The organism is Bacillus sp. FSL K6-0993 (genome assembly GCF_037977205.1).
Classification (GTDB): Bacteria; Bacillota; Bacilli; order Bacillales; family Bacillaceae; genus Bacillus; species Bacillus subtilis.
On the sequence record NZ_CP150275.1, the window covers coordinates 408,185 to 523,527 of the forward strand.

The 115,343-nt window shown below is 44.8% G+C and carries 122 protein-coding genes, 7 tRNA genes and 1 riboswitch (2 of these 130 running past the window's edge); of the genes, 97 read left to right on the forward strand and 32 right to left on the reverse strand.

Going from position 1 to position 115,343, the window contains the following annotated elements:
* Nucleotides 1-278, reverse strand: partial view of a peptide MFS transporter gene (locus tag MHH79_RS02090; RefSeq protein ID WP_015482789.1) — the start only. The gene continues 1,201 nt to the left of window position 1, outside the view; only the first 278 of its 1,479 coding nucleotides appear in the window; the start codon lies at nt 276-278; the stop codon falls past the left edge of the window.
* Between the two features lie 279 nt (nt 279-557).
* On the opposite strand from MHH79_RS02090, the gene MHH79_RS02095 reads away from it, so the two are divergent.
* The gene (locus tag MHH79_RS02095) at nt 558-2,291 is read left to right on the forward strand and encodes a right-handed parallel beta-helix repeat-containing protein (RefSeq protein ID WP_340034963.1); all 1,734 of its coding nucleotides are present in this window, start codon (nt 558-560) and stop codon (nt 2,289-2,291) included.
* 14 nt (nt 2,292-2,305) lie between these two features.
* On the opposite strand, the gene MHH79_RS02100 is transcribed toward MHH79_RS02095, so the two are convergent.
* Nucleotides 2,306-2,527: a hypothetical protein gene (locus MHH79_RS02100; protein WP_100506689.1), complete on the reverse strand. Its 222-nt coding sequence runs from the start codon at nt 2,525-2,527 to the stop codon at nt 2,306-2,308.
* A 125-nt stretch (nt 2,528-2,652) separates the two neighbouring features.
* Here MHH79_RS02100 and gerKA point away from each other — a divergent pair, with 125 nt between their 5' ends.
* Genes gerKA through gerKB form a run of 3 tightly spaced genes read left to right on the forward strand, consistent with a single transcriptional unit; the run spans nt 2,653 to nt 6,646 of the window.
* Nucleotides 2,653-4,287, forward strand: a complete 1,635-nt coding sequence (gene gerKA, locus MHH79_RS02105; protein WP_015482790.1) for a spore germination protein GerKA — start codon at nt 2,653-2,655, stop codon at nt 4,285-4,287.
* Complete coding sequence (gerKC, locus tag MHH79_RS02110) at nt 4,277-5,500, forward strand: spore germination protein GerKC (protein WP_100506690.1); 1,224 nt, start codon at nt 4,277-4,279, stop codon at nt 5,498-5,500. Before gerKA ends, gerKC begins: the two co-directional genes overlap by 11 nt.
* A 24-nt stretch (nt 5,501-5,524) precedes the next feature.
* Nucleotides 5,525-6,646 (forward strand): spore germination protein GerKB, encoded by a 1,122-nt coding sequence (gene gerKB / locus MHH79_RS02115; protein ID WP_174616555.1) that lies wholly within the window; start codon nt 5,525-5,527, stop codon nt 6,644-6,646.
* 103 nt (nt 6,647-6,749) lie between these two features.
* Here the strand turns inward: gerKB and MHH79_RS02120 are convergent, their stop codons facing one another.
* Nucleotides 6,750-7,430, reverse strand: coding sequence for an ABC transporter ATP-binding protein (locus tag MHH79_RS02120; RefSeq protein WP_041850693.1), 681 nt, complete (start codon nt 7,428-7,430; stop codon nt 6,750-6,752).
* 15 nt (nt 7,431-7,445) lie between these two features.
* Nucleotides 7,446-8,909 (reverse strand): ABC transporter permease, encoded by a 1,464-nt coding sequence (locus MHH79_RS02125; RefSeq protein ID WP_340034964.1) that lies wholly within the window; start codon nt 8,907-8,909, stop codon nt 7,446-7,448.
* Between the two features lie 212 nt (nt 8,910-9,121).
* Between MHH79_RS02125 and yclJ the strand changes: the two genes are divergently transcribed.
* From yclJ to phrC, 4 genes are all read left to right on the forward strand, one after another.
* On the forward strand, nt 9,122-9,805 hold the full coding sequence (yclJ, locus tag MHH79_RS02130) for a two-component system response regulator YclJ (RefSeq protein WP_003246532.1): 684 nt from the start codon (nt 9,122-9,124) through the stop codon (nt 9,803-9,805).
* Nucleotides 9,792-11,213: a two-component system sensor histidine kinase YclK gene (gene yclK / locus MHH79_RS02135; RefSeq protein WP_340034965.1), complete on the forward strand. Its 1,422-nt coding sequence runs from the start codon at nt 9,792-9,794 to the stop codon at nt 11,211-11,213. Before yclJ ends, yclK begins: the two co-directional genes overlap by 14 nt.
* A 162-nt stretch (nt 11,214-11,375) precedes the next feature.
* On the forward strand, nt 11,376-12,524 hold the full coding sequence (gene rapC, locus MHH79_RS02140; protein ID WP_015252823.1) for a response regulator aspartate phosphatase RapC: 1,149 nt from the start codon (nt 11,376-11,378) through the stop codon (nt 12,522-12,524).
* Nucleotides 12,508-12,630, forward strand: coding sequence for a phosphatase RapC inhibitor PhrC (gene phrC, locus MHH79_RS02145; protein ID WP_003224994.1), 123 nt, complete (start codon nt 12,508-12,510; stop codon nt 12,628-12,630). Before rapC ends, phrC begins: the two co-directional genes overlap by 17 nt.
* A gap of 99 nt (nt 12,631-12,729) precedes the next feature.
* Here the strand turns inward: phrC and MHH79_RS02150 are convergent, their stop codons facing one another.
* The 3 genes from MHH79_RS02150 to MHH79_RS02160 form a co-directional block, all read right to left on the reverse strand.
* Nucleotides 12,730-12,819: a YjcZ family sporulation protein gene (locus tag MHH79_RS02150; protein ID WP_015482794.1), complete on the reverse strand. Its 90-nt coding sequence runs from the start codon at nt 12,817-12,819 to the stop codon at nt 12,730-12,732.
* Nucleotides 12,820-12,902: 83 nt separating this feature from the next.
* Nucleotides 12,903-13,016, reverse strand: coding sequence for a YjcZ family sporulation protein (locus MHH79_RS02155; RefSeq protein ID WP_003234495.1), 114 nt, complete (start codon nt 13,014-13,016; stop codon nt 12,903-12,905).
* Nucleotides 13,017-13,168: 152 nt separating this feature from the next.
* Nucleotides 13,169-14,533 (reverse strand): aspartate kinase, encoded by a 1,365-nt coding sequence (locus tag MHH79_RS02160; protein WP_340034966.1) that lies wholly within the window; start codon nt 14,531-14,533, stop codon nt 13,169-13,171.
* A gap of 384 nt (nt 14,534-14,917) precedes the next feature.
* Between MHH79_RS02160 and yclN the strand changes: the two genes are divergently transcribed.
* From yclN to yclQ, 4 genes are read left to right on the forward strand one after another with little or no spacing between them, the layout of a single operon-like run.
* Nucleotides 14,918-15,868 carry a petrobactin ABC transporter permease YclN gene (gene yclN, locus MHH79_RS02165; protein WP_015382768.1) on the forward strand — a complete coding sequence of 317 codons (951 nt, stop codon included), beginning with the start codon at nt 14,918-14,920 and terminating at the stop codon, nt 15,866-15,868.
* Complete coding sequence (gene yclO / locus MHH79_RS02170; RefSeq protein ID WP_123372797.1) at nt 15,861-16,808, forward strand: petrobactin ABC transporter permease YclO; 948 nt, start codon at nt 15,861-15,863, stop codon at nt 16,806-16,808. The genes yclN and yclO overlap by 8 nt, the downstream gene beginning before the upstream one ends.
* Complete coding sequence (yclP, locus tag MHH79_RS02175; RefSeq protein WP_003234487.1) at nt 16,802-17,560, forward strand: petrobactin ABC transporter ATP-binding protein YclP; 759 nt, start codon at nt 16,802-16,804, stop codon at nt 17,558-17,560. Before yclO ends, yclP begins: the two co-directional genes overlap by 7 nt.
* Nucleotides 17,561-17,581: 21 nt before the next feature.
* Entirely contained in the window at nt 17,582-18,535 is a 954-nt protein-coding gene (gene yclQ / locus MHH79_RS02180; RefSeq protein WP_123372798.1) for a petrobactin ABC transporter substrate-binding protein YclQ, read from the forward strand.
* A 46-nt stretch (nt 18,536-18,581) separates the two neighbouring features.
* On the opposite strand, the gene MHH79_RS02185 is transcribed toward yclQ, so the two are convergent.
* The 4 genes from MHH79_RS02185 to MHH79_RS02200 all read right to left on the reverse strand — a co-directional run bounded on the left by MHH79_RS02185 (nt 18,582) and on the right by MHH79_RS02200 (nt 22,115).
* A complete protein-coding gene (locus MHH79_RS02185) occupies nt 18,582-20,000 on the reverse strand; it encodes an MDR family MFS transporter (RefSeq protein WP_123372799.1) in 1,419 nt (472 codons plus the stop codon).
* A 19-nt stretch (nt 20,001-20,019) separates the two neighbouring features.
* Nucleotides 20,020-20,898 (reverse strand): TetR/AcrR family transcriptional regulator, encoded by an 879-nt coding sequence (locus MHH79_RS02190; RefSeq protein WP_003246592.1) that lies wholly within the window; start codon nt 20,896-20,898, stop codon nt 20,020-20,022.
* Between the two features lie 163 nt (nt 20,899-21,061).
* On the reverse strand, nt 21,062-21,811 hold the full coding sequence (gene nfsA / locus MHH79_RS02195) for an oxygen-insensitive NADPH nitroreductase (RefSeq protein ID WP_003234479.1): 750 nt from the start codon (nt 21,809-21,811) through the stop codon (nt 21,062-21,064).
* A 16-nt stretch (nt 21,812-21,827) separates the two neighbouring features.
* Nucleotides 21,828-22,115 carry a putative quinol monooxygenase gene (locus tag MHH79_RS02200; protein ID WP_003234477.1) on the reverse strand — a complete coding sequence of 96 codons (288 nt, stop codon included), beginning with the start codon at nt 22,113-22,115 and terminating at the stop codon, nt 21,828-21,830.
* A gap of 139 nt (nt 22,116-22,254) precedes the next feature.
* Here MHH79_RS02200 and MHH79_RS02205 point away from each other — a divergent pair, with 139 nt between their 5' ends.
* A complete protein-coding gene (locus tag MHH79_RS02205) occupies nt 22,255-22,569 on the forward strand; it encodes a metalloregulator ArsR/SmtB family transcription factor (RefSeq protein ID WP_003234476.1) in 315 nt (104 codons plus the stop codon).
* Between the two features lies 1 nt (nt 22,570).
* Here MHH79_RS02205 and gabR read toward each other — a convergent pair whose 3' ends face one another.
* Complete coding sequence (gene gabR, locus MHH79_RS02210) at nt 22,571-24,010, reverse strand: transcriptional regulator GabR (RefSeq protein ID WP_340034967.1); 1,440 nt, start codon at nt 24,008-24,010, stop codon at nt 22,571-22,573.
* A gap of 106 nt (nt 24,011-24,116) precedes the next feature.
* Between gabR and gabT the strand changes: the two genes are divergently transcribed.
* The 4 genes from gabT (at nt 24,117) to gdh (ending at nt 28,676) form a co-directional block, all read left to right on the forward strand.
* The gene (gabT, locus tag MHH79_RS02215; protein WP_340034968.1) at nt 24,117-25,427 is read left to right on the forward strand and encodes a 4-aminobutyrate--2-oxoglutarate transaminase; all 1,311 of its coding nucleotides are present in this window, start codon (nt 24,117-24,119) and stop codon (nt 25,425-25,427) included.
* A 68-nt stretch (nt 25,428-25,495) separates the two neighbouring features.
* Nucleotides 25,496-26,884, forward strand: a complete 1,389-nt coding sequence (gene gabD / locus MHH79_RS02220) for a succinate-semialdehyde dehydrogenase (RefSeq protein ID WP_015382777.1) — start codon at nt 25,496-25,498, stop codon at nt 26,882-26,884.
* A gap of 123 nt (nt 26,885-27,007) precedes the next feature.
* A complete protein-coding gene (gene glcU / locus MHH79_RS02225; RefSeq protein ID WP_003234455.1) occupies nt 27,008-27,871 on the forward strand; it encodes a glucose uptake protein GlcU in 864 nt (287 codons plus the stop codon).
* Nucleotides 27,872-27,890: 19 nt separating this feature from the next.
* The gene (gdh, locus tag MHH79_RS02230; RefSeq protein WP_187957226.1) at nt 27,891-28,676 is read left to right on the forward strand and encodes a glucose 1-dehydrogenase; all 786 of its coding nucleotides are present in this window, start codon (nt 27,891-27,893) and stop codon (nt 28,674-28,676) included.
* Between the two features lie 44 nt (nt 28,677-28,720).
* Here gdh and MHH79_RS02235 read toward each other — a convergent pair whose 3' ends face one another.
* From MHH79_RS02235 to ycnK, 3 genes are read right to left on the reverse strand one after another with little or no spacing between them, the layout of a single operon-like run.
* Nucleotides 28,721-29,335: a DUF1775 domain-containing protein gene (locus tag MHH79_RS02235; protein ID WP_014475816.1), complete on the reverse strand. Its 615-nt coding sequence runs from the start codon at nt 29,333-29,335 to the stop codon at nt 28,721-28,723.
* A 12-nt stretch (nt 29,336-29,347) separates the two neighbouring features.
* Nucleotides 29,348-30,973 (reverse strand): copper transporter YcnJ, encoded by a 1,626-nt coding sequence (ycnJ, locus tag MHH79_RS02240; RefSeq protein ID WP_340035146.1) that lies wholly within the window; start codon nt 30,971-30,973, stop codon nt 29,348-29,350.
* Between the two features lie 34 nt (nt 30,974-31,007).
* Entirely contained in the window at nt 31,008-31,580 is a 573-nt protein-coding gene (gene ycnK / locus MHH79_RS02245) for a copper uptake transcriptional regulator YcnK (RefSeq protein ID WP_015382781.1), read from the reverse strand.
* Between the two features lie 164 nt (nt 31,581-31,744).
* On the opposite strand from ycnK, the gene MHH79_RS02250 reads away from it, so the two are divergent.
* The 6 genes from MHH79_RS02250 to lepB all read left to right on the forward strand — a co-directional run bounded on the left by MHH79_RS02250 (nt 31,745) and on the right by lepB (nt 37,138).
* Nucleotides 31,745-32,098 (forward strand): hypothetical protein, encoded by a 354-nt coding sequence (locus MHH79_RS02250; RefSeq protein ID WP_003234445.1) that lies wholly within the window; start codon nt 31,745-31,747, stop codon nt 32,096-32,098.
* A 172-nt stretch (nt 32,099-32,270) separates the two neighbouring features.
* A complete protein-coding gene (locus MHH79_RS02255; protein WP_046340204.1) occupies nt 32,271-33,707 on the forward strand; it encodes a PTS mannitol transporter subunit IICB in 1,437 nt (478 codons plus the stop codon).
* 24 nt (nt 33,708-33,731) lie between these two features.
* Nucleotides 33,732-34,163 carry a PTS sugar transporter subunit IIA gene (locus tag MHH79_RS02260; RefSeq protein WP_003246714.1) on the forward strand — a complete coding sequence of 144 codons (432 nt, stop codon included), beginning with the start codon at nt 33,732-33,734 and terminating at the stop codon, nt 34,161-34,163.
* A 1-nt stretch (nt 34,164) separates the two neighbouring features.
* Nucleotides 34,165-35,286: a mannitol-1-phosphate 5-dehydrogenase gene (locus tag MHH79_RS02265; protein WP_047182101.1), complete on the forward strand. Its 1,122-nt coding sequence runs from the start codon at nt 34,165-34,167 to the stop codon at nt 35,284-35,286.
* 90 nt (nt 35,287-35,376) lie between these two features.
* Nucleotides 35,377-36,441: a tartrate dehydrogenase gene (locus MHH79_RS02270; RefSeq protein WP_003234436.1), complete on the forward strand. Its 1,065-nt coding sequence runs from the start codon at nt 35,377-35,379 to the stop codon at nt 36,439-36,441.
* Nucleotides 36,442-36,574: 133 nt separating this feature from the next.
* The gene (gene lepB / locus MHH79_RS02275; RefSeq protein WP_015382785.1) at nt 36,575-37,138 is read left to right on the forward strand and encodes a signal peptidase I; all 564 of its coding nucleotides are present in this window, start codon (nt 36,575-36,577) and stop codon (nt 37,136-37,138) included.
* A 68-nt stretch (nt 37,139-37,206) separates the two neighbouring features.
* On the opposite strand, the gene MHH79_RS02280 is transcribed toward lepB, so the two are convergent.
* A complete protein-coding gene (locus MHH79_RS02280) occupies nt 37,207-37,815 on the reverse strand; it encodes a dienelactone hydrolase family protein (RefSeq protein WP_063336068.1) in 609 nt (202 codons plus the stop codon).
* Between the two features lie 85 nt (nt 37,816-37,900).
* On the opposite strand from MHH79_RS02280, the gene MHH79_RS02285 reads away from it, so the two are divergent.
* Nucleotides 37,901-38,293: a 3-hydroxyacyl-ACP dehydratase FabZ family protein gene (locus tag MHH79_RS02285; RefSeq protein ID WP_063336069.1), complete on the forward strand. Its 393-nt coding sequence runs from the start codon at nt 37,901-37,903 to the stop codon at nt 38,291-38,293.
* Between the two features lie 32 nt (nt 38,294-38,325).
* Here MHH79_RS02285 and MHH79_RS02290 read toward each other — a convergent pair whose 3' ends face one another.
* Nucleotides 38,326-38,490: a hypothetical protein gene (locus MHH79_RS02290; protein WP_003234425.1), complete on the reverse strand. Its 165-nt coding sequence runs from the start codon at nt 38,488-38,490 to the stop codon at nt 38,326-38,328.
* 132 nt (nt 38,491-38,622) lie between these two features.
* On the opposite strand from MHH79_RS02290, the gene MHH79_RS02295 reads away from it, so the two are divergent.
* From MHH79_RS02295 to MHH79_RS02335, 9 genes are all read left to right on the forward strand, one after another.
* Nucleotides 38,623-39,372, forward strand: coding sequence for a phosphoglycolate phosphatase (locus MHH79_RS02295; RefSeq protein ID WP_309529865.1), 750 nt, complete (start codon nt 38,623-38,625; stop codon nt 39,370-39,372).
* A 206-nt stretch (nt 39,373-39,578) separates the two neighbouring features.
* Nucleotides 39,579-40,352 (forward strand): 5-oxoprolinase subunit PpxA, encoded by a 774-nt coding sequence (pxpA, locus tag MHH79_RS02300; RefSeq protein WP_015382789.1) that lies wholly within the window; start codon nt 39,579-39,581, stop codon nt 40,350-40,352.
* A gap of 14 nt (nt 40,353-40,366) precedes the next feature.
* A complete protein-coding gene (locus tag MHH79_RS02305; RefSeq protein ID WP_003234422.1) occupies nt 40,367-41,581 on the forward strand; it encodes an NRAMP family divalent metal transporter in 1,215 nt (404 codons plus the stop codon).
* 23 nt (nt 41,582-41,604) lie between these two features.
* Complete coding sequence (locus tag MHH79_RS02310) at nt 41,605-42,378, forward strand: putative hydro-lyase (RefSeq protein ID WP_309530324.1); 774 nt, start codon at nt 41,605-41,607, stop codon at nt 42,376-42,378.
* A 44-nt stretch (nt 42,379-42,422) separates the two neighbouring features.
* Entirely contained in the window at nt 42,423-43,145 is a 723-nt protein-coding gene (pxpB, locus tag MHH79_RS02315; RefSeq protein ID WP_029317303.1) for a 5-oxoprolinase subunit B, read from the forward strand.
* 2 nt (nt 43,146-43,147) lie between these two features.
* Complete coding sequence (pxpC, locus tag MHH79_RS02320; protein ID WP_340035147.1) at nt 43,148-44,155, forward strand: 5-oxoprolinase subunit PxpC; 1,008 nt, start codon at nt 43,148-43,150, stop codon at nt 44,153-44,155.
* Between the two features lie 15 nt (nt 44,156-44,170).
* Nucleotides 44,171-44,923 (forward strand): IclR family transcriptional regulator, encoded by a 753-nt coding sequence (locus MHH79_RS02325; RefSeq protein ID WP_015482811.1) that lies wholly within the window; start codon nt 44,171-44,173, stop codon nt 44,921-44,923.
* A gap of 63 nt (nt 44,924-44,986) precedes the next feature.
* Complete coding sequence (lipC, locus tag MHH79_RS02330; RefSeq protein WP_063336071.1) at nt 44,987-45,616, forward strand: spore germination lipase LipC; 630 nt, start codon at nt 44,987-44,989, stop codon at nt 45,614-45,616.
* A 184-nt stretch (nt 45,617-45,800) separates the two neighbouring features.
* Nucleotides 45,801-46,046: a YczI family protein gene (locus MHH79_RS02335; RefSeq protein ID WP_003240256.1), complete on the forward strand. Its 246-nt coding sequence runs from the start codon at nt 45,801-45,803 to the stop codon at nt 46,044-46,046.
* Nucleotides 46,047-46,051: 5 nt separating this feature from the next.
* On the opposite strand, the gene MHH79_RS02340 is transcribed toward MHH79_RS02335, so the two are convergent.
* Nucleotides 46,052-46,339, reverse strand: a complete 288-nt coding sequence (locus tag MHH79_RS02340) for an antibiotic biosynthesis monooxygenase (protein ID WP_063336072.1) — start codon at nt 46,337-46,339, stop codon at nt 46,052-46,054.
* Between the two features lie 150 nt (nt 46,340-46,489).
* On the opposite strand from MHH79_RS02340, the gene pbpC reads away from it, so the two are divergent.
* The 4 genes from pbpC to MHH79_RS02360 all read left to right on the forward strand — a co-directional run bounded on the left by pbpC (nt 46,490) and on the right by MHH79_RS02360 (nt 53,492).
* The gene (gene pbpC / locus MHH79_RS02345; RefSeq protein ID WP_251218005.1) at nt 46,490-48,496 is read left to right on the forward strand and encodes a penicillin-binding protein 3; all 2,007 of its coding nucleotides are present in this window, start codon (nt 46,490-46,492) and stop codon (nt 48,494-48,496) included.
* Between the two features lie 100 nt (nt 48,497-48,596).
* The gene (locus tag MHH79_RS02350; RefSeq protein WP_063336074.1) at nt 48,597-49,499 is read left to right on the forward strand and encodes an aldo/keto reductase family oxidoreductase; all 903 of its coding nucleotides are present in this window, start codon (nt 48,597-48,599) and stop codon (nt 49,497-49,499) included.
* A gap of 185 nt (nt 49,500-49,684) precedes the next feature.
* Nucleotides 49,685-51,769: a mannitol operon transcriptional activator MtlR gene (gene mtlR, locus MHH79_RS02355; RefSeq protein WP_063336075.1), complete on the forward strand. Its 2,085-nt coding sequence runs from the start codon at nt 49,685-49,687 to the stop codon at nt 51,767-51,769.
* 211 nt (nt 51,770-51,980) lie between these two features.
* Nucleotides 51,981-53,492: a class I adenylate-forming enzyme family protein gene (locus MHH79_RS02360; protein WP_340034969.1), complete on the forward strand. Its 1,512-nt coding sequence runs from the start codon at nt 51,981-51,983 to the stop codon at nt 53,490-53,492.
* Nucleotides 53,493-53,511: 19 nt separating this feature from the next.
* Here the strand turns inward: MHH79_RS02360 and MHH79_RS02365 are convergent, their stop codons facing one another.
* Nucleotides 53,512-54,108, reverse strand: coding sequence for a class I SAM-dependent methyltransferase (locus MHH79_RS02365; RefSeq protein WP_340034970.1), 597 nt, complete (start codon nt 54,106-54,108; stop codon nt 53,512-53,514).
* Nucleotides 54,109-54,263: 155 nt separating this feature from the next.
* Here MHH79_RS02365 and MHH79_RS02370 point away from each other — a divergent pair, with 155 nt between their 5' ends.
* From MHH79_RS02370 to amj, 5 genes are all read left to right on the forward strand, one after another.
* Nucleotides 54,264-55,124, forward strand: coding sequence for an SDR family oxidoreductase (locus MHH79_RS02370; RefSeq protein ID WP_042977133.1), 861 nt, complete (start codon nt 54,264-54,266; stop codon nt 55,122-55,124).
* A 14-nt stretch (nt 55,125-55,138) separates the two neighbouring features.
* Nucleotides 55,139-55,642: a D-lyxose ketol-isomerase gene (lyxE, locus tag MHH79_RS02375; protein WP_003234400.1), complete on the forward strand. Its 504-nt coding sequence runs from the start codon at nt 55,139-55,141 to the stop codon at nt 55,640-55,642.
* Between the two features lie 88 nt (nt 55,643-55,730).
* A complete protein-coding gene (locus tag MHH79_RS02380; RefSeq protein WP_047182111.1) occupies nt 55,731-56,282 on the forward strand; it encodes a GNAT family protein in 552 nt (183 codons plus the stop codon).
* A 77-nt stretch (nt 56,283-56,359) separates the two neighbouring features.
* Entirely contained in the window at nt 56,360-56,782 is a 423-nt protein-coding gene (locus tag MHH79_RS02385) for a pyridoxamine 5'-phosphate oxidase family protein (protein WP_003234396.1), read from the forward strand.
* Between the two features lie 505 nt (nt 56,783-57,287).
* Nucleotides 57,288-58,097: a lipid II flippase Amj gene (amj, locus tag MHH79_RS02390; RefSeq protein WP_003234394.1), complete on the forward strand. Its 810-nt coding sequence runs from the start codon at nt 57,288-57,290 to the stop codon at nt 58,095-58,097.
* 44 nt (nt 58,098-58,141) lie between these two features.
* Here the strand turns inward: amj and MHH79_RS02395 are convergent, their stop codons facing one another.
* Nucleotides 58,142-58,432: a DUF3817 domain-containing protein gene (locus MHH79_RS02395; protein WP_015252794.1), complete on the reverse strand. Its 291-nt coding sequence runs from the start codon at nt 58,430-58,432 to the stop codon at nt 58,142-58,144.
* 184 nt (nt 58,433-58,616) lie between these two features.
* On the opposite strand from MHH79_RS02395, the gene lrpC reads away from it, so the two are divergent.
* The 13 genes from lrpC (at nt 58,617) to MHH79_RS02460 (ending at nt 75,316) form a co-directional block, all read left to right on the forward strand.
* Nucleotides 58,617-59,051: a transcriptional regulator LrpC gene (gene lrpC / locus MHH79_RS02400; RefSeq protein ID WP_003246585.1), complete on the forward strand. Its 435-nt coding sequence runs from the start codon at nt 58,617-58,619 to the stop codon at nt 59,049-59,051.
* Nucleotides 59,052-59,115: 64 nt separating this feature from the next.
* Nucleotides 59,116-61,299 carry a DNA topoisomerase III gene (locus tag MHH79_RS02405; protein ID WP_047182112.1) on the forward strand — a complete coding sequence of 728 codons (2,184 nt, stop codon included), beginning with the start codon at nt 59,116-59,118 and terminating at the stop codon, nt 61,297-61,299.
* Nucleotides 61,300-61,500: 201 nt separating this feature from the next.
* Nucleotides 61,501-62,589, forward strand: a complete 1,089-nt coding sequence (locus tag MHH79_RS02410; protein ID WP_340034971.1) for a lipoprotein YdaJ — start codon at nt 61,501-61,503, stop codon at nt 62,587-62,589.
* Nucleotides 62,570-63,421, forward strand: coding sequence for a cyclic-di-GMP receptor EpsK (gene epsK, locus MHH79_RS02415; RefSeq protein ID WP_340034972.1), 852 nt, complete (start codon nt 62,570-62,572; stop codon nt 63,419-63,421). The genes MHH79_RS02410 and epsK overlap by 20 nt, the downstream gene beginning before the upstream one ends.
* Nucleotides 63,422-63,431: 10 nt before the next feature.
* The gene (locus MHH79_RS02420; RefSeq protein ID WP_340035148.1) at nt 63,432-65,141 is read left to right on the forward strand and encodes a DUF2334 domain-containing protein; all 1,710 of its coding nucleotides are present in this window, start codon (nt 63,432-63,434) and stop codon (nt 65,139-65,141) included.
* Entirely contained in the window at nt 65,134-66,396 is a 1,263-nt protein-coding gene (locus tag MHH79_RS02425) for a glycosyltransferase family 2 protein (RefSeq protein WP_014475851.1), read from the forward strand. The genes MHH79_RS02420 and MHH79_RS02425 overlap by 8 nt, the downstream gene beginning before the upstream one ends.
* Before the next feature lie 5 nt (nt 66,397-66,401).
* Nucleotides 66,402-68,513, forward strand: a complete 2,112-nt coding sequence (locus tag MHH79_RS02430; RefSeq protein ID WP_174616548.1) for a cellulose biosynthesis cyclic di-GMP-binding regulatory protein BcsB — start codon at nt 66,402-66,404, stop codon at nt 68,511-68,513.
* A 135-nt stretch (nt 68,514-68,648) separates the two neighbouring features.
* Nucleotides 68,649-68,792: riboswitch (cyclic di-AMP (ydaO/yuaA leader) on the forward strand.
* A 192-nt stretch (nt 68,793-68,984) separates the two neighbouring features.
* Nucleotides 68,985-70,808, forward strand: coding sequence for a potassium transporter KimA (gene kimA / locus MHH79_RS02435; RefSeq protein WP_003234374.1), 1,824 nt, complete (start codon nt 68,985-68,987; stop codon nt 70,806-70,808).
* Nucleotides 70,809-70,866: 58 nt separating this feature from the next.
* Complete coding sequence (gene mutT, locus MHH79_RS02440) at nt 70,867-71,319, forward strand: 8-oxo-dGTP diphosphatase MutT (protein ID WP_063336084.1); 453 nt, start codon at nt 70,867-70,869, stop codon at nt 71,317-71,319.
* A 63-nt stretch (nt 71,320-71,382) separates the two neighbouring features.
* Complete coding sequence (locus MHH79_RS02445; protein ID WP_063336085.1) at nt 71,383-73,107, forward strand: pyruvate oxidase; 1,725 nt, start codon at nt 71,383-71,385, stop codon at nt 73,105-73,107.
* Nucleotides 73,108-73,341: 234 nt separating this feature from the next.
* Entirely contained in the window at nt 73,342-73,707 is a 366-nt protein-coding gene (locus MHH79_RS02450; RefSeq protein WP_014478873.1) for a hypothetical protein, read from the forward strand.
* Between the two features lie 44 nt (nt 73,708-73,751).
* Nucleotides 73,752-74,345 carry a DUF5819 family protein gene (locus tag MHH79_RS02455; RefSeq protein WP_014478874.1) on the forward strand — a complete coding sequence of 198 codons (594 nt, stop codon included), beginning with the start codon at nt 73,752-73,754 and terminating at the stop codon, nt 74,343-74,345.
* An 8-nt stretch (nt 74,346-74,353) separates the two neighbouring features.
* Nucleotides 74,354-75,316: a hypothetical protein gene (locus MHH79_RS02460; RefSeq protein ID WP_063336086.1), complete on the forward strand. Its 963-nt coding sequence runs from the start codon at nt 74,354-74,356 to the stop codon at nt 75,314-75,316.
* A 415-nt stretch (nt 75,317-75,731) separates the two neighbouring features.
* Here MHH79_RS02460 and MHH79_RS02465 read toward each other — a convergent pair whose 3' ends face one another.
* The 4 genes from MHH79_RS02465 to MHH79_RS02480 form a co-directional block, all read right to left on the reverse strand.
* On the reverse strand, nt 75,732-75,998 hold the full coding sequence (locus MHH79_RS02465; protein ID WP_009966591.1) for a hypothetical protein: 267 nt from the start codon (nt 75,996-75,998) through the stop codon (nt 75,732-75,734).
* Nucleotides 75,999-76,101: 103 nt separating this feature from the next.
* A complete protein-coding gene (locus MHH79_RS02470; protein ID WP_032680356.1) occupies nt 76,102-77,379 on the reverse strand; it encodes an Nramp family divalent metal transporter in 1,278 nt (425 codons plus the stop codon).
* 229 nt (nt 77,380-77,608) lie between these two features.
* Nucleotides 77,609-77,866, reverse strand: a complete 258-nt coding sequence (locus tag MHH79_RS02475; RefSeq protein ID WP_003246519.1) for a GlsB/YeaQ/YmgE family stress response membrane protein — start codon at nt 77,864-77,866, stop codon at nt 77,609-77,611.
* Between the two features lie 77 nt (nt 77,867-77,943).
* Nucleotides 77,944-78,396, reverse strand: a complete 453-nt coding sequence (locus MHH79_RS02480; RefSeq protein ID WP_015482821.1) for a DUF2188 domain-containing protein — start codon at nt 78,394-78,396, stop codon at nt 77,944-77,946.
* 117 nt (nt 78,397-78,513) lie between these two features.
* On the opposite strand from MHH79_RS02480, the gene MHH79_RS02485 reads away from it, so the two are divergent.
* From MHH79_RS02485 to MHH79_RS02500, 4 genes are all read left to right on the forward strand, one after another.
* Nucleotides 78,514-79,332, forward strand: coding sequence for an EcsC family protein (locus MHH79_RS02485; RefSeq protein ID WP_015382812.1), 819 nt, complete (start codon nt 78,514-78,516; stop codon nt 79,330-79,332).
* A 128-nt stretch (nt 79,333-79,460) separates the two neighbouring features.
* On the forward strand, nt 79,461-79,832 hold the full coding sequence (gene gsiB / locus MHH79_RS02490; RefSeq protein WP_015382813.1) for a glucose starvation-inducible protein GsiB: 372 nt from the start codon (nt 79,461-79,463) through the stop codon (nt 79,830-79,832).
* Nucleotides 79,833-79,963: 131 nt separating this feature from the next.
* Nucleotides 79,964-80,296, forward strand: coding sequence for a cupin domain-containing protein (locus tag MHH79_RS02495; protein WP_340034973.1), 333 nt, complete (start codon nt 79,964-79,966; stop codon nt 80,294-80,296).
* Between the two features lie 2 nt (nt 80,297-80,298).
* Nucleotides 80,299-80,658 carry a YdbC family protein gene (locus tag MHH79_RS02500; protein ID WP_340034974.1) on the forward strand — a complete coding sequence of 120 codons (360 nt, stop codon included), beginning with the start codon at nt 80,299-80,301 and terminating at the stop codon, nt 80,656-80,658.
* 36 nt (nt 80,659-80,694) lie between these two features.
* Here MHH79_RS02500 and MHH79_RS02505 read toward each other — a convergent pair whose 3' ends face one another.
* Together MHH79_RS02505 and dctB are read right to left on the reverse strand one after the other, a co-directional pair.
* Nucleotides 80,695-81,516: a manganese catalase family protein gene (locus MHH79_RS02505; RefSeq protein WP_015715268.1), complete on the reverse strand. Its 822-nt coding sequence runs from the start codon at nt 81,514-81,516 to the stop codon at nt 80,695-80,697.
* 84 nt (nt 81,517-81,600) lie between these two features.
* On the reverse strand, nt 81,601-82,653 hold the full coding sequence (gene dctB, locus MHH79_RS02510) for a C4-dicarboxylate TRAP transporter substrate-binding protein DctB (RefSeq protein ID WP_100506709.1): 1,053 nt from the start codon (nt 82,651-82,653) through the stop codon (nt 81,601-81,603).
* Between the two features lie 69 nt (nt 82,654-82,722).
* On the opposite strand from dctB, the gene dctS reads away from it, so the two are divergent.
* The 8 genes from dctS to MHH79_RS02550 all read left to right on the forward strand — a co-directional run bounded on the left by dctS (nt 82,723) and on the right by MHH79_RS02550 (nt 91,253).
* A complete protein-coding gene (gene dctS / locus MHH79_RS02515) occupies nt 82,723-84,330 on the forward strand; it encodes a two-component system sensor histidine kinase DctS (RefSeq protein WP_063336090.1) in 1,608 nt (535 codons plus the stop codon).
* On the forward strand, nt 84,320-85,000 hold the full coding sequence (gene dctR, locus MHH79_RS02520; protein ID WP_015382819.1) for a two-component system response regulator DctR: 681 nt from the start codon (nt 84,320-84,322) through the stop codon (nt 84,998-85,000). The genes dctS and dctR overlap by 11 nt, the downstream gene beginning before the upstream one ends.
* Nucleotides 85,001-85,120: 120 nt before the next feature.
* Entirely contained in the window at nt 85,121-86,386 is a 1,266-nt protein-coding gene (gene dctP, locus MHH79_RS02525; protein ID WP_014475862.1) for a C4-dicarboxylate transporter DctP, read from the forward strand.
* A 148-nt stretch (nt 86,387-86,534) separates the two neighbouring features.
* Complete coding sequence (locus MHH79_RS02530) at nt 86,535-87,587, forward strand: AI-2E family transporter (RefSeq protein ID WP_003246523.1); 1,053 nt, start codon at nt 86,535-86,537, stop codon at nt 87,585-87,587.
* A 275-nt stretch (nt 87,588-87,862) separates the two neighbouring features.
* Complete coding sequence (locus MHH79_RS02535) at nt 87,863-88,789, forward strand: ABC transporter ATP-binding protein (protein WP_309529855.1); 927 nt, start codon at nt 87,863-87,865, stop codon at nt 88,787-88,789.
* Nucleotides 88,782-89,549, forward strand: a complete 768-nt coding sequence (locus tag MHH79_RS02540; protein WP_015482826.1) for an ABC transporter permease — start codon at nt 88,782-88,784, stop codon at nt 89,547-89,549. Before MHH79_RS02535 ends, MHH79_RS02540 begins: the two co-directional genes overlap by 8 nt.
* Nucleotides 89,550-89,643: 94 nt before the next feature.
* A complete protein-coding gene (locus tag MHH79_RS02545) occupies nt 89,644-89,979 on the forward strand; it encodes a hypothetical protein (RefSeq protein ID WP_003225151.1) in 336 nt (111 codons plus the stop codon).
* Between the two features lie 128 nt (nt 89,980-90,107).
* The gene (locus tag MHH79_RS02550; protein WP_047182123.1) at nt 90,108-91,253 is read left to right on the forward strand and encodes an acyl-CoA dehydrogenase family protein; all 1,146 of its coding nucleotides are present in this window, start codon (nt 90,108-90,110) and stop codon (nt 91,251-91,253) included.
* 23 nt (nt 91,254-91,276) lie between these two features.
* Here the strand turns inward: MHH79_RS02550 and fbpB are convergent, their stop codons facing one another.
* Together fbpB and MHH79_RS02560 are read right to left on the reverse strand one after the other, a co-directional pair.
* Nucleotides 91,277-91,456 carry a Fur-regulated basic protein FbpB gene (gene fbpB, locus MHH79_RS02555; RefSeq protein ID WP_309529854.1) on the reverse strand — a complete coding sequence of 60 codons (180 nt, stop codon included), beginning with the start codon at nt 91,454-91,456 and terminating at the stop codon, nt 91,277-91,279.
* Nucleotides 91,410-91,574, reverse strand: a complete 165-nt coding sequence (locus MHH79_RS02560; protein WP_309529853.1) for a Fur-regulated basic protein FbpA — start codon at nt 91,572-91,574, stop codon at nt 91,410-91,412. Before MHH79_RS02560 ends, fbpB begins: the two co-directional genes overlap by 47 nt.
* A 246-nt stretch (nt 91,575-91,820) precedes the next feature.
* Between MHH79_RS02560 and MHH79_RS02565 the strand changes: the two genes are divergently transcribed.
* Nucleotides 91,821-92,693, forward strand: a complete 873-nt coding sequence (locus MHH79_RS02565) for a cation diffusion facilitator family transporter (protein WP_014475869.1) — start codon at nt 91,821-91,823, stop codon at nt 92,691-92,693.
* 14 nt (nt 92,694-92,707) lie between these two features.
* Here the strand turns inward: MHH79_RS02565 and MHH79_RS02570 are convergent, their stop codons facing one another.
* Nucleotides 92,708-93,028: a thioredoxin family protein gene (locus MHH79_RS02570; protein WP_003234326.1), complete on the reverse strand. Its 321-nt coding sequence runs from the start codon at nt 93,026-93,028 to the stop codon at nt 92,708-92,710.
* Nucleotides 93,029-93,181: 153 nt separating this feature from the next.
* Here MHH79_RS02570 and MHH79_RS02575 point away from each other — a divergent pair, with 153 nt between their 5' ends.
* The 5 genes from MHH79_RS02575 (at nt 93,182) to MHH79_RS02595 (ending at nt 99,719) form a co-directional block, all read left to right on the forward strand.
* Nucleotides 93,182-94,267, forward strand: a complete 1,086-nt coding sequence (locus tag MHH79_RS02575; RefSeq protein ID WP_100506712.1) for a D-alanine--D-alanine ligase — start codon at nt 93,182-93,184, stop codon at nt 94,265-94,267.
* A 71-nt stretch (nt 94,268-94,338) separates the two neighbouring features.
* On the forward strand, nt 94,339-95,712 hold the full coding sequence (gene murF / locus MHH79_RS02580) for a UDP-N-acetylmuramoyl-tripeptide--D-alanyl-D-alanine ligase (RefSeq protein WP_340034975.1): 1,374 nt from the start codon (nt 94,339-94,341) through the stop codon (nt 95,710-95,712).
* Between the two features lie 399 nt (nt 95,713-96,111).
* Entirely contained in the window at nt 96,112-97,596 is a 1,485-nt protein-coding gene (cshA, locus tag MHH79_RS02585; protein WP_003246685.1) for an ATP-dependent RNA helicase CshA, read from the forward strand.
* A gap of 172 nt (nt 97,597-97,768) precedes the next feature.
* Nucleotides 97,769-98,248 (forward strand): PH domain-containing protein, encoded by a 480-nt coding sequence (locus MHH79_RS02590; RefSeq protein ID WP_015382829.1) that lies wholly within the window; start codon nt 97,769-97,771, stop codon nt 98,246-98,248.
* The gene (locus MHH79_RS02595; RefSeq protein WP_063336097.1) at nt 98,238-99,719 is read left to right on the forward strand and encodes a PH domain-containing protein; all 1,482 of its coding nucleotides are present in this window, start codon (nt 98,238-98,240) and stop codon (nt 99,717-99,719) included. The genes MHH79_RS02590 and MHH79_RS02595 overlap by 11 nt, the downstream gene beginning before the upstream one ends.
* Here MHH79_RS02595 and MHH79_RS02600 read toward each other — a convergent pair.
* Nucleotides 99,716-100,315, reverse strand: a complete 600-nt coding sequence (locus MHH79_RS02600; RefSeq protein ID WP_015482831.1) for a rhomboid family intramembrane serine protease — start codon at nt 100,313-100,315, stop codon at nt 99,716-99,718. The genes MHH79_RS02595 and MHH79_RS02600 overlap by 4 nt on opposite strands.
* Nucleotides 100,316-100,409: 94 nt before the next feature.
* On the opposite strand from MHH79_RS02600, the gene acpS reads away from it, so the two are divergent.
* The 14 genes from acpS (at nt 100,410) to MHH79_RS02670 (ending at nt 111,218) form a co-directional block, all read left to right on the forward strand.
* A complete protein-coding gene (gene acpS / locus MHH79_RS02605; RefSeq protein WP_015252768.1) occupies nt 100,410-100,775 on the forward strand; it encodes a holo-ACP synthase in 366 nt (121 codons plus the stop codon).
* A 165-nt stretch (nt 100,776-100,940) separates the two neighbouring features.
* On the forward strand, nt 100,941-101,957 hold the full coding sequence (locus tag MHH79_RS02610; protein WP_003234282.1) for an outer membrane lipoprotein carrier protein LolA: 1,017 nt from the start codon (nt 100,941-100,943) through the stop codon (nt 101,955-101,957).
* 114 nt (nt 101,958-102,071) lie between these two features.
* Entirely contained in the window at nt 102,072-103,241 is a 1,170-nt protein-coding gene (gene alr, locus MHH79_RS02615) for an alanine racemase (protein WP_015252766.1), read from the forward strand.
* 115 nt (nt 103,242-103,356) lie between these two features.
* The gene (gene endB, locus MHH79_RS02620) at nt 103,357-103,638 is read left to right on the forward strand and encodes a type II toxin-antitoxin system antitoxin EndoAI (protein WP_003225183.1); all 282 of its coding nucleotides are present in this window, start codon (nt 103,357-103,359) and stop codon (nt 103,636-103,638) included.
* Between the two features lie 4 nt (nt 103,639-103,642).
* Nucleotides 103,643-103,993 carry a type II toxin-antitoxin system endoribonuclease NdoA gene (gene ndoA, locus MHH79_RS02625; protein WP_003156187.1) on the forward strand — a complete coding sequence of 117 codons (351 nt, stop codon included), beginning with the start codon at nt 103,643-103,645 and terminating at the stop codon, nt 103,991-103,993.
* Nucleotides 103,994-104,108: 115 nt separating this feature from the next.
* Nucleotides 104,109-104,933: an RsbT co-antagonist protein RsbRA gene (rsbRA, locus tag MHH79_RS02630; RefSeq protein WP_009966610.1), complete on the forward strand. Its 825-nt coding sequence runs from the start codon at nt 104,109-104,111 to the stop codon at nt 104,931-104,933.
* 4 nt (nt 104,934-104,937) lie between these two features.
* A complete protein-coding gene (gene rsbS / locus MHH79_RS02635) occupies nt 104,938-105,303 on the forward strand; it encodes an RsbT antagonist protein RsbS (RefSeq protein ID WP_003225190.1) in 366 nt (121 codons plus the stop codon).
* Between the two features lie 3 nt (nt 105,304-105,306).
* Complete coding sequence (gene rsbT, locus MHH79_RS02640; RefSeq protein ID WP_003246640.1) at nt 105,307-105,708, forward strand: serine/threonine-protein kinase RsbT; 402 nt, start codon at nt 105,307-105,309, stop codon at nt 105,706-105,708.
* 11 nt (nt 105,709-105,719) lie between these two features.
* Nucleotides 105,720-106,727, forward strand: a complete 1,008-nt coding sequence (rsbU, locus tag MHH79_RS02645; RefSeq protein WP_003234295.1) for a phosphoserine phosphatase RsbU — start codon at nt 105,720-105,722, stop codon at nt 106,725-106,727.
* 61 nt (nt 106,728-106,788) lie between these two features.
* Entirely contained in the window at nt 106,789-107,118 is a 330-nt protein-coding gene (gene rsbV / locus MHH79_RS02650) for an anti-sigma factor antagonist RsbV (RefSeq protein ID WP_003234298.1), read from the forward strand.
* A complete protein-coding gene (rsbW, locus tag MHH79_RS02655; RefSeq protein ID WP_003234299.1) occupies nt 107,115-107,597 on the forward strand; it encodes an anti-sigma B factor RsbW in 483 nt (160 codons plus the stop codon). Before rsbV ends, rsbW begins: the two co-directional genes overlap by 4 nt.
* Complete coding sequence (sigB, locus tag MHH79_RS02660; RefSeq protein ID WP_003246715.1) at nt 107,563-108,351, forward strand: RNA polymerase sigma factor SigB; 789 nt, start codon at nt 107,563-107,565, stop codon at nt 108,349-108,351. Before rsbW ends, sigB begins: the two co-directional genes overlap by 35 nt.
* Nucleotides 108,351-108,950 (forward strand): phosphoserine phosphatase RsbX, encoded by a 600-nt coding sequence (rsbX, locus tag MHH79_RS02665; protein ID WP_015382836.1) that lies wholly within the window; start codon nt 108,351-108,353, stop codon nt 108,948-108,950. The genes sigB and rsbX overlap by 1 nt, the downstream gene beginning before the upstream one ends.
* A gap of 108 nt (nt 108,951-109,058) precedes the next feature.
* Entirely contained in the window at nt 109,059-111,218 is a 2,160-nt protein-coding gene (locus MHH79_RS02670) for a Tex family protein (RefSeq protein ID WP_340034976.1), read from the forward strand.
* 9 nt (nt 111,219-111,227) lie between these two features.
* Here the strand turns inward: MHH79_RS02670 and cmpA are convergent, their stop codons facing one another.
* The gene (gene cmpA / locus MHH79_RS02675; protein WP_003225207.1) at nt 111,228-111,341 is read right to left on the reverse strand and encodes a cortex morphogenetic protein CmpA; all 114 of its coding nucleotides are present in this window, start codon (nt 111,339-111,341) and stop codon (nt 111,228-111,230) included.
* 103 nt (nt 111,342-111,444) lie between these two features.
* Between cmpA and MHH79_RS02680 the strand changes: the two genes are divergently transcribed.
* The 8 genes from MHH79_RS02680 (at nt 111,445) to MHH79_RS02715 (ending at nt 112,737) form a co-directional block, all read left to right on the forward strand.
* Complete coding sequence (locus MHH79_RS02680; RefSeq protein ID WP_340034977.1) at nt 111,445-111,897, forward strand: SprT family protein; 453 nt, start codon at nt 111,445-111,447, stop codon at nt 111,895-111,897.
* A 122-nt stretch (nt 111,898-112,019) separates the two neighbouring features.
* Nucleotides 112,020-112,094: transfer RNA gene (locus tag MHH79_RS02685), tRNA-Asn, on the forward strand.
* Between the two features lie 4 nt (nt 112,095-112,098).
* Nucleotides 112,099-112,189, forward strand: a tRNA-Ser gene (locus MHH79_RS02690).
* A gap of 29 nt (nt 112,190-112,218) precedes the next feature.
* Nucleotides 112,219-112,290, forward strand: a tRNA-Glu gene (locus tag MHH79_RS02695).
* An 11-nt stretch (nt 112,291-112,301) separates the two neighbouring features.
* Nucleotides 112,302-112,376 (forward strand) — tRNA-Gln (locus MHH79_RS02700).
* A 27-nt stretch (nt 112,377-112,403) separates the two neighbouring features.
* Nucleotides 112,404-112,479, forward strand: a tRNA-Lys gene (locus MHH79_RS02705).
* An 11-nt stretch (nt 112,480-112,490) separates the two neighbouring features.
* A tRNA-Leu gene (locus MHH79_RS02710) sits at nt 112,491-112,572 on the forward strand.
* 81 nt (nt 112,573-112,653) lie between these two features.
* A tRNA-Leu gene (locus MHH79_RS02715) sits at nt 112,654-112,737 on the forward strand.
* 1,233 nt (nt 112,738-113,970) lie between these two features.
* Here MHH79_RS02715 and MHH79_RS02720 read toward each other — a convergent pair.
* A complete protein-coding gene (locus tag MHH79_RS02720; RefSeq protein ID WP_154304909.1) occupies nt 113,971-114,120 on the reverse strand; it encodes a hypothetical protein in 150 nt (49 codons plus the stop codon).
* A gap of 191 nt (nt 114,121-114,311) precedes the next feature.
* On the opposite strand from MHH79_RS02720, the gene MHH79_RS02725 reads away from it, so the two are divergent.
* A complete protein-coding gene (locus MHH79_RS02725) occupies nt 114,312-114,926 on the forward strand; it encodes a trypsin-like serine protease (protein ID WP_236822440.1) in 615 nt (204 codons plus the stop codon).
* A 14-nt stretch (nt 114,927-114,940) separates the two neighbouring features.
* Nucleotides 114,941-115,343, forward strand: partial view of a class III lanthionine synthetase LanKC gene (lanKC, locus tag MHH79_RS02730; protein WP_015482834.1) — the 5' portion only. The gene runs 2,285 nt beyond the window's last position; only the first 403 of its 2,688 coding nucleotides appear in the window; it begins with the start codon at nt 114,941-114,943; the stop codon falls past the right edge of the window.

Below are 115,343 nucleotides of genomic sequence, written 5' to 3' on the forward strand. Positions count from 1 at the left end.
CCGAATACCCGGTCAGCGAGCCATCCGCCAATAATGGTGGACATGTATACGAGTGATCCGTAAATCGACATAATGGCAACCGCAGTGCCCTTATCAAAGCCGAGCCCTCCGTTTACCGTCTCTGTATACAAATAGTAAAGTAAGATTGCTCTCATTCCATAGTAAGAGAAACGCTCCCAAAATTCGGTGAAAAATAGTGTAAATAGTCCTCGCGGGTGACCAAAGAACCCTTTTTGCGGGACGCTTTTAATGATACTTTCGTTATCAATCGAAGCCATGTCAGCCAAACCCTTTCTAAAAAAAGTGTATTATAAAAATCATATTCTTATATAATACTTGTGTCAATATAATTTATACTCATTTCAAATAGTTCCATATTGGAAAAATTATAAATACCTAAAAATAGTGATTTCCTCCTAATTTTTAAACTTTTTATCGTGAGATTTTCTTACACAACTATTCCTTTATATTTTTTTAATAAAATTTTAGAGAAATGTACAAGCAGATCGGGCCTTTGTGAGTAACATGATAGTAATCATAGAGAAGGAGGCTCGCAATTGGCTGAATTCATATTAAATGCAGCGGATTTCGGTGTTCCTGGAGATGGTAAAACGGATTCGACAGAACGGATTAATCAGTGCCTCAGTACAGCTGTATCGAAAGGCTATCATACTGTCTGGTTTCCAAAGGGAACATATTTAATAGACGGAACGCTTGGCGGAGATCTTAATCAGAAGTTTCGAAACGCGGGGATCATTGTTCCCGGCAACCTTGAGATTATGATGGACCCCGAATGTATCATGAAAGTGATACCGAATAGTTCGTGGGGTTATTCCGCATTTTATGTAGGCAAGCAAGAGAATATAACCATTTCCGGGGGACAAATTATCGGCGAACGGGATGAGCATACGTATGCTTCGGCGGGGATAAGATCAACCCATGAATGGGGCTTTGGCATATGTATTGAAGGATGCTCGAATGTTGTCATTGATGATGTGAAAATTTCTGATTTTACCGGCGATGGGATCATAGTCAGCCCAAGGGGATTAAAGACCAATCAAGATTATCGAACGTCAGAGCAAATTATCATCCGCCGCTGTGAGGTTCGGCGGTCGAGGAGAAATAACATTTCCATTACCGGATGTGACATGGTCACGGTGGAGGAATGCTTGATTGAAGATGCCGGAACGGGGAATGGAACAGCGCCGAAATTCGGAATTGACATTGAAGGATATGGCGAAGGTGACGTTGATTATGAGGAACCGATTAATGTATCAATTCGCAATAACCACTTTGTTGGAAACGTTTCAAGTTCTGTGACCAATTTTAACGGGTATGGCATTTTAATAGAAGGAAATCACTCAGACAATACAATCAGCTACGGATATGGGACGCAAACAGTGATCAAAGAAGACGCGGCGGCTGCGCCAAGAGTCGGGATAACCGGACTCGGTGTATCACAAGGAAAAGAGTCCAGTGATGCAGTGATCGCTGGCAACCTCATTACCGGATTTTCAACAGGAATTGATGTCAGGGGAAAGAGCGTTCTTGTGACGAACAACAAAATCAGCAACTTTGAAAACACAGGGATATTGGTTTATCAGTCCTCCGACGTAAAGGTAGACGGAAACCAAATTCAAAACGGACTGTCTGAAACAAGGCGCAGCATCGGTCTTCGCGCAGTGCTGTCAGATGACATCGCTTTTCTGAATAACTGTCTCATTCAAGTCGTTGACGGTGTGAACGTTTCCGGCGGAAATATGATCATTAAAGATAATCTCCTGAGAAAATTCAGCCGGGGCATTTGGATTGCTCAAGGGAACGCGGTGATTGAAGGGAATACACTGAATCCTGATGCGTTTGAAGCAGTGCCGGAATCATATTCTGTTTCCGTCACAAACAATGCCGGCGCTATCATCAAAAACAATACATTTAAAGAGTTCAAAAATTACCCCATTTATTGCTCCACAAGTGCAAAAACCTCAATTATCGGCAACCACTTAGAGAGATCTCCGCTTTTGGTCACCATCTATATCAGCGCCGGTGTGCATGAGATTTTTGATAATACCATTTCAGTCAACAGAACAGCCGGGAATCCGATTGTGATTTATATCAATGGCTCGGCAGGCTCTATCATCTCAGGAAACACCATCAATAACCTCTCCGCGGGCACTGCGATAGCTATTCAAACAAACACGGCAACCAATTCTAAAATCATCGGCAACCGCATTTTTAAAGGGACCATCAACAAACACAGCAGTGACACAATAGACGGCAATATTATTGTCTGAAAAAAGCGCCCCCTCTAGGGGTTCTTTTTTTTCGATTTATAGATCACGTACATTTCTCTCACAAGTACTAAAACAAAAAATAAAAGCACGACCCATTCCGCAAATGTTGTCATCTTAAAGCTGGACATATTGTTATAAATGGCTTTTGTTAAACTGAACCCTTGAAGCATGTCCATCAATACAGAAATAGCTAATAAACAAATTAATATAACTCCTGTCACGCTCAATATCTTCATGCTTCATCATCCTCCGTTTTTAGTGTCTATCGTTGGCGGAGAAGTTATACCGCATCTAAACCTAATGCATAATCTCAATTTTAAAAGGAAGAATATGAGAAAACGACAAGGAAAGGTATTTGTGTATGCCTTTATTTTCTAAGCAAAAGAACAATACCGATTCAAAAGACAAGCAGAATACAGACGAAAGGAATCAGGAACAGCAGCAAGAAAAAGAAAGGCCGGTTCTCATTTCTCCAAGTTTGGCAAAGAATATAGCGGAAACGAAAAAGGAAGTCGGAAGCAGCTCTGACGTCATCATTCGTGAGATTAAAATCGGGGAGCAGGATCATGTCCATTTGGCTGTTATTTATATTGCAGGCCTGGTCGATAATAACACAATCCATGAGTCGTTAATCGATCCTTTGGTACAGGATGAGTCTATCCAGAATTCCCATGCGATCCAGCAAATTCTTGAAAAAACGCTCCCCCTGGGCGGAGTGAAAGCGGAAAAGAGCTGGGGCAAGCTTTTTTCCGAGTTAATGCTCGGCAATGCGCTCGTTTTTGCAGATGGCTATGATGAAGCTTTGATTTGCAGCACTCAAGGGGGAGAGCAGCGCTCCATCCAAGAGCCGAGCACCCAGGTGTCATTCCGCGGCCCGCGCCAAGGGTTTACAGAGTCTCTGCAAACCAATATTTCCATGATCCGGCGATACATTAAAAATCCGAATTTATGGGTTGAAAAAATGAAAAAAGGTTCTGTTACGAATACGGATATCGCTCTCATGTACATTCAAGGAATATGTGATGAAAAGGTGCTGAAGGAAGTGAAACAGCGCCTGGAAAAAATAGATATTGACAGTATTTTGGAATCTGGATATATTGAGCAGCTGATTGAAGATGAAACCTTTACGACATTTCCGACCATGTATCATACAGAACGTCCTGATGTTGTAGCGGGAAATCTGTTAGAAGGAAGATTCGCGATAATTGTGGACGGAACACCGTTTGTGCTTATTGCTCCGGCCTTATTTGTTCAATTTTTTCAGTCTGTTGAGGATTATTATTCGCGTTTTGACATTGCGACAAGCATACGGATTCTTCGTGTTTTAGTCTTTTTCATTTCGCTTGTGGCTCCGGCTGTATACGTGGCAGCTACGACGTTTCATCAAGAAATGATACCGACTCAGCTGTTAGTGGTCATTGCGGCCCAGCGGGAAATTGTCCCGTTTCCGGCTGTTGTGGAGGCGCTGACGATGGAGGTTGCTTTTGAGATTCTGAGGGAAGCGGGAGTTAGGCTGCCCCGGGTTGTCGGCTCGGCAGTATCAATCGTAGGCGCGCTCGTAATCGGCCAGGCTGCCGTACAGGCTGGTATCGTCTCTCCGGCAATGGTTATTGTCGTTGCACTCACCGCGATTGCGAGCTTCGCAACACCTGCGTTCGCGATGGCCATTTCAGCCCGGCTTATTCGGTTTATTTTTATTATTGCCTCAGCTGTTTTGGGTTTTTACGGGCTGATTTTAGGGATCATTATGATGTTTGTCCACTTATGCAGTCTTCGTTCATTCGGCGTTCCATATATGTCGCCGCTTGCACCCTTTTCTTCACAAGGCGTAAAGGACGCGCTTTTCCGTGTTCCGTGGTGGGCCGATGAAAAAAGGCCGGAATCGGTCAGTAAGGAAGATAAGGTGCGGCAGGGGCAAGATCAACGCCCAGAGCCGGCCGCTTCACGAGGAATGGTGAACAAAGATTTGGAAGAAGGGGATCAGAATGGTACGTAAATGTCTATTAGCCGTTCTCATGATTTTGAGCGTCATTGTGCTGCCCGGCTGCTGGGATAAGCGGGAACTGACAGATCTTGCGATTATCTCGGCAATTGGCATCGATCGGACAAACGAAGGCAACTACGTGCTGCATCTTCAAATTATCAATCCCGGAAATGTCGCCGGCGGGCTTCAGGGAGGCGGTGCTGGAGACAGGCCGCCTGTATCTGTCTATTCGATTGAAGGCGACAATTTGACGGAAGCACTCAGAAAAGCCTCCATGAAGGTATCGCGGCGGCTTTATTTTGCCCATACCAACCTGGTCGTAATCAGCGAAAAGCTGGCGAAAGAGGAAGGGCTGGATTTTGTATTAGACAATCTTGACCGGGACACGGAATTCAGGACAACGGCGACCTTCGTCGTTGCCCATAAAACAAAAGCAGAAAATATCGTGAAAATCCTGACTCCGATTGATAAAATTCCGTCAAACAAAGTCAATAAAACACTCGATTTCACGGAGGCGCAATACGGACGGGTGGTCAAAACCAATATTCAGGACGTTTTGAAAACACTTGCCAGCGACACAAGGGCACCGATTATTCCGGGTTATTTGATGATTGGCGATGATAAAAAAGGAGTCAGCATGGAAAACACGCAGGCGACTGACCCGAAAGCCATTCTTCAGGCAGACGGTTTGGCGATTTTTGATAAGGCTGGGTATTTAAAGTATTGGATTGAAGATGATGAAAGCGTGGGGGCAGTCTGGCTTATGAATAAGGTCCAGCATACGTTTATTAATGCTGATTGGGGCAAGACGAAGGATGCGGTCAGCTTGCAGGTTACCCATCAAGATACAAAGCTGGTACCCGATATGCGGAACGGACGTCCGCACATCCATGTGAAAGTGACGGTTGAAGGAATTATAGATGCTGTCAAATACCCTTTCCAATTGTCTAATCCGAAGGTGTTGGCCGCTATTGAAAAAGCGCTCAACAAAGAGCTTGAAAAGGAAATCAGCCATACTGTGAAAATGATCAAGAAGAATAAGATAGATTTTGTCGGTTTTGGTGACACGATATATAGAAAGTATCCGGAGCAGTGGGAGAAAATGAAGGACACATGGGACAAAGAATATTTGCCCGAACTGCCTATCGATGTGAAGGCCGAGACGTATATCAGAAGAACGGGATTGCGAAACAATCCGATCAAACACCAGTTTAAAGATGATTAGGTCTGGAGAAAGGGGAAGTGACAGATGGAAAAAGCCAGAATAAGCATCAGGCAGCTGTTTGTCATGATTATCATTTTTGAGCTGGGCAGCTCCTTATTGATTACACCGGGATCAATGGCGGGCAGGGATGCTTGGATTGCAGTTCTGTTGGGGTGTGCAGCCGGTTTGTTTCTTTTCTATTTGTATCAAGGCATTTATCAATGTTACCCGAATTCTTCTCCGAAAGAATATATGGATGATATGCTGGGAACCAAGCTGAGCTGGCTGTTTTCATTTCTCTATATCTTGTACTTTGCCTATATTGCCGCAAGGGTCCTGCGTGACTTTGGAGAAATGCTGCTGACATTTGCTTATCATGATACACCTATCATTATTGTAAATGGTTTGTTAGTGGTAGTTAGCATATACGCCGTAAGAAAAGGAATCGAAGTGCTCGCCCGCGCGGCTGAGCTGCTTTTCGGAGCCATGTATTTACTGGGCGCAATCGGCCTCTTGCTGATTGTTGTCTCAGGTTCTATAGACCCGCATAACTTAAAACCGGTTTTGGCAGACGGCATTTCTCCTGTCCTTTACTCTGTTTTCACTCAGACCATGTACGTTCCGTTTGGCGAAGTCGTTTTATTTGTGATGATTTTCCCTAACCTGAATGACAGAAAAGATGTGAAAAAAGTGGGGATGATCGCCATGGCTATTAGCGGATTGGTTGTGGCGCTCACCGTGGCGATTAATATCAGCGTGCTTGATGTTGATCTTACACTTAGATCCCAGTTCCCGCTTTTAAGTACGATTCAGACAATCAAGGTCGAAGAATTTTTAGACCGGCTCGATGTCTTTTTTATGCTGGCGCTGATCATCGGTGGCTTCTTTAAGGTTAGCCTCTACTTATATGCCACTGTGGTTGGGACATCTACGCTCTTTAAGGAAAAGAACCCCTCTCAATTGGCTTATCCGATGGGATTGGGCATCTTAATCCTTTCTATAACGATCGCGACTAACTTTTCAGAGCACTTGAACGAAGGCTTGAAAGTGGTGCCGCTGTATATTCATTTGCCTTTTCAATTATTGTTTCCGCTCTTTCTGTTTATTGTGGCTGTTTGGAAAAAGAAACGAAGAGAGAAGTCAAAAGGGGCGGAAGCAAAAAAATGATAAAAAGAGCGGGGGATGCAGCCGCCGCTCTTTTTATGTTCACTTCTATATAAAAGGGGGATATAGGGTGCGCCCCTGTCTGCACTGGCAGAGGCGCGTTTTGTTATACGACTGCGATGTTTTCCTTCACAGTAAAGCTTCCTCTTGAAAGTCTGATATTGATGTCTGACACTTTTGCAATTTGTTCATCGTGCGTCACCATGATGACACATTTATTTTCCTTGTGTGCCAGATCTTGAAAGAGCCGTACGATCTCTTTTGATGTGTCCTCATCAAGGTTTCCGGTCGGTTCATCGGCTACGATAAGATTCGTGTCACAGCAGAAAGCCCTTGTAATTGATACCCGCTGCTGCTGTCCGCCGCTCAGTGTGAGCACTTTTTGCCGGGCTTGTTTTTCGTTGATGCCAACCTTCTGCAGCATGTCAAGCGCATATGATTCTTTGTTCTTTTCTTTAGAACCTGTGATTTCCATAGCGGTTGTGACGTTCTGCAAAGCCGTCATATACGGGAGCAGGTTGTACGCCTGAAAGACGATTGATACATATTGATTTCTGAAATTGGTTAAGCCGATTTTGGAAACAGCTTTTCCGTCGTAAAGGATGTTTCCTTCTTTTGGTGCGTCAAGTCCGCCTGCCAGAGACAGGAAAGTGGTTTTCCCCGTCCCTGATGTGCCGACGATTGTGTAGAATTTGCCTTTTTGAAAGCTGATGTTAATATCCTGAAACAATGGCTGGCTTTTGTCTTTATACCAGTAGCCGACTTGTTGAAATTGTAATAAGCTCATAGGTTCCGCCTCTTTCTATTCCTGTTTTGTCAATATCGTTTTCGGATGAAGCCGCAGTACTGAAATTGACGGCAGCAATGTTGCAATGATTGCGATAAGGATGCCGATCCCGCCAAGTATAAGCATGTCGTTCATAGAAACCGCGACGTTCAGTGAATCGATAACGTCCACGTTTGATGAACTGTGGCCGAACATTTTGCCGCCCATGCCGCCGCCGCCGGGCATTTGTCCGCTTGCGGTTTGCGTTGAATCGGTTGATGAACTGATTTGCTGGGATAAAAGCTGATTTCCAAGCTGATTCGCGACGAGATTTCCTGTCACAGATGCAAGGCCGATAGCGATAACGGCCACGATCAGAATCTCAGTCAAGAACTGTCCAATCAATTTCCATCGTTTTTCACCGATGGCCATTAACACGCCCATTTCGTATTTGCGCTCCCTGATTGACATCATGACAATCAGGCCAAGAATGACGGCGCCTGCCACTGATACAAGATACACCACGTTTTTAGAGAAAGAAGCCACATTTTCAATCGGCCCGACCATTTGCTGGTAAAGCTGATCGTTTGTATTCAGTGTGTACGTATCGAAGTCAATTGATGTTTTCTTCGCAGCTTTTACGAAAGCATCCATATTTTTCGCGTCGTCCATATAGTAAACGGCTGAGTCAACCGTATTTTTATAGTCGTCGCCTTTCAGCGCCGCTGCCGCTGTGTAAGGCGTATAAAGCTTGTTATAAGGATTTAAGAAAGAGAAATTTTGGGCTTGGTCATCGCCTGAAGATGTTGTTTTATAAATACCGACGATCTTCAGCTTTACCGTCGTATCTTCATCTGTTGCTGATTCAATTGTGATCGAATCGCCAACGCTTAAATCATTTTCTTCCGCTAATGTTTCATTGATCACTGTTACTTTTTTGCCGACATCTGATTTTGTAATCGCGCGTCCGTCAGTGATTTTTGAATCTCCGTCAGAGAAATCATCGACTAACGCTGTGCTGATGACACCTTCAATAGAAAGATCGGCTTGAACCATTTGCGGTCCGCCTTGTCCTCCGCCTTGACTGTTTTTAGCGGTTGAGCTTGAACTGCTTGAGCTGGAATCACTTGAACTAGAGCTTGAGCTTTCAATCGCATCAAAGTTTCCCGCGTTGGCTGAAGCTGATGTGGTGTAATTGTAGCTCTTCACATGATCAAGCGCTGCAAGCTTATTCGCATCAGACACTTTGATCGGTGTTGATTCGAAGCTGCGTTTTTCACCGCTGTCCTGCTGTTTTTCCATTTGCTTTTGGCGGTCAACCTGAAGTGTCACGCTTCCGCCGAGTTCCTGTCTGGCCAGTTCGCTTGACTTTTGTGCTGCCGACTGGATGGTGAGGCCTGATAGAACAAAGACACATATGACTGTAAACACAAATAATTGCAATAACGTTTTTCCCTTTTTAGCCTTCATATTCCAAAAGGCCCGTTTGATAAAGTTCATTTATGTTCCTCCGTATTGGTATTTTTATTGATAAGACCGCCTCTTGGACGCGCCCGCTTGCTGATAAATTAATAGTAGTCCAAAGGTATGAAAAAAATATGAACAATCTATTTCTAGTTGATGAAATAAAAACTAACAATTGTGAAACGCAAAACCTTCTGTTTAAAATGGTGCTATTATATAAAAAAGCATCAAAACAACCGGAGGATATAATGAAAATATTAATGATAGAAGATAATGTTAGTGTATGTACGATGACCGAGATGTTCTTTTTTAAGGAAGGTTTTGAAGCGGAATTCGTTCATGACGGGTTAGAAGGGTACCAGCGTTTTACGGAAGAAAATTGGGATCTGATCATTTTGGATATCATGCTTCCATCTATGGACGGCGTGACCATCTGCAGAAAAATAAGAGAGACAAGCACGGTGCCGATTATCATGCTGACTGCCAAAGACACTGAATCAGATCAGGTCATCGGATTTGAGATGGGGGCGGACGATTATGTCACAAAGCCGTTCAGCCCGCTGACATTGGTTGCCCGCATCAAAGCCGTCATCAGAAGATACAAGGCGACAGGCAAAGCGGTTATTGATGAAGATATGATTGAAACGGAATGCTTTACCATTAATAAGAAGACGAGAGAAGTATTATTAAACGGAGAGCCTGTAGAAAATCTCACGCCGAAGGAATTCGATCTGCTTTATTACCTTGTCCAAAATCCGCGGCAGGTGTTCTCCAGAGAACAGCTTCTTGAGCAGGTATGGGGCTATCAATTTTATGGAGATGAGCGAACGGTTGACGTTCATATCAAACGGCTGCGGAAAAAGCTTGCCAGCGAAGACAAGCCTTTCCTGTATACTGTGTGGGGAGTAGGGTATAAATTTGATGAAGATTAAATATTTATATCAGCTGCTGCTAAGCCATATCAGCATTTTGATTTTAGCGTTTGTCATTATCATTTCTCTGTTTTCCCACTTTGTGAAAGAATTTGCCTATCAAAACAAAGTAGAGGAATTGACGTCATATGCGGTGCAGATCGCAAATGAATTCCAAGCCGGCCAGGTGGACATGCGCAGGCTCTATCCTTATCAGGACATGTTAAGCACAAGGAAGACGCAATTTATCATCTTTAATGAAGAGCAACAGCCTTATTTTCTTCCTGAAGGCTTTCATCACCCACCAAGGGAACAGCTGAAGAAATCAGAATGGAATAAGCTAAAAAAAGGGCAGACTGTCATGATCAGGGCAGATGGCCGTTTTGATGATGAAGTGTCACTTGTGGCGCAGCCTATATTTGTTCAGAACGAATTTAAAGGCGCCGTTCTGCTGATTTCTCCGATCAGCGGTGTTGAACAGATGGTCAATCAGGTCAACCTCTATATGTTTTACGCTGTGATCAGCACGCTTGTGATTACGATTCTCGTGAGCTGGCTTCTGTCCAAATTCCATGTCAAGCGGATTCAAAAGCTGAGAGAAGCGACAGATAAAGTGGCTTCCGGCGATTATGACATCCATTTGGAAAACAGCTATGGGGACGAAATCGGCGTTCTGGCGTCTGACTTTAATATCATGGCGAAAAAACTAAAGCAGTCAAGGGATGAAATTGATCGCCTTGAGAAGCGGAGAAGGCAGTTTATCGCTGACGTGTCACATGAATTAAAAACACCGCTGACGACGATCAACGGTTTGGTTGAAGGGTTGAATAGCCATACGATTCCAGAGGATAAGAAGGATAAATGCTTCTCTCTGATCAGTGAGGAAACGAAGCGCATGCTGCGGCTCGTAAAAGAAAACCTGGATTATGAAAAAATCAGATCCCAGCAAATTACCTTGAACAAGCTAGACGTTCCTCTGATCGAGGTGTTTGAAATTGTGAAAGAGCACTTGCAGCAGCAGGCGGAAGAAAAACAAAACAAGCTGATGATCCAAGTAGAGGATCACGTCATCGTACATGCCGATTATGACCGGTTCATTCAAATTCTCGTCAACATTACGAAAAACAGCATCCAATTTACGCAAAACGGTGACATTTGGCTGCGCGGAATGGAAGGTTATAAAGAGACGATTATTGAAATTGAAGACACGGGAATCGGCATTTCAAAAGAGGATATTGAGCATATTTGGGAGCGATTCTATAAAGCAGATATTTCAAGAACGAACACGGCATATGGTGAATACGGACTCGGTCTCTCGATCGTCAAGCAGCTCGTTGAAATGCACCAGGGCACAGTAGAAATCCAGAGTGAAGAAGGGAAAGGCACAAAGTTCATCATCCGCCTTCCTTTAACGGCAAAACAGCAATAGCATACAGGGCGGCGCATCAACTGATGCAGCCGCCTTTTTTGCACACCGCTTCGGTTTATTGCGTGCTCCCGAAAACAAAGATTGCGTGTTTTTCGGGTTGGGACGGTCTATAAACATGATAAAATATGACATAAACAGTTTTTGATGGGAGAGGGTGAAGGAATGAAGAGCGGGGTAATTCCTTCTTCAGCGGTCGGTCAAAAAATTAACGAGTGGTACAGATATATCCGGACATTCAGCGTGCCGGATGCCGAAGTGTTAAAAGCTGAAATCCAGCAGGAACTGAAACACATGCAGCATGATTCCAACTTGCTGCTTTATTATTCACTAATGGAATTCCGGCACCAGCTTATGCTGGATTATCTTGAGCCGTTAGAGAAATTAAATATCGAAGACCAGCCAAGCCTGTCTGAATTATCGAGAAACATTGACAGCAACCAGGCAGATCTCAAAGGGCTTCTCGACTATTACGTGAATTTTTTTCGCGGGATGTATGAGTTTGATAAGCGGGAATTTATTTCTGCCATTACATACTATAAACAGGCGGAGAAAAAGCTCTCCTTTGTCGCAGACCATATTGAACGGGCTGAATTCTATTTTAAAATCGCGGAAGCTTATTATTATATGAAGCAAACGTATTTTTCATTGATTAATATAAAAAACGCTTATGAAATTTACGTGGAGCAGGAAACCTATAATGTGAGAATCATTCAATGCCATTTCGTGTTCGGGGTCAACCTGATGGATGAAAGAAATTTCGAACAAGCCGCACGCCATTTCAAATTGGCGCTCAATATGGCCCAAGCGGAACAAAAAGCCCAGCTGGTCGGAAGAGCATACTACAATCTCGGATTATGCTATTACAATCAAGACCTTCTAGACCCTGCCATTGATTACTTTGAAAAAGCGGTCTCCACATTTGAAAGCAGCAGGATCGTCAATTCACTGCCGCAAGCATACTTCTTAATTACCTTGATTTATTATAAACGGGGAAAACATGATAAAGCTTCGGAATATCACAAGCGGGGCTATGAATATGCTAAAGAAACAGACGATGCAGACTATGCCGTAAAATTCGAGTTTTTGCAATCCCTATATCAGGATCAGCCCAATGAAGAAGGAATCGAACGATGTTTCCAATACTTAAAAAATAAAAATATGTACGCTGATATAGAGGATTTAGCCCTAGAAGTAGCAAAATATTACTATGAACAGAAATGGTTTAAACTGTCTGCTTCCTACTTTCTACAAGTTGAAGAGGCAAGAAAACAAATACAAAGGAGTGAAGGTTTGTATGAAATTGAAATCTAAGTTGTTTGTTATTTGTTTGGCCGCAGCCGCGATTTTTACAGCGGCTGGCGTTTCTGCTAATGCGGAAGCACTCGACTTTCATGTGACAGAAAGAGGAATGACGTAAGAACAAGCCCCTTCTCATTAGCGAGAAGGGGTTTTTCTTTTTAAAAAAACACCGCAAGACATAGTCTTGCGGTGCCGCCTTCATGGAGATTACGTTTATTTAGTAGCCTCCTACAAATGCAGTTCCCACAATGATCAAGAGGATAAATAACACAACAATCAAAGCGAAAGAAGTTCCGTAACCTGACATTTTGTGCACCCCCTTCGAGATTGCTTTAGCAAATGCTGCTGCAAAACTGTGGCGGACAGGGTCCCGCAGAGACGGTCAGCAGCTTAGAAGCCGCCAACAAACGCAGTCCCTACGATAATTAAAAGAATAAACAATACAACGATTAAAGCGAAAGAACTGATGCCGCCGTAACCGCCGCCGTTAGAGTATCCTGACATAAGGTTTCACCTCCCTATGAAGGATACTATAAGATATGCTGAACCGATCCATTTGGCAGGGATAATAGTGGACAAGAGAAAAAATGAACAATTCGGCTATAGGAAGGTAATATAAAAAATAGCGGGCGCTGCCGCCCGCTATTTATGTACGATTAAGAGATTAATACGCCCGCGAAAAATTCCTGGTATAACGCTTGAACGGCTTTTCTTTCTTCGGCTTCTTTTACGCCAAACATCATGCTCACTTCAGAAGATCCCTGATTGATCATTTCGATATTCACCTGTGCCTCTGATAATGCTTTGGCGGCTCTTGCCGTTGTACCGACATTGTGGCGCATCGCTTCCCCTACAACCATAATCAGGGCGAGATGATGCTCGACGATGACTTCATCGGCATGCAAATCCTCTTCGATCCGCTTGATGACGCTGCGTTCAGTGGCGGCATCCATTTGCCCCTGCCGTAAAATGATCGTCATGTCATCGATTCCCGATGGAACATGCTCATACGTCAAACCATGCTCCTCCAGGATTTGAAGGGCCCTTCGGCCAAAACCGATTTCTCTGTTCATGAGATACTTGCTGATATAAATGCTGCAAAAACCGGTGTCGCTGGCAATGCCGACGACAGGCCCGTTTTTGTTATCCCGCTTGTTGACGACGCGGGTGCCTTCGGCTGAGGGGTTGTTCGTATTTTTGATCTGAACAGGAATCCCCGCTCTGAATGCCGGAATGAGCGCTTCATCATGAAACACTGAAAAACCCGCGTAGGACAGCTCCCGCATCTCTCTATATGTCAGCTCGCTGATTTCCTTTGGATTCTCAACGAAGGACGGATTGACAGAATACACAGCGTCTACGTCTGTAAAGTTTTCGTACAAATCGGCTTGTAGTCCGTTGGCAAGAATCGAACCGGTAATATCAGAACCGCTCCGTGAGAATGTGATCACATCGCCATCCTTGCTGAATCCGAAAAAACCGGGAAAAATGATGAGTCCGTCACGTTCCCGAAGACGATAGAGGTTTTGATAGGATTCAGGAAGAACTTGCGCGTTGCCGGGTTCATTTGTCACAAAGAGGCCGGCATCTTTCGGGTTTACATATTCCGCTTTGACGCCTTTATAGCGGAAATAAGCGGCAATCAGCTTGGCATTGTTATCCTCCCCGCTGGCCTTGACTGCGTCAAGGTATTGCTCGGGATTGCTTTTATCTCCTTCTAAAAGCGTAAACAGATCATCTCTGATTTTTTCGATAATGCTTTGCCCCAGCTGAAGCTCATTGGCGATGAGAGCGTACCGTTCCACAACAGCTTCCGCCAGTTCAGGTGCGCTGCCTGTTTCCAAATATTGTTTTGCACATGCGATTAAGAGATCAGTCACTTTCGTATCCTCGGCATAGCGTTTTCCCGGAGCTGAAACGACTACAGCTTTCCGTGCCGGGTCTGAGGTAACGATGTGAAACACCTTGTCAAGCTGGGCGCCTGAAGCAAGTGAGCTGCCTCCGAATTTAACGACCTTCATGTTTACATCTCCTAATGTTTAAAATTTTCACACAAATTTAGTATTTATTATCTCTCTTTCAGTACTGTAAATCAAGGGTTAATTTCTTTCTGGAGAGAACATTTGTATTTTCCACGAGGAATAATGTCAAGTTTGCTGACCGTATACCTGCGTTATAAAGATAAATATGGTAAACAGCCTAACGTTTTGGGATGGAAAATGGTTAGAATGATTAGTAAAATGGATAAATGACTAGGTTAATATTTTTAAAGAATATTGACTAACCCTAAAAAAATGGTAACATGTAAATGATAATGATAATCAATTACTATATGGCCATATTGTTTTGAGTCCTTGCGGAGTAGGAGATACGTTCTTTTTGCTGTAAGGATGTAAGGAGGCAGCATGAAGCTACGTTACTTATTTATTCTACTTATCATATTAGCAGTCACATCTGTATTTATCGGTGTAGAAGATCTGTCGCCGCTTGATCTCTTCGATTTAAGCAAACAAGAGGCGTCAACGCTGTTTGCAAGCCGTTTGCCGCGATTGATCAGCATTGTCATCGCGGGATTAAGCATGAGCATCTGCGGTTTGATTATGCAGCAGATCAGCAGAAATAAATTCGTGTCACCGACGACGGCGGGCACGATGGATTGGGCGAGGCTCGGCATTTTAATTTCCTTGCTGCTGTTTACATCCGCCAGTCCTTTAATCAAAATGCTGATTGCGTTTGTCTTTGCCCTTGCAGGAAATTTTCTGTTTATGAAAATCCTTGAAAGAATCAAGTTTAACGACACTATCTTTATTCCGCTTGTCGGTTTAATGCTCGGGAATATCGTCAGTTCAATCGCGACATTTATCGCATATAAATATGACTTGATCCAGAATGTGTCATCATGGCTGCAGGGGGACTTCTCTTTAGTCGTGAAAGGAAGATACGAGCTTCTTTATCTGAGTATTCCGCTCGTCATCATTGCCTATGTGTATGCGGATAAATTCACATTGGCCGGTATGGGTGAAAGCTTTTCTGTCAACCTCGGCCTCAAGTACAAACGGGTTGTGAACATCGGGCTCATTATCGTGTCCCTGATCACGTCCCTTGTCATTTTGACTGTCGGTATGCTGCCGTTTCTCGGTTTAATCATCCCGAATATTGTATCGATTTACAGAGGAGACAATCTGAAGAGCAGCCTGCCGCATACTGCGCTGTTGGGAGCGGTGTTTGTGCTGTTTTGCGATATACTGGGCAGAATCATTATCTTCCCTTATGAAATCTCGATTGGCCTGATGGTCGGAATCATCGGCAGCGGCATTTTCCTGTTTATGCTGTTAAGGAGAAAAGCCTATGCGTAACCAGATGAAAATAGCTTTGCTCGTTGGTTTAGCCATTGTATGTATTGGCTTGTTTTTGTTTTATGACTTAGGCAATTGGGATTACACCCTGCCGAGACGAATCAAAAAAGTCGCTGCCATTGTGCTGACTGGGGGAGCGATTGCGTTTTCGACCATGATCTTTCAAACGATTACGAACAACCGCATCCTGACGCCGAGCATTTTGGGCCTTGATTCTCTCTACATGCTGATTCAGACTGGCATTATCTTTTTGTTCGGTTCTGCGAATATGGTCATCATGAATAAAAACATCAACTTTATCATCTCTGTTCTGCTGATGATCCTGTTTTCTCTTGTTTTGTATCAGATCATGTTCAAGGGTGAGGGGAGAAATATCTTTTTCCTTCTGCTTATCGGAATCGTGTTTGGCACGCTGTTCAGCAGCCTGTCTTCCTTTATGCAGATGCTGATTGATCCGAATGAGTTCCAAGTTGTGCAGGACAAGATGTTTGCCAGCTTTAACAATATCAATACGGATTTGTTATGGCTCGCGTTCATCATCTTCCTGCTGACAGGCATTTATGTCTGGCGTTTTACAAAATTTTTCGATGTGCTGTCGCTCGGACGCGAGCACGCCGTGAATTTGGGCATTGACTACGACAAAGTGGTGAAGCAGATGCTGATCGTGGTTGCGATTTTGGTTTCTGTTTCAACAGCGCTAGTCGGGCCGATTATGTTTTTAGGCCTTCTGGTTGTCAACCTGGCGAGAGAATTCCTGAAAACATATAAGCATTCATACTTAATCGCAGGCTCCGTTTTCATCAGCATCATTGCGCTGGTCGGAGGGCAGTTTGTGGTTGAGAAAGTGTTTACCTTCTCAACGACGCTGAGTGTCATTATTAATTTTGCCGGCGGGATTTATTTTATCTACTTGCTGTTAAAGGAGAATAAATCATGGTAGAGGTCAGAAATGTAAGCAAACAATATGGCGGGAAAGTTGTTCTTGAAGAGACGTCAGTCACGATTCAAAAGGGCAAAATCACCTCGTTTATCGGTCCTAACGGCGCCGGCAAAAGTACGCTGCTGTCTATCATGAGCCGCCTGATCAAAAAGGATTCCGGCGAGATTTACATAGACGGACAAGAGATTGGAGCATGTGACAGCAAAGAGCTTGCCAAGAAAATGAGCATTTTGAAACAGGCGAACCAAATCAATATCAGGCTCACGATCAAAGACCTCGTCAGTTTTGGCAGGTTTCCGTACTCACAGGGCCGGCTGACAGAGGAAGACTGGGTTCATATCAATCAGGCCCTCAGCTATATGAAGCTGGAAGACATTCAAGACAAATACTTGGATCAGCTGAGCGGCGGACAGTGCCAAAGGGCATTTATCGCCATGGTCATTGCCCAGGACACAGATTATATCTTTCTGGATGAGCCGCTGAACAATCTGGATATGAAACACTCAGTTGAAATTATGAAACTGCTGAAACGGCTGGTAGAGGAGCTTGGAAAAACGATCGTCATCGTCATTCACGATATCAATTTTGCTTCAGTCTATTCGGACTATATCGTCGCTTTGAAAAACGGCCGAATCGTAAAAGAAGGACCGCCTGAAGAAATGATAGAAACATCGGTGCTTGAGGAAATCTACGATATGACCATCCCGATTCAGACGATTGATAATCAAAGAATAGGTGTCTATTTTTCTTAATATATAGAAGAGGTGAAGAGCATGAAAAAGTTCGCATTACTATTCATCGCTTTGGTGACGGCAGTTGTCATTTCTGCATGCGGAAACCAAAGCACAAGCAGCAAAGGTTCTGATTCAAAGAAAGAACAAATCACGGTGAAACACCAGCTGGACAAAAACGGCACAAAAGTACCGAAGAACCCTAAAAAAGTTGTCGTATTTGACTTTGGAAGCTTAGATACATTAGATAAACTAGGACTTGATGATAAAGTAGCGGGCCTGCCGAAACAAGCCCTTCCTAAATATCTGTCCAAGTTCAAAGATGACAAATATGCTGACGTCGGAAGCTTAAAAGAGCCAGACTTCGAGAAAGTGGCAGATTTAGACCCTGACTTGATCATTATCTCAGGAAGACAATCTGAGTCTTACAAAGAATTCTCTGAAATTGCGCCGACAATTTACCTTGGCGTAGACACAGCGAAGTATATGGAATCATTTAAGTCTGACGCAGAAACAATCGGTAAGATCTTCGATAAAGAAGATGAAGTGAAGGATGAACTCGCAAAAATCGATCATTCAATCGCAGATGTAAAGAAAACGGCTGAAAAGCTTAACAAAAACGGTCTCGTCATCATGGCGAACGACGGGAAGATCAGCGCATTCGGTCCTAAATCAAGATACGGCCTGATCCATGACGTGTTCGGCGTGAGACCGGCTGATAAAAACATCAAAGCGTCTACTCACGGACAAAGCGTTTCTTACGAGTACATTTCAAAAACAAACCCGGATTACCTGTTTGTCATTGACCGCGGTACAGCGATTGGTGAAACATCATCTACTAAACAAGTCGTTGAAAATGATTATGTGAAAAATGTAAACGCAGTGAAAAATGATCATGTCGTCTACCTTGATTCTGCTACTTGGTACTTATCAGGAGGCGGTCTTGAGTCTATGGCACAAATGATCAAAGAAGTGAAAGACGGTTTAGAAAAGTAAAACCAAAAAGAGCCTCCGCTAAGTAGCGGGGCTCTTTTTTTGTTAATCAGCGTGCCGGCTGCTGTTCGGCAGGGCGCTGTGGTTTCTTTAATGTGAATGAGAGAAGGAAGCCGACAAGTGCAATGACGGCAGCCACAATAAAAGCGGCGTTCATGCCGTGCAGGGCGGCGTGCTTCACATTTGTCGTGCCTGCATGTGCCGCCTGGTTGCTCATCACGGAAACCAATAGTGCGGTTCCGATCGAGCCGCCGACTTGGCGAATCGTGTTGTTCATCGCAGTTCCGTGCGGAATCAAGTGGCGCGGCAGCGCGTTGATTCCGGCTGTTGTCACCGGCATCATGATCATGGCGGTGCCTAAGAGACGAACAGTGTATAAAACGACAATCCAAGCGAGTGACGTATGGTCAGTCAGCTGCATAAACGGCAGAGATGTCAGGAAGATGATGCAGAAACCGGCAATCGCCAGCCCTCTTCCGCCGACACGGTCAAAAATTCTGCCGATAATTGGCGACATAAAGCCCATCACAACGGCTCCCGGAAGGAGCATAAGCCCTGTATCAAAAGCTGTGACGTCTCTGACATTTTGTGTATAAAGCGGCAGGATGGTTTCCGTACCGATCAATAATGCAAAGACGAGGGTTCCCAGCAGTGTTGTTAAGCTGAAAACGCCAAACGTGAAGACGCGGAATTCCAGCATCGGTTTTTCAAGCTTCATTTGTCTTGTGATAAACAAGAGCAGCGCGATGACACCCACCAGCAGTGAAATCAAGACGGTTGAACTGGACCAGCCGTAAGAGCCGACGCTTGAGAAGCCGTACAGAAGGCCGCCGAATCCAAATGTTGAAAGGATGACTGATAAAATATCAATCTGTGTTTTTCTTAAAGTCGTCACGTTTTTCATCAGGATGCTGGCAAGAATCAAATCAATCACAGCAAACGGAAGAATAATATAAAACAATGATCTCCAAGAGAAAGCTTCGACAGCCCATCCGGAAAGAGTCGGTCCGATCGCAGGCGCGAATGAGATGACCAATCCGACCATACCCATAGCCTGGCCGCGCTTTTCAATCGGAAAGATTGTCAGGAATACAGTCTGCATGAGCGGCATCATAATGCCGGCTCCGGCCGCTTGAATGATACGCGCTGTCAGCAGAACCGGGAAGTTCGGCGCGAACGCTCCGACGACTGTTCCGGCAGTGAAAATGCTCATTGCTGTGATGAGCAGCGCCCGGCTTGTGAATCTCTCAATTAAAAACGCGGTAATCGGAATTAAAATCCCGTTGGTTAACATAAATGATGTGGTCAGCCATTGTGCTTGGTTGGCATCGACATTGAAATCCCTCATGATATGGGGAAGTGCGGTAATCAACAATGTCTGGTTCAAAATCGCCACAAACGCTCCGGCTAACAAAATGCCGACAATGACAGAACGGTTAAAAGGTTTTTGTTCAATACTTGTGTTCAATACATATCCCTTCTTTTCTCTAAGTAATTAACAGTGTTTTTAACATGGAAACGGGCTGTGTTAAAACACCGGTTTGTTCCAGATAGCCAATCAGTGATTTGAGTAAAAAAGCGCGGGGTTCTTCCTTCTTCGCTTCTTCCTCCAGCATGGCGGCTGCGGATGTCAGTTCATCTACGTCATAGTCCGCGGCGGACAGGGAAGAGATGCCTTTATGTAATTCCTTCAGGCTTTCCGATAATAGGACTGATTTATCCTTTGGCTTGTAGGAGGATGCTGAATGAATATAAAGCTCGATGGCTTCGGGCGGAAGAAGAGACTGGCGGGTTTCCCTGTTTTTGATAATCTGATTGAGGGTGCTGATGATAAACTCTGCGATCGGGTCAAGCTCAAGCGGTTTTTCCTCGATTTTGATCAGCATTAAAAACTCACGCATCATGCCGTGAAGAATGATGACCAAATCCCACACAAACGGGAGAATGGTTTCTCCATACGCCTGGATCAGCGAATCGCGGTGCCAGCAGATAATCGTCGATCTGGTCTGATGGATATGCTGTTTGACCCGGTCATTATGCAGCTTGGGGTTTCCGTAGGTCAGCATATTGAAAAACTGCTGATTCCGCCTGAAGCCCTCCAGTTCCATTTTGACCTTTTGCGTCAAACGCTCCTCCGGTGTAAGTGCGGTATTTTCCTGAAGTCTTGAGGCTGCGGCCACCATTTGCTTCTGGTTAAATGACAGCAGCTCCAAAAGCAGATCTTCTTTAGATTGGAATAGCTTATATATCGAAGCTTTTGACATCTTACATTCTTCTGCGATCGCCTGCATGGAAACCGACGTAAAATCCTTTTCCGAAAAAAGCTTTCGCGCGGCTAACAAGATATCTGTTTTTTTATCAAGCATCTCATGGCTTCCTTCTTTCTTGAACATTAGAAAACCCATTGGTTCACAGAAAACCAATGAGTAACTATGAAAAAATTTTACCAAATAAACAAAATAGAAGTCAATGGATTTTAACCGGGTAAATGAAAGGCCTGCCGGAAAATCCGACAGGCCGAATAAGAGCTTATTTTTCAACTTTAAATCCTTGTTTTTCAAGCATTTCACGGATGTGCGGATAGTACAGGCGCTCATAGTAGGAAGCGATGCTCTGTGACCAATTTCTTGTTTCTTTTCCGTTTGTCCGTTTATTCATGTATTCAGACATCTGTTCGTCGTATGCCTGAATGTGAGACGTCAGCTCATCCTGATTCAAATAAGTTTCCTGATGATTGACAGCTTCCTGCGGCAAGCGCGGTTTTTTCGCTGAACGGTCGGCAGGATGCCCAATGACAAGGCCGGATAAAGGGAACACGTATTTTGGAAGCTCAAGCAGTTCGATCAGCTCTTGAGGGTTTCCGCGAACCGCACCGATCGGAACTGTGCCAAGTCCGAGTGACTCAGCCGCTGCTGTTGCTGTGCCGAGGGCAATACCAGCGTCTACTGCGCCGACAAGAACAGATTCCAATCCATTTGTGATTTCCATTTTGAAATCATGCAGATCTTCAAGCGCAATTTTGGCCCGGTTGAAATCTGCGCAGAACAGCAGGAAAACAGGAGCTTGATCGATCCATGGCTGGCCGCCTGCCAGCTCGGAGATTTTCTTTTTGCGCTCTTTATCCTGGACTGTGATCACAGTCACTTGCTGTCCGTTGATAGAAGAAGGGGCTGATTGCACCGCTTCAATGATTTGGTCCAATTGCTCCTGAGCTACAGGCTCATCTGTGTAGCTGCGAATCGAGCGGTGGTCTGTTAAAGATTTAATCACTTCATTCATATGGGACACCCTTTCTTTACTCGCTAAGCTCTGTGCGGACAACATCAAGAGGGGCGCTCAGCAGTTCTTTTCCTTTTGCGACAAACCCTTGGAAATGCGCAGTTTCGTTATGGAATTTCATTGCCGCTTCATCTTTCCATTTTTCAAGCATGACAAATGTATTTTCTTCGCCTACTTTTTCGAATAGGTCGTATTGCGCGTTGCCTTCCTCAGCTCTTGAATGCTGAACAAGTGATTGAGCCTCGCTCAAAAATTCCTCGCGTTTTTCTGGTTTTACTTTGATGTAAGCTTGTAATACGATCATGTAAATCTCCTCCGTCGTTATGCGAATTTATTGTTCGAATTTCATCGAACTAAATGTAACATGTATTCTAAATGAGGTAAAGGAAAAACCCTTATATAGTAAAATTGTCATTCTAATTGTTGTGTGATACATTTGTGTCATGAACATTCCAAACCATCCAGAAACAGAAACATTGCAGCTGACAAAGGTTCTTCATGCACTTAGTGATCCGCTTCGTTTAGAGCTCGTCAAGCAATTAGCTGAAGCAAAAGAAAAAACGTGCAGCACCTGTGCAGATGTGCAGGTTGCCAAATCGACTTTGTCGCATCATTTTAAAGTTTTGAGAGAATCAGGCATCGCTCAAGTTCGGATAGAAGGAAAGCGCCGGTATTATTCGCTTCGCGCTGAAGACCTTGAAAAGGCATTTCCGGGCCTGCTTGAAGCCGTGCTGAATGTAGACCAGGACCGCTGGTGAATCAATCCCCTGTAACGGGGATTTTTTTATGTCCGTAAACAGCTTTGAAAAGCCGCTGCACACCCTCCTGAATATCTTCTTCCTTCAGCCGTGCAAAGCCGATAATGAGAGCAGGCCTGCCCGTTTGCCGCTTGTTTTCCTTCAAGTTAAATCGGCTCATTCCGAATATTTCAAGCTGCAGCCCGGCAGCATGTGACAGGATGTCTTGTTCGGTGCGCCTGGTATCAAATTCGGTAACAAAATGCAGCCCCGCATTTGCCCCTTTTACGGTAACCTCTCCGCTGAACTTTGCTTCTAAAGCGGTGATCAGGCGTTCTCTCTTTTCTTTATAATGCTGCTTCATTTTTTTTATATGCTTCTGATATTCACCAGACTCGATAAATTCCTGCAGGGTGAGCTGTGTAAGTGATGAGCAAGTCTGCAGATCATAGCCTCGCTGTTTGTATGCCCTCAACAGCTCAGGCGGCAACACCATATAGCTGATCCGCAAGCCGGGGAGAAGGGACTTTGAAAAGGTTCCCATATAGATGACATTTTGAAAACGGTCGAGGCTTTGCAGCGCCGGAATACTGTCTACATCATATGTGAATTCACTATCATAATCGTCCTCAATGATATATCGGCGCGGCTCCTCGGCTGCCCAGTTCAGCAGCTGAATTCTTCTGGATACAGGCATAATCGTTCCGGACGGAAACTGATGCGACGGGGTGGTCACCAGCACATCTGGCTGCTGTCTGGTGATTTCAGCAATCGACATGCCCTTTTCATCCAGCATGATCGTCTTGACTTGTTTTCCGGCATTCTTCAAAAGCTGATACATGCGCCTGTAGCCAGGCTCCTCCATCGCATACACGGCTTCCTTGGGTAAAAGCTCAGTCAACAGCTGCATGAGCACCTGTGTGCCTGCCCCTATGATCATTTGTTCCGGCCTGCATTTTACACCCCTCGTCAGGGAAATGAGCCTGGTAATGGCCGCTCTCACTTCATATATCCCTTGCGGATGTGACATATTGCCGAGCGTGCGGTATGAGCGGGAGGCCGCTTTTTGCTCGCAGCGGAACCAGCTTTTGATCGGAAAATGGTCTGTATCGGAACTCATGTGTGAAAACGATATCCAATCACTCTGGTCGATGTGAATCTCTTTTAGATCATCCGGCAGTGCAAATGGAGGGTGCTCCTCGGCGGAAAACATGTCTAGTTCCTCCACGAAGAAACCCTTTCGTTCAATGGCGTACAAATACCCTTCAGCCAGCAGCTGCTGATAGGCTGAATTCACTGAATTTACGCTGACCTTGAGATTTTCAGCCAGTTCCCGCTTGGAGGGAACCTTCGAGTGAGGCAGCAGATTGCGGCTGAGGATTTCTTTTTTCAGCTTTTGATAAATTTGCTGATAGATATAATCGGCTTGCTCTGAACGATCGAGTGTAATTGTGATATCCATTTTGTAGTTTCTCCTTCTGATACCATCAAAAAGTTATAATTGGTACTTTTCATCATACCAAAGAGAAGTCAGAATGATAAGAAAATACCGACAGGGGGATATTCACATGAGTCAAACAACAGCAAGCATCACAACTGCACAATGGCAGAAAAAACGGGATCAATTTGTGTCAAAAGGTGTGAGCAACGGCAACCGCAGTCTGGCGGTCAAAGGAGAAGGGGCCGAGCTGTACGATCTGGACGGCCGGAGATTTATTGATTTTGCAGGCGCCATCGGCACGTTAAATGTCGGACACTCGCATCCGAAGGTGGTTGAGGCTGTGAAGCGGCAGACAGAGGAGCTGATTCATCCTGGCTTTAATGTCATGATGTACCCGACTTATATCGAGTTAGCCGAAAAACTGTGCGGCATTGCACCGGGCAGCCATGAGAAAAAAGCGATTTTTCTTAACTCAGGGGCGGAAGCAGTCGAAAACGCTGTGAAAATCGCCAGAAAGTATACAAAGCGCCAAGGCGTTGTCTCGTTTACACGCGGGTTTCACGGGCGCACGAATATGACGATGAGCATGACAAGCAAGGTAAAACCTTATAAATTCGGTTTCGGGCCTTTTGCGCCAGAGGTTTATCAAGCGCCGTTCCCTTATTATTATCAGAAGCCGGCCGGCATGAGTGATGAAAGCTATGACGATATGGTCATTCAAGCATTCAATGATTTCTTTATCGCTTCAGTGGCGCCTGAAACGGTGGCGTGTGTCGTGATGGAGCCGGTGCAGGGAGAAGGCGGGTTTATTATTCCTTCGAAACGGTTCGTACAGCACGTCGCTTCATTCTGCAAAGAACACGGCATTGTTTTTGTTGCTGATGAAATCCAAACCGGCTTTGCCAGAACTGGCACTTATTTCGCAATTGAGCACTTTGATGTAGTGCCCGATCTGATCACGGTTTCTAAATCGCTTGCGGCAGGCCTGCCATTAAGCGGTGTAATCGGGCGTGCGGAAATGCTTGATACGGCAGCGCCAGGGGAGCTGGGCGGCACGTATGCCGGCAGCCCGCTCGGCTGCGCTTCGGCTTTGGCAGTCTTGGATATTATCGAAGAAGAAGGACTGAATGAGCGATCTGAAGAAATTGGCAAAATCATTGAAGACAGGGCATATGAGTGGAAAAAAGAATTCCCGTTCATCGGTGACATCCGCAGACTCGGGGCGATGGCCGCAATCGAAATCGTCAAGGATCCAGACACGCGTGAGCCTGATAAAGCAAAAGCAGCAGCGATCGCGGCCTATGCGAATCAAAACGGATTACTTTTGCTGACAGCGGGAATTAACGGTAATATCATCCGCTTTTTGACACCGCTCGTCATCTCAGACAGCCTTTTAAATGAAGGGCTCAGCATCTTGGAGGCGGGCCTGCGAGCTTAATCATTGGAAAGAAAACGGCTGGGTCTGCTATCATTTTAAGTAATCATGAAAAGAAAGGAATGTTCAATATGCCAGATCAATTAACGGTCTACAACCCGGCTACGGGCGAGGAGATCAAAACGATTCCTCAGCAATCAGCCACAGAGGTAGAAGAAGCCATTGAACGTTCACATCAAGCGTTTAAAACGTGGTCTAAAACATCAGCGAACGAAAGAGCGTCTCTTTTGAAAAAATGGTATGAGCTGATTGTTGAACATAAAGAAGAGCTTGCAGATTTAATTACAAAGGAAAACGGAAAACCCTACCAGGAAGCAGTCGGCGAGGTACTTTACGGCGCAGGCTATATCGAATGGTTCGCAGAGGAAGCGAAGCGTGTGTACGGAAGAACGGTCCCGGCCCCGACAACTGGTAAACGAATTGTTGTCACACGCCAGCCGGTCGGCCCCGTTGCTGCTATCACGCCCTGGAATTTCCCGAATGCGATGATTACACGTAAAGCGGCGCCTGCTCTTGCCGCCGGCTGTACATTTATCATCAAGCCGGCGCCGGACACACCGCTGTCTGCTTATGAACTAGCGCGCCTCGCATATGAAGCGGGCATTCCGAAGGATGTTCTTCAGGTTGTGATCGGCGATGGAGAAGAAATCGGAAATGTGTTCACAAGCAGTCCGAAAATCCGCAAAATCACGTTCACAGGCTCAACACCTGTAGGGAAAATCCTTATGAAAAACAGCGCGGACACCGTAAAGCACGTCTCAATGGAGCTCGGCGGACACGCCCCGCTGATCGTAGATGAAGATGCGGACATTGACCTTGCCGTTGAACAGGCGATGGCGTCCAAATACCGAAACGCCGGCCAAACCTGCGTATGTGCCAACCGCCTGATCGTTCATGAATCCATTAAAGATGAATTTGCTGCGAAACTGAGCGAGCAAGTGTCTAAGCTGAAAGTCGGAAATGGACTTGAGGAAGGCGTCAATGTCGGCCCGATTATCAACAAACGAGGCTTCGAAAAAATCGTCAGCCAAATAGATGATGCGGTTGAAAAAGGCGCGAAAGTGATTGCTGGGGGCACATATGACCGAAACGATGACAAAGGGTGCTACTTTGTGAATCCGACAGTGCTCACCGATGTCGATACGTCCATGAACATCATGCATGAGGAAACATTCGGCCCGGTCGCCCCGATCGTCACGTTTTCTGATATTGATGAAGCGATTCAGCTTGCCAACGATACACCGTATGGCTTGGCTGCTTACTTCTTCACAGAAAACTACCGCCGCGGCATCTATATTTCCGAGAATCTAGAGTATGGCATTATCGGCTGGAATGACGGCGGACCGTCAGCGGTTCAAGCGCCATTCGGCGGAATGAAAGAAAGCGGCATCGGCCGTGAAGGCGGTTCAGAAGGTATCGAGCCGTACCTTGAAACAAAATATTTGTCCATCGGTTTATAAAAAGAATGCACGCTCCTGAGAGCTGCCGGATTTTCCGGCAGCTCTTTTTGTGTTCCGGCGAATAATCACAACAATTCCAGCCAAAATAACAGCAAATACATTTTGAAAGAAGGTTCCCCAACAATGGATTTATTATTGGCTCTTCTCCCGGCTTTGTTTTGGGGGAGCATTGTTCTCTTCAATGTGAAATTAGGCGGCGGGCCGTACAGCCAGACACTGGGAACGACGATCGGGGCACTCATTGTTTCTATCGTTATTTACTTTTTTGTTCAGCCCGTTCTGTCACTTCGCATTTTTATTGTTGGAATCGTATCCGGCTTATTTTGGTCACTTGGACAGGCCAACCAGCTGAAAAGCATTCAATTGATGGGCGTGTCGAAAACAATGCCGATTTCCACAGGAATGCAGCTCGTTTCCACCTCGCTGTTCGGTGTGATCGTGTTCCGCGAATGGTCAACACCGATTGCGATTACGCTTGGCGTTCTCGCTTTGATCTTTATCATTGTGGGAATCATTCTCACGTCCTTGGAAGATAAGAATGATAAAAAAGAGGGCGAGCCAAGCAATTTGAAAAAGGGCATTTTGATTCTCCTTGTTTCGACTCTTGGTTATTTGGTTTATGTAGTCGTGGCTAGATTATTCAATGTGTCCGGCTGGTCCGCGCTGCTGCCACAGGCAATTGGCATGGTGGTCGGGGGGTTAGTTTTAACCTATAGACACAAACCCTTTAACAAGTATGCGATCAGAAATATTCTCCCAGGGTTAATCTGGGCAGGCGGAAATATGTTTTTGTTTATTTCTCAGCCGCGAGTCGGCGTTGCAACGAGCTTTTCCCTTTCACAAATGGGAATTGTCATTTCTACGCTCGGCGGTATTTTCATCCTGCGTGAAAAGAAAACGAAACGCCAGCTTATAGCAATTGCGATCGGGATTATCCTGATTATTGCCGCCGCCGTATTCTTAGGAATCGCCAAAACAAATTCATAACAAATGGAGGAGGATGTATATGTATCCGGATTTAAAAGGAAAAGTCGTCGCTATTACAGGAGCTGCTTCAGGGCTCGGAAAGGCAATGGCCATTCGCTTCGGCAAGGAGCAGGCAAAAGTGGTCATTAACTATTATAGTAATAAACAAGATCCGAACGAGGTAAAAGAAGAAGTCATCAAGGCGGGCGGTGAGGCTGTTATCGTCCAAGGAGATGTCACGAAAGAGGAAGATGTAAAAAATATCGTGCAAACGGCAATTAAAGAGTTCGGCACACTCGATATTATGATTAATAATGCGGGTCTTGAAAATCCTGTGCCATCTCATGAAATGCCGCTTAAGGATTGGGATAAAGTCATCGGCACGAACTTAACAGGTGCCTTTTTAGGAAGCCGTGAAGCGATTAAATATTTCGTAGAAAACGATATCAAGGGAAATGTCATCAACATGTCCAGCGTGCATGAAAGGATTCCGTGGCCGTTATTTGTCCACTATGCAGCTAGTAAAGGCGGAATTAAGCTGATGTCTGAAACGTTGGCTTTGGAATACGCGCCGAAGGGCATTCGCGTCAACAATATCGGGCCAGGTGCGATCAACACGCCAATCAATGCTGAAAAATTCGCTGACCCTAAACAGAAAGCAGATGTAGAAAGCATGATCCCGATGGGCTATATCGGCGAACCGGAGGAAATTGCCGCAGTGGCAGTGTGGCTTGCTTCGAAGGAATCCAGCTATGTTACAGGCATCACGTTGTTTGCGGACGGCGGAATGACGAAATATCCTGCTTTCCAGGCAGGCCGCGGTTAAACATAAAAAGCGACCCAGACATGACATCTGGATCGCTTTCTTTATTAGGCGCGTTTTTTCTTAACAAGCGCTGCTACAGATAAAATAATGGCAGCCGCAGACAGCACAATCGCTGTAATGTCTAGAGCTGAAGAACCTGAGTTTTCGGAATCGTCTTCTGTTTTCGTGGCGCCGTGCTCATCTGTCACTTGTTTTGCAGACGTGATGTTTGTAATGGAATGAGGTGTATCGGCATCCTCGTCACCTGTCCACTCAACAATGCTTCCGTCTTTGTAATATTGGTATGCGTCCCAAGCAGCTTCCTCCGCTTTGTCAGGGTTTTTGGCAACAAAGGTAAACTGCTGGAACTGTCCTTCCTGAATGCCTCCATCAGTCGCCTCCCATGTCACGGACACTGATTTGTCATCATGTTTTTGAGTGGAAACCTTCCAGCCCGGAATTGGCTCATATTGCTGGAATTCAACATCCTTCGGCATTTTGAGGACAACCTTCGTTGTCGGCAGATTTTTCTCAGAAGGAACCTTCATTGTATATGTTTCCCAAGAGCCTGCAGCAGACTCAGCCGGTTTTACAGAAACGTGCGCGCTGGCAGGGGCCGTAAAGAATAAGAGGGAGCCGACAATAGCCGGACATAGTGTCAATGCGATTTTTTTCAACAACGTAAACACTCCTTAATTGGTCTTTGTAAACATGATATTGATTTCGTTAAAGTCGCCGGTTAGGCCGTGGACTTTGATCTTCCAGTTTCCTTTTTCATTAATCGACAGGTTTTGATCCTGGAAGACGCCTTTTGTTTTTTCTTTTAATGTAAAGGTGCTTTTGTTTTCGCTGCCTGACAGGCCTGTTTTATAAACGGTTAACGTGATTTGCTGGATGTTTTTCACGGGATCTCCGTTATGGTCGGTGACCCGCAGCTCAAAAACATTTTTTCCGGGCTGGTTTGGGCTGATGCTGAGAGAAACGCTTTGTCCGTTCTCAATCGCTTTGGTTTGGTAGAACGGTTCCGGCGCTGGCTCAGGCGGGCTTGGCAGGCTTGTAAACACGGCCGCTGTGATCAATACAGCGATGCCGATTGCCCACTCCGCTTTCAACGTTTGGCTGATTCTTGTGCGGCGCTGCTTTCTGGTAAGCAGAAAATGAAACGCACCTAAGACCAGCATGAAAACAAACAGCCCGCTTTTCACTAAAAGAGCTTGGCCGTACGCTGTATGGAACAGTGAATCCATTGAACGAATGATGAAAAATCCATTGAGCAAGCCTGAAAACAAAATGACGCCGACTGCAGTGAGCGCCCATGGGGAGAACCGTCTGACCGTCTCCCACGCGAGCGTTTTGTCAGGCTGCCTCCATTCTTTTGAGAGCAGCAAAACAAGTGCCGCTATTCCGCCGACCCAGATGGAAGCGGAAGTTAAATGAAGGAAATCCATCAAAATGCCGACCGTTTTTTCTTCAACGACAGCAGCATGCCCTGTAAACGCCTTGGCAAGCAGGAGACCGAAAAAGAAAATGAGCGGCGCTGTCCAATAGCCAAAGGATGAAAAGCGGTTTTTCCGTATCGCAGGGATTACAGACAATGCGAGCAGCACGAACAGCGCGGCCTGTATGATCCAAATGGAGCCGCCTGCTGTCTCAAACAGTGTTTCTCTGATGTAGCCCAGCTGGAATGAGCTGCCCCAGCCGCCGCCTGCGTTCGCTTTTGTCTGAATCGGAAGCTGAAGCAAAAGCGCCAGACCCAGTGCTGCGATCGAGCCGGTCAGGATACGTCTCGTCCGTTTGACGAGCTGTTCTGATTTCCCTTTATACCAGAAAAGATGGAAGAAAACCGTTCCGATAAACAGAGATAGGGCTGTATACAGAATCGCGCGATCTGCTGCTGTTCCCGGATTCAGCGCTGAATCGGCTGCTTTTTGGCTGCTGAATCCGCCATCCGCTTTCCCGATACTGAACGGAATGACGCCGGAAACAGGATGCCCGTCCGCGGATACGGCATTCCATTCCGCTCTGTACACATCTTTAGACAGATTCTTCTTCAGCTTCACTGTCATGATGTGATGATTATCTTTTCTGATTTCAGTCTTGTCCGTATCCACACGGTCGCCGTTTGAATTATAGACTTTAATGTAATGAAACCCTTCTTCAATCGGTTCATTAAATTCGATTTCCACCTGCGCAGGGGCGCTTTTTAATTCGCTGTTTTCCCCAGGTGAAGATTTGACAATATAGGCGTGAGCAAAGCTTGTTTTCGGCAGGAAAACAAGAAAAAGCAGAAGGATGATCCACCATCTGTTTCGCTTCATCACTCAGACACCACCTTCCGCTGTATGTGTTGTGTTATTTCTTGGTGCAGGTGCAGCGTTTCTTTCTGTCTTGAAGCATGTCTTCCAGCGCTTGGTCGAAAGTGCGGACGGCTCCGCCGAATCCTTTTTGAAATCGTTCGGCATGGTCAAGTGTCGCAAACGGAATGGCCTGCGGCTGGCAGCAGTGCAGGTTTAATTCAGCATTTACGACGAAATAAGCCGAACCGGCACTGACGGTTGTCTGTAACAGAAAATCTCTGCAAATCAAGTGTGAAACCTCTTCCGTTTTATCGGCATAACGCAAAAACGCACAATGTGCGCAGCATAGCTGTTCAATGTCTTGGTTTACCGTAATCAGCTGAACCGAATGAGCTTGATTGACGGGCTTCAAGCAATAGCTGCACATATGATCCGTTTGAGGTGTTCTGGCGGGGAGCGTGATGCCGCCGGCCGTTTTAATGACCTGATTTGACTGAACCAGCTGATTGACATCTCTGTATACCGTCATTTCCGAAACGCCAAACTTTGCGCTGATGTCAGAAATTCTGAGCGCGCCTTCTTCTTTCAGCCACTTCAGTATGTGTTGCTGTCTATTAATCGGAAGCATTCATACACCCTCTTCATTAAGATCTATTTAAGCGTAGAGGATTTTAGAGACAGAGACAAGTAAGCTGATGATAAAAAATGTGAAAATGTGTTGAACAGCAACAAAACGAAACAGAAGGGACTCTGGTATAATAGACATATGGAATAGAAAGTGAGGAATACCCTATGAAAGAAACACCATGCCCGAACTGCGGCAAACCTTTGACAGGCGACATGGTCAGATCATCAAATGTGCCTTGTCAATTTCGCTGCGGACACTGCCGGGAACGGCTTTATGAATATAAAGTATCAGCTCCGATTATGCTGGTATCATTAGCTGCCATTGTGCTGCTCATTTATCTTTTGCTGCTCCTCCGCAATGCGGCAGGTTCAATGCTGCCGGCCGTACAGCACGTGCCAATGGCTGTTTTTGCGCTTGTGTGCGCCTATCCCGTTTTTATTGTGAGTGAGCGAATGATCGCAAAGTACGTGATTCAAAACGGCAACATTATTTATAGAGGAAAAAGAAAAGGCTCCTGAAACCAGGAGCCTTTTTATTTTTAAAAAATTGTCACAGTCATGTGCCAAAGTCCTCTTTACTTTCAATTGTATAGGGACTGTAAGCGTTTTAACATAGAGTCAAAGGGAAGCATCATTCTCTGAGCATATTTTTGTATCTTACAGCGACAAACAAAACAGGGAGGGTTTATATATGCAGCAGCAAGAACAGCAGCAAGGCGGCATGAAAGTGAAAGTGCAGCGCTTTGGGAGTTATTTGAGCGGAATGATCATGCCGAATATCGGCGCGTTTATCGCGTGGGGTATCATTACCGCGTTGTTTATTCCGGCAGGATGGTTTCCGAATGAACAGCTGAACACGCTGGTCAGCCCGATGATTACGTATTTATTGCCGCTTTTGATAGCGTATACAGGCGGAAAAATGATCTACGACCACCGCGGCGGAGTTGTCGGAGCGACAGCGGCAATTGGGGTGATTGTCGGATCGGATATTCCAATGTTTTTAGGCGCAATGATTATGGGACCGCTTGGCGGATACCTCATTAAACAGACTGATAAATTATTCAAGGATAAAGTCAAACAAGGCTTTGAAATGCTGATCAACAACTTTACGGCAGGGATTGTCGGCGCGGCTTTAACGATTCTCGCGTTTTACGCCATCGGCCCGGTTGTCCTGACGCTAAATAAATTGCTGGCGGCTGGTGTGGAAGTCATTGTACACGCGAATTTACTGCCGATAGCCAGTGTTTTTGTAGAACCGGCGAAAGTGTTGTTCCTCAACAACGCCATTAACCATGGAATCTTAAGCCCGATCGGAATCGAGCAAGCATCCCAAACAGGAAAATCAATTCTGTTTTTAGTAGAAGCAAACCCTGGACCGGGGCTCGGCATTTTGCTGGCGTACATGTTCTTTGGCAAAGGATCTTCAAAATCAACGGCTCCTGGTGCGGCGATCATCCATTTCTTCGGCGGGATTCACGAGATTTACTTCCCGTACATTCTGATGAAACCGGCCCTGATTCTCGCAGCCATTGCCGGCGGAGCAAGCGGACTCTTAACGTTTACGATCTTTAATGCCGGACTTGTCGCGGCAGCGTCACCGGGAAGCATTATCGCATTGATGGCAATGACGCCAAGAGGAGGCTATTTCGGCGTATTAGCGGGTGTATTGGTCGCTGCAGCTGTATCGTTCATCGTTTCAGCAGTGATCCTGAAATCCTCAAAAGCTAGTGAAGAAGACCTGGCTGCCGCAACAGAAAAAATGCAGTCCATGAAGGGGAAGAAAAGCCAGGCAGCAGCTGCTTTAGATGCGGAACAAGCCAAAGCAGAGGAAGCGTCTGAGCTGTCTCCTGAAAGCGTGAACAAAATTATCTTTGCATGTGATGCGGGAATGGGATCAAGTGCGATGGGGGCATCCATCTTAAGAAACAAGGTGAAAAAAGCAGAACTTGACATTAGTGTGACCAACACGGCCATTAACACTCTGCCAAGCGATGCGGATATTGTCATCACCCACAAAGATTTAACAGATCGCGCGAAAGCAAAGCTGCCGAACGCGACACACATATCAGTGGATAACTTCTTAAACAGCCCGAAATACGACGAGCTGATTGAAAAGCTGAAAAAGTAATCTTATAGAAAGAGAGTGATACTCATGCAAGTACTCGCAAAGGAAAATATTAAACTCAATCAAACGGTATCATCAAAAGAAGAGGCCATCAAATTGGCAGGCCAGACGCTGATTGACAACGGCTACGTGACAGAGGATTACATTAGCAAAATGTTTGAACGTGAAGAAACGTCTTCTACGTTTATGGGGAATTTCATTGCCATTCCACACGGCACAGAAGAAGCGAAAAGCGAAGTGCTTCACTCTGGGATTTCAATCATACAGATTCCAGAGGGCGTTGAGTACGGAGAAGGCAACACGGCAAAAGTGGTATTCGGCATTGCGGGTAAAAATAATGAGCATTTAGACATTTTGTCTAATATCGCCATTATCTGCTCAGAAGAAGAAAATATTGAACGCCTGATCTCCGCTAAAAGCGAAGAAGATTTGATCGCCATTTTCAACGAGGTGAACTGACATGATCGCCTTACATTTCGGTGCGGGAAATATCGGGAGAGGGTTTATCGGCGCACTGCTTCACCACTCCGGCTATGATGTGGTGTTTGCGGATGTAAACGACACGATGGTCAGCCTCCTCAACGAAAAAAAAGAATACACAGTCGAACTGGCAGAAGAGGGACGTTCATCAGAGGTCATTGGCCCGGTCAGCGCGATTAACAGCGGCAGTCAGCCCGAAGAGCTGTATCGGCTGATGAATGAGGCGGCGCTCATCACAACAGCTGTCGGCCCGAACGTGCTGAAGCTGATTGCTCCGTCGATCGCAGAAGGTTTAAGACGGAGAAACGCTGCAAACACACTGAATATCATTGCCTGCGAAAATATGATTGGCGGAAGCAGCTTCTTAAAGAAAGAAATATACAGCCATTTAACGGAAGCAGAGCAGAAATCCGTCAGTGAAACGGTAGGTTTTCCGAATTCTGCCGTTGACCGGATCGTCCCGATTCAGCATCATGAAGACCCGCTGAAAGTATCGGTTGAACCATTTTTCGAATGGGTCATTGATGAATCAGGCTTTAAAGGGAAAACACCAGTCATAAACGGCGCACTGTTTGTTGATGATTTAACCCCGTACATCGAACGGAAGCTGTTTACGGTCAATACCGGACACGCGGTGACAGCATATGTCGGCTATCAGCGCGGACTCAAAACGGTCAAAGAAGCAATCGATCATCCGGAAATCCGCCGTGTTGTTCATTCGGCGCTGCTTGAAACTGGTGACTATCTCGTCAAATCGTATGGCTTTAAGCAAACTGAACACGAACAATATATCAAAAAAATCATCGGTCGCTTTGAAAATCCTTTCATTTCGGACGATGTGACCCGCGTAGCGAGGTCACCTCTCAGAAAACTGGGAGAAAATGATAGACTTGTAGGCCCGGCAAAGAAAATAAAAGAACCGAATGCACTGGCGGAAGGAATTGCCGCAGCACTGCGCTTCGATTTCACCGGTGACCCTGAAGCGGTTGAACTGCAAGCGCTGATCGAAGAAAAAGGATACAGCGGCGTACTTCAAGAGGTGTGCGGCATTCAGTCCCATGAACCGTTGCACGCCATCATTTTAAAGAAACTTAATCAATAACCGACCACCCGTGACACAATGTCACGGGCTTTTTTTACTATCTCGCAATCTAGTATAATAGAAAGCGCTTACGAAAACAGGGGAAGGAGAATGACGATGAAACAATTCGAGATTGCGGCAATACCAGGAGACGGAGTAGGAAAAGAGGTTGTAGCTGCTGCTGAGAAAGTGCTTCATACAGCGGCTGAGGTACACGGAGGTTTGTCATTCTCATTCACGGCTTTTCCATGGAGCTGTGATTATTACTTGGAGCACGGCAAAATGATGCCCGAAGATGGAATACATACGCTTACTCAATTTGAAGCGGTTTTTTTGGGAGCCGTCGGAAATCCGAAGCTGGTTCCCGATCATATATCGTTATGGGGACTGCTGCTGAAAATCCGGAGGGAGCTTGAGCTTTCCATTAATATGAGACCCGCCAAACAAATGGCGGGCATTACGTCGCCGCTTCTGCATCCAAATGATTTTGACTTCGTGGTGATTCGCGAGAACAGTGAAGGTGAATACAGTGAAGTCGGCGGGCGCATTCACAGAGGCGATGATGAAATCGCCATCCAGAATGCCGTGTTTACGAGAAAAGCGACAGAACGTGTCATGCGCTTTGCCTTCGAATTGGCGAAAAAACGGCGCAGCCATGTGACAAGCGCCACAAAGTCTAACGGCATTTATCACGCGATGCCGTTTTGGGATGAAGTCTTTCAGCAGACAGCCGCTGATTATAGCGGAATCGAAACATCATCTCAGCATATTGATGCGCTGGCCGCTTTTTTTGTGACGCGTCCGGAAACGTTTGATGTCATTGTGGCGAGCAACTTGTTCGGTGATATTTTAACCGACATCAGCTCAAGCCTGATGGGAAGCATCGGCATTGCGCCTTCTGCGAACATCAATCCATCCGGCAAATATCCGTCCATGTTTGAACCGGTTCACGGCTCTGCTCCTGACATTGCCGGACAGGGCCTTGCCAATCCGATCGGCCAGATTTGGACAGCGAAGCTGATGCTCGACCACTTCGGAGAGGAAGAATTGGGGGCGAAAATTCTGGATGTAATGGAGCAAGTGACTGCCGACGGCATCAAAACACGCGACATTGGGGGACAAAGCACAACGGCTGAGGTCACTGATGAAATCTGTTCGCGCTTAAGAAAGCTCTGATGAATCAGGCCGGGGCAGATGGCTGCCCCGGCCTGTCCATTTCCTTACGAAAATTTCCACGAAAGTCTAACCAAGCAGTTCCAAATGCTGTATAATAATTTGGAATTCTTAGGAAAGCATCGGGTGAATGAAGTTGAATGCAAAAACAATCACGTTAAAGAAAAAAAGAAAAGTCAAAACGATCGTTGTACTCAGTATCATTATGATCGCAGCTCTCATTTTTACGATCAGATTGGTGTTTTACAAGCCTTTTCTTATTGAAGGATCATCAATGGCCCCAACGCTTAAAGACTCAGAAAGAATTCTGGTTGATAAAGCAGTCAAATGGACTGGCGGGTTTCACAGAGGCGACATCATAGTCATTCATGACAAAAAGAGCGGCCGCTCATTTGTCAAACGTTTAATCGGTTTGCCTGGTGACAGCATTAAAATGAAAAATGATCAGCTGTACATAAATGATAAAAAGGTGGAAGAACCGTACTTAAAGGAACAACAACAAGAGGTCAAAGAATCGGGTGTAACCTTAACGGGTGACTTCGAGGTTGAGGTTCCTACCGGTAAATATTTTGTAATGGGAGATAACCGTCTCAATTCACTGGATAGCAGAAACGGAATGGGCATGCCTTCTGAGGACGATATCATCGGTACTGAATCTCTCGTCTTTTATCCATTCGGTGAGATGAGACAGGCAAAATAAAACTCAGTGCAACAAAGAACATGGAACGTATGGAACCAAAACACGCGATAATAAAGCACTGTAAGCGATTAATAAATTTCTGATGAAACAGGGCGGAGCCGTTTTTCCGCCCCGTTTTTTATGATAGAAAGCGTTTGGAAGAAAAGGGTCCTGTTGAAATAAACAGAATCAGGATTGGCGAAACCGTGAAGCGCATCGAATTGATAAATCTCAAGATGGGTATGCTGTTTTTCCCGCAGTTTATTGATAAGAAGCGCTACGTCAAACGACGGCTCATAATTAGGGAAAAACAATAGGACCGGGCAGGCTGGCACGTGATGAAGAGAGTCGCGTATCCGGGAACCGTAATAACAAACCGATCCGCTCACCTCAGGCATACTGCTGCATTTCCATGCGATAGTAGCCCCCACGCTGAATCCAATCACAAAGATGTGCCGTCCGGCGTTTTGCCTGATCACATTCTGGATGATGGTTTCTCCCGTTTTCAGCCGTTCGTGTTTTGTAAATTGTTCGTATGCCGTTTTTTCTTCTTGCAGTGTGTAGACTTCATCTTCGCCGAGCAGGTTGGGCGTCAACACATCATATCCAGCCATTTTGATCAGCCGGCCCATCTTTTTCATATGGCTGTTTACACCGTATATTTCGTGTACGAGAATGACAAGCGGTTTTGGGGACATAACGGCCTCCTTTTGTGTTTTTTCCATTATATCCTATCGTTTCGCTTTAGGCTGAGATATAATGGTCAAAAAAAGGAGATATAAAATGAACTCATTATCTTTGCCTCACCGCTATCCATTTTTGTTTATTGATGACGTGACGGATAGCGAGCCCGGCAAACATGCGGCAGCTTATAAGCTGATTAGTGAGAACGACTGGTTTATCACTGATACGCAAACAGAAATGCCGTTTTCACTTGTGATTGAAGCGCTTGCGCAAACCGCGGCTTTTACAGGAATTACAGATGAGAACAGCTTGGGATTATTGTCTTCGGTGAAGAAAGCGGAAAAGCTGGGAGAAGCTGTGCCCGGTGACCGGCTTGATCTTACGTTTGAAGTCACGCGCAATCGGCGCGGGTTTGTGTTCGGACATGCCAAGGCATCAGTTGGAGAGCAGCCTGTTGCTGAAGCTGAAATCGGCATCTATATTGAAAAATGAAAAAAACCCTTCACAACATTTTGTGAGGGGTTCTATTTTGTGTCGTAATCCCGTTCGCTTTGAGAGTTATCTCTTTGCTGGCGTTTGTGTTTTTCATCATTCATATTTTCCTTCAGCTCTTCATTAGGAATCGGATCGGTTAAGTCGTTGTGCTCGGGGTTTTCATTTGGTTTGTTTTGCTGTTTTTTTTCTGTCATGTTTGATCACCTCATCGTTTGTTTTCCTCTTATCCGTTCTCCTCAAACATAGGAAATCGCTTTTTTGTCCCGCTGGGTATAATGTATTAGAATAGAGAGAAGCACAACAAAAAGATAAAGAGAGGTACATATATGTCTGTTCAAAGAGAAGATGTAGATATCAAGCTGATCGCAATTGATATGGATGGTACACTGCTGAACGACGAGCAGCTGATCTCGGATGAAAACCGCAAAGCCATTCGTGAAGCGGAGGATAAAGGTGTGTATGTGGTGATCAGCACGGGCCGGACGCTGATGACGTGCCGGGAGCTGGCGGAATCGCTAAAGCTGTCATCCTTTCTAATCACGGCAAACGGAAGTGAAATTTGGGATTCGAATTTTAATTTGGTGGAACGGAAGCTGCTCCATACGGACCATATTCAAATGATGTGGGATTTGCGGAATAAGCACAACACTAATTTCTGGGCCTCTACGGTGAATAAAGTATGGAGAGGCGAGTTTCCGGAAAACATTACGGATCATGAATGGCTCAAATTCGGCTTTGACATCGAGGATGATGATATCCGAAATGAAGTGCTGGAGGAGCTGAGAAAAAACAAAGAGCTCGAAATCACAAATTCAAGTCCGACAAACATTGAAGTCAACGCGCTTGGCATCAACAAAGCTGCAGCCCTTGCCAAGGTTACGGAAAAACTCGGCTTTACAATGGAGAATGTGATGGCGATGGGTGACAGCCTTAATGACATTGCGATGATCAAAGAAGCGGGTCTTGGCGTCGCAATGGGCAATGCGCAAGACATCGTAAAAGAAACGGCTGATTATATCACGGATACAAATATTGAGGATGGTGTCGCTAAAGCGATTCGCCATCGGGTACTATAAAAAAAAGAGAGTCCTAAGATGGACTCTCTTTTTTAGTTTGGCAGGTTTTCTTCTGGGACCATGGTAGGTTTTCTGACAAAAGTATTTCACAAACTGATATGATTCACTTATAATGAAATAAAGTTCAAAAATTCGGAATAGTCGTTCCGAATTTCGGGACAATAAATGACATAAAGCATATCGTTTGCTTTGGCAGGAGGGATTCTGTGTTTCAGATTGATTTAAACTGTGATTTAGGAGAAAGCTTCGGAGCCTACAAGATAGGCCTTGACCAAGATATTTTAGAGTATGTGACATCAGCGAATATCGCATGCGGATTTCATGCAGGAGATCCTAGTGTTATGCGAAAAACCGTCGCGCTTGCAGCGGAAAAAGGCGTAAAAATCGGCGCGCACCCGGGCTTGCCGGATTTACTCGGTTTTGGGCGCCGCAATATGGCGATTTCTCCTGAGGAAGCGTATGATCTTGTCGTTTATCAAATTGGCGCGCTCTCTGGCTTTCTAAAAGCAGAGGGACTTCACATGCAGCACGTCAAGCCGCATGGCGCTTTATACAATATGGCGGCAGTCGATCAAAAACTGTCGGATGCTATCGCGAAAGCTGTCTATAAGATTGATCCAGGCCTGATTCTTTTCGGTCTTGCTGAGAGCGAGCTTGTAAAAGCGGGAGAACGGATCGGACTTCAGACCGCAAATGAAGTGTTCGCCGACAGAACATACCAATCGGACGGCACGCTGACACCGCGCTCCCAGCCGGACGCACTCATTGAAAGTGATGATGCCGCCGTCACCCAGGTCATCGAAATGGTGAAAGAAGGGGCGGTCAAATCTCAGCAAGGACATGATGTGCCATTAAAAGCAGATACAGTCTGCATTCATGGAGATGGAGCCCATGCGCTGACATTTGCGCAAAAAATCAGAAAACAGCTCAAAGCGGCTGGAATTGAAGTGACAGCTATTTCAGAACAGAAGTCAACATAAAGGAGGAACAATAGATGGAGCAGCAGAAAAAGACAGCAGGAAAAAAAGCGGGCAGCTGGTCATTGCTGATGGGCGCCGCCTTTTTAATGGCGACATCAGCAATCGGACCGGGTTTCCTCACCCAAACCGCAACATTCACAAACACACTCGCAGCAAGCTTCGGTTTTGTCATCTTAATCTCTATTATTTTAGATATTTTCGCCCAAACCAATGTGTGGCGCATCATCGCAGTTTCTGGAAAACGAGGTCAGGAAATTGCGAATATGGTGCTTCCCGGATTGGGGTATTTCATCGCCATTCTCGTCGTGCTTGGCGGACTAGCTTTTAATATTGGGAATATCGGAGGGGCCGGGCTGGGGCTTCAGGTGCTGTTCGGCATTACACCTGAAACAGGCGCTTTAATCAGTGCCGTTATCGCCATTTTGATTTTTGTCATCAAGGAAGCAGGAAAAGCGATGGACCGTTTTACGCAAATCGCGGGATTCGTGATGATTATTTTAACGGTCTACGTTGCGGCGACGACAGCTCCTCCGGTCGGACAGGCAGTCGCAAATACATTCGTCCCGGAACACATCAGCATATTTGCCATTGTCACCCTAGTGGGCGGAACCGTCGGCGGTTATATCACATTTGCCGGGGGACACCGTTTGCTTGATGCCGGAATTAAAGGGAAGGAATCCATTCCGCAGGTGACAAAAAGCTCGGTTGTCGGCATTTTAATTACATCTGTCATGCGTATCGCTCTTTTTCTTGCGGTTCTAGGCGTTGTATCGAAAGGCCTGCACATCGATGAAAGCAACCCGGCGGCTTCTGTCTTCAAGCTGGCTGCTGGAAATGTCGGTTATAAAATTTTCGGATTGATCATGTGGTCTGCGGCGATTACGTCTGTTATTGGAGCAGCCTATACATCTGTTTCATTTTTTAAAACCTTTTCTCCAAAAATTGAAAAGAATTCACGCGGTATTATTATCGGATTTATTGTGGTTTCTACGTTAGCTTTTGTCACAATCGGCCAGCCTGCGAAGATCCTCGTCCTTGTCGGTTCACTGAACGGCTTAATTCTGCCGATTGCGCTCGGAACGCTGCTTGTTGCCGCCTACAAGAAAAACATTGTCGGTGATTATAAGCATCCGCTTTGGCTGACAAGCACAGGCGCGCTTGTAGTGATTGTAATGGCAGTTATGGGAATCTACACGTTATGTACACAACTTCCTCAATTGTGGAGCTGATATAAGTGGAGCAATTAAACAAAATGGCGCCAAAGGATGTACGCGCCCTGATACGAGAGGGGAAAATAAACGGGCCGACCGCTGGCATGTCCGGCGGCTACGCCCAAGCGAATCTTGTGGTTTTGAAAAAGGACCTTGCGTTTGACTTTCTGCTGTTTTGCCAGCGAAATCAAAAGCCCTGCCCCGTGCTGGATGTGACTGAAGCAGGTTCGCCCGTGCCGTCTCTGGCTGTGCCTGATGCTGATATCAGAACGGACTTTCCGAAATACCGTATTTACAGGCACGGTATCTTAACGGAAGAAGTATCTGATATTACGCCATACTGGGAGGACGATTTTGTCGGCTTTCTGATCGGATGCAGTTTCTCCTTTGAACAGGCACTGATCAATAATGGGATAGCTGTCCGGCATATTGATGAGGGGACAAACGTCTCAATGTATAAAACGAATATCGATTGTGTTCCGGCGGGGGCGTTTCATGGACAGATGGTTGTCAGCATGAGGCCGGTTCCTGAACGGCTGGCTGTACGTGCCGCACAAGTGACCTCGCGTTTTCCGGCTGTGCACGGAGGGCCGATCCATATCGGCAATCCGGGAGCAATCGGGATTCGCGATCTCGGGAAACCGGATTTCGGAGATGCCGTTTCCATTCGTGACGGCGAGGTTCCTGTTTTTTGGGCATGCGGGGTGACCCCGCAAGCCGTGGCTATGAATGTAAAGCCTGAAATGGTCATCACACATGCGCCGGGGCATATGCTCATCACAGATATTCGAGACGAGTCGCTTGCGGTGCTGTAACCTCTCGTCATCCTGATGAACGAGAAATAAAAGAGGTGAGAAAGATGACTGTACGATATCAAATCGAACAGCTCGGTGATTCTGCAATGATGATCCGATTCGGAGAAGAAATCAATGAACAGGTCAACGGCATTGTCCATGCCGCGGCCGCTTATATAGAAGAACAGCCATTTCCGGGATTCATTGAATGTATCCCGGCTTTTACAAGTCTAACCGTATTTTATGATATGTATGAAGTGTACAAGCATTTGCCTCAAGGCATAAGCTCACCTTTTGAGAAGGTCAAGCGCGATGTCGAAGAGCGGCTGGTAGAAATAGCCGAAGACTATGAGGTCAACCGCCGCATTGTAGAAATTCCTGTCTGCTATGGCGGTGAATTCGGTCCGGATTTAGAAGAGGTGGCGAAGATCAATCAGCTGTCACCGGAGGAAGTAATCGACATTCATACAAACGGTGAATATGTGGTGTATATGCTTGGCTTCGCGCCCGGTTTTCCTTTTCTAGGCGGGATGTCAAAACGCATTGCTGCTCCGAGAAAATCATCGCCAAGACCGTCGATTCCCGCAGGTTCGGTCGGTATTGCGGGATTGCAGACAGGCGTTTATCCGATTTCAACGCCGGGCGGCTGGCAGCTGATCGGCAAAACGCCGCTGGCTCTTTTCCGGCCGCAGGAAAATCCGCCGACATTGCTGCGGGCGGGAGATACTGTGAAATTCGTTCGCATCTCAGAAAAAGACTATCACGCCTATAAGGAGGAGTCCAATTGAGCATGAAAGTATTAAAGCCCGGACTGCTCACAACGGTTCAGGATATAGGCAGAACGGGTTACCAAAAATACGGCGTTCTGGCCAGCGGCGCTATGGACACGGTTTCACTGCGCATTGCCAATCTGTTGATAGGAAACGGCGAAAATGAAGCAGGTCTCGAAATAACGATGATGGGGCCCGGTCCGTCGTTTCATTTTTCAAAACAGACACTGATTGCTGTGACAGGGGCGGACTTCACGCTGCGTATTAATGACGAGGAAGCGCCTTTATGGAAGCCTGTGCTCATCAAGGAAAACAGCACGGTCAGCTTCGGCCCCTGCAAACTCGGCAGCCGTGCTTATTTGGCGGCAGCCGGCGGCATCGAGGTGCCTGCCGTCATGGAAAGTAAAAGCACATACGTCAGAGGAAGCATCGGCGGACTTCATGGCAGAGCGCTTCAAAAAGAAGATGAACTGAACATTGGAGAGATGTCAGCTCTTTCACAAACCATCCTTTCCCGCTTAAGTTTGCAGCTTGGAAAACAGGGATTTGCAGCACCGAAGTGGTCAGTCAGCCGCGGCAGATTTCTGCCATTGAAGAAGAATCCCGTCATTCGGGTGCTGGAAGGAAAGCAATTTGCCTTTTTCACAGAAGAATCAAAAACGCGTTTTTATGAAGAAGCATTTCGTGTCACGCCGCAGTCTGACCGTATGGGCTACAGGCTCAAAGGAGAACCGCTCGAACTGAAAGCACCGCTTGAGATGGTGTCGGAAGCGGTTTCATTCGGAACAGTTCAGGTGCCGCCTGACGGCAACCCGATTATCCTGCTTGCAGACCGGCAGACGACTGGCGGCTATCCGAGGATCGCGCACATCATATCCGCTGATCTTCCGATTGTTTCCCAAATCATGCCGGGCGAGCACGTCCAGTTTGAGCCTGTGTCCCTTCAGGAGGCAGAAGCGCTTGCGGTAGAACGGGAACAGCATATAAAAGAACTGAAAACGAGAATGAAGATGGAATGGCTGACATAGCAAAGGGGATGAATGATGCAGAATAAAAATAAAACCGTAGTTAAATCTATGGCGCTGCTTAATTTGTTTTTGCATAAACCAAGCCTAACCTTAAGTGAACTGGTGTCGCTGACAGGAATGCCGAAGACCTCTGTTCACCGGATGGTCAGCTCTTTGGAGGAAATGGGGTTCCTCAGTCGGGATGTGTCCGGCGCTTATTCGCTGGGATTGGTGTTTTTGGAATTCGGACAGCTTGTCGCTGACAGGCTGGATATCAGAAAAATAGCGAAACCGGTGATGGAAGAGCTGTGCCGGGAAGTGGATGAAGCCGTGCAGTTGATCATGAGGGACGGCAATGAAGCGATATACGTTGAGAAAATAGAAGGGACACAGACTGTGCGGCTGTATACGGCGATCGGCAGGCGTTCCCCCCTATACGCGGGAGCGTGCGCCAGAAGCATTCTGTCCTTTCTTCCCCGTGAAGAAATCGAAGCATACATCAAACAAACCGAGCTCATTTCGATTGGCTCCGGAACGATTACCGATCCCGAGAAACTGCTTCAGGAGATTGATGCCTCTGTGCAAAATGGCTATACTGTCAGCTATTCAGAGCTCGAAAACTATACGGCGGCGATCGGCGCCCCGATCTTTAACCATAAGCATCAGGTGGCAGCCGGCATTAGCATTGCAGGCTTTGAAGCGAGATTTACAGAAGACAGGCTGCCCTATTTAACAGAAAAGGTGAAGGACGCCGCTTTACAGATTTCAAGAAAAATAGGATATACATAAGTAGCCAATCTTTTCTCTGCTGCGTACATTAACGTATCGACGTTCAAGAGTGGAGGAAAGAACATGGTGCTTCAATATACAGCTCTGGGCGATTCCTTAACGACAGGGAGAGGCTCCGGGCTGTTTTCACCCGGCTTCGTCCAGCGTTTTGGGGACATGATGGAAGCTGACTTGAAAACAAGAACGGCAATAAACATATTTGCCAGATCAGGCCTGAATACAGAAGAGATTTTGGGACTCCTGTCATATCCCTATGTGCAAAAATGCATTCGAGATGCTGATATGATAACGATCACAGGGTGCGGAAACGATCTCATTGATTCGGTCTTAGCCTACCAAACCTCTAAGGATGAAACGATTTTCAGCCGTGTATCCGCCCATTGCCATGAGAATTTTGAAAAGATGATTGCCAAAATCGCCGAGATTAAAGGAGAAAATCCTTCCCCGTACGCCATCCGAGTGTTCAACTTATACAATCCATTTCCCGGCATTGAAATCGCCGGCAAATGGATCACATCCTTTAATTCACATTTAGAAACACTTGCAACAGCACCCCATGTCAAAATCGCGGATGCCTATAGCATCTTCAAAGGCAAGGAGCGGGAATATCTGTCCTTTGACGGTGTCCATCCGAACTGCAAAGGCTATCAAGCGATGGCTGAAGCCGTTCACAAGTTAGGCTATAAAGAATGATCAGTTTCATAGAAAACGCGCCTCATGACAGGCGCGTTTTTTATGTGTGATCGAAATATTAAAAGAAACTTAAAATTCACTGTCTTCTGTTCTACAGACAAACAAAGTGCGCTAGAATAATGGAGGGCGTAGGCAAATATAGCCATAACGTTCAATATTTCGTATATAAGGAAGGATGGTCCTTTTGTTTCGGATTTTTAAAATGTCTTTTGCGGTTATCATTATTATACTGGCGCTTATTGCTTTTAACTATACGGAACACACCTCTGTTATCCAATCGGTCATGCTCGTCTTTCTTGGTGCGGTCATGTTTATGCAGGGGCTTGAAGAACGCAAAAAAGAAAATGACGGCTCAGGCGCTTTTAATATTTATACCGCCGTTTTTGTATGGTCTGTCTCCCTTATCGGTTTTACACTTCATATTATATAAATCTATTACACATCCTGAAAATGCTCGACCGTCGGGAACGGGGTATAGAACTGATGAAGCAAGGCTTTCCACTCTTGATACTCTGAAGAACCGCGAAAGCCTTCCGTATGGTCCTCAAGTGTTTCCCACTCCACAAGAAGCAGATATTTATGCGTTTCCTCCATGCATTTTGATAACGAGTGAGTGATATAGCCCTTCATGCCGGAAATAATCGGCGCCGCTTGCCGGAATGCATCCTCAAACTCTTGTTCAAGGCCTTCTTTAATGTGAAGCATTGCTGCCTCTCTGACCATGCTATCCCTTCTTTCTGTCTTTTCAAATAGTCTACAGCAAACGATAGGAGATTTCTGCAAAATCGGTGAACTTTTCCTTCATTTTCAAAAAAATCTTGCACGCACCAATTCAATTAAGAGAAAATAACAAGTGGAAGGCAGGGGAAAGTCATGTTAAAAAAGTGTATTCTACTAGTATTTCTATGCGTCGGATTGATTGGGTTAATCGGATGCTCCAAAACAGATTCACCAGAGGATCGCATGGAAGCATTCGTGAAACAGTGGAACGATCAGCAATTCGATGACATGTATCAAAGCCTGACTAAAGATGTCAAAAAAGAAATCTCCAAAAAAGATTTCGTCAACAGGTATAAAGCCATCTATGAGCAGGCCGGCGTAAAAGATTTGAAAGTCACTGCGGGAGAAGTAGATAAGGACGATCAAGACAACAAGACGATGAAACATATCCCGTATAAAGTCAGCATGAACACAAATGCCGGCAAAGTCAGCTTCAAGAATACTGCTGTGCTGAAATTAGAAAAAACAGATGACGAGGAGTCATGGAATATAGATTGGGACCCATCGTTTATTTTCAAGCAGCTGGCTGACGACAAAACCGTGCAAATTATGAGCATTGAACCGAAACGAGGCCAAATTTACGATAAAAATAGAAAAGGTTTAGCTGTCAATACAGATGTTCCGGAAATTGGAATTGTTCCCGGAGAGCTTGGCGATAAAAAAGAGAAAGTTATAAAAGACCTCGCCAAAAAACTTGATTTGACTGAAGACGACATCAAGAAAAAGCTGAATCAAGGCTGGGTAAAAGACGATTCGTTTGTGCCGCTCAAAAAGGTCAAGCCTGACCAGGAGAAATTAGTTTCTGAAGCGACGTCATTACAAGGCGTAACAAGAACGAATGTCAGCTCCCGCTACTATCCGTATGGCGAAAAGACAGCCCATTTGACAGGCTATGTCCGCGCCATTACAGCGGAAGAACTGAAGAAAAAGAAAGAAGGAACGTACAGCGATACGTCTAACATCGGTATCGCCGGACTTGAAAATGTGTATGAAGACAAGCTAAGAGGCACAACTGGCTGGAAAATCTACGTGCCGCAAACCGGGGAAGTCATTGCTGAAAAGAAAGCAAAGGACGGCGAGGATCTTCACCTCACAATTGATATCAAAACGCAAACGAAGCTGTATGATGAACTGAAGGATGACAGCGGGGCGGCAGTCGCGCTGCAGCCGAAGACAGGCGAAACACTAGCCCTTGTCAGTGCGCCTTCCTACGATCCAAACGGATTTATTTTCGGCTGGAGCGATAAGGAATGGAAAAAGCTAAACAAAGATAAAAACAATCCGTTTTCAGCGAAATTCAATAAGACATACGCGCCAGGTTCTACCATTAAACCGATTGCGGCTGCTATTGGAATCAAAAACGGCACCCTTAAAGCCGATGAGAAGAAAACAATTAAAGGCAAGGAGTGGCAAAAAGATTCGAGCTGGGGCGGCTATTCAGTGACACGTGTGTCTGAGAGACTTCAACAAGTCGATTTGGAAAACGCCCTTATTACGTCAGACAATATTTATTTTGCCCAGAATGCGCTTGATATGGGAGCGGACACCTTCACAAAAGGCTTAAAAACATTCGGTTTTTCAGAGGACGTTCCGTATGAATTCCCGATCCAGAAATCGTCTATTGCAAATGACAAGCTTGATTCAGACATTTTGCTTGCGGATACAGGCTATGGACAAGGGCAAATGCAAATGTCTCCGCTTCACTTGGCAGCTGCTTACACGCCATTTGTTGACAATGGAGATCTTGTCAAACCGACGCTGATCAAAAAAGATTCACAAACAGCTGATGTTTGGCACAAGCAAGTGGTCACGAAGGAAGGAGCGGCAGACATTACAAAAGGTCTGAAAGGCGTTGTGGAAGATGAGCGCGGATCAGCGTATAAGCCTGTCGTGAAAGGAATCACAGTGGCTGGGAAAACAGGAACAGCCGAGCTGAAAACATCAAAAGATGATAAAGACGGCACGGAAAATGGCTGGTTTGTCGGCTACGATTACAAAAACAAAGACCTGCTTGTCGCCATGATGATCCAAAATGTGCAGGACCGCGGCGGCAGCCACTATGTCGTTGAGAAAGCGAAAAAGCAATTTCAATCGAATTAAAATGTCTTTTTAAAAGGAGCGAAAGGAAAAAGGGGATCTGAGGCCGAATGAACTAGTAAGGGGCAAAACCCGGTTTATACAAAGAAAAGAGGGATTTTGCATGCAGCGTATTCAATTGGCGGAGGATCTTCAATTTTCAAGAGTCATACACGGGCTTTGGCGGCTGAATGAATGGAACTATTCAGATGCTGAACTGCTTAGCCTCATTGAATGGTGTATCGATCACGGCATCACGACCTTTGATCATGCGGATATTTACGGAGGCTATACGTGCGAAAAGCTGTTTGGAAACGCCCTTGCCCTTTCGCCTGGATTAAGAGAAAACATAGAGCTGGTCACAAAATGCGGTATCGTTCTTGAATCGCCTGAACGGCCCGCTCACAGATCGCATCATTATAACACAAGCAAATCGCATATTTTGGCATCCGTTGAGCAATCGCTTATGAACTTAAGGACGGATTATATTGATGTGCTGTTGATTCACAGACCGGACCCGCTCATGGATCCGGAGGGGGTAGCAGAGGCGTTTCAGGCCTTGAAATGCTCTGGCAAGGTCAGGTACTTTGGCGTTTCAAATTTTAAAGATCACCAGTATCGGATGCTGGAATCGTATTTGCCTGAGAAGCTTGTGACCAACCAGATTGAGCTTTCCGCATACGAATTAGAAAATATGCTCGACGGCACTTTGAACCTGTGCCAGGAAAAACGGATTCCGCCGATGGCTTGGTCGCCTCTGGCAGGCGGCAAAGTATTCACTGGAAACACGGATAAAGACCGGCGTGTCCGCACGGCGCTTGAATCTGTCCAAGGGGAAATCGGCGCTGCTTCATTGGGCGAGGTCATGTACGCATGGCTGTTCACGCATCCGGCCGGCATCATGCCGATTGTCGGAAGCGGAAAGCGCGAGCGGATTTCCGCCGCGATAAATGCGTTGTCAGACAAGCTTGACCAGGATCAATGGTTCCGCATTTTTACAGCCGTACAGGGTTACGATATTCCATAAAAAGCATCAGCTTACCAGCTGATGCTTTTTCAATATTGTCACACCGCTTAGTGCCAAATTACCATTTATAAGTGATTGATTCTTTCTTGAAAGCGTTTTATATTAAAAGGAAACCTCTCTATATCCTCTACTGCATCTCCTTGCGACTTCATCCGCACATCAAGATTGTCTAGGAGGTCTTTTTTATGTATATGACTGCCAGAGAACAAAAGCTGTTAAAGCACTTATTATTACAAAACAGATATATAACCGTAACTGAGCTTGCTGAGCTGATGCAAGTCAGCACGAGAACCATTCACAGGGAACTCAAATCAATTAAACCGCTGATGGAAACCGTGGGGCTTACATTAGATAAACAGCCCGGTAAAGGGTTGAAAGCAGTGGGAAGTCCCGAGGATAAACAAAAGCTGCTTACTGATTTATCATATGAACAGCATGAATACAGCGCCGACGAACGGAAACTGCTCATTCTTTGTTCGTTATTAGAGTCTCAGGAGCCCGTCAAACTGTACACGCTTGCTCATGATCTCCAGGTGACGAATGCCACGGTCAGCTATGACTTAGATGAGCTCGAGAAGTGGATTTCTCCCTTCGGACTGACACTGATCCGCAAAAGAGGTTTTGGCATCCAGCTCATAGGACCGGAGAATGCGAAACGGAAAATTGTCGGCAACTTGATTGTGAACCGTCTCGACATCCAAATGTTTTTGGAAGCGGTTGAATTAAACATCAAAGGAAAAACCGATTCTTCAGAGAAAATGTTCGGTGTTGTCAGCAAAGGTGAGCTGCTAAAAATGGAGCGCATCTTATTTCAGCTCAAAGAAAAAATCGCTTTTTCATTGTCCGACAGCTCCTATATAGCGCTTGTCGTCCATCTGACGTATGCGATCGAACGAATTAAGCTTGGGGAAACCATCACCATGGAGGAAAATGAGCTTGAGGAACTGAAGAATGCGAAAGAATACAGTTCGGCTCTTGAAATCGCGGGCGAGCTTGAACGTGCCTTCGGCGTGACGATTCCAGAGGCGGAGGTCGGCTATATTACAATCCACCTTCGAAGCGCCAATCGAAAATACAAAACAGAATATAAAGCGCAGGAAATTGAGCTGGAAACAGCCCTGCAAACAAAGCGGCTCATTGCTTTTATTTCAGACAAAATCAGAATGGATCTGACGAAAAACTACTCTTTATATGAAGGCTTGATTGCCCATTTGGAGCCGGCCGTCAGCCGCATAAAAGAAAATATTGAGATATACAATCCGATGAAGGAACAGATCAAGCGCGATTATTTTCTGCTTTATATGGCGATCGAAGAAGGCGTCGAAAAGTATTTTCCGGGCATGTCCTTTTCTGATGATGAAATCGCTTTTATCGTTCTTCACTTTGGCTCGGCTCTTGAAATCAAAAAAGAAGAAGCAAAAGTGAAAGCGCTTGTCGTCTGCTCAAGCGGGATCGGCTCCTCGAAAATGCTTGCCTCCAGACTGAAAAAAGAGCTGCCGGAAATTGAATCGTTTGATATGTCATCCCTGATCGAGCTAAAGGGGAAGGATGTTCAAGCCTATGATATGATTGTGTCCACTGTACCGATTCCTTATGAAAACATTGATTACATCATGGTCAGCCCGCTATTAAATGAGGAAGACACAAACCAGGTCAAGCAGTATATCAAGCGGAAGATTCCCCTTATTCTTAACAAAAAAAGAAGCCCGAAGGAAGAGGCGCAGCAAGCTGATGTACCTGACATGCTAGAGGCGGCGGAAAGCATAGGGCGGTATATGGAGGTTATCCAAGATGTTCTGCGCCATTTTACGCTAGCTCCACTCAAAACAAACCCGGATCATAGCATGCTTCTGTTAGAGCTTTTTCAACAGCTGAAGAAGGATGGCCTGATCCGTGATCCGGAAAAAGCCGCGGTTTGCCTGGCTGAGCGGGAGAAACAAGGGGGATTGGGAATCCCCGGAACAAACATGGCGCTTTATCATCTCAAAAATGATGAAATCGTCCTGCCTTTTTTCAAAATGTTTGATCTCAGCACCTCCTATGAAGTGGATGGCATGGACGGAAATACCCTCAGGATGACACGCATCCTCGTCATGATGGCGCCTAGCTCATTATCTGCTGAAGGCTCGGAGATTTTAAGCGCGATCAGCTCGGCAATTATCGAGAGCGGAGAAAGCATGGCGGGGTTTCAGGAAGAAGGAGAACAAGAATTGTATCAGCGGTTAAACCGCATATTTTTCACATGGATGAAAGAAAAAAACATACTGTAAACCTGCATGGCACACGTCAAAAATTTGGCGTGTGTTTTTCTGTGGATGGGGAACAAAATAAGAAAATGTGGGACTATTTTATCATTCAGTATTGGAATAATTCCAAAATGAAATAGTTTTACAAGTTATCTTTTTTGGGTTAAAATGGGTGAGGTAAGGAAGAAAATCTAACAAATTATTGAAGATTCAAGAGAATATAGGAGATGACGATATGGAAACATTACAGCATCTGATTCTGCATGACATGCCGAATAGCGAAGAAATAGAGGCTGTAAAAAGCGGAGACCATACACTGACATATAAAGGTTACCGTAAACGGATTAATCAGCTGGCGAATGCCATGCTTCAAAAAGGAATTCAAAAGGGCGACCGTGTTGCATTGCTTTGCAAAAACGGCCATCCCGCATCAACTGTTATGTTCGCCGCACTTGAAATAGGTGCTGTTGTCGTACCTGTCAGCTGGCAGTTGAAACCATATGAAATGACAGGCATTTTAAAAGCAAGTGAACCGAAAGCGATGTTTTACGGAGCGGAGTTTAAAGAGACACTGGATGAAGTTCTTCCTGAATTGTCCTCACTGTGTGTAACAATGGAAACAGGAACAGCTTACGAAACATCTGCTGAATTTGAAGCGCTGTTTGCAGGTCCTGATCATTTGCCAGAGACGGAAATGGTTTCCCCTGATGATACAGCACTTCTGATGTTTACATCTGGAACAACGGGAAACCCGAAAAGATGCATGATTACACATGGCGGTATATACAGATACGTTAAAAAATCCAACAGCTCAATAGCACGCATGAAGGGCCTTCGTTTTCTCGCGTGCCATCCGATTTATCATACGAGTGCGCTCATTTGCATCATGCTTGGAACGTTTGCAGAAACAACCTTTGTGTTTACAAAGGATCAAGATCCTGTTCACATGCTGAAGGTCATTGAAGAAGAAAAAATTCAAACGGTGATGGCTCTTCCTGTGTTTTACACGTATTTGCTTGAAGCGTGGGAAACGCATCAAACCGACTTATCTTCGCTTGTGATTTTAATGACAGGCGGAACAAAAGTGCCGAGCAGCCTGATCCGCCGCTATCTTGATATCGGCATTCCGCTCGCGCACGGCTATGGAAGCACTGAGGCTTGGGGAATCAGCACATGGCTGCCTGAGATGGGAATGGATAAAGCGGCATCTGCGGGGAAACCTGTGGAAGGCGTTAAAGTTAAAGTGGAAGATCCTGTAACTGGAGAAGAGCTTCCTCAAGGAGAAATCGGCGAAATCGTTGTTCATACGCCATTCTTATTTAAAGGCTATGAAGACAACCCTGAAGCAACAGCGAAAGTGCTGCAAAACGGATGGTTTAGAACCGGAGATTCAGGATATGTAGATGAAGATGGCTTTATTTTCATCACGGGACGCTACAAGGATGTCATTATTTACGGAGGCGATAACGTCTATCCTGATCAGGTTGAAGAAGTTATCCAGCAGATCCCGGGAATCCTTGAAACGTCTGTGGTCGGTATTCCAGACCCGCTTTACGGTGAAAAACCGAAAGCTTTTATCGTGAAAAATGGCGGCCAGCGCATCACGGAAGAGGATGTCATCGCATTTTGTAAAGAACGCCTGTCCGCTTACAAAATACCTGAAGTTGAATTTGTTAACGAACTGCCGAAAAACAACCTTGGCAAGGTGAAAAAAGACGTCCTGCGCAATCAGGCTGTACATTCATAAAAGAAGAAGCCCGTCCACTTTATGTGGCGGGCTTCTTTGCACTTGCACAGACGGAAAGCTCAGGCTTAATGTTCTTAAATTGTATATCAATGTCTTCGAAGCCGGCTGCTTTAAAGTCAGCAATCATCTGTCTTCCAAATGATTTGGTTTTTTCAGGACTGGCATCCGCTTCCCGCGGCTGCATCGTAATGGCTGCTTTGCCGCCTGGCTTTAATGCCCGATAAATCTGTTTCATGCCTTTTGTTTGGTCATTCCAAATGGTGTAGTTGTTAACGGAAATCACTTTATCATAAAACGAGGCGGGGAGAGGAAATGTCTCGATGCTTCCTTGTATCAGGCGTACGCCCTTTGGTTTCACTCTGCGGGCGGCCAGCTTCAACATGGCCTCTGACACATCAATCCCATGAAGATGAATATCCTTCTCGCGTTTCAGCATCTGCTGCATGCAGTATCCTGGGCCAAACCCGACTTCTAAAATGCTGTCCCCGCGCGTGATACCCAACTGATTGATTGTCCACTGATTCAGTGTTTGATTTTCAGCAGCCATGATGTACCCGGCAATCATGCCGATGACGCCCTTTGGCCTGCTGAATCTTCTAGAAAGCATGTTAATCATTCAGCAACCAACCCCCTTTTTGAGTTAATTTCCTCCCAGCGTTCCATGTGAAACATTTTTCTGATAAAGCAATGCGAAGGTGCCAAGCCATGTTTATCCAAAGAGTGTGTGAGGTACACAACAAATAGACATGAAAACAAAGGAGGAGAATCATCATGGCAAATTATCCAAAAGAACTGCCGGCACAAACTCAAAGTCGCCAGCCGGGAATTGAAAGCGAAATGAATCCAAGTCCGGTGTATGAGTACGAGGATTATAAAGGGGCAGACAAATTAAAAGGAAAAGTAGCTCTTATTACAGGCGGCGACAGCGGGATCGGACGCGCGGTTTCCGTCGCTTACGCAAAGGAAGGCGCAGACATCGCCATTGTGTATAAGGATGAGCATGAAGACGCTGAGGAGACGAAGAAACGTGTTGAACAAGAGGGCGTAAAATGCCTGCTGATTGCTGGTGACGTAGGTGAAGAGGAATTCTGCAATGAAGCGGTTGAAAAAACAGTCAAGGAACTAGGCGGCCTTGATATCCTTGTCAACAATGCAGGTGAACAGCATCCGAAAGAAAGCATCAAAGAGATTACGAGCGAACAGCTTCACCGCACATTCAAAACAAACTTTTATTCTCAATTTTATTTGACTAAAAAAGCAATTGATTACCTGAAACCAGGCAGCGCCATCATCAATACGACATCCATCAACCCGTACGTAGGGAACCCGACACTGATTGATTATACAGCGACAAAAGGGGCGATCAACGCCTTTACAAGAACAATGGCGCAGGCGCTTGTCAAAGACGGCATCCGTGTAAATGCAGTCGCGCCGGGTCCAATCTGGACGCCACTGATCCCAGCTACGTTCCCTGAAGAAACAGTTGCTCAATTTGGGCAAGATACGCCGATGGGCCGTCCTGGACAGCCTGTTGAGCACGTCGGCTGTTATGTGCTTCTGGCATCAGATGAGTCCTCTTACATGACAGGACAGACCCTGCATGTCAACGGCGGAAACTTTGTGACGACATAAGAGGGAGTGAACATATGGGCATCACGAAAGAAGAAGTGAACAGCTACTATCAAAAAGCAGGGATTGTATTAACGGACGAGGAAGTAGACCAAATCCAGCTGATGGATTACGGCTTAGGAAAAGAAAGAAAAGTCGGGCTCCAGCTCTTCGTCTACGTCAATACAGACCGTTATTGCTCAAAGGAATTGGTGCTGTTTCCGGGACAGACTTGCCCGGAACACCGACATCCGCCGGTCGACGGCCAGGAAGGCAAGCAGGAGACCTTCCGCTGCCGCTACGGAAAAGTGTATCTTTACGTAGAAGGAGAAAAAACGCCGCTTCCAAAAGTTCTCCCTCCTCAGGAAGACAGAGAACACTATACGGTCTGGCACGAAATTGAGCTAGAACCGGGCGGGCAATACACGATTCCACCAAACACAAAGCATTGGTTCCAGGCCGGGGAAGAAGGTGCTGTCGTGACGGAAATGTCATCGACGAGCACGGATAAACATGATATCTTTACCGATCCAAGAATATAAGGATGGGCTTAAACAGCCCATCCTTTTTTTGTATTGAAAAAAACAGAATCATCGCTATAATGGGTAAAAAAGGAAAGAGGGCGAGGCAATGTTCACTTGCAAGGTAAATGAGCACATCACCATCCGATTATTGGAGCCGAATGATGCGGAGCGGCTTGCCGAACTCATTATCCAAAATCAGCAGCGGCTCAGCCAGTGGCTGTTTTTTGCGGAAAATCCAAGCAGCGCTGAAACGTATAGAGAAACACTCATTCCAGATTGGCGGCGGCAATATGCCGACCTGAATGGCATCGAAGCGGGGCTCCTTTATGACGGCAGCCTATGCGGCATGATCGGGCTGCATAACCTTGATCAAGTGAATCAAAAGGCGGAAATCGGATATTGGATTGCCAAAGAATTTGAAGGTCAAGGCATTATTACAGCTGCCTGCCGAAAACTCGTTACGTATGCTTTTGAAGAGCTTGGGCTGAATCGTGTGGCAATCTGTGCGGCAGTCGGAAACAAAAAAAGCAGAGCGATTCCGGAGCGGCTCGGGTTTCTAGAGGAAGGAAGGGCACGGGATGGCTTATACGTAAACGGCAGGCATCACGACCTCGTCTACTACAGTCTGTTAAAGCGTGAATGGGAAGGCGAAAAATAAAGAGCACACTTTCTTGTTTAAATCTTCCCCGGATGTGGAAAAGTAACAGCGGAGACGTTAAAAAGGAGTGATTCGAGATGAATCAGCAAGACATTAAACAAAAAGTGCTTGATGTTCTAGATCACCATAAAGTAGGTTCGCTCGCAACAGTTCAAAAGGGCAAACCGCATTCCCGCTACATGACTTTTTTCCATGACGGGCTGACGATTTACACACCGACAAGCAAGGAAACTCATAAAGCAGAAGAAATTGAGAACAACCCCAATGTCCACATTTTATTAGGCTATGATTGTGAAGGTTTTGGCGACGCATATGTCGAAGTTGCCGGAAAAGCCAAAATCAACAATTCGGCAGAACTCAAGGACAAAATATGGAGTTCCAAATTAGAGCGCTGGTTTGACGGCAAGGATGATCCGAATCTGGTGATTCTTGAAATTGAACCGGAGGATATCAGATTAATGAATGCCGGGGAGAAAACACCGGTCTCACTCGAACTATAAAAAATTTGTGTTTTCAGGGGCAATATGTTATTATGAATAGCTAGTAAGAAAAATAAGCAAATAAAAAAGAAAGTAAACTTCTTTTTTCTGTTTTGAGAGAGAAGCTTACCGCTTCCCAAGCAGCATAACCAGCTGCCCTTATTCTTTTCCTTCATAACAAATCGCCCCTAACGATGAGATGGAAAAAAGACTTTTTTGTTTTACAATTCACACCGGCGCGGCTTCGGAGCCGCAGTGACGATTGAGAGGTAGGGCTTTCGTTGTCTTGTGTTCAAGAAATTTCCATGGTGTTTACTTTCCAGAATGATTCTTCGGAACAATGCTTTATGAATCTAACCCGCCTGACTTGGCGGATGATATAATCTTTATTTGCGTATAGAAAAGAATAAGACAAACCGCCCGGCGTACGCCGGACGGTTTTTTTATTGCAAAAAACACATCGTACTGAAACCTCCTTGTCTTCTTTCTAGTCTTATCTCTAGGATGAAATTGGAGGAAGAATAACGTGCATGTCATTACAACACAAGTACTTTTTATTTTTTGTTTTTTATTGCTGATTCACTCGATAGAAACCTTAGCCTATGCTACAAGGCTTTCCGGGGCCCGCGTTGGATTTATTGCGTCCGCGCTTTCTCTGTTTAATGTCATGGTCATCGTATCCAGAATGTCGAACATGGTGCAGCAGCCCTTTACCGGGCATTTAATTGATGATGCTGGAAAAAACGCACTGGCGATTGTAGGGGAGCAGTTCCGCTTTTTAATTTTCGGATCGACAGTCGGCACCATTTTGGGCATTATCCTGCTCCCGTCTTTTGTCGCTCTTTTTTCACGGGCGATTATTCACTTGGCGGGCGGCGGCGGCTCCGTTTTTCAAGTTTTCCGAAAGGGATTCTCGAAACAAGGATTCAAAAATGCCCTTTCCTATTTGCGTCTGCCGTCTATTTCATATGTAAAAGGATTTCATATGCGCTTGATTCCGAAGCGTTTGTTTGTCATCAACATGCTGATTACATCGATTTATACAATTGGCGTGCTTTCGGCTTTATACGCAGGCCTTCTGGCGCCGGAGCGCAGTACGACAGCCGTCATGGCTTCGGGTTTGATCAACGGAATTGCGACGATGCTGCTGGCCATTTTTGTTGATCCTAAAGTATCCGTTCTAGCTGATGATGTGGCAAAAGGAAAACGAAGCTATATCTATTTAAAATGGACCTCTGTCACAATGGTCACATCAAGGGTGGCGGGCACACTCCTCGCCCAGCTCATGTTTATTCCAGGGGCCTACTATATCGCTTGGCTGACAAAGTGGTTTTAATAAAAAAGGCTGGATCATAAAAATCCAGCCTTTTTTGCGTTCCCTTATTTATATTTCCTTAATCCGCGGTCGTACAAAAAATTTCCGAATGGGACGAAAGCGGCGACGAAGCCGGCAGCTGACCATTTCAGCGGCCATTTGACAGAGAAGGTTGCATAAGCCAAGACAAGCAAATACAAAATGAACAACCCGCCATGAACCGAACCGACAATTGTCACCGCAAGCGGAAGGCCTGCCCAATATTTAAGCGGCATAGCGATGAACAACAGGATTAAGAGTGACATTCCTTCAATAAAACCCATCGTGCGAAGTCTTCCGATCGGCGTGTGCAGCATAAATCGCCCTCCTTGTGGACACGTTTTCATTTTATACTATAAACAATCCGGAGGGGCATATGACAGCTTTCAAAAAATGTTCGGAAAACATTCATTTTTACATGCCTTTTCTAGGGAACTGTACTTGTCATTTACAAAAATACCCGAGATAATGTGTACAAAATCAAAAAAGAAGGATGTTGAAATGAAACTTGACCAGATTGATCTGAATATCATTGAGGAGCTGAAGAAGGACAGCCGTTTGTCGATGAGGGAATTAGGCAGAAAAATTAAACTGTCGCCTCCATCTGTAACAGAACGGGTAAGACAGCTTGAATCGTTTGGCATCATCAAGCAATACACGCTGGAGGTCGACCAGAAAAAACTTGGGCTTCCTGTTTCCTGCATTGTGGAAGCAACCGTTAAAAACGCGGATTATGAGCGGTTCAAAAGCTATATTCAAACATTGCCGAATATTGAATTTTGCTACCGGATTGCGGGTGCAGCCTGCTATATGCTGAAAATCAATGCCGAAAGCCTCGAAGCGGTAGAAGATTTCATTAACAAAACATCGCCCTACGCGCAAACCGTCACTCACGTCATTTTCTCAGAAATTGACACGAAAAACGGGCGCGGTTAGAGAGTGCCGCGTGAAGTCTGTTATAATAACAGGATGAGTGTGAAAGAAAGAGAAGTGATCAAGCATGTCAAAAACAGTTGTATTAGCTGAAAAACCTTCAGTCGGCCGGGATTTAGCCCGAGTGCTGAAGTGCCATAAAAAAGGAAACGGTTATCTCGAAGGCGATCAATATATTGTGACCTGGGCTTTAGGCCATTTGGTGACGCTTGCTGATCCGGAAGGCTACGGAAAAGAATTTCAATCTTGGCGCTTAGAGGATCTGCCGATTATCCCAGAACCCTTGAAGCTTGTGGTGATAAAAAAAACCGGAAAGCAGTTCAATGCAGTCAAATCCCAGCTTACCCGTAAAGACGTCAATCAGATTGTCATCGCGACTGACGCAGGCCGGGAAGGTGAGCTTGTTGCGCGCTGGATCATTGAGAAAGCGAATGTCCGAAAACCAATCAAGCGGCTGTGGATTTCATCAGTGACGGATAAAGCGATCAAGGAAGGTTTTCAAAAGCTGCGCAGCGGCAAAGAATATGAAAACCTGTACCATTCTGCCGTCGCCAGAGCGGAAGCGGATTGGATTGTGGGGATCAATGCCACCCGTGCACTTACCACAAAATTCAATGCCCAGCTCTCATGCGGGCGTGTGCAGACTCCGACGCTTGCCATGATTGCAAAGCGCGAGGCAGACATTCAAGCGTTTACTCCCGTTCCATATTACGGCATCCGTGCTGCAGTCGACGGCATGACGCTGACGTGGCAGGATAAGAAATCAAAGCAGACGAGAACGTTCAATCAAGATGTAACAAGCCGTTTGCTAAAAAATCTCCAAGGAAAGCAAGCGGTCGTAGCTGAGCTGAAAAAAACAGCGAAAAAAAGCTTTGCGCCTGCGCTTTATGATTTAACGGAGCTGCAGCGTGACGCCCACAAGCGCTTCGGTTTTTCTGCTAAAGAAACGCTTTCTGTACTGCAGAAGCTATATGAGCAGCATAAGCTTGTCACATATCCGCGGACGGACTCTAGATTTTTATCCAGTGACATCGTCCCGACGTTAAAAGACCGTCTGGAAGGCATGGAAGTAAAACCGTATGCCCAATATGTCAGCCAAATTAAAAAACGCGGCATTAAATCTCATAAAGGATATGTCAATGACGCGAAGGTGTCAGACCACCACGCGATTATCCCGACCGAAGAGCCGCTCGTTCTCAGCAGTCTGAGTGATAAAGAACGAAAGCTGTATGACCTGATTGCGAAACGTTTCCTGGCTGTATTAATGCCTGCATTCGAATATGAGGAAACAAAGGTCATCGCAGAAATCGGCGGAGAAACCTTTACGGCGAAAGGCAAAACCGTGCAGTCGCAAGGGTGGAAAGCCGTTTATGATATGGCGGATGAGGATGATGAGCAGGAGGATGACAGAGATCAGACACTTCCTGCGCTTCAAAAAGGCGACACACTTGCCGTCCGCACGTTAACGGAAACAAGCGGCCAAACGAAGCCGCCTTCCCGCTTTAATGAAGGGACCTTGCTGTCAGCGATGGAAAACCCAAGCGCATTTATGCAGGGAGAAGAAAAAGGCCTCGTCAAAACGCTTGGAGAAACAGGCGGCCTCGGCACGGTGGCAACGCGTGCCGACATTATTGAAAAACTGTTCAACAGCTTTTTAATCGAGAAAAAAAACCAAGATATTTTTATCACTTCTAAAGGAAAACAGCTCCTGCAGCTTGTTCCGGAGGATCTGAAATCACCGGCCTTAACAGCAGAATGGGAGCAAAAGCTGTCTGCGATTGCGGCCGGCAAATTGAAATCGGCTGTTTTTATTAAAGATATGAAGGCTTACGCTCACCAAACGGTAAAAGAAATCAAAAACAGCAGCCAAACCTTCCGACATGACAACATCACGGGAACGGCATGTCCGGAATGCGGCAAAATGATGCTGAAAGTAAACGGCAAACGCGGGACGATGCTCGTGTGCCAAGATCGTGAATGCGGAAGCAGAAAAACGATTGCACGAAAAACAAACGCACGCTGCCCGAATTGCCATAAAAGAATGGAGCTTCGCGGCCAAGGCGAGGGCCAAACCTTTGCGTGTGTGTGCGGTCACCGTGAGAAGCTCTCTGTATTTGAAAAACGAAAAAACAAAGACAAAGCGCGTGCTACCAAACGGGACGTATCCTCTTATATGAAAAAACAAAATAAAGATGAGCCGATTAACAATGCGCTGGCAGAACAGCTGAAAAAACTCGGTTTGGATAAATAATAGAAAAACCTGTGCTTATCGCACAGGTTTTTCTATTGGACTTAGGTCCTGTTTTCTTAATGTTCAAAAAGGGGAAAAAAGCTAGCAATCTGCATTTTTTTCTTTTATAGTAAATGTACTTTGTAACATGGCAGTCATATTTTCGTCTATAACTATTTGTGAGCGTCTGATTTGCTTCAGGCGACAAAGGGGGATTTGCCTGTGAGGCATGTACTAATTGCTGTCATCTTATTCTTCTTATCTATCGGACTTTCCGCAGGGTGTGCTGAAGCTGGATACAAGATCCAAAATCAGTCGGCGACAGAAGTGAATGCCAGCCCGCTCCAGCCGGCGGAATATTTCATTTATCACAATTTAATGAATGACAAAGGGCTGATCAAAACCGATTTTTCAGACCAGCCTTCTTACTTGTCGGAATCTCTCGGCCTGTGGATGGAGTTTCTGCTCAGCAAAAATGACGCACCGCATTTCCAGGATCAATATCAGCATCTGACTGATTCATTTCTGATGAGCAATCACTTGGTGACGTGGAAGATTCAAAATGGCCAAGCGAGCGGGACGAATGCGCTGATAGATGATATGAGAATTATGCTGTCTCTTGACCAAGCCGCCGCAAAATGGGGCCGCAGCGACTACGCGCAAACGGCTAGGGATATCGGCACGTCTTTGAAGACATACAATATGAACAACGGGTTTTTTACAGACTTTTACGACTCACAGGCCGCTTCAAAGGATGTGACAATTTCATACGTCATGCCTGATGCCTTAGCTGTCTTAAAGAAGAATGGAATCATAGACGAAGAAACAGAACAGCGGAATGCCAATGTTCTCTATTCAGCTCCTTTAAAAAATGGCTTTCTGCCGAAGACATACAGCTCGGAGACGAAGGAATACACATATGATAGTGAAATCAACCTGATTGATCAGCTTTATGCTGCTTGGCATTTGCCGGAAGGGGATGAAAAAGCATCTGTTTTAGCGGACTGGATCAAGCAGGAATTTCAGAAAAACGGAAAGCTGTACGGGCGGTATTCGGCAGATACCAAGGAGCCTGCCGTCCAATATGAGTCTCCATCCGTATATGCATTAGCCGCATTGTTTTTGACAAAACAGCATGAAAACAGTTATGTCATCAAAGCCATATATGACAGAATGAATGACTTTGAAATTCATGATCCGGTGAAATCGTATTATGGAGGCTATATGAGCGGCACTCAGACGCATTCATTTGACAATCTGCTGCCGCTGTTAGCCGAAAGGAAGCTTTTTAATGAAAATATCATTCAGTGAATCACAAAAATTATTTGCTTATTTTTCAGGGCTCATCGCGGCCCTGTCTTTGTTTATTTATTATGTGCCAGCCCAGCAATCAGAAGGTGCTCTGATCCTTTGCATCACATTTGTCGTCATCGCCGCAGGCATCTGGTTCGGCCCGATTTATGCGCTGGCAGTGACCTTAATCGTACTCTTTGTTCTCGGCACCTTAATGATGTTTTTCCAGACTGGACAGACATCGCTTTTTCCGGCTGAGGAAGGGCTGCGAATGCTTGTCGTGTGGGGAATCGCGCTTTTGCTGTTTTCTTTTATTTCTGGAAGAATCCACGATATTACAGCAGAGCTTCGACTCTCAATGACACGGCTTCAATCCGAAATTAAAAGCTTTGTTGCTGTTGACAGAGTGACCGGTTTTGATAACAAGCAAAGGATGAAGCTGGAGCTTTCAGAAGAAATCAAGCGGGCGGAGCGATACGGCAATTCTTTTGTGTTTTTGCTGCTCCATATGCATTATTTCAAAGAGTTTAAGTCTTTGTACGGTGAAAAAGAAACGGACCGCCTCTTCCAATATGTCAGTCAGCAAATCAGGACAAGCGTTCGGGAAACGGATAAGAAATTCCGTCCCTCTGACGAGCGTATCGGGATCGTGCTGACGCACACGTCTGCTGAACATATGCCGGCAGTTCTGACTAAGCTGAAGAAACAATTGGATACATATCAGTTGGAGAATGGAAAGTATGTGTCGCTTACGTTCCACGTTTGCTATTTGCCCTACCGCAACGATATCAAAACAGCTGATCAATTTTTAGAAGAACTGGAAAACGAGATGATGATGAATGAACTATAAAGGGATCACATTGCTATGCGTCATGATGCTTCTATTTTCAGCTATTGCGTCTTTTCCCGTTTCTGCGCAAGCGAAAGATCAAGATGCCGGCATTCTCATCATCTATTCAACCTTGGATGGCAAAGAGTCGTCACAAGTCAAAATGCTCGATTTGCTTGCGGGCCACTTTACATCCCATGTGACAGTCAAAAAAGATTCAGACGTTGAAGCGTCGGATTTCAAAGGGAAAGACCATGTGATTTATTACGGCCAAACGAAAAGAAAGCTCAGCAAAAAACTGCTGTCTCTTATCAGCGGCGTAAAAAAACCGGTTGTCGCCATTGGCTATAACGCAGGCCAAATCAGCCAATTTTCCGGGCTTTCATTAGCCCGCAAAGAAAATGTGTTTCAGGTTCACAGCAGGTCGGAAAAGGCCGATGTGTCTCTGGAAAGCGGGCTTAACGTGCTGAGTGTATCAGGCCTGAAAGGAACGGCGCTTTACACCTTCAAAGCCGATGACGGCACAACGCATTCTTTTATATGGAAAACAAAAAAAGGGAATGTGTACATTGGATTAACAAATTTGTTAAATGGCAATTTGATCGTGGCGAAACAGCTCAGAGAAGCTTTCGGAGAGAAGGCGGGGACGACGTTATTGTATTTGCGTCTCGAGGATATCAGCCCGATGTCTGATGAAAAATTGCTGCTTCAGGCCGGTACATACCTGCATAAGCGGCATATTCCTTTTATCATGGCGGTCATTCCGGTTTACTTGAATCCGGAAACAGGCGACAAAGTGTATTTGTCTGATCAACCGAAGATGGTCAAGGTGCTGAAAAAGCTGCAAAGCATGGGCGGCAGTATCATTGTTCACGGCTATACTCACGCTTATCGCTACAGTGAAACAGGAGAGGGCTTTGAATTTTGGGATGCAAAGGCGGATCAGCCGATTACATCCGGAAATGCCGAAGACCCCCCGTCTATTTTGGAGAAAGAACAGGACTTCCCGAACGAACAAGCCTATCACAGCTATCTCGAACCATTTCGGGAAAAGGAAGAAACGTATACAAAACAAAAACTGACGCGTGCCATTGAGGATTTGACATCATCGGGTCTTTACCCGCTGGCGTTTGAAGCGCCGCATTACACGATGTCCGATTATGGCTATCAAATCGCCTCGCAGTATTTTACAAGCATTTTCGGCCAGGTCCAGCTCAGCAGCACAACATGGAAAACATCCGGTGCACCTCCGTTTGTGACTGCTCCTTCGATATTGCACGGAATGACGCTTTATCCGGAAACGATCGGCTTTGTCGACACATCAAAGCAAAACCCGCTCGGTGAGATGGAGGAGCACATCTCCCAGATGATTGATTTTGAAGGCGGAGTAGCCGGTGGATTTTATCACCCGTACCTTGGGATGAAATATCTGCCGGAGCTCGTTGATCAGATGGAACGCATTCCAGACAGTGAATGGCTTGATTTAAAGAAAACGAAACAAACCGTCAAAACAGACAAAGTGGAAATTCATACAAGCGGTGACGGAACGATTCAGGTGAAAAACGGCGTAAGCGCCATTGATGAGTTTTTCGATCATCACCGGCAAACCTCTCTTGAAAAGGCGTTATGGATTCTCTCCGCTGTTGTGCTCTTATTTGTCATCATGTTTGTCAGTTATACGTTTTACTTGAGAGCCACATTGAAAAAACGAATTTTTAAGGAGAGAAGAAGCCTTGGGTAATACGCTGTTCTTTATCTCGCTAAGTTTAATATGGGTGATGCTTCTCTACCACATGTTCCTCATGCAGGGCGGGTTCCGCCACTATATGACCTTCGAACGGAATATCCCGAAGTGGAGAGAAAACATGAAGGAATTGCCGAAGGTCAGCGTCCTCATCCCGGCGCATAACGAAGAGGTTGTGATTCGGCAGACGCTGAAGGCCATGGTCAACCTTTATTATCCGAAGGACCGGCTGGAGATTATCGTCGTTAACGATAATTCATCAGACCGGACGGGTGATATCGTCAATGAATTTTCCGAGAAATACGATTTCATCAAAATGGTGATTACGAAGCCGCCAAATGCAGGAAAAGGAAAATCCTCTGCACTTAACTCAGGTTTTGCCGAATCAAACGGCGATGTGATCTGCGTGTATGACGCCGACAACACGCCTGAGAAAATGGCCGTGTATTACCTCGTGCTCGGCCTGATGAATGACGAAAAGGCAGGCGCCGTGGTAGGGAAATTCCGCGTCATCAATGCAGCGAAGACGCTGCTGACGAGGTTTATTAATATCGAAACGATCTGTTTTCAGTGGATGGCCCAGGGAGGCAGATGGAAGTGGTTCAAAATCGCCACGATCCCAGGCACCAACTTCGCGATCCGCAGAAGCATTATCGAAAAGCTCGGAGGCTGGGATGACAAAGCGCTCGCTGAGGACACTGAACTGACCATCCGGGTGTATAATCTCGGCTATCACATCCGCTTTTTCCCTGCCGCCATCACGTGGGAGCAGGAACCGGAAACATGGAAGGTATGGTGGCGCCAGCGCACCCGATGGGCGCGCGGCAATCAATATGTCGTGCTCAAATTTTTGGCGCAGTTTTTTAAGCTGAAACGAAAACGGATTATCTTTGATTTGTTTTATTTTTTCTTTACGTACTTCCTGTTTTTCTTTGGCGTGATCATGTCGAATACGATTTTTGTTGTGAATTTGTTTTATGATTTGCATTTATCGGTTGGATTTTTGGCAATGATTCTCTGGATTTTGGCATTTTTCTTATTTATGACAGAGGTCATGATTACGTTGAGCATTGAAAAAACAGAAATGAACAAGCAAAACTTTTTTATCGTATTTCTCATGTACTTCACATACTCGCAGGCATGGATTGTGCTTGTTATCTACTCTTTATTCGTAGAAATCAAGCACCGTTTATTCAAGCAAGAGGTCAAATGGTACAAGACAGAACGATACAATCAACATAAAAGCGGGTGACCTTTTTGAAACAAATAATGATTTTTCTCACAAGCTTCATGCTGCTGGTGATGACTGGACAAACGGCTCTTGCCAAAGACGTACAGGTCAGCGGTTCGCTCCTCGGGAAAAGCAGCCAAGAACAAGCCAAACAGCAGGTGCTGACAAGCGAGCTGATTACACTGTATGGATCAAAAGACAGCGCAGAGCTGACGTATCAGATCCCGGCAGGCGCCTCTTCGGGCAATCAGCAATTGGTAATCGAATACGAGGCATCAAATCTTTTAATTTCTCCATCATCGTTAACGGCTGTCATTGATGATGAACCGGTCAAGACGTTAAAGCTTGATGGTGATTCCAAACGGAAAACAGTGAAGCTGAATCTGAATAAAAGCCAGTCTGCGCAAGGCTATCACAACGTATCGCTGAAATTCTACGGCGTAATGAAAGAGGGCGTGTGCGTCAGACAGGATACATCAGGCAACTGGATCAAAATTTATCCGGACAGCCGGCTGACACTTGCTGACAGCAGTGAAGCGAAGGGAACGTCGCTGGACCATTATCCGTATCCTTTCGCCCAATCTGGAAATACAGCGGAAGAAACAGCCATCGTCATTCCGGATGACCCAAGTTCGGCAGAAATAGAAGCTGCTGTTAAAACAGAAGGCTATTTGAAAACGGTGGACAGCAGTGTCAGTATTGCGTATGTCACGGAATCTGAACTGAAAAAAATCGATAAGCCGACGATTGTTATCGGTGTGGACAAGCATTGGAACGGCAAAGTGAAAAAACTGTTGAAACAAGCCGGGCTACAGGCAAAAGGAGAAAACCTTCTGCTTGCGGAGCGGGTGCTGAAAGCAGAGGGCAAACAGCAGCCGGTTCTGTTTGCGCAAGCGGCGTCCGAGGACGCGCTCACTAAAAAAATCAGCGTGATGACAGATCAGACATATACAGGCCAACTCAGCGGCGATACACTTTCAATCAGCAAGCTTCAGCAGACTGAAAAAAAAGAAAGCGATAAGCTGACCCTTGAGAATTTTGGAGCGGGCGATATCACAATTGGAGCCGACAAAACATCTTCAGCACATTATTTTTATCCGGCTTCGGCTGTTTTAGATGAAAACCAATCGGCGAAGCTGTCGCTTAAACTGAAAAAGTCTGAAACGATTCAAGCCTCAACGGCTGAAAACGAGTCAGCCTCTCAGGCCGCAGAACTGAAAGTGATGATCAACGGCCAGCCGCACTCGGTCCGACTTGATGAATTAGGAAAAGAAGATAAAAACGGATTCTATCATGTCACAGTGAAAGTGGACCCTAAGCTGCTGCAAAAAAACCGCTACATTGATATTCAGTTCGTCACGACCGGTTTAAAGGAAAACAACCCTTGCAACACCACTGATGAAGAAAAGTGGGTTTTTATCGATAAAAACAGTACATTATCATACGCCATCAAAGGCATGTCTCCGTCAGCGGATTTTCAAGAGTGGCCGCTGCCTTACGCCGGAAACCAGGATCAAACAACGTTAATCGTGCTTCCTGACACCGTAAGCCAATCGAAGCTAGAGGAGCTTTCTCTCGTAACGGAATCCTTTGGCAGCGAAGCACAGCATTCATATACGGTAAAGAAATCATCTGACGTTACAGCAAAGGATGCGAAAGGACGAAACCTCATTTTCATAGGGGGGATCAATCAATTTTCTCTTCTGAAGGAGAAATCATCAGATCTGCTTGTGCCGCAGGAAAAGAACGGCTCGTTTGATGTATCTGGTTTCGAGATGCTGAATGAGACGACAAAACAAGTGGTATTTACCCAAGCATCGGTTTGGGATTCACGCTATACAATGGCTGTCTTTGCACCGTCAAAAGGAGATGGCACGGCTGTCACAAAAGAGATCATCAGTTATCTGAACAGCAACGATGAGTCGGCAACCGTCCTTAATGAAACAAATAGCCAGCAGGTGTTTACAAACCACCAGCAGCTCAAATCGGAAACAAACAGTTCCGACGCAGAACAATCAACACAGGATCATAGCCAGAAATGGATGTATATTGGTGTGCTGGCACTCATTATGGTGATTGCGGCAGTATTCATTTGGATTGCTGTAAGACGCAGAAAAAGAAAGACAGATACAGAATAAAACAGAGGCGATTTTAGCCTCTGTTTTTTTATTTTTGGTAAGTAAATTCCATTTGTGGAACCTGTCATTTTATTTTTTTCTCTCAGCCAATAAGCCTCTTTACAACGTGCGGGAACGGGAGTATGATCTCTTTTAGAAAACAAATCGCTTAATCTGAAATCAGAGCGGGGGACCCAATAGAACGGCTTTTTGCCGTTGGGGTGAATCCTTTTTAGGTAGGGCTAACTCTCATATGCCCGAATCCGTCAGCTAACCTCGTAAGCGTTCGTGAGAGGAGATGAATGAAACCTGTGTTCGATGTTATGGCACAGGGGCATCCGTTTGCCTCTGTGTTTTTTGTTGTTCATTTTTGAATGCAAATCGCATACAGAGACATCATAGCAGAAAGGACTATCATCAACATGTGAGAGCAAGACACTGATGTTTTATTGTTTTAATTGAAAAATGAGAAATTAAAAGGGGAAGACATCGATGTATCATTCAATCAAACGTTTTTTGATTGGGAAACCACTAAAATCCCAAGCAGCTGGAGAGCAAAAACTGACGAAATTAAAAGCCTTGGCTATGCTTTCCTCAGATGCGCTGTCATCTGTCGCATATGGGACAGAACAAATTCTAATCATTTTGGCAACAATCAGTGCTGCCGCATTTTGGTACTCCATTCCGATTGCGGTTGGCGTTCTCATCTTGCTGCTCGCACTGATTCTTTCATACAGGCAAATTATTTACGCTTATCCGCAGGGCGGCGGGGCGTATGTCGTTTCTAAAGAAAATCTCGGTGAAAAACCGGGATTGATTGCGGGCGGTTCATTGCTTGTTGATTATATTTTAACAGTAGCGGTAAGTATTTCCGCAGGCACGGACGCCATCACGTCAGCCTTTCCTGCATTGCATGATTATCATGTACCGATCGCTATTTTTCTCGTGTTAGTGATTATGATTTTGAACCTGCGCGGGCTTTCGGAATCGGCATCCATACTTGCCTACCCGGTTTATCTGTTTGTGGTGGCGCTTTTGGTTCTCATTGCAGTCGGGTTGTTTAAACTCATGACAGGACAAATAGACCAGCCAGCCCATCATACACCGCTCGGCACACCTGTAGCCGGCATTACGCTGTTTTTGCTGCTTAAGGCTTTTTCCTCCGGCTGCTCAGCATTGACCGGGGTTGAGGCCATTTCTAACGCGATTCCTGCATTCAAAAACCCGCCTGCGCGAAACGCGGCAAGAACGCTTGCGATGATGGGGATTTTGCTGGCGATTCTGTTTTCCGGCATCACGGTGCTCGCGTACGGGTATGGTACGGCGCCGAAGCCTGATGAAACAGTGGTTTCACAAATTGCGTCCGAAACCTTCGGGCGGAATGTGTTCTACTATGTCATCCAAGGTGTCACATCGCTTATTTTGGTTCTTGCGGCAAATACGGGATTTTCAGCCTTCCCGCAGCTTGCCTTCAACCTGGCGAGAGACCAGTATATGCCGCGAATGTTTACAGTCAGGGGCGACCGCTTAGGCTTCTCAAATGGGATTATCTTTTTAGGCTTTGCCTCCATTGTTCTCATTATCTTATTCGGAGGACAGACGGAGCACTTAATCCCGTTATATGCTGTGGGCGTATTTATTCCATTTACGCTTTCACAAACCGGCATGTGCATGAAATGGATCAAGCAAAAACCAAAAGGCTGGATCGGAAAAATGCTGATCAACTCCTGCGGCGCTCTGATATCGTTTATGGTTCTATCCATTCTGTTTGTGACGAAGTTTAATGTCGTATGGCCTGTGTTAATCTTTATGCCTATCGTCGTTTTGCTGTTTTTTGCGATTAAAAATCACTATACAGCAGTTGGCGAACAGCTTCGCATCGTAGACAAAGAGCCGGAAGAAATCAAAGGCACCGTTGTGATTGTGCCTGTGGCTGGTGTCACCACCGTCGTGCAAAAATCGATTCACTATGCGAAATCACTGTCCGATCAGGTGATCGCCGTTCACGTGTCATTTGACAGAGAACAGGAAAAGAAATTCGAAAAACGCTGGGAAGAGCTTAATAACGGCGTGCGTCTCGTGACGCTTCACTCCTCTTACAGAAGCCTTGTCCATCCGTTTGATAAGTTTTTGGAAACAGTTGAGGCAAAAGCGAAGAAGGAGCAGTTTTCCGTTATGGTGCTGTTTCCGCAATTTATAACGAAAAAACGCTGGCACACCATCCTTCACAACCAATCGGCCTTCCTCCTCAGAGTCCGGCTGTTCTGGAAAAAGGACATAATGGTTGCCACACTGCCGTATCACTTTAAAAAGTAAAGCTCTAGGACCAAGGGAATCACCTTGGTCCTTTTTTGTTGGAAAAGGAGGTATGGCGGTGTATACACAAGGTGCTTTTGTGATCGTACTGAACGAAAGTCAGCAAATTCTGCTGGTGAAACGAAAAGATGTCCCTCTATGGGATTTGCCGGGCGGCAGGGTTGATCCCGGGGAATCGGCTGAGGAAGCGGCAGTGCGGGAGGTATTGGAAGAAACGGGATACAATGCAGCGCTTTCTGCGAAAATAGGTGTTTACCTAAGGCCAAAGTTTCAAGATGAACAGCATGTGTTTTTCGGAAGCATAACAGGCGGACAAGCAATGGCTAACGGCACAGAGACAGCGGGATTAAAGTGGGTTTCTCCGGGGCGTTTGCCGCTTTTTATGGTGCCGAACCGAAAAAGGCAGATCAATGATTTCAAAAACGGCGCTCAAGATGTAAATGTCACCGTCAAGAATAGCGGGTTGCTCGCGGCGATCGACCTGTTGAAAAGAAGACTGGGCAAGCGATAAAGGTCTCCGGGTTTTAAAGCCTTTCTCCTGTGGTATTGAAAAAAGGAAAAAGGAGGATACGTTATGGCACACAAAACTGCAGGACAAGTAATGACAGAGCTGCTTGAGCAATGGGGAGTTGATCATGTATACGGCATCCCCGGAGACAGTATAAATGAGTTTATTGAAGAATTAAGACACGAAAGAAATCAACTGAAGTTCATTCAAACCCGCCACGAAGAGGTAGCGGCACTGGCAGCCGCGGCTGAAGCAAAACTCACCGGCAAGATCGGAGTCTGTCTGTCAATCGCAGGGCCGGGAGCGGTACACTTATTAAATGGTTTATATGATGCAAAAGCGGACGGCGCCCCTGTGCTGGCGATTGCAGGACAGGTTTCTTCTGGCGAAGTCGGACGGGACTATTTCCAGGAGATTAAGCTGGAGCAAATGTTTGAGGACGTGGCTGTGTTCAACAGAGAGGTACATAGCGCAGAATCACTTCCGGATCTCTTAAATCAGGCGATCAGGACCGCCTACAGCAAAAAAGGCGTTGCGGTATTGAGCGTGTCAGATGATTTGTTTGCGGAGAAAATCAAACGGGAGCCCGTGTATACTTCACCAGTGTATATTGACGGGAACCTTGAACCGAAAAAAGAACAGCTCGTCACCTGCGCCCAATATATTAATAACGCTAAGAAGCCGATTATCCTGGCAGGGCAGGGAATGAAAAAGGCGAAACAGGAGCTCTTAGAATTTGCGGACAAAGCCGCCGCTCCGATCGTTGTTACACTCCCGGCAAAGGGTGTTGTTCCCGATAAGCATCCGCATTTTCTCGGCAACCTCGGGCAGATCGGAACAAAGCCGGCTTACGAGGCAATGGAGGAATGTGATTTATTAATCATGCTCGGAACGTCATTCCCGTACCGTGATTATTTGCCAGATGACACGCCGGCGATACAGCTCGATTCAGACCCGGCAAAAATCGGAAAACGGTATCCGGTGACAGCGGGCCTTGTCTGCGATTCGGCTCTCGGCCTGCGCGAATTGACAGAGTATATTGAACGCAAGGAAGACAGAAGATTCCTGAATGCCTGCACAGAACATATGCAGCATTGGTGGAACGAAATTGAAAAAGATGAGACAGAGGCCACAACACCGCTTAAACCTCAGCAGGTCGTGGCCCGTCTTCAGGAAGCGGCAGCCGATGATGCGGTGCTCTCTGTAGATGTCGGCACTGTGACAGTCTGGATGGCGCGCCATTTCAAAATGAACGCGAACCAGGATTTCATCGTTTCCAGCTGGCTTGCGACAATGGGTTGCGGCCTGCCGGGAGCGATCGCAGCAAGCTTGTCCGAACCGGAACGCCAGGCGATCGCCGTCTGCGGTGATGGGGGATTTTCCATGGTCATGCAGGACCTTCCGACCGCCGTCAAATATAAGCTCCCGATCACAGTCGTCATTTTAAACAACGAAAATCTCGGCATGATTGAGTACGAGCAGCAGGTCAAAGGCAATATCGACTATGTCACAAAACTTCAAAATGTCAACTATGCCGCATTTGCAGAAAGCTGCGGAGCAAAGGGCATCAAAGTGACCAAAGCGGAAGAGCTTGCGCCGGCTTTCCATGAGGCGCTGCACTCTGACCAACCTGTCGTTGTGGATGTCATGATTGGAAACGAACCGCCGCTGCCTGGCAAAATCACCTACGGGCAGGCGAAAGGCTTTAGCAAATACATGCTGAAAAACTTCTTCGAAAACCAAAAATTTGAAATGCCGTCACTGAAGAAAAGTTTGAAACGGTTATTTTAGTGAATATAACTAAGGGTTATTGGGATAACTCCCAATAACCCTTTTAATTAAATTAAAAAACCTATTTTTAGATTTAAATGTCGACTCATAGGATCATAGATGTATTGTAAGAAAGTGTTTACATATAAAAAAATGATATGTTATTATGTCCTTGTATTTCCATTTTTTTAAAAAGGAGGAACTATAAGGATAAGTGTTTCGGTCGATAAAAATAAGTATAAGGGGAATTAGATTATGAAAAAAAAGTTATTTAGTACAATTTCAATAGGGGTATTAGGAGTAACATTTTTTGCGAATTCTTATACAACGCAAGCTGCACCAGAGCATATTAAACAGGTAAAACATATTGAATTAAATACTGGTGAAGATGAATACACAACAAAAAATGCATTTGCTGCTGGAGTTGCTGCCGGTATTGTTAGTGCAGCAGTTTATGATGGCATTAAAGCCGCTGGAAATTGGTTGGGAAAACAAGCAAACAAAGCTAATGCACAATCTATATATAGTGCAGCTCCTGCTAGAAAATATGCATGTTATATAGTGAATCCTCAAGATCACAAGGATATTGATATTTCAGAAGTTGCGGAATTTGGTAGGTAAAAAGGAAGGGGCCTCCCTTCCTTTTCAAATGGAGGTTGTATAATTTGAAGACAAAGAGGAAATATAATTTACTTGTTTTGTTCCTTTCTTTATTAGTAGTATTCCATACAATAATAATGATAATGTATAACTTGCCGTTAAATCCTGTTAACTTTAAGCATGAGAAATTAATTTCAACGTATATGAATCCATTATTTACTCAAAACTGGCAATTATTTGCCCCAGATCCGGTAAGCACAAATAACAATATTATCTGCAGGGGGGTCTTTACAAATAATAAAGGACAAAAAGAATATACTGAGTGGATAGATATTACAGAAAGTTATAATGCAGATATTAAAAACAATTTATTTTCACCAAACAGATTAATGAAAACTGCGCTTTCTGGTGCTGTCTTTGAGGTTCAACCGTATCTAAAGCTGAATGATAAAAAGAAGAATAAACAATTAATTGAGAACGAGTACATCCAAATTATATCTAGTATAGCTGTGAAAAAAATAGAGAGAAGTAAGAAAGTAAAATTAGAATCATTAGATGTTAAGTTGTCTATAGAATCGTTTCCTGAGTATGGAAAGAAGGGGAAGTCAAAATTTAATGTACAGCAGTTCCCCCATATCAATTTACTAACAAAGGAATGAGATTTAATTTGAAAATTATTTTAAATAAGTTCAGAAATTTTAATCATTTAATGTCAAATAAAATGCATTATTTAATAGGTTCAAGCATCTTAAGGATATTTATTGGATTACATATTATGTTTACTTATTTAATTCACTTTGCTCAAAGGAATGAAATATGGGGACCTAATGCTTTTTATTCATTTGAAAAATGCTTTGAAGCTTATGGTTTTACTTCTCTATATCTTTTTAGTGACTCACAGTTATATTTTGAGTTTATTTTTATAAGTGGAATAGTCATTAATACTCTGTATATATTAGGGTATAAAATGAGAATAGTCAGCATCATAAATTTTATTTGGGTTTGGTCTTTATATCAAAGGAATCCTTATATACATGACGGTGGTAATAATATTCTTATTCTTATTATGTTGTATCTTATTTTTGCATCCTTAGGTGAGTTTTTTACTATTCATACTGAATCCCGTTCGAAAGAAAAGTCTAAAGTTACTATTATTATTCACAATTTCTCAGTGATGATTTCAATGATTCAAGTGTCTTTACTTTATTTTTTTGCGGGCTTTAACAAAGCGCAAGGAAAAATGTGGACCCATGGGACCGCACTTTACTATATACTACAGGTTGATGAATATAGTATAAACAAAGGGTTTACAAATCTCGTTATTGATAATCCTTATCTTCTAGTATTAGGAACATACTCAGCATTGTTTCTCCAGCTAATGTTTCCAATATTAGTTTGGAATAGGTATTTTAAAATTCCCCTGCTTATAGGTTCAATTCTTTTTCATTTATCTATAATTATATTTATGGGTCTTCTTCAATTTGGTGTTATAATGATAGCCCTTGATTTATTGTTTATAACGGATACGGAGTATAGGAAATTGTACAAGTTTTTATCACGAATTTATGATAAGTTTAAACTGAAGTTTAGGAATATTTTCAACCAAAAGTTAAGAAATCCCACCATTTAAAATATCGTTTAAATGTTAATGTCAGACTGTTATAATTATTATGTCTTTTCAATCCAATTTAGGGGGAAGGGGTTTTATGTTTGATTACATTAAGATTATTATTTATTTAATCGGATCAATTGGAATGATCTACGCTTGTTATCACGATTATAACTATGCAAAAAAAGGACAAAATGACAAGTGCATATTTTTCAAAAATAAACGATTAAGTGGAGTAGTGCTATTCTGTTATTTGTTTTTATTTTTAGCTAATCTTAAGGACTTCTTGTTTTTGTTAATTAACACGAAATAAATACAATTGTATAGTTAAAAGACTGTCGATGTGAGTCGGCAGTCTTAATTTTACCTAGTCAATTATTTTTGTCCTTGTATGTTTATTCTTATCAAATCTTACAGAACTCTTCTCATAATAGGGTTATTTCTCTTTTTTCTTCAGCCCGAAGAAGAAAGGAAAAGCAGAACCGACCAAGAAGGTGCCGAATAAAAACATGCCGCCGATAAACACGTGGAAATTTGTGTGTCCGGCCGTAAACGCCGTGATTAGGGAAATGATACTGAGCACGATCATGGCAATGCCGGGCGCGACTCTCATTTTTCCCTTGGATTTATGGGCAGCAACAGAACATAAAATGCCGATAACAATAGGAACAATCCACAAATAAAACAGAATAAATACTGACATCATCAAAACTCCGATTTTTCTTCTATCATAACAAATTTCTGTCAAAAAGGGTATCAATGAGCTTTTGCGAAAAAATAAAAACCGGCTTTAGAAGCCGGTTTTTTTATCGAAACGTATCTACAATTAAAAACACATTCAAAGCGACGATCAATACAGCAATCAGCCAAGACACCACTGTGACCCATTTGGCGTTGATTAGAGATCCCATGATCCGTTTATTGCTTGTAAACATAATAAGCGGAATGAGGGCAAAGGCGATCCCGAAGGACAGCACGACTTGGCTCAGTACGAGAGCGGTCGTCGGATTAACGCCTGACGCGATGATCAAGATCGGCGGAATGATCGTGATAAAACGCCGTACATACAGCGGAATGCGGTAGTTGATAAATCCTTGCATAATCACGTCGCCTGAAAGTGTGCCGACAGACGAACTGGATAGACCGGCAACGAGCAGCCCGATCCCGAATAAAGCCGCAGACATAGGGCTGACAAGATGTCCGAATTGCTGAAATGCGACGTCGAGATCCTCAACAAACAGGCCGTTTTTGAAGAATAATGCGGCAGCCACAATCAGCATACTTGCATTAATAGCCCCTGCAATCAGCATCGCTATTAAAATATCAATAAATTCAAACCTAAAGATTTTTTTCCGTTCAGCATCAGTTTTGCCAACCACCCGCCGCTGTGTAAGGGCAGAGTGTAAATAAATGGCGTGCGGCATAACAGTTGCGCCAAGAATACCCGCTGCAAGAAGCACACTGTCAGTGCCATGAAACGCCGGGACAAAAAGGCCCTTCATCACTGACACGGCATCAGGCTTTGCGAAAAAGGTCTGCAGCGCAAAGGCGATCACGACCACAAACAGCATACCGGCAATACCGGCTTCAAGTGAGCGATAACCGCGGCGCTGAAGCTCCAATATCGCGAAAGAACCGATCGCAGCTATAATAGACGCTTCAAGCATCGGAATGCCGAACAGCAAATACAGTCCCAGAGCCGCTCCGATAAATTCCGCCAGATCAGTTGCGATAATGACCAGCTCGCCCTGAATCCATAATCCGATCGAAACAGGCTTCGGGAATTCTTCACGGGCAACCTCAGGCAGATTTTTGCCTGTCGCAATACCGAGTTTGGCGGATAGGGATTGAATTAAAAGCGCCATGATATTAGAAAATAAGATCACCCATAAGAGCATATATCCGTATTTAGAACCCGCCGAAATATTCGTTGCGAAGTTGCCGGGATCAATATAGGCAATGGCTGCTATAAATGCAGGGCCGAGAAAAGGGAGCAGCCCTCTGAATCCTCTGATTTTCCCGTCAAGCGCATCTTGGACGGCTTTGGAACGGGGAGATTGTGCTGTGATGTCCTTGTTCATCATGTCTCACCTGAATTCTGTTTGTTTTTGCCGTACAACAAAGAGTTTCCTTAAGGCAAATTATTTTATCTACATCATATGACCATCCCGGTTTCTTGTCAACCGAAAATGTTCAAAATACACTTCTGAATTTTTCCCTGTTATGTAACATGATATGTAGGGATTCGGGATAAGGTCCCATATAAAAAGACATCGTTTCAGTTCGAAACGATGCCTTCTGTATCTAATGAGTCTAGGCTTCCTTCCGCAGCCCGCGGAATATAAGGCCCAGCAAGAATACGAAGATGGCTGCCCCGATGATGGCCGGGAAAATAGCAAAGCCGGCGAGGCTCGGTCCCCATGTGCCAAGAAGTCCGTGCCCAATCCAAGCGCCGATCAGCCCGGCAATCATAGAGCCGAAAATTCCTCCCGGCAGCCGGTTTCCTACAATGGCGCTCCCAATTAATCCGATAACAATAGCAACAACTAATGAAACCAAAAAGCTAAGCATCATGATCACCTCTCATAAATGATTTACCAATCAATAACCGCTCCTGATCATTTCGAAACACTTAAAAGCATATTCCTTTATGATCCTGTTTTAATCTTTCTCTGCACACTGCCGTCAGCTAAATGAACAATGACCTCAGTGCCTTTATGCGCCGCGATTTCCTTTGCCCGTTCAATCGCTTCTTTCTTTGTATCCTTGATTTCAGACACACGTTTGGCGCCCTCGGCTTTGACTGCCCAGCCTTTTTTATGCTTAATAACATGCTCTGGTTTATTCATGAGCTCGGGGCCGCTGCCGCTGCTTGGATCAGCATCGCGTTCTGTCTCATCATCATGCGTCAGGAAATCATCAATTTCATCTGTAGAGGCGTTTTCCGCCCATTCCTTCGCTTTGCTTGTCGCAATTGGAATCGCGCGCCCTTCCCCATAGCCTTCATCAATCATCGCATTTGCAATGTCTATCGCCTTTTTTCTCACCGGCTTCTCAAGATTTTTTAATGAAGCAGGATAATCCTTCATCGACCAAGGCATGTCCATCACTCCTTTTCCTTTTATAAAAATGGTACCCGCAGGTGAAAAATAAAAACGCATCCGAAAAAATGAAGGTATACTATATAGTAGAAAAAACGGAAGGGAAGTGCGGGTTGGGTGACAACGGAACGAAAAGAAGACTTACATCAGCAATTAAAAGAGATAGAGAAATGGGAAAAAGATCAGCAAAAAATCTGGTTTTGGGAAAAGCTCAGCCGTCTCCCGTTTCAGCTGCTGGACAAGCTGACACCGGAATTCATCCAGAAAAAGATCGGCAAGCTCTTGGATGAGGTCGGCAGCTTTGTTCAAACAGGCGGACAGTACCTGACATCTGAAAAACAGATTATCAGGATGTTTCAAAAGAAACTGCCGGAGGAGATCTTTGAATCACTGGAGGACATCCGGAAAGCGCCTCTTCCTGTCATGGATGAAATTGCGGAAGGAATGGGCAAAAACAGAACCAACGCAGCAACCGTTCAAGGCGCGACAACCGGTGTGGGCGGCGTGTTTACGCTGGCGGCAGACATTCCGGCAGTGCTTGGCTTATCACTAAAAACATTACAGGATATCGCAGTCGCATACGGCTATGATCCAAAGGAGAAAAAAGAACGCGTCTTCATTGTGAAATGTCTGCAGCTGACGTCGGCTGATGTTGTCGGCAAAAGATCGATTTTGCAGGAATTAAAACACTACGATCAAGACCGTACATATAAGAATGTCGCTTCTCAAATCCAAGGCTGGCGAGAAGTCGTTTTGGGCTATCGAGACACGTTTGGCTGGAAAAAACTTTTCCAGATGGTGCCGGTTGCCGGAATGGTTTTTGGCGCCGCTGCCAATCGCTCAACATTAAACGACATTACCGAGACAGGCATGATGCTGTACAAAAAGAGGCGCATTCTTGAACGACTGAAAGAAACAGAACGAGAGATGGAATAGCAGAAAGCAGACGGACACCGCGATCCGCCTGCTTTTTTTAGTGGAAACATACCCAATGTGTTTTGTTTGTTTAAAAGAATTGTGAGCGGGAATACAACAACCAACACCAATTAAAGGAGGAATTCAAAATGGCAGACGATAACAAAATGAGCAGAGAAGAAGCAGGTAGAAAAGGCGGAGAAACAACAAGCAAGAACCATGACAAAGAATTCTATCAAGAGATTGGGAAAAAAGGCGGAGAAGCCACAAGCAAAAACCATGACAAAGAATTTTATCAAGAAATCGGTGAAAAAGGCGGAGAAGCCACTAGCGAAAATCATGACAAAGAGTTCTATCAAGAAATCGGCGAAAAAGGCGGAGAAGCCACTAGCGAAAATCATGATAAAGAATTCTATCAAGATATCGGCCGTAAAGGCGGAGAGGCTACAAGCAAAAATCATGATAAAGAATTCTACCAAGAAATTGGCTCAAAAGGCGGAAACGCCCGCAACAACGACTAATCAAAAGCATAAAGGCAGACAACCTGTAAATAAAAAAGCGATCCGGCACATCAGCTGGATCGCTTTTTTTTGGAATCTTCTCAATTTATGCCACTATTGCGATACAATAAGTGAAAAAGGGGTTTTCGCTAATGTCCAAGATGCAAAACTTGCTCGCCATCGCAAATGAAGTCAAAGAAAAGCACGCCAATTTTTCAATCTCAGAGGTCAACGACCACTGCGTGCGCCTTGCGGTGTTTACGGGAGAATATGACTGGCACCATCACCCTGACTCAGACGAATTGTTTATTGTTCTTGAAGGGGAGCTGCTGATCGATTTTAAGGACAAAGAAACCGCGGTGCTCAAAGCAAATGACAGCCTGCTGATCCCGAAAGGCACGGTTCACCGCACACGCTCTTACGTCAGAACGGTGAATCTCTGTGTCGAGCATCAACAAGCCAAAACCGTCATCATAGAGGAGTAGCCATGCTAATCAAAAAGATGATATGTAAAGTAGACGCTGCAAACGCTGAAGCATTTGCAAAAGCGCAGTCACAGTGGGGAGCATTATCGCATATAAGCGGCTTTATCAAACAGGCCGGCGGCTGGCGAAAAACGATAGACGAGCCGCTCACCGCAGAAATCATCAGTGTATGGGAAAACAGAGCAGCCTATGATCATTTTATGGAGAACGAACATGACAGCATATACGAGGAAAACGATCAGAAGGCTGTAATTCTTTCGATAGAGGTGACGGTGTACGAAGAGGATAAACCGTTCGTTCACGATCTGTTACATAACCCTGATATCCGGTACGAACCAGACTGGACGGTTCTGAAGGCATAATCAAAGCCCAAAACATCATGTTTTGGGCTTGTCTCTTTACTCGCGTCCCGGAAGTGTATTATGAACAAAAGGCGGTGCTGGTTTTAACTCCGGTTTTTCTCCAAACGTTTTTGCTTCTTTCACATATTCAAAGGCTTCTCCGTCCGGCGCTTTTTCATTCAGCCAGTTTTGCTCGGCGCTTTCTTCGCCTTCAGAGAAATTGATAAGCTGATGTGAGAACTCTTGTTTTTCGAGCGCTTTCGGGAATGTACCCGGCACAACCGGACCTTCCTGTGCTTCTAATTCTTTAATGGCGGCAAGCCATTGATTTTGGTGCATCGTGTCACGCGCCAGCAGGAAGCTGAGCATATCTTTGACGCCTTTGTCATCCGTCATTTCAAACAGGCGTGCGACCTGCAGACGGCCCTGAGATTCCGCATTCAGGTTGGCGCGGAAGTCTGCCAGCAGGTTTCCGCTTGCTACGATATAACCGCCGCTCCAAGGTACGCCTGTACTGCTTTCCGGCATGGCGCCAAGTCCTGATACAATCGCATGGTGAGGGTTCATGCCGCCCAGGATGGAGCCGATGACCGGATCTTCAGCAGCTTTTTCCTGCTGATCAAGAGGGGCATCCTCAAGAAGCCTGGCAATCATCGTTGCGATCATTTCAACATGCCCGAGCTCCTCAGTTGCCGTATCCATCAGCAAGTCCTTGTATTTTTCATTTCCTCTTGTGTTCCAGCCTTGAAATAAGTACTGCATGGCAACTGAAATTTCTCCGAATTGCCCGCCTAAAATTTCTTGCATTTTTTTAGCGAATAATGGATCTGGACGATCTGGTTTAGCAGGATGCTGCAGCATTTTTGTGTGCTTAAACATGTACCCATCTCCTTTTTCGATTATCTCTTTTTATATTTCCTCTCGATAGAAAGATAAACGAAAAACAGCGTATCGAGATGGGAACTATGAATCTTTTCGCAGCTCCAACAGTTCCCGGATCAGCTCCCGGCCAAAGATGGGCTCATACTGCCGGTAAACAGGGTCAAGACGCTTCATCCATTCTTGTTTCTCTTTATCTGACAGCTCATAAATATGTATTGCAGAATTCTTTTTGATTTCTTCCAGCTGCTCCTTGTTCATTTGTTCGGCATACGTTTCATTCCACTCCGTCGTTTCCTTCATCGCTTCAGTCAAAATGTGTCTTGTTTCTGGTGTTTGCGCCTTCCAGAAGTGTTCATCAGTCATGACAGCGTAGCCGAGGTAACCGTGGCTGCTTATTGTCAAATAGTCCTGAACATTATAAAATTTTTTAGAATAGATGTTTGAAATTGTATTTTCTTCGCCATCGACTACATTGTTTTCTAACAGCTGAAAGGTAGAATTGAAGGATTCCTGATGAGGTGTTGCGCCAAGCAGCTTGAACTGATTCTCAATCACATCGCTTTGCATAATGCGCAGATCCTGCCCTTTTAAATCATCAGGTGTTTTGACCGGCCCTTGATTTGTTGTGATTTGCTTAAAGCCGTTCGTCCAATAGGCCAGTCCTTTTAATTGGTTTTTCTTTAGAGAATCAAACAGCTGTGTGCCGATGCTTCCGTTCAGCCCTTTTTTGACGGCGTTGTAATCTGTAAATGCATACGGCAGATCCAGCACTCCCCATTCAGGCGAGAGCATGCCGAGCTTCGATGTGGAGGGGGCGATAAATTGAACATCGCCGTTTTGCAATGCTTCAATTTCTTCAATGTCCGAGTACAGGCTTCCATTCGGAAATACTTCTATTTTTATTTTCCCGCCTGATTTTTCGTTCACCAGATCAGCGAATTTATTGGCGGCCAGCCCTTTTGGCGTATTTTCAGCAACCACGTGGCTGAATTTAAACACGATTTGATCTTGCAGGCCTTCCTGGTCGTCATCATAAACAATCTCTTTATTGCCGGTATGATCATGGAATCCGATAAATAAAGCGGTTGCAATTCCAGCGATCATCAGTGTGAGACATGCAAGCAAACTCTTCATGAAAAGCCCTCCCCTATGTTAAGGATAATGGGGGCAATCACATTCGTAAAGACCTGAAAGGAGAAGCTGATGAACAAAAAGAAGCTCTCAATCCGTTGGAAAATCACGATCTTATCCTATATACTCGTCATTTTCTCCTTTTTGATCGGCGGCATTGTGCTCATCGGCAACATTCAGCATACAGAGGAGCGGGAGCTGAAAAAGCGGCTGATGAATACGGCCCGGACAGTGTCAGAGATGACAGAAGTGAAAGAAGCCTTGGCGCGAAAAAAACAAACAGAAGCTGTTCGCCATGCGGTTGAAGAAATCAGGATGATTAATGAAGCAGACTATATTGTCGTCATGGATATGAATCACATCCGATATACGCATCCTGTCAGCACAAGCATCGGAAAGAAATCAGAAGGTGCAGACGAGGAGGCAGCGTTTGCGGAGCACATTTATTTCTCTGAAGCAAAGGGTGAGATCGGCACGGCGGTTCGCGCTTTTTATCCGGTTAAGGATCAAGACCTGAACCAAATAGGCGTGGTGCTTGTCGGAAAAACGCTGCCGGGGATCGCTGACATCCTGCTTCATTTAAAGCGTGATATCGCATTCATCGTTGTGCTGACACTCGGCTTCGGCCTTGCTGGTTCCTTTTTGCTGGCCCGCCATATCAAAAAACAAATGTTTCAGCTTGAACCCCATGAGATTGTCCGAATGTATGAAGAACGGACAGCGACGTTTCACTCGATGAATGAAGGGGTGATCGCCATTGACAATCGTCTCATCATTACGATTTTTAATGAAAAAGCGAAACAGATCTTTGAAGTGCAGGGGGATCTGATCGGCAAGGTGATTTGGGAGGTTCTCAAGGATTCGCGCCTGCCCGAAATCGTGGAGCGGAACAAAGCGGTTTATAATGAAGAAATTCGTGTCAGCGGAAAAGTCATCATGAGCAGCAGAATTCCGATCGTCATGAAGAAAAAAGTGATCGGCGCCGTTGCGATTTTTCAGGACAGAACGGAAGCGGCCAAGATGGCAGAGGAATTGACTGGTGTCAGAAACTTTGTGGAGGCGCTCCGTGTCCAAAACCATGAGCATATGAATAAGCTGCACACGATCGCCGGTCTCATCCAGCTGGGGAAATCTGAAAAAGCCTTGCAGCTTGCATTCCAGGCGTCAACTGAGCAGGAAAATGTGACTGAATTTCTGCACCGCTCGATTCAAAATGACGCTGCGGCAGGCCTTCTATTAAGTAAAATCAGAAGGGGAAGAGAGCTCGGCATTGCTGTTCATATAGATGAAAACAGCAGTCTTCAGCAATTTCCCGAGCATGTTGATCAGCATGATATCGTCGTGCTTTTGGGGAATCTGATTGAAAATGCCTTCGGCTCATTTGAAACCGTTCAATCTGAAGACAAAAGAATTGACATTAGTATCGAACAAACAGATGATATCCTTGCTATTTTAATAGAAGATAACGGCTGCGGAATTGATCCGGCACATATGCCTCGCCTTTACGACAAAGGTTTTACGGTCAATAAAACTGGCGGCACAGGCTATGGCTTGTATCTAGTGAAACAAATCATAGACAAAGGATCGGGCACGATAGAAGTTGATTCACATGCGGGGCAGGGGACATCTTTTTCTATCGTTTTTCCAATGAAGGGGGAGGAAGCACAGTATGGCTCGTAAAGAATGGAAGGTTCTGCTCATTGAAGACGATCCGATGGTTCAAGAGGTCAATAAGGATTTTATTACAACCGTTAAAGGCGTTACTGTCTGTGCAACGGCAGGAAACGGAGAGGAAGGCATGAAGCTGATTAAAGAAGAACAGCCGGATCTCGTCATTCTCGATGTGTACATGCCGAAAAAAGACGGCATCAAGACCTTGCAGGAGATCAGAAAGCAAAAGCTTGAAGTGGATGTCATTGTCGTCTCCGCTGCAAAAGACAAGGAAACGATCTCACTCATGCTGCAAAACGGGGCGGTTGACTATATCTTAAAGCCGTTTAAGCTTGAGCGAATGAGACAGGCGCTCGAAAAGTACAAGCAATATAAACAAAAAATCGAAGCGAATGATACGCTCTCCCAGGAACAGCTCGATGCGATCCTGAATATTCCGCAGCAGGCCGTACAGGATCTGCCGAAAGGGTTGAATCACTTCACGATGAATGAAGTCACTGCTTTTTTGAAACAGCAAACCGCATCCCTTTCTGCTGAAGAGGTTGCCAAGGCGCTCGGCATCGCCAGAGTGACAGCCAGACGATATCTTGATTACTTAGAAAAAACCGGGGCCATCAAATTGGACGTTCAATACGGAGGAGTCGGCCGGCCGGTCAACCGCTACGTGTTAAAAGGATAAACCTGAGACCAAAAAGACCAAAATGTCCGTTATGATCATAAACTTCCCCAGACGTTATGAAAACGCTATCATTCTAGTAAGAAAGACACAAAAGGCGAATAGGACAGGGGGATGAAGGATATGAAACTGTTTAAAAATTTAACAGTTCAAGTCATAACCGCGGTCATCATCGGGGTCATTGTCGGGCTGGTCTGGCCGGATGTCGGCAAAGAAATGAAACCGCTTGGCGATACATTTATCAACGCTGTTAAAATGGTGATCGCACCAATTATTTTCTTCACAATCGTTCTCGGGATTGCAAAAATGGGCGATATGAAGAAGGTTGGAAAAGTAGGGGGAAAAGCGTTTATCTATTTCGAGGTTGTCACCACCCTCGCACTCATTATCGGTTTATTTGTCGTCAATATTATGAAGCCGGGTGCGGGTCTTGATTACAGCAAGCTTGAAAAGGGAGATGTATCACAATACACGCAAAATGGCGGTCAGGGAATCGACTGGATTGAATTTGTTACACACATTGTTCCATCCAACATGGTTGATGCCTTCGCAAAAGGGGACATTTTGCAGGTCTTATTCTTTTCTATTCTTTTCGGAGTGGGTCTTGCGGCATTAGGTGAAAAAGGGAAAAGCGTCATTGATTTCTTCGACAAGGTTTCTCATGTTTTTTTCAAAATTATCGGCTACATTATGCGTGCCGCGCCAATCGGGGCATTCGGGGCGATGGCGTATACAATCGGACACTTCGGGCTCGATTCCATCAAACCGCTGGCAAGCTTAATGATGTCTGTTTATATTACGATGTTCCTGTTCGTATTTGTTGCTTTAAATATCATCTGCAAGCTTTACGGATTCAGCCTGTGGAATTACCTTCGCTTCATTAAGGATGAGCTTTTGATCGTGCTTGGCACAAGCTCTTCCGAATCGGTGCTTCCGCGTATGATGGATAAAATGGAGCGCTACGGCTGTTCCAAATCAGTTGTCGGGCTAGTTATTCCGACGGGCTATTCGTTTAACCTCGACGGCACATCCATTTATTTATCAATGGCGACTGTCTTTTTGGCACAGGTGTTTGGAGTAGACCTCAGCATCGGTCAGCAAATTACGATTATCCTCGTTCTGATGCTGACATCGAAGGGAGCGGCAGGTGTGACGGGAAGCGGATTTATCGTCCTTGCCTCAACGCTGTCAGCGCTGCAGGTCATTCCGCTGGAGGGTCTTGCACTCCTGCTCGGGGTCGACCGTTTCATGAGTGAAGGAAGAGCCATTGTGAACCTGATTGGAAACGGAATCGCCACGATCATTGTTGCAAAAAGCGAGAATGAATTTGATGAAGCAAAAAGCGTAGAGGCTGTTGAAGGCATGAAAAAAATGAAAACAGCAGTCTGAAAAAAGAACGGCCCATCCATGGGGCCGTTTTTTTAATTGTTTAAGAATTATTAAGGTAAGGACAGAGACCTCAGCATTTTTTTGTTATATAATTTACAAATGGATACTATATTGAATGAAGGACGTTTGTCCTAACAGGAGTGTATAAATGGCCGCTTTAGTTAAATTTTTTCAGCACCCGGGAGTAAGGCGTTTCTCCATCTTTGTCGTGTTAACTGGTGTGTTATATCTATTTAAGAGCATGATCAACTTAATATTGCTTACCTTCATTTTCACATTTCTAATGGATCGTTTGGAGCTTGTCGTGCGGCAGTTTGTAAGCCAGTTCTTCCGCGTGAGCCAGCGGGTTGTCATTACGTTTCTTTACATGTTGCTGGCTGTGCTGCTTACAGTCGGGGGCTTTGTGTTTTATCCGGTCGTCGCGGCGCAGATCCAGCAGCTGGTAAAGCAGATTAAACATATTGCGTATCATCCTGACAGCATCCCTTTCTTTGATGAGATCACCAGTGTCTTCGGAGATATTAACATCAGTTCATATGTCAAAGAGGGCTTCAATGTAGTGTATACGTATCTGGCCGATATCAGCACATTCGGTTTGCAGGTCGTGATGGCGCTCATTCTCAGCATGTTTTTCTTATTTGAGAAAAAACGGCTTTCTGAATTCATGGCGAAATTTAAAACGAGCAAACTGAGGGTCTTTTATGAGGAAATTGCTTTTTTCGGAAGCAAATTTGCAAGAACGTTCGGCAAGGTGCTCGAGGCTCAATTTATCATTGCGCTCGTCAACTGTATTCTGACGTTTATCGCGCTTTGGATTATGCATTTTCCGCAGCTGTTTGGGCTTTCGATTATGGTGTTCTTCCTTGGATTGATCCCTGTAGCAGGCGTCGTCATTTCCCTGATTCCGCTCAGCATTATCGCCTACAGCACTGGCGGTGGAATGTATGTGCTCTACATTGTCCTTGTCATATTCGCCATTCATGCGATCGAAACATATTTCTTAAATCCGAAGCTGATGTCGGCGAAAACAGAGCTGCCAATCTTTTTCACCTTCACTGTACTCATTTTCTCTGAACACTTTTTTGGCATATGGGGTTTAATTATCGGGATTCCGATCTTTGTGTTTCTCCTTGATATTCTGGATGTCACCAACAAGGAAGATAGGTCTAAAGGACCCCGAGAGAATAGCGATAAAAAGTAGTTTAAAATCGAATAATGAGTGTGCCTCGATCTCCCGGCCTGCCTGTTCAGGGCATGAATTAAGACTCGGAATCGGAGCTTGGCATTGCTTCGCACAGTGGTGAACACAACAGGTGACAATGCCTGTCATCATTACAGAAACTGAAAAGAACAAACAGTCGGAGCAAACGCTCATCATCGGTTTAACCAAACATTTGGAAGCAACAAATGCTATAATACAAACAGTGCCTAATGTTGGGCACTGTTTATTTTTTGTCGAAAAAGGAGGAAGGCTTTATGGCTGAGCCGATTTTACATATTGAAGGCCTCGATAAAAAGATTGGGTCTAAACAGATTTTAAAACAGATCAGCATGGACGTCATGGAGGGTGAAATCATCGGCTTGCTCGGTCCGAATGGTTCCGGAAAAACAACACTCATCCGTATCATCGTCGGGCTGCTGAAACAAAACAGCGGAAACGTGACAATCAGCGGATTCCAGCATGATACAGAGTTTGAAAAAGCGATGGAAGCGGTTGGAGCGATTGTTGAGAACCCTGAGTTCTATCCGTACCTGACAGGCTGGGAAAACCTCAAGCACTTTGCGAATATGCACAAAAAAATAGCGGATGAACGGCTTGATGAAGTGGTGGAACGTGTCGGGCTGACGTCAGCGATTCATGATAAGGTGAAAACCTATTCCCTTGGGATGCGTCAGCGTCTGGGAATCGCCCAGGCAATTCTTCACCGGCCGAAGCTTCTCATTCTAGATGAACCGACAAACGGCCTCGATCCTGCGGGGATGAAGGATTTTCGGGATCATATTAAGGAACTCGCAGAAATGGAAGGAACAGCTGTCCTGTTCGCCACTCATTTATTGCGCGAGGTTGAAGACTTGTGCGACCGTGTCATCATCATTCAAAAAGGTGAGATCAAAGCGGAAGTCAGCTTACAAGGAACTGATCAAACCACAGAAAAAGCGATTATAGAAGTGCAGCCGCAAGAAAAAGCGCTCAATTGGCTGACAGGCAATCAATATCAAGCTGAGAGCCAAGACGGGACGATTGTAGTTGAGGTGGCAAAAGAAAACATACCGGAGCTGAACCGATCACTTGTCGGACAAGATCTGAATGTATTTTCCATTACGCCTTACACGCAGTCACTGGAAGACGAATTTATAAAAGCGACAACAGCTCATCAAGAGGAGGGAGAAGAGCTTGTCTAAATTAATTTGGAATGAACATATGAAACTTTTTAATCGGAAGGTCACTTTGGTTTCCCTTATCCTGATGGCTGTCTTTCAATTCTTCATGGCATTGATCATTAAACGGATTGTCATCAGTGCCGGAACAGATGAAAACTTCATCGGCTATTTATCGTATACACCGAGCCTGAACATTTTGCTGCAGGCTTTAACGATCGTAATTGCAGCAACAATTGTTTCGATGGAATTTGATAAAAAGACGATCAAATTTTTGCTCATTCGTCCGGTTAAACGCCAAAAGGTCTTTTGGTCAAAATTAATCACAGTCGTGATGGTCAGCTTCTATTTGTATCTGGCATACTACATTCTGGCATTATTATTCGGTCTCGTGTTTTTTGGCACATCGGTGACTGCGGAATCAAAGACATTGCTGGTCAACACCTTGGCGCTGATCGGGTCAAACTGGCTTGAAGCCGTAATGATGGGATTATTCGGGCTGCTTTGTTCTGCGCTGTTCCGCAATAGCGCGGTAGCTGTTGTTGTTTCTTTTGTCGTTTTATACGGAGCGAGTACACTTGTTCAGCTCATGAAGTTGTTTGAAAACAAGTGGGGCAGCTTTTTGCTTTTTGCGAACACTGACTTTACGCAATACAGAAGCGGAGAGACAGCGTTGTTTTCAGGCATGACGCCATTGTTTTCAATTGGAATTCTCATCATACATGCCATATTCTTCATCGTTGTTGGCTGGTGGTGCTTCTGTAAACGGGATGTTCGGGTCTAAAGGAAAGGAATGACATTTTTGTGAAAAAGCTCACGTAAATCAATATCAAGTGATATTTTGGTTTATACTAAAGGTACTGACGGAGGTGTCTCGATTGAGGAACTTTATTACCGCTTTACCGATTGTATTGCTGCTTGGATTCTCATTTGTGTCATTCATGTTTCAGTTTGAACATCTTGTTTATTTCAGGCTCGCGCTTGGGTTGTTTTCTCTCGTGGGACTGTACATGATATATAAAATGAAGACGGGCATCCGCTATTTTATCATCTATCTGTATGCCAGCTGGATTGTGTTGGCCGCAGTGACCGCTTTTGAAGAGCCGATTTTCTCAAGCTTTTTCTTTGGCGGCCTGGTGATGACGATGGGTTACCTGACATATATGCTGATTTATCTCGGCATGAAACAAGACCGGGATGCAAATCCTGTGTAATCGCGCTGTTCCCTTGGGGAACGGCGTGTTTTTCTATACTGGGCAAAAGATTAACAGTTGCGGAAAAATGGCAGGAAATCTATAATACATATTAAATTTATCGGAATTAAAACTGGGGGGGCTGCCGGATGTCATTATTTATACAAAACGATCAACAGCGGCAATGGATGGAGAAAATCGGACGGATTGCGGATGAATTTCAGCAAACAGCTGCTGAAGATGACGAGCAGGGACGTTTTCCTGCAGAGAAAATACAAAAACTGCGTGATGCTGGGTATACAGCATTAACATTGCCGGTATCTCATGGCGGAGGGGGCATTTCTGTTTACGATATGCTCCTGTTTCAAGAACGGCTTGCACGGGGAGATGCTCCTGCGGCTCTTAGCATCGGCTGGCATTTGAGTGTAATCGGGGAGCTTGGAGAAGGCAACAGCTGGGATAAAGACGTGTTTGCGTTTGTTGCCAAGGAAGTCCAGGATGGTGCTGTCATTAACAGGGCGGCGACTGAAGCGAAAACCGGAAGCCCGACAAGAGGAGGGCGCCCCGGTACACACGCCGTCAAAAAGGATGGCAAATGGGCAGTGAACGGGAGAAAAACCTTTACGACGATGTCACAAGCACTGGATTATTTTTTAGTAACCGCATGGATTGAGGAAAAACAAACAACAGGCGTGTTTCTCATTCATAAAGATGATCCCGGTTTGTCGATTGAAGAAACGTGGAATATGATGGCGATGCGGGCGACTGGAAGCCATGACCTCGTACTGAACGAAGTCATGCTTGATGAGAATAAGCTGGTGGAACTGCTTCAAGGGCCTCGCGGAGCTAAGCCGAATGGCTGGCTGCTCCATATTCCGGCGATTTATCTTGGTGTTGCTCAAGCTGCTCGTGACTATGCAGTGCAATTTGCATCTGAGTATTCTCCAAACAGCTTGAATGGACCGATCAAGAATGTCCCGGCCGTACAGCAAAGAACAGGCGAGATGGAGCTTGAACTGCTCAATGCCAGACACTTTCTATTCCATATCGCTCAATTGTATGACGATCCGGAGCGGCGTCCACACTTGACCAGCGAGCTCGGTGCGGCGAAACATATCGTCACAAACGCTGCGTTGTCTGTTGTTGATAAAGCGATGAGAATTGTCGGGGCCAAAAGCCTGGAACGAACCAACCCGCTTCAGCGCTATTACCGTGATGTGCGCGCCGGTCTTCACAACCCGCCGATGGATGACGCCGTGATACACAAGCTGGCAGCTGAAGCATTTGAGTCATAAAAAAAGAGCCTTACCGGCTCTTTTTATGTATTGTTTTGCTCCTGCAGATTTTTTTGATGCTTGCTGTCGATCCTGTCATAAATAACGTTCATCAGCTTTGGATTGCCCATAATCGCCTCTTTGTTTTCCTCGATCAGCTGTTGGTAAGTTTTCACTTTACGCTTCGGCATGCTCCGGCGCCCTCCTGACATGTTTGTATTCACTTTCTAACTCCGTCAGCGACAATTCATACAGATGACGCTTTGACTTTTTGTATATACCATTATGTATTAACAGATGAATGAGCTGTTTTTTTCTGATTTCTGCAGACTGAGGTGTCATTGTGTCACCAACCTCCAATCAAACGATATTGATAATCATTATCAATTAACTTCAGTATACAATGTCCGCAATAGCCTGTAAAGATGAAAAGAGTCCTATTCTTGGCCAATTTACAAACATTCAACAAATCGACAAAAAGTTTCCCGGGCAATAATTTGCTGTCGAAATATTCCGCTTCATTGAACGCGTCCTGCTATTTTTCATGTTTTGAACCATACTATGTAATAGAATGGAGGCTGGTATTCAATGGAGCGGACAGAAAATCTGAAAAAGGGAGAAAAAGGGGCGCTCCTCAATATTTTTGCATATGTCATTCTTGCTGTTGTAAAGCTAGTCATCGGGATTCTATATCATTCTGAAGCGCTGAGAGCAGACGGGTTAAATAATGGAACAGATATTGTTGCGTCAGTAGCAGTGCTGATAGGATTGCGGATTTCTCAAAGACCGGCTGACAGCGATCATCCATACGGCCATTATCGGGCTGAAACAATTTCGTCTCTTGTTGCGTCTTTTATTATGATGGCAGTCGGCATTGAAGTGTTAATCGGCGGAGGAAAAGCGATTGCGGGCGGCACAACGGAAACGCCAAATCTTATCGCGGCATGGACGGCGTTAGGCAGTGCTGTGTTTATGTATGGCATCTATTTATATAACAAAAGGCTGGCAGCGTCCATTAAAAGCTCTGCCCTGATGGCAGCGGCAAAGGACAGCAGGTCAGACGCTTTTGTAAGTGCCGGCGCGTTTATCGGTGTTTTTTCGTCCCAGCTGAAGCTGCCGTGGATTGATCCGGTAACGGCTTTTATCATCGGCATCATCATTTGCAAAACTGCTTGGGATATCTTTAAAGACGCTTCACATTCCTTAACAGACGGCTTCCATTTAAAAGATCTTGAGCCTTACAAACAGACCGTCGGCAGGATCGAAAATGTGCATCGCCTAAAGGATGTGAAAGCGAGGTATTTAGGCAGTACAGTTCATATTGAGATGGTCATTACGGTTGATCCGAAGCTTACAGTAGAAGAAGGCCATGGAGTGGCGGATGAAGTAGAAGACAAAATAAAACATGAACACGATGTCACTCATGTTCATGTTCATGTAGAGCCTGACGACATAAAATAAGGCTGTTTAACGAATTAGCTTATATGTTCAGATAAAAATTCAGTCACTTCTTCAGGCGTTTTGGCATTGGCGCTGTGAAGGTGAGCTGTTTTTTCACCGTTTTTGAAGATAAGCAGGCTGGGAATGCCCATTACTTGGTATTTTTCAGCCAGGTCAGGAAGCTCGTCCTTATTCAGCTCATACCAATCGTTTTGGTTGTACTCTTCCAAAATATCGCCGATGAACATATTCATGCGTGTGCAGTCTGGGCACCAATCAGCATAAAACTTTACAATGATTTCTTTATCGGATTGAATCAGTTCATTAAATTGTTCGTTTGTCGTGATTTTTTTCATATGTCACATCTCCTTTTCAATGCCATTTTAATATAAAATAAAAAGGAATTACATACAAATGCATTCAACATCAGCATGCCCAAAAATAATTAGATCATTTTCCGGTGAAAATGATAAGATAGTAAAGATGAATTGTAGTGGGGGGAGTATCCATTGAAAACAAGTCTAGGATTAGTGTACGGAGGAAAGTCGGCAGAACATAATGTTTCCCTGCAGACAGCTCTGGCTGTAATCAAAGCGCTAAATACTGAGAAGTTTGATATACATCCGATTTATATAACAGAAAAAGGCGAATGGGTTAGAGGCGCCCGTTTAACTGAGCCTGTTTCAAACGTGAAAATGCTTCAATTTGAGCAAGGAGGCAGTGCTTTTTCTCCAGTTGCCCTGAACCAGGAGATGTTTCCGCAGGAAGCGTCACAGCAAAATGAAGCCATCGACGTCGTATTCCCGCTCCTCCACGGACCGAACGGAGAAGACGGTACGATCCAGGGAATGCTCGAGCTGTTGAACATTCCTTATGTCGGCAACGGAGTGCTTGCTTCCTCAGCTGGCATGGATAAAGTTGTCATGAAACATTTATTTGCGCAGGCCGGCCTTGCTCAGGCTAAATACGCAGCTTTCCTTAAGAAAGACTGGACTCGTTCTCCGAAAGAAAGCTGTGAGCAGGTTGAACAGGAATTAGGCTACCCTTGCTTCGTAAAACCGGCGAACCTCGGCTCAAGTGTCGGAATCAGCAAATGCCGAAACCGTGAAGAACTGCAAAAAGCGTTTGAGCTTGCTTTCCAATATGATCGCAAAGTCGTCGTTGAAGAAGGAATTAACGGCCGCGAGATTGAGATCGGCGTTCTTGGAAATGACGATCCTAAATGCTCTGTTGTGGGAGAAATCGCACCGAAGACAGATTTCTACGATTACAAAGCGAAATATGAGGATGGAGATACTGATCTAATGATTCCGGCAATTGTGACCGATGAGGAATACGCAACAATCAGTGATATGGCGATCAAGGCGTTTAAAGCGATCGATGGTTCAGGACTCGTCAGAGCGGACTTTTTCCTGACAGCTGACGGCGAAGTTCTGATCAATGAAGTCAACACAATGCCTGGCTTTACACCTTTCAGCATGTTCCCGCTGCTCTGGAAAGAAGCCGGAGTGGAATATGCTGACCTGATTGAACAGCTTGTGGAGCTTGCAAAAGAACGCCACGCTGAAAAACAATTGATTAAGCATACATTCTAATGAAGAAGGACACTGCCGGTAAAAGGGCAGTGTTTTTTCCCGTATATACAAAAGAAAGAGAGGGACCTTACTTGATTAAGCGAACAGTAAAAAACATTGCCGAAATGGTTAAAGGCACACTAACAAATCCGCAATATGAACAAACAGTCATTCATGGAGTGGCAACCGATACAAGAAAACTGGAAAAACATCAGCTCTTCATTCCGCTGAAAGGGGAACGTTTTGACGGCCACACTTTTGTGGAGCAGGCTTTTGAAGCTGGTGTAGCGGCTGTTCTTTGGGATCGGTCAGAACCAAATCCGCCCGAGAATCACGCCGTCATTTTAGTGGACGATACCCTTACCGCACTTCAGCAGCTTGCAAAAGCCTATTTGCAGGAGCTTGGCACGCGTGTCATCGGAGTAACTGGAAGCAATGGCAAAACGACAACAAAAGATATGATTCACGCCGTACTGGGGACCCAGTACCGTGTTCACAAAACAGGAGGAAACTTCAATAATCACATCGGTCTGCCGCTGACGGTTTTAGCGATGCCTGAAAATACGGAGATCGCCGTATTGGAGATGGGAATGAGCGCCAAAGGAGAAATTGACCTCTTGAGCCGACTGGCAAACCCGGATGCGGCAGTGATTACGAATATCGGCGAATCGCATATGCAAGACCTTGGCTCTAGAGAGGGCATCGCGGAGGCGAAGCTTGAAATCATTAACGGGCTTAAAGAAGACGGAGTGCTGATTTATATCGGGGACGAACCGCTTCTTCAAAATGCATACAGCTGCCAGACGAAAACGTACGGGACGGGAGCGCATAATGATTATCAGCTTCAGGATGTCAGCCAGAGTGAGGAAGGAACCCATTTTACAATCAAAGGGATAGAACAAACGTTTTTTATTCCGATACTCGGCAAGCACAATGTGATGAACGCCATGGCTGCGATTGCTGCAGGGGCTTATTTTGGCATCACGCCTGAGGGTGCGGCAAAAGGACTGAGCGGCCTAAAGGTAACCGGGATGAGACTTGAACTCATCAAAACAGACAGCGGCCTTTCGATAATCAATGACGCTTATAATGCGAGCCCGACTTCCATGAAAGCTGCAATTCAATTGACAGAAAGCCTCGAAGGCTACGGCAAAAAAATGCTCGTGCTCGGTGATATGCTTGAACTCGGCGATCTTGAAGAAACGTTCCATAAAGAGTGCGGCGCTGTGATCAGCCCTGAGAAGATCGACCGCGTCTTTACGTACGGAAAACTGGGAGCTTTTATCGCGGAAGGCGCCCTGAAACACTTTGAGAAAGACCGCGTCAGCCATTACACTGAGAAAAAAGATCTCCTCCAAGCTGTGAAGGAAAACGCATCAAAAGGCGATTTGATTTTATTCAAAGCGTCCAGAGGTATGAAGCTTGAAGAAATCGTTAAAGATTTAATAGAGAGCCCGCTTTCATAAGAAAATATTTTGCAAAAAAACGCATATTGCATCATAAAATAACATGATATGCAAACACTAATGTATGCCGGCCGAAAATTATGTATATCTGGCCGGCTGCGGCTATGATACAATATATATAGGTTATTTCGCGATACGAACATATTCGTCCGGACTTTTCATCGTGACCCGAAGTTCTCCGCCGGATTCTTGGGAGCGGATGGAGCAGCAGCCGGCATATTCGAGATGCCGATCTGCTTCTCATCTTATTGAAAAACAAATAGTGTAATGGTAAGATAAAACTTAAAGTAATTCGGGCTTTGTATACGGATGGATCCTGTCCTTCTTGTCTAAAGGGCAGTTTTATAAGTGGTAAATCACGACATTACTGAAACAGCAATTAGAAGGAGTTTGAATAATTTGACTATAACGTTTCAAGATTTTAATTTAAGTTCTGATCTCATGAAAGCAATTAATCGTATGGGATTTGAAGAAGCAACACCGATTCAGGCACAAACGATACCGCTCGGACTTTCAAATAAAGACGTCATTGGACAAGCGCAAACAGGTACAGGTAAAACAGCTGCGTTTGGTATACCCCTTGTTGAAAAAATTAACCCCGAGTCTCCTAATATTCAAGCAATCGTAATCGCGCCAACCCGTGAATTAGCCATTCAAGTATCTGAAGAATTGTATAAAATCGGACAAGATAAACGTGCGAAGGTTCTTCCTATTTACGGCGGACAGGATATTGGACGGCAAATCCGGGCGTTAAAGAAGAATCCGAATATTATTGTCGGAACACCTGGACGTCTTCTTGACCACATCAACCGCCGCACAATTCGTTTAAACAATGTAAATACTGTTGTAATGGATGAAGCGGATGAAATGCTGAACATGGGATTCATTGATGATATTGAATCTATTCTTTCAAACGTGCCAAGCGAGCATCAGACACTTCTGTTCTCTGCAACAATGCCTGCGCCGATCAAACGCATTGCAGAGCGATTCATGACTGAGCCGGAACACGTAAAAGTAAAAGCGAAAGAAATGACGGTTTCTAACATTCAGCAGTTCTATTTGGAAGTGCAAGAACGCAAAAAATTCGATACACTGACTCGCCTTCTTGACATTCAGTCTCCTGAGCTTGCGATCGTATTCGGACGTACAAAACGCCGTGTCGATGAGCTTGCTGAAGCCCTGAACCTTCGCGGATATGCAGCTGAAGGAATTCACGGTGACTTAACGCAGGCGAAACGTATGGTTGCGCTTCGTAAATTTAAAGAAGGCGCAATCGAAGTTCTAGTCGCAACTGATGTTGCCGCTCGCGGACTTGATATCTCAGGTGTTACACACGTATACAACTTCGACGTGCCTCAAGATCCTGAAAGCTACGTTCACCGTATCGGAAGAACGGGCCGTGCAGGAAAAACAGGTATGGCGATGACGTTCATTACACCGCGTGAGAAAAGCATGCTTCGCGCAATTGAACAAACAACAAAACGCAAAATGGACCGCATGAAGGAGCCTACACTTGATGAAGCGTTAGAAGGCCAGCAGCAGGTTACTGTTGAACGTCTTCGCACAACAATCAGTGAAAACAACCTGAACTTCTACATGACAGCGGCAGCTGAGCTGCTTGAAGATCATGATGCAGTAACAGTGGTTGCGGCGGCTATCAAAATGGCTACAAAAGAGCCAGACGACACACCGGTTCGCTTAACAGACGAAGCGCCGATGGTCAGCAAACGCTACAAGAACCAGCGCTCTTCTAAACGCAGAGACGGACAAGGCGGCGGCTACCGCGGCGGAAAAGGGAAAAGCAACAACCGTTCTTCCTATGACAAAAAGCGTTCAAACGATCGCCGTTCTTCAGGTGACAGACGCCAGAAAAAATCTTACTAATTTGATCGATTCAGAGCCCAAAACATGATGTTTTGGGCTTTTTTATGTTCGCGATTTGTTATTCAGCAAACTTTCAGCTGACGGAAGCCATTTTTCTCTGTATGCTTAAGAATGAAACCTTTCTGTAAAAGAGACGTATAAATAACGACGAAAAAAAGGGAGGTAGGTATTTTTGAGAGAGCAGCCAAAAAACCAAATCAGTCCAGACGGATTAAAGGTTTGGCGACTTCAAGAGATCATCATATCCGCTGTTTGCTTACTTATTGTCATTGCAGTTGCAGTGTTAAGCTATTATTTTCATTGGCCGTACTGGATCAGCAGCGTGCTCGGCGCGGTTTGGCTGCTGGGATCGATTGTGACGGTCTTTATCATTCCGAAGGTCCGTCATAAGGTGTGGCGATATGAAGTCCATGAACATGAAATAGATATTCAGTCAGGTATTTTTGTTGTGACACGTGTGATTGTTCCGATGGTCAGAGTTCAGCACGTCGATACGTCACAAGGGCCATTATTGAAAAAATACAACCTGGCAACGGTGAAAATTTCCACGGCCGCGACCGTTCATTCGATCCCCGCTTTAGAGATGGAGGAAGCGGATCGGCTGAGAGACTCCATTTCCCGTCTGGCAAGGGTGACTGACGATGATGTCTGAACCGAAACGCCTGCACCCGGCAGCAGTTATTTTGAATTTATGCCATACCATTATTCAAACGATAAAAAATATCATTCTGCCATTCTTTTTTGTGTATATTGTCAATTCAAACCATACTGTCCGTTTTTACGGAGCCATTGCGCTCGGTGTGCTGTTCATCTGGCTTGTAGCGGCAAGCATTATCAAATGGAGAAGGTTTACCTATCGAATTGAAGATGATGAATTTAGAATCGAAGAAGGCTTATTTGTGACGAAAAAGCGATACATATCGATTGATCGCATTCAAACGATGAATACAAGCGCAGGCCTTGTTCAGCAAATCTTTAAGCTTGTGAAGCTGCAAATTGAAACAGCAGGCGGAGGCAAGGAGGCAGAAGCCGTCCTTTCTGCTATTTCTGTTGAAGAAGCCGAGCGCATCAAAGAAGCTGTCTTTAAGAAAAAAGCGCAAAGACGAGAAAATGAACTTGATGAAGAACGGCTTGAAGCTGAAGAGGAGTTGGTTCCGGCCGTTGAGGTGCAAGAGCACTATCGCATGAACGCGAAAGAATTGCTCATGGCCGCTTCTACCTCCGGCGGAATCGGAGTCATTATCTCCGCTGTATTTGCACTTATTTCCCAGCTTGATGAAGTGCTGCCAATGGATTGGTTATTCGATAAATTTTCCTTCCTTAAGCACGCCAGTATTGGTATTTACGCGGTACTCATTTTTATCGGTTTATTTATCGCCTGGATTTTCAGTATCGCGGGCATGATGTTTAGATACGCGAACTTTCAAATTATAAAAAAAGAGCAGGAACTGGTGATTTCAAGGGGAATTATTGAAAAACATCAAGTCACGATTCCGCTGCGAAAAATACAAGCCATTAAAATCAAAGAAAATATTATTCGCCAGCTTTTCGGATTTGTAACGGTGTCCATCGTCAGCGCAGGAGGCGGCGACCGGGAAAAAGAAGAAGGCGCTTTGACTATTCTCTTTCCAATGATTCATAAAAAAAAGCTTCCGCACATGCTCCGAACATTTACGCCGGAATACACGCTGGAAGAAAACTGCCGCCGCCTGCCGCGGCGCGCGTTGAAACGCTATTTGTTCCGTTCTGTCATTTTTTCACTCTTTTTAATCATTCCGTTATGTATCTTCTTTCAGCCATGGGGCTATCTGTCAGTCATCCTGCTGCCGATAGAATTGTTCTTCGGCTATCTCGCGTATAAAGAGGCTGCATGGACGATCAACGGGGACCGTCTTCAGCTGACGTCTAGATTTATAGGCAGAACAACCGCCATTGTATTGAAAAAACGAATGCAGGTCTGCAAGTTCAGCCAATCCTATTTCCAAAAGAAAGGCCGCTTGTATACCATTTCTACTTCGGTGAAATCATCGAGCCACATGGAAGAATTAACGGTGAGGGATGTAGGTGAACAGGATGCAGCCTTCATTTTAAACTGGTACTCATATGAAAAAGCGGACGGTTAATACCGCCGCTCTTTTTTTTGCACGCATAAAAACGAAAGAAGAAACCCGCCGCATAGTCCAAACAGATGGGCCATCATGTTAATATTGGAGTTGATAAACGACATGAGAACGGCAAATGCGAGCAGTGTGATGATCATTTTGGAATGCTCCTGCCCTATTAGCTCATTGCGAAAAAGAACCATAAACAGGTACACGCCGAATAGCCCGAAAATTGCGCCTGAAGCACCGACATGCACGTAATCAAGCGGCTCTGTAACATAAGTGCCGATATTGCCGATGATGCCGGAGCCGGCGTATACAAGAAGGAAACGCGCTTTTCCCAGCATGCGTTCCAAAGCCGGGGCAAATAAAAAGATGGACATGGAATTAAACAGCAGATGTGTGAAACCGGCGTGCAGCAAAATCGGTGTGATCAGCCGCCACCATTCACCGTTTGCGACACCTAGATTATAGCCTGTGACGGTATCCCTCCATAACACGACTGAATGGGCAGGAAGTGAAAAAAACAGCCAGAGAACAGCTTGCAAAGCCAATATAAAGGTGACAACGGGGTAAAACCTGATAAACGTTTGAAAATTTTCAGTCCGTATAAACATTCCGAGCCCCTTTTCTTCATTTTGGTATATCTATAGTAACACGTTTATGAGACAAACCATTTAAATAGTACGTACGCAAAGGAGGTTATCATACATGATTTACGGCATTGGGCTGGACATTACCGAGCTTAAACGGATCGCCTCTATGGCTGGACGCCAGAAAAGGTTTGCCGAGCGGATTTTGACGCGAAGCGAGCTTGACCAATACTATGAGCTTTCAGAGAAAAGAAAAATCGAATTTCTCGCGGGCAGATTCGCGGCAAAAGAAGCTTTCTCGAAAGCGTTTGGCACCGGCATTGGGAGGCAGCTCAGCTTTCAGGACATTGAAATTAGGAAAGACCAAAATGGCAAGCCCTATATCATTTGCACGAAACTGAGCCAGGCTGCCGTTCACGTATCGATCACTCATACAAAAGAATACGCTGCCGCGCAGGTTGTGATTGAAAGGTTGTCAAGCTAGTCTGCATATTAGGGAAACCCCACTCATATATTTGATAGTGCATTAAGGGAGACAAGTTGTTTGAGGCTTTTATGGTACGCATCTGTTCTGCCTAAACGTGTACCGAGCGTACCGTTAAAGTCAAACAAGCGATTTCTTCCTTTTACATCAATTGAGAAAAAGGGGTTGAAAAAGGTGAGAAAAAGCTTTGTTTTGCTTTTAACGGGACTGCTTGCTGTTCTTATTCTTTCTGCCTGCGGGCAAAAAACACAGCAAGATATTGTGGCCGGGTTAGATGAAAAGGCGAAAGAATACACCTCGTACAAAGCAAAAGCGAAAATGACCATCGAGACAGGGAGTGAGCCTCAAGTATACAATGTGGAAATCTGGCACAAAAAGCCGTCTCTGTACAGGGTTTATTTAGAAAATCCGAAAAAGGACCAAAACCAAGTCATTTTACGAAATGAAAACGGAGTATTCGTTCTCACGCCGTCTTTAAATAAGAGCTTCAGATTTCAAAGCGATTGGCCGAACAACAGCAGCCAGGTTTATCTGTTTGAATCGCTCGTAAAGGATGTTCAAAACGATTCGGATGCAGTTTTCACAGCGAAAGAAAAGAAATACGTATTCGAAACAAAAACAAACTATCAGCATAACAAAATGCTGCCCACGCAAGAAATTACATTTAACAAAAAAGATATGAGCCCGTCATCTGTCAAAGTGATGGATACTGACCGGAAAGTGATGGTCAAAGTAGAATTCAGCAGCTTTGAATTTAATAAACAATTTGATAAAGAATCATTTGATGAAAAGAAAAATATGACTCTTTCTCAAATGGATGTTGCCACAAGCGCAAAGCCTTCAGATACATTTGCGGTCAAAACGCCGCTGGAACTGCCGCTTGGCGTCAAGCTGCTTGAAGAAAAAGATATATCTACTGAAGACGGGAAGCGCATCATCATGACGTACGGAGGAGAAAAATCATTTACGTTAATTCAGGAAAAAGCCCAGATTGCCAAGGCTTCCTCCTCCGTTACGCTGAACGGCGAACCGGTAAATCTCGGCTACACCATCGGCGCCCTGTCGGATGCATCATTATCATGGACATATGACGGCGTAGATTACCTTCTCTCTTCTAAAGATCTTTCTAAAGAGGAAATGGTGACAGTAGCGAAAAGCATGCAGGGACAATCATCGAAATAACCGCCAAAGGCCAAACATGATTTGGCCTTTTTTTCGTTAGACATCGTTTCCCTTTAGCCTTTAATTTTAGTATGATATGTAAATGATATTGAATAAAAGCTAGGAAGTGTCGTAATGAGCACAAAACCTTTTTACAGAGATACGTGGGCGGAAATTGACTTGTCCGCGATAAAGGAAAATGTCAGCAATATGAAAAAACATATCGGTGAACATGTCCACTTGATGGCAGTTGTGAAAGCAAACGCCTACGGGCATGGTGATGCAGAAACAGCAAAGGCTGCTCTTGACGCAGGTGCTTCATGCTTGGCTGTGGCCATTTTGGATGAAGCGATTTCACTGCGCAAAAAGGGCTTGAAGGCGCCTATATTGGTGCTTGGCGCGGTTCCCCCAGAGTATGTGGCAATCGCTGCTGAGTATGACGTGACCTTAACAGGTTATTCTGTTGAATGGCTTCAGGAAGCAGCCCGCCACACGAAAAAAGGTTCTCTTCATTTTCATCTGAAGGTCGATACGGGGATGAACAGGCTTGGTGTAAAAACAGAGGAAGAAGTTCAGAACGTGATGGCAATTCTTGACCGCAACCCTCGTTTAAAGTGCAAAGGGGTATTTACCCATTTTGCGACAGCGGATGAAAAAGAAAGAGGCTATTTCTTAATGCAATTTGAGCGTTTTAAAGAGCTGATTGCTCCGCTGCCGTTAAAGAATCTGATGGTCCACTGCGCGAACAGCGCCGCCGGACTCCGGCTGAAAAAAGGCTTTTTTAATGCAGTCAGATTCGGCATCGGCATGTATGGCCTTCGTCCGTCTGCTGACATTTCGGACGAGATACCGTTTCAGCTGCGTCCGGCATTTACCCTGCATTCGACGTTGTCACATGTCAAACTGATTAGAAAAGGCGAGAGCGTCAGCTACGGAGCCGAGTACACAGCAGAAAAAGATACATGGATCGGGACGGTGCCTGTAGGCTATGCGGACGGCTGGCTCCGAAAATTGAAAGGGACCGACATCCTTGTGAAGGGAAAACGCCTGAAAATTGCCGGCCGAATTTGCATGGACCAATTTATGGTGGAGCTGGATCAGGAATATCCGCCGGGCACAAAAGTCACATTAATAGGCCGGCAGGGGGATGAATATATTTCCATGGATGAGATTGCAGGAAGGCTCGAAACCATTAACTATGAGGTGGCCTGTACAATAAGTTCCCGTGTTCCCCGTATGTTTTTGGAAAATGGGAGTATAATGGAAGTAAGAAATCCTTTATTGCAGGTAAATACAAGCAATTAACTTACCTAAATGGAGAATTCATAAAACAGCTTTGCTTGAAGAGTGAATAATGGTATCATTATCACTGGATGGATAAAAGAGTCGTATCCGTAAGTTTGGTGGAGGTGTATGTTTTTTGTCTGAATCCAGCGCAAGAACCGAAATGAAAATCAGCTTGCCCGAAAACCTAGTAGCTGAATTGGATGGTGTAGCGATGCGGGAGAAACGAAGCAGAAACGAACTGATATCACAAGCAGTGAGAGCGTATGTCAGCGAACGAACAACTCGTCACAACCGTGATTTGATGAGACGCGGCTATATGGAAATGGCGAAAATCAACCTGAATATTTCTTCTGAGGCTCACTTTGCGGAGTGCGAGGCTGAAACGACAGTTGAGCGCTTAGTCAGCGGAGGATAATCATTTGATTGTGAAACGCGGCGATGTTTATTTTGCTGATTTATCTCCTGTTGTTGGCTCAGAGCAAGGCGGGGTGCGCCCGGTTTTAGTGATCCAAAATGACATCGGAAATCGCTTCAGCCCAACTGCTATTGTTGCAGCCATAACAGCACAAATACAGAAAGCGAAATTACCAACCCACGTCGAAATCGATGCAAAACGCTACGGTTTTGAAAGAGATTCCGTTATTTTGCTGGAGCAAATTCGGACGATTGACAAGCAAAGGTTAACGGATAAGATTACTCATCTGGATGATGAAATGATGGATAAGGTTGATGAAGCCTTACAAATCAGTTTGGCACTCATTGATTTTTAGACATATTTGCAGGTTGCTCACATAGAGCAACTTTTTTTGTTTTCAAAAAACATAAGCGATATAATAGTGAAATAACGAAAAAAATATGTTGTTTTTTATTGGGAGGTAAGCGAATTTGATGTCGAATCAGACTGTATACCAGTTCATTGCCGAAAATCAAAATGAACTGCTCCAACTGTGGACTGACACACTAAAAGAATTAAGCGAGCAAGAATCCTATCAGCTGACTGACCAAGTGTATGAAAATATATCTAAAGAATATATCGACATTCTGTTGCTGTCTGTTAAGGACGAAAACGCTGCTGAAAGCCAAATCAGCGAACTGGCGCTTCGAGCGGTCCAAATCGGACTGTCTATGAAGTTTTTGGCTACTGCGCTTGCTGAATTCTGGAAGCGTCTCTACACGAAAATGAATGATAAGAGATTGCCAGATCAAGAGAGCACGGAATTAATCTGGCAGATTGACCGCTTTTTCAGCCCGATTAACACAGAAATTTTTAATCAATACTCAATCTCATGGGAAAAAACAGTATCTTTGCAAAAAATCGCGCTGCAAGAGCTGTCTGCGCCGCTTATCCCGGTGTTTGAAAATATCACTGTGATGCCTCTTGTCGGAACAATTGATACCGAACGCGCGAAACGAATTATGGAAAACCTTCTTAATGGCGTCGTCAAACACCGTTCCCAAGTCGTGCTGATTGACATTACAGGTGTCCCTGTCGTCGATACGATGGTTGCCCATCATATTATTCAGGCATCAGAAGCTGTAAGGCTTGTCGGAGCAAAATGCCTGCTGGCCGGAATCCGTCCGGAAATTGCTCAAACAATCGTCAACCTGGGGATTGATTTATCCCAAGTTATAACTAAGAATACCCTGCAAAAAGGAATTCAAACAGCATTGGAAATGACGGATCGAAAAATCGTTTCATTGGGGGAATAACATTTTGAGACATCCGAAAATCCCGATCTTGAAACTGTATAATTGCTTATTAGTGTCCATTCAGTGGGAACTTGATGACCAGACAGCATTAACCTTTCAAGAAGACTTATTAAATAAAATATACGAAACAGGTGCTAACGGAGTCGTCATTGACCTGACATCTGTGGATATGATTGATTCATTTATCGCGAAAGTGCTGGGCGACGTCATTACAATGTCTAAGTTAATGGGGGCTAAAGTCGTCTTGACCGGCATTCAGCCTGCTGTGGCAGTGACACTGATTGAACTTGGAATCGCACTTGAGGAAATCGAAACTGCGCTCGACTTAGAGCAGGGGCTTGAGACATTGAAGCGGGAATTGGGGGAATAGCGAATGAACGACCAATCCTGTGTAAGAATCATGACAGAATGGGATATTGTGGCCGCCAGACAGCTGGGACGAAACGTTGCGAAAGAACTGGGTTTCGGCACGGTAGACCAGGCTAGAATTACAACGGCTATTTCAGAATTAGCCAGGAATATTTATTTATATGCCGGCAAAGGGCAGATTGGAATTGAACAGGTCGCAGACAGAGGAAAAAAAGGCCTGAAAATCATAGCGGAAGACCAAGGGCCGGGAATTCCTGATATCCGAAAAGTCATGGAAGACGGGTTTTCAACGTCTGGAGGACTTGGTGCGGGACTTCCCGGGGTCAAAAGGCTGATGGATGAATTCAGCTTAAATTCCGTAGCGGGGGAAGGAACAGAGATACAAGCCATCAAATGGCTTCGGTAGGAGGTAAGAACGTGGATTTTAGGGAGGTTATTGAGCAGCGGTATCATCAGCTGCTTAGTCGATATATAGCCGAATTAACAGAAACATCTTTATATCAAGCCCAAAAATTCAGCCGAAAAACAATCGAGCACCAAATTCCTCCGGAAGAAATCATCAGCATTCACAGAAAAGTGCTGAAGGAGCTGTATCCAAGTCTCCCGGAAGATGTGTTTCATTCGCTGGATTTTTTAATAGAAGTCATGATTGGTTATGGAATGGCTTATCAGGAGCATCAAACCCTTAGAGGGATACAGCAGGAAATCAAATCAGAAATTGAAATCGCGGCAAATGTCCAGCAGACGCTGCTCGGAACTAAAGTTCCTCAGGAGGAAGCGCTGGATATCGGCGCCATCAGTGTTCCCGCTAAACAGATGAGCGGTGATTACTACCACTTTGTCAAAGACAAGGAATCCATCAATATCGCAATCGCGGACGTGATCGGAAAAGGCATTCCAGCGGCTTTATGCATGTCCATGATTAAATACGCGATGGACTCTTTGCCGGAAACGGGCATACACCCTTCTCAAGTGCTGAAAAATTTGAATCGTGTTGTTGAACAAAACGTTGATGCCAGTATGTTTATTACGATGTTTTATGCGAATTACAATATGGACAAGCATCAATTTACATATGCTTCAGCGGGACATGAACCGGGATTCTATTATTCTCAAAAAGACAACACGTTTTACGATTTAGAGGCCAAAGGACTCGTTCTCGGCATCTCGCAGGACTATGACTACAAACAATTCGATCAGCATCTGGAAAAGGGCGATATGATTGTTTTATTTTCTGACGGCGTCACAGAATGCAGAACGGAAAACGGTTTCTTGGAGCGTCCTGATCTGCAGAAGCTCATTGAGGAACATATGTGTTCCTCCGCGCAGGAAATGGTCAAAAACATTTATGACAGCCTCCTCAAATTGCAGGATTTTCAGCTTCACGATGATTTTACGTTAATTGTTTTGCGGAGAAAGGTTTAACGTCTGTCAGACGAGGGTATAAAGCAACTAGTGATTTGAAGGAAAATTTGAGGTGATACGAATGAATATAAATGTTGATGTGAAGCAAAACGAGAATGATATACAAGTAAACATTGCAGGAGAAATTGATGTATACTCAGCACCGGTGCTTAGAGAGAAGCTCGTTCCTCTGGCAGAACAAGGAGCTGACTTAAGAATTTGCCTGAAAGATGTCAGCTACATGGACAGTACCGGATTGGGCGTTTTTGTAGGGACCTTTAAAATGGTGAAAAAACAAGGTGGTTCGCTGAAACTTGAAAATCTTTCTGAACGGCTGATCCGACTGTTTGACATTACAGGCTTGAAGGACATCATTGATATTTCTGCAAAGTCAGAAGGTGGAGTGCAATGAAGAATAATGCTGATTACATCGAAATGAAAGTGCCGGCCCAACCTGAATATGTGGGAATTATAAGACTGACGCTGTCAGGGGTCGCAAGCAGAATGGGCTATACGTACGATGAAATTGAAGATTTGAAAATCGCAGTCAGCGAGGCGTGCACAAATGCGGTTCAGCACGCTTACAAAGAAGATAAAAATGGGGAAGTGTCAATCCGATTCGGTGTGTTTGAAGACCGTTTAGAGGTTATTGTGGCGGATGAAGGAGACAGCTTTGACTTTGATCAAAAGCAGCAGGATCTAGGGCCGTACACACCTTCGCACACAGTTGATCAATTATCAGAAGGAGGGCTCGGTCTATATTTAATGGAAACGCTCATGGATGAAGTCAGAGTGCAAAACCACTCCGGCGTCACCGTAGCGATGACAAAGTATTTAAATGGGGAGCGAGTTGATCATGACACAACCATCAAAAACTACGAAACTAACTAAAGATGAAGTCGATCGGCTCATAAGCGATTACCAAACAAAGCAAGATGAACAGGCGCAGGAAACGCTTGTGCGGGTGTATACAAATCTGGTTGACATGCTTGCGAAAAAATACTCAAAAGGCAAAAGCTTCCACGAGGATCTCCGCCAGGTCGGCATGATCGGGCTGCTAGGCGCGATTAAGCGATACGATCCTGTTGTCGGCAAATCGTTTGAAGCTTTTGCAATCCCGACAATCATCGGTGAAATTAAACGTTTCCTCAGAGATAAAACATGGAGCGTTCATGTGCCGAGACGAATTAAGGAACTGGGTCCAAGAATCAAAATGGCGGTTGATCAGCTGACCACTGAAACACAAAGATCGCCGAAAGTCGAAGAGATTGCCGAATTCCTCGATGTTTCTGAAGAAGAGGTTCTTGAAACGATGGAAATGGGCAAAAGCTATCAAGCCTTATCCGTTGACCACAGCATTGAAGCGGATTCGGACGGAAGCACCGTCACGATTCTTGATATCGTCGGATCACAGGAGGACGGATATGAGCGGGTCAATCAGCAATTGATGCTGCAAAGCGTGCTTCATGTCCTTTCAGATCGTGAAAAACAAATCATAGACCTTACGTATATTCAAAACAAAAGCCAAAAAGAAACTGGGGACATTCTCGGTATATCTCAAATGCACGTCTCGCGCTTGCAGCGCAAAGCTGTGAAGAAGCTCAGAGAGGCCTTGATTGAAGATCCCTCGATGGAGTTAATGTAATGATCCAGGTTGAAGAAAACGAGCATATTCAAACTCTAGTATATCAACTGAATAAAGAAGGGAAATCGATTTGCGGTGACAGCTTTTTTATGAAAGCTGATGATAAGGAGTTAATTTGTGCGGTTGCTGACGGACTGGGAAGTGGATCACTTGCTAACGAATCCTCTGCAGCCATCAAAGACTTAGTGGAAAACTATGCGAATGAAGACGTAGAAAGCATTATCGAACGCTGTAATCAGGCGATGAAAAACAAAAGAGGCGCTACAGCATCTATCCTGAAAATCAATTTTGAGCAAAGGCAGTTTACGTACTGCTCTGTCGGAAATGTACGGTTTATTCTGCATTCCCCGTCTGGTGAAAGCTTTTATCCTCTGCCGATTTCGGGCTATTTATCAGGCAAGCCGCAAAAATACAAAACGCACACCGCCACCTATGAAAAGGGTTCAAAGTTCATTATACATACAGATGGACTCAACGTACCTGATATCCGCTCCCATTTGAAAAAAGGCCAATCGGTAGAAGACATATCGAATTCGCTGAAAATGTATACGACATCGAGAAAAGATGACCTGACCTATATTCTCGGACAGCTGTCCTAAGAGAATAAGAACAAGAAGAAGCTGGAATACCGGCTTCTTTTTTTTATGTGTTTTTTTCGGTTTTTGATACACTAGAGAAAGAACGACAAAATTGGAGGCTTTGGTTACATGGAAACGTCAGCCCTTTTAAAACAGCAAATTGCGAAAGAAATAGGTTTATCACAAAAACACGTTGAAAGTGTCATCCGCCTGCTTGAGGACGGCAATACAGTCCCGTTTATTGCCCGGTATCGAAAAGAGCAGACGGGTTCAATGGATGAGGTTCAGATTCAGACGATTTCTGAACGCTGGCAATACATACAAAACCTGAATCAGCGAAAAGAAGAAGTCATCAGGCTGATTGCAGAGCAGGATAAACTGACAGATGATCTAAAACGTAAAATCGAGCAATCGGTGAAGCTTCAGGAAGTGGAAGACCTTTATCGCCCTTATAAACAAAAACGTAAAACAAAGGCGACAGTCGCCAAAAGCAAAGGCCTTGAGCCGCTTGCCGACTATATCCTGACACTTCCACAAGAAGATCGTCTGGCAGCAACAGCAGACCAATACATCAGCGAAGAAAAAGAAGTGTTCACACGAGAAGAAGCGATTGAAGGCGCCAAGCACATTATTGCGGAACAAATCTCAGACGAGCCGACTTTCAGAAAGTGGATTCGTCAGGAAACCTTCAAAAGAGGAACCATTAAGTCTGCAGCCGGAAAGTCGGCAGACACCGATGAGAAAAATGTGTATGAAATGTATTACGAGTATGAAGAGCCAATTGCAAAAGTCGTTCCGCATAGGGTGCTGGCAATGAACCGCGGCGAAAAAGAAGACATTTTAAAGGTGTCGATCGAACCGCCTGCGGATCACATTAAGGCGTATTTAGAAAAACAAATCATCAAAAATCGCTCAACATCCGTAAAAGAGATTTTGCAGGAGACAATTGAAGACAGCTATAAAAGGCTGATCCAGCCGGCAATCGAGCGTGAAATCAGGAAAGAGCTCTCAGAAAAAGCTGATGAACAGGCGATTCATATTTTCTCAGAGAATTTGAGAAAGCTTCTTTTGCAGCCGCCGATGAAAGGCAAAACCGTTCTCGGTGTTGACCCAGCCTTTCGAACTGGCTGTAAGCTCGCTGTGTCAGATGAGACCGGAAAAGTCTTGAAAATTGATGTGATCTATCCGCATGCGCCAGTCAACAAAACAAAAGAAGCCCATGAAAAAGTAAAAAAGATTCTTGAGCAGTATCAAGTCGAGATGGTGGCGATCGGAAACGGCACAGCATCCAGAGAAACAGAGCAATTCATCGTAAATGTACTGAAAGACATGCCGCGCAAAATTTATTATGTGATTGTCAATGAAGCGGGAGCAAGCGTCTATTCGGCTTCAGAGCTTGCTCGAGAAGAATTCCCTGACCTTAAGGTTGAAGAGCGCAGTGCCGTATCTATTGCGCGAAGACTTCAAGACCCGCTCGCGGAGCTCGTTAAGATCGATCCGAAGTCTGTTGGTGTCGGGCAGTATCAGCATGACGTCAGCCAAAAACGCTTAAATGAATCTCTGCGGTTCGTCGTCGAAACGGTTGTAAACCAGGTGGGAGTAAACGTTAACACAGCCTCCGCCGCGCTGCTTCAATATGTAGCTGGATTATCGAAGTCTGTAGCAGGCAACGTTGTCAAAAAACGTGAGGAAATCGGAAAGTTTTCAAATCGAAAAGAACTGAAGGACATCCCGAGGCTCGGTGCGAAAACCTATGAGCAATGTATCGGTTTCTTAAGAGTGCAGGAAGGGACAGAGCCTTTGGATAGAACAGGCATCCACCCGGAAAGCTATAAAGAAACAAAAGCGCTTTTGAAAAAACTCGGACTTTCAACAGAACATATCGGCACGGCGGAATTGAAGGATAAAATCAATCAGCTGGCGCTTTCTGAAACGGCAAAAGAGCTGGGAATCGGAGAAATCACTCTGAAAGATATTTGTGAACAGCTGACAAGGCCGGAACGCGATCCACGTGATGAGGTGCCTAAGCCTTTGCTGAAAACAGACGTCCTTCAGCTGGAAGATTTGAAAGAGGGAATGGAACTGCAGGGCACCGTGCGCAATGTAGTGGACTTCGGAGCGTTTGTTGATATCGGAGTTAAACAAGACGGGCTTGTGCATATCTCAAAACTGAGCAATCAATTCGTTAAGCATCCTCTTGATGTCGTATCTGTCGGCGATATCGTGACAGTTTGGGTTGACGGCGTAGATGTACAAAAAGGCAGAGTATCGCTGTCTATGGTAAAATAAAAGCACTGCTTACGAGCAGTGTTTTTTCCTATAGAAATACCAGCATTGATTCAGCAGTTTAATTTGGTAATTATCTTTTTCAAGGAACGCTTTTTGCATCTGCTTTTTAAGCCAATTTGGCATAGGCTCATTCCTCCTCAGCTTTTATCATAAGAGGGACGGTGATTACCATATTGTATGCGAACGGTGAATTGTCCCGTTCAATGTTTTTTAAGTGAGGTGCACTATGGATAATATAGAGCTTCAAAAGCTGACAGAGGATATTTCTAAAACATATTTTAAAAAGCCGTTCCGCCATCGGGCGCTTTTTAATGACAGGCTTAAAACCACGGGCGGAAGGTACCTGTTAACTTCCCATAACATTGAATTGAACAGAAAATATTTGATTGAACACGGCAGGGAGGAACTGGTCGGCATCATCAAGCATGAGCTCTGCCATTATCATCTTCATCTTGAAGGAAAAGGGTACAAGCACAGAGACAGAGATTTTAGAATGCTTTTGCAGCAAGTCAACGCGCCGAGGTTCTGTACACCCCTTAAGAAAAAAGCGGAAAACAAAAAAACTTATATGTATATCTGTACGGCCTGCGGCCAACAGTATATAAAGAAGCGCGCCATGAACCCTGACAGATACAGGTGCGGAAAATGCCGCGGAAAAATAAAAAGAATTTTTTCGTGAAAAAGGTTGACGAATATGGCAAGCCTGTGTTACATTATAAAAGTCGTTACGAGAGATAAATAAAAACATTTACCTCTTGACACTGTAAATCAAGGCTGATATAATAAGTCTTGTCTCATTATTCCACAGTAGCTCAGTGGTAGAGCTATCGGCTGTTAACCGATCGGTCGCAGGTTCGAATCCTGCCTGTGGAGCCATATTGGAGAAGTACTCAAGTGGCTGAAGAGGCGCCCCTGCTAAGGGTGTAGGTCGCGTAAGCGGCGCGAGGGTTCAAATCCCTCCTTCTCCGCCATAAGATTTCGATATAAGTTCTCAACCATCGGCCCGTTGGTCAAGCGGTTAAGACACCGCCCTTTCACGGCGGTAACACGGGTTCGAATCCCGTACGGGTCATTCCATTTCGTTGGGCTATAGCCAAGCGGTAAGGCAACGGACTTTGACTCCGTCATGCGTTGGTTCGAATCCAGCTAGCCCAGCCATTTTTATTTTTTGAAATCTAATAGTAAGAGCCATTAGCTCAGTTGGTAGAGCATCTGACTTTTAATCAGAGGGTCGAAGGTTCGAGTCCTTCATGGCTCACCATTTGTCTTTTTGCGGGTGTGGCGGAATTGGCAGACGCGCTAGACTTAGGATCTAGTGTCTTACGACGTGGGGGTTCGAGTCCCTTCACCCGCACTTTATTTACAAAGTGCACGCAAATGGTTTTTACTAGGTTAAGAGCCTACTAAACCAGCACAAACACAATTTCATGATCACGCGGTCGTGGCGGAATGGCAGACGCGCTAGGTTGAGGGCCTAGTGGGTGAATAACCCGTGGAGGTTCAAGTCCTCTCGGCCGCATCAATGATACCAAGGGTTGTAGACCCCTGGTATTTTTTTATGCTCTCTTTTAATTTTAAGGTTTACTCCTTTTTACTCCACTTGTTAAAATAATGCATTCAGCTTATCAGCAGTTCTTTTTGTTTATTGGAAAAGAGATGCAAGAAAAATCAGTTGTTGTTCTGATGGGAGTATGTCCAAGTCGTTCTTTTATTGTGATATAATCTTCTCTTTGATCAATTAACAATTTGACATGGGAATACTTTAGCTGTGAAGTCAGGTTGGTTAAACTCCTTCTCAATTTAAGAACCGCTACTATAAAATAATGTGAATAGCAAAGAGGGACTTGTTTATTAAAGAGAGAATGTGAAGGGAACGAATAGGAAAACATCTATTCATTTGATAGGTAATTATGAAAAAAGAGATTATCTTAATTACTGAGTACTAGGAAGATACATGATGGAAATATACGTCAATAAGCAATATAGAATGGTTCCAAGTTACGATACGATTGTCGCCCATATAAGGTCACTAAAATTAGAGAAAATCTTAAAAAGGGTTCAAAGGCGACTGTGTAAAGTTTAAAACCTTTTTGTGGGGAGATCTTTTGCGTTTTCCACCCGTACTTGTTTATTTAGCTTTCATCCCCCTAAACTAGATATTCTTAGTCCAATAGTGATAAAAAGAATGGGCGATCTTCCTCTATAACTTCCTTAAACGGACGCCATTCTCGTAACTCTACCTTCTATCAGTCGCGTTCCCAATAACCTGATTAGATGAGCAGGTTATTTTATTTCAACTGATGAATTAATGAAGCTGTACTTTGCTCTCTTTTTTTCTTTTGAATAGATTGCACAGAATAAAACCTATACCATTAACCCCTGCATATGGTAGCAAGCAATTCACTTTTCTGCTCCATATTCATATACCTTGGTCTAACTACGGTTACTTTGGTACGCCTCCAAACCTCTGATCTAATTTGCACGATATAACCTAAATAAAAAGAGCTATAAAGAAGCTGCCCTTAAAAATTTTAAGGACAGCAAGATGATATAAACTTCACTATAAATTAACAAATAAACAAACTTATGTTACTTCTGCCTAAACAGCCAATACTCACATTGGATTGAATTTTATTACTCTTAGGTATATCGGTGTCATAAAGTTTCTGAAGTGAAAGAACTTTTTTCATAATGCTATACCTCCAGTTTATTCATTTGATTGTGAAATAGTAAAACCTAATGGAAATCTTCGTTAAAAACCACCTACGGAAGTACAAGCGTATAGACTTACTGAGCTGCCTTGACCACCCTCACAAATAAAAATACTGAGAACTGACTTTTTATCAGGGCTGTCACTTTTTTTCGTTGATAATTTTTGAAGTGCCAAAATTTTATCAGACATTATAACACCTCCTTTTTGATTATGATTTTGTAAAAAAAGTGAAAATTTTCACTTTTATCCATTGTAATATTTCCCATAGGGTATTACAATATAAATAACTTAAATTGCCTAAAAAAGAAAAAAAAGAAATAGAAAGGTAATGAGTCATGGATAATATATGTAAACTTAGTTTTCAATTAGGAAAATCAAAAGTGAATTCATTAGGTAGCGCATCTATTATCATATACAAAGATGAATTCTTTGTTGCTACTGCAGCTCATTGCCTATACGATGTAGGCAGTAATGAAATAGCTAAAAACATATCAATAGAAGTAGAGAACTGTGGAATGAAAGAATCATATGATGTACTAAATATAGTAATACCTGAAAAATGGATTAGTACTCATAGGTTAACTTATGACTATGCTTTTGGATGGATTAAATTGCCTGAAAGCATGAGGAATGTTGCTTTTATTCCTAACTTTGATTTAAGTGGGATGATAGAAGAGCATAATAAAGCGGTTACATTAGCAGGCTACCCAATTTCATTTTTTAAATCTCAGAAGAAATACTCTAAAGGAGATTTAGATTTAACTCTTTTTAAAGAAGAGCAGCTTATTGGAATGAGATCCAAACTTAAACATGGGATATCTGGCGGTCCTTGGTTTTTTGAAAGTAATAATGAAAAATTCCAGATTGGTGTTACATCTGCTAGGATTAAAAGTTTCAAAAATATGGTTTGGGCGTCTATTTGGACTAAAGATACAGAAAGAATACTAAACAAGTTATTGACAAGTGAGATGCAAGAAAAAATTATTCTAGCCTAAAGTGAGGGATTTTGATGGATTTAAGATATGTTGAGTTTTTGAGCCCAGGCAATTTATTTTATGAATTGGTAACACCGAATAAAATAGTAAACAATTATCGTATCCCTAGCTTAAATTCTGAAGAGTGGCAACAAAACACGGATATTAATTGGAGTTATTGTATTAACACAAAGAAAAAGATGCCCAAACAAGGATGGAAAATACATATCACTACAGATATTGATGAGGCACAAAAGACTTTAGATATTGTCCTTCCATATCTCATAGAAAATGAAATATCCTTTAAATTTGTTCCTAATGAAAGGCAATTATTATTCAAAAACTCTAAAAATGGAGACAGAGCATCTTCGGGTAAATTCATTACAATCTATCCTTATGATAACAAGACTTTTCTAACATTACTTTCAGATTTAGATA

Coding starts and splice junctions, on each gene's coding strand:
- ycnJ (WP_340035146.1), bottom strand. CDS start 30,973: ATGAAGCGAAACAGATGGTGGATCATCCTTCTGCTTTTTCTTGTTTTC.
- gabR (WP_340034967.1), bottom strand. CDS start 24,010: ATGGATATCACAATTACACTCGATCGTTCAGAGCAAGCCGATTATATC.
- MHH79_RS02535 (WP_309529855.1), top strand. CDS start 87,863: ATGGCTGAGCCGATTTTACATATTGAAGGCCTCGATAAAAAGATTGGG.
- gdh (WP_187957226.1), top strand. CDS start 27,891: ATGTATCCGGATTTAAAAGGAAAAGTCGTCGCTATTACAGGAGCTGCT.
- MHH79_RS02405 (WP_047182112.1), top strand. CDS start 59,116: ATGTCAAAAACAGTTGTATTAGCTGAAAAACCTTCAGTCGGCCGGGAT.
- MHH79_RS02680 (WP_340034977.1), top strand. CDS start 111,445: ATGGATAATATAGAGCTTCAAAAGCTGACAGAGGATATTTCTAAAACA.
- MHH79_RS02380 (WP_047182111.1), top strand. CDS start 55,731: ATGTTCACTTGCAAGGTAAATGAGCACATCACCATCCGATTATTGGAG.
- pbpC (WP_251218005.1), top strand. CDS start 46,490: ATGTTAAAAAAGTGTATTCTACTAGTATTTCTATGCGTCGGATTGATT.
- kimA (WP_003234374.1), top strand. CDS start 68,985: ATGTATCATTCAATCAAACGTTTTTTGATTGGGAAACCACTAAAATCC.
- MHH79_RS02500 (WP_340034974.1), top strand. CDS start 80,299: ATGCTAATCAAAAAGATGATATGTAAAGTAGACGCTGCAAACGCTGAA.
- gsiB (WP_015382813.1), top strand. CDS start 79,461: ATGGCAGACGATAACAAAATGAGCAGAGAAGAAGCAGGTAGAAAAGGC.
- lyxE (WP_003234400.1), top strand. CDS start 55,139: ATGGGCATCACGAAAGAAGAAGTGAACAGCTACTATCAAAAAGCAGGG.
- MHH79_RS02480 (WP_015482821.1), bottom strand. CDS start 78,396: ATGCCTTGGTCGATGAAGGATTATCCTGCTTCATTAAAAAATCTTGAG.
- gabT (WP_340034968.1), top strand. CDS start 24,117: ATGAGTCAAACAACAGCAAGCATCACAACTGCACAATGGCAGAAAAAA.
- glcU (WP_003234455.1), top strand. CDS start 27,008: ATGGATTTATTATTGGCTCTTCTCCCGGCTTTGTTTTGGGGGAGCATT.
- MHH79_RS02370 (WP_042977133.1), top strand. CDS start 54,264: ATGGCAAATTATCCAAAAGAACTGCCGGCACAAACTCAAAGTCGCCAG.
- rsbX (WP_015382836.1), top strand. CDS start 108,351: ATGATCCAGGTTGAAGAAAACGAGCATATTCAAACTCTAGTATATCAA.
- lipC (WP_063336071.1), top strand. CDS start 44,987: ATGGTGCTTCAATATACAGCTCTGGGCGATTCCTTAACGACAGGGAGA.
- dctR (WP_015382819.1), top strand. CDS start 84,320: ATGGCTCGTAAAGAATGGAAGGTTCTGCTCATTGAAGACGATCCGATG.
- gerKB (WP_174616555.1), top strand. CDS start 5,525: ATGGAAAAAGCCAGAATAAGCATCAGGCAGCTGTTTGTCATGATTATC.
- MHH79_RS02465 (WP_009966591.1), bottom strand. CDS start 75,998: ATGTCAGTATTTATTCTGTTTTATTTGTGGATTGTTCCTATTGTTATC.
- MHH79_RS02200 (WP_003234477.1), bottom strand. CDS start 22,115: ATGATCGTATTACAAGCTTACATCAAAGTAAAACCAGAAAAACGCGAG.
- MHH79_RS02340 (WP_063336072.1), bottom strand. CDS start 46,339: ATGGTCAGAGAGGCAGCAATGCTTCACATTAAAGAAGGCCTTGAACAA.
- sigB (WP_003246715.1), top strand. CDS start 107,563: ATGACACAACCATCAAAAACTACGAAACTAACTAAAGATGAAGTCGAT.
- MHH79_RS02365 (WP_340034970.1), bottom strand. CDS start 54,108: ATGATTAACATGCTTTCTAGAAGATTCAGCAGGCCAAAGGGCGTCATC.
- MHH79_RS02120 (WP_041850693.1), bottom strand. CDS start 7,430: ATGAGCTTATTACAATTTCAACAAGTCGGCTACTGGTATAAAGACAAA.
- MHH79_RS02570 (WP_003234326.1), bottom strand. CDS start 93,028: ATGAAAAAAATCACGACAAACGAACAATTTAATGAACTGATTCAATCC.
- MHH79_RS02285 (WP_063336069.1), top strand. CDS start 37,901: ATGAACTCATTATCTTTGCCTCACCGCTATCCATTTTTGTTTATTGAT.
- MHH79_RS02470 (WP_032680356.1), bottom strand. CDS start 77,379: ATGATGAACAAGGACATCACAGCACAATCTCCCCGTTCCAAAGCCGTC.
- MHH79_RS02190 (WP_003246592.1), bottom strand. CDS start 20,898: ATGCTTGATAAAAAAACAGATATCTTGTTAGCCGCGCGAAAGCTTTTT.
- MHH79_RS02325 (WP_015482811.1), top strand. CDS start 44,171: ATGCAGAATAAAAATAAAACCGTAGTTAAATCTATGGCGCTGCTTAAT.
- MHH79_RS02125 (WP_340034964.1), bottom strand. CDS start 8,909: ATGAACTTTATCAAACGGGCCTTTTGGAATATGAAGGCTAAAAAGGGA.
- nfsA (WP_003234479.1), bottom strand. CDS start 21,811: ATGAATGAAGTGATTAAATCTTTAACAGACCACCGCTCGATTCGCAGC.
- MHH79_RS02310 (WP_309530324.1), top strand. CDS start 41,605: ATGGCGCCAAAGGATGTACGCGCCCTGATACGAGAGGGGAAAATAAAC.
- MHH79_RS02160 (WP_340034966.1), bottom strand. CDS start 14,533: ATGAAGGTCGTTAAATTCGGAGGCAGCTCACTTGCTTCAGGCGCCCAG.
- mtlR (WP_063336075.1), top strand. CDS start 49,685: ATGTATATGACTGCCAGAGAACAAAAGCTGTTAAAGCACTTATTATTA.
- MHH79_RS02205 (WP_003234476.1), top strand. CDS start 22,255: ATGAACATTCCAAACCATCCAGAAACAGAAACATTGCAGCTGACAAAG.
- MHH79_RS02250 (WP_003234445.1), top strand. CDS start 31,745: ATGAAAGAAACACCATGCCCGAACTGCGGCAAACCTTTGACAGGCGAC.
- yclN (WP_015382768.1), top strand. CDS start 14,918: ATGAAGCTACGTTACTTATTTATTCTACTTATCATATTAGCAGTCACA.
- rsbT (WP_003246640.1), top strand. CDS start 105,307: ATGAACGACCAATCCTGTGTAAGAATCATGACAGAATGGGATATTGTG.
- MHH79_RS02530 (WP_003246523.1), top strand. CDS start 86,535: ATGGCCGCTTTAGTTAAATTTTTTCAGCACCCGGGAGTAAGGCGTTTC.
- MHH79_RS02560 (WP_309529853.1), bottom strand. CDS start 91,574: ATGACACCTCAGTCTGCAGAAATCAGAAAAAAACAGCTCATTCATCTG.
- rapC (WP_015252823.1), top strand. CDS start 11,376: ATGAAGAGCGGGGTAATTCCTTCTTCAGCGGTCGGTCAAAAAATTAAC.
- MHH79_RS02395 (WP_015252794.1), bottom strand. CDS start 58,432: ATGCTGCACACGCCGATCGGAAGACTTCGCACGATGGGTTTTATTGAA.
- MHH79_RS02495 (WP_340034973.1), top strand. CDS start 79,964: ATGTCCAAGATGCAAAACTTGCTCGCCATCGCAAATGAAGTCAAAGAA.
- MHH79_RS02360 (WP_340034969.1), top strand. CDS start 51,981: ATGGAAACATTACAGCATCTGATTCTGCATGACATGCCGAATAGCGAA.
- rsbV (WP_003234298.1), top strand. CDS start 106,789: ATGAATATAAATGTTGATGTGAAGCAAAACGAGAATGATATACAAGTA.
- rsbW (WP_003234299.1), top strand. CDS start 107,115: ATGAAGAATAATGCTGATTACATCGAAATGAAAGTGCCGGCCCAACCT.
- pxpB (WP_029317303.1), top strand. CDS start 42,423: ATGACTGTACGATATCAAATCGAACAGCTCGGTGATTCTGCAATGATG.
- gerKC (WP_100506690.1), top strand. CDS start 4,277: ATGGTACGTAAATGTCTATTAGCCGTTCTCATGATTTTGAGCGTCATT.
- pxpC (WP_340035147.1), top strand. CDS start 43,148: ATGAAAGTATTAAAGCCCGGACTGCTCACAACGGTTCAGGATATAGGC.
- gerKA (WP_015482790.1), top strand. CDS start 2,653: ATGCCTTTATTTTCTAAGCAAAAGAACAATACCGATTCAAAAGACAAG.
- ycnK (WP_015382781.1), bottom strand. CDS start 31,580: ATGCTTCCGATTAATAGACAGCAACACATACTGAAGTGGCTGAAAGAA.
- MHH79_RS02445 (WP_063336085.1), top strand. CDS start 71,383: ATGGCACACAAAACTGCAGGACAAGTAATGACAGAGCTGCTTGAGCAA.
- cmpA (WP_003225207.1), bottom strand. CDS start 111,341: ATGCCAAATTGGCTTAAAAAGCAGATGCAAAAAGCGTTCCTTGAAAAA.
- MHH79_RS02260 (WP_003246714.1), top strand. CDS start 33,732: ATGCAAGTACTCGCAAAGGAAAATATTAAACTCAATCAAACGGTATCA.
- MHH79_RS02350 (WP_063336074.1), top strand. CDS start 48,597: ATGCAGCGTATTCAATTGGCGGAGGATCTTCAATTTTCAAGAGTCATA.
- MHH79_RS02450 (WP_014478873.1), top strand. CDS start 73,342: ATGAAAAAAAAGTTATTTAGTACAATTTCAATAGGGGTATTAGGAGTA.
- MHH79_RS02270 (WP_003234436.1), top strand. CDS start 35,377: ATGACGATGAAACAATTCGAGATTGCGGCAATACCAGGAGACGGAGTA.
- MHH79_RS02305 (WP_003234422.1), top strand. CDS start 40,367: ATGGAGCAGCAGAAAAAGACAGCAGGAAAAAAAGCGGGCAGCTGGTCA.
- epsK (WP_340034972.1), top strand. CDS start 62,570: ATGAAAATATCATTCAGTGAATCACAAAAATTATTTGCTTATTTTTCA.
- dctB (WP_100506709.1), bottom strand. CDS start 82,653: ATGAAGAGTTTGCTTGCATGTCTCACACTGATGATCGCTGGAATTGCA.
- MHH79_RS02600 (WP_015482831.1), bottom strand. CDS start 100,315: ATGTTTATACGGACTGAAAATTTTCAAACGTTTATCAGGTTTTACCCC.
- dctS (WP_063336090.1), top strand. CDS start 82,723: ATGAACAAAAAGAAGCTCTCAATCCGTTGGAAAATCACGATCTTATCC.
- yclQ (WP_123372798.1), top strand. CDS start 17,582: ATGAAAAAGTTCGCATTACTATTCATCGCTTTGGTGACGGCAGTTGTC.
- lrpC (WP_003246585.1), top strand. CDS start 58,617: ATGAAACTTGACCAGATTGATCTGAATATCATTGAGGAGCTGAAGAAG.
- MHH79_RS02595 (WP_063336097.1), top strand. CDS start 98,238: ATGATGTCTGAACCGAAACGCCTGCACCCGGCAGCAGTTATTTTGAAT.
- MHH79_RS02550 (WP_047182123.1), top strand. CDS start 90,108: ATGTCATTATTTATACAAAACGATCAACAGCGGCAATGGATGGAGAAA.
- MHH79_RS02290 (WP_003234425.1), bottom strand. CDS start 38,490: ATGACAGAAAAAAAACAGCAAAACAAACCAAATGAAAACCCCGAGCAC.
- MHH79_RS02565 (WP_014475869.1), top strand. CDS start 91,821: ATGGAGCGGACAGAAAATCTGAAAAAGGGAGAAAAAGGGGCGCTCCTC.
- MHH79_RS02100 (WP_100506689.1), bottom strand. CDS start 2,527: ATGAAGATATTGAGCGTGACAGGAGTTATATTAATTTGTTTATTAGCT.
- yclP (WP_003234487.1), top strand. CDS start 16,802: ATGGTAGAGGTCAGAAATGTAAGCAAACAATATGGCGGGAAAGTTGTT.
- MHH79_RS02295 (WP_309529865.1), top strand. CDS start 38,623: ATGTCTGTTCAAAGAGAAGATGTAGATATCAAGCTGATCGCAATTGAT.
- MHH79_RS02670 (WP_340034976.1), top strand. CDS start 109,059: ATGGAAACGTCAGCCCTTTTAAAACAGCAAATTGCGAAAGAAATAGGT.
- alr (WP_015252766.1), top strand. CDS start 102,072: ATGAGCACAAAACCTTTTTACAGAGATACGTGGGCGGAAATTGACTTG.
- phrC (WP_003224994.1), top strand. CDS start 12,508: ATGAAATTGAAATCTAAGTTGTTTGTTATTTGTTTGGCCGCAGCCGCG.
- acpS (WP_015252768.1), top strand. CDS start 100,410: ATGATTTACGGCATTGGGCTGGACATTACCGAGCTTAAACGGATCGCC.
- MHH79_RS02150 (WP_015482794.1), bottom strand. CDS start 12,819: ATGTCAGGTTACGGAACTTCTTTCGCTTTGATTGTTGTGTTATTTATC.
- MHH79_RS02475 (WP_003246519.1), bottom strand. CDS start 77,866: ATGCTTAGCTTTTTGGTTTCATTAGTTGTTGCTATTGTTATCGGATTA.
- MHH79_RS02505 (WP_015715268.1), bottom strand. CDS start 81,516: ATGTTTAAGCACACAAAAATGCTGCAGCATCCTGCTAAACCAGATCGT.
- MHH79_RS02255 (WP_046340204.1), top strand. CDS start 32,271: ATGCAGCAGCAAGAACAGCAGCAAGGCGGCATGAAAGTGAAAGTGCAG.
- yclO (WP_123372797.1), top strand. CDS start 15,861: ATGCGTAACCAGATGAAAATAGCTTTGCTCGTTGGTTTAGCCATTGTA.
- MHH79_RS02720 (WP_154304909.1), bottom strand. CDS start 114,120: ATGTCTGATAAAATTTTGGCACTTCAAAAATTATCAACGAAAAAAAGT.
- MHH79_RS02265 (WP_047182101.1), top strand. CDS start 34,165: ATGATCGCCTTACATTTCGGTGCGGGAAATATCGGGAGAGGGTTTATC.
- yclJ (WP_003246532.1), top strand. CDS start 9,122: ATGAAAATATTAATGATAGAAGATAATGTTAGTGTATGTACGATGACC.
- dctP (WP_014475862.1), top strand. CDS start 85,121: ATGAAACTGTTTAAAAATTTAACAGTTCAAGTCATAACCGCGGTCATC.
- MHH79_RS02385 (WP_003234396.1), top strand. CDS start 56,360: ATGAATCAGCAAGACATTAAACAAAAAGTGCTTGATGTTCTAGATCAC.
- gabD (WP_015382777.1), top strand. CDS start 25,496: ATGCCAGATCAATTAACGGTCTACAACCCGGCTACGGGCGAGGAGATC.
- MHH79_RS02280 (WP_063336068.1), bottom strand. CDS start 37,815: ATGTCCCCAAAACCGCTTGTCATTCTCGTACACGAAATATACGGTGTA.
- MHH79_RS02155 (WP_003234495.1), bottom strand. CDS start 13,016: ATGTCAGGATACTCTAACGGCGGCGGTTACGGCGGCATCAGTTCTTTC.